Here is a 115343-nt window from a genome sequence, read left to right on the forward strand (position 1 = left end):
TCTGGAAAAGAAAATGTAGGCATAAGTAACGATTAAATAAGTGGAAAACTTATTCGCCGTAAGACTAAGGGTTCCTCGATCTATGCTAATCAGATCAGGGTTAGTCGGGTCCTAAGGTATAGCCGAGAGGCGAAGCCGATGGCAAGCTGGTTAATATTCCAGCACCTGTGTATATTGCGATGGGGTGACGAAGGAGCGTAAAGTCCGCCAACTTACGGAATAGTTGGTTAAAGTGCGTAGGTGTTGATCCGGTAGGCAAATCCGCCGGTGAACTGAAACATGATAGTACACTGATCCCTCCGGGGTGATGTGATAGTGACTCCAAGCAGGCTTCCAAGAAAAACCTCTAAGCTTCAGATATATACAGCCCGTACCGTAAACCGACACAGGTAGTCGAGTAGAATATACTCAGGCGCTCGAGTGAGTCATGGCTAAGGAACTAGGCAAATTAGTCTCGTAACTTCGGGAAAAGAGACCCCCCAATTCGTTGGGGGCGCAGAGAAATGGCCCAGGCGACTGTTTAGCAAAAACACAGGACTCTGCAAAATCGAAAGATGAAGTATAGGGTCTGACACCTGCCCGGTGCTGGAAGGTTAAGGAAGGGGGTTAGTCGCAAGGCGAAGCTCTTGACTGAAGCCCCAGTAAACGGCGGCCGTAACTATAACGGTCCTAAGGTAGCGAAATTCCTTGTCGGGTAAGTTCCGACCTGCACGAATGGTGTAACGATCTGGGCACTGTCTCAGCCATGAGCTCGGTGAAATTGAAGTATCGGTGAAGATGCCGGTTACCCGCCACGGGACGAAAAGACCCCGTGCACCTTTACTACAACTTCACATTGTGCTTGAATATAGGATGTGTAGGATAGGTGGGAGACTTTGAAGCGGTCACGCTAGTGGTCGTGGAGTCGTCCTTGAAATACCACCCTTCCTATATTTAGGTTCTAACCCCGTACCAACGGGGGACAGTGTGTGGTGGGTAGTTTGACTGGGGTGGTCGCCTCCTAAAAAGTAACGGAGGCTTGCAAAGGTGCCCTCAGCATGGTTGGTAATCATGCGCAGAGCGTATTAGTATAAGGGCGCTTGACTGAGAGATCGACGGATCGATCAGGTACGAAAGTAGGCTAAAGTGATCCGGTGGTTCCGCATGGAAGGGCCATCGCTCAAAGGATAAAAGGTACGCCGGGGATAACAGGCTGATCTCCCCCAAGAGCTCATATCGACGGGGAGGTTTGGCACCTCGATGTCGGTTCGTCACATCCTGGGGCTGGAGAAGGTCCCAAGGGTTCGGCTGTTCGCCGATTAAAGTGGCACGTGAACTGGGTTCAGAACGTCGCAAGACAGTTCGGTCTCTATCTGTGGTGGGCGTTGTAACATTGAAGGGAGCTGACTCTAGTACGAGAGGACCGAGTCGGACGTACCGCTAGTGTATCTGTTGTGCCGCCAGGTGCAGCGCAGAGTAGCTATGTACGGACTAGATAAGCGCTGAAAGCATCTAAGCGCGAAGCTATCCTTAAGATGAGTGTTACTGGGGTCGTAGAAGACTACTACGTTGATAGGCTATAGGTGTAAGCGTAGTAATACGTTCAGCTGAGTAGTACTAATTACCCCTTAGCTTCCTTTTTTTATTCTTTTCACTAAACAGCATCATTTTCTCATCCAACCTTTTTTTTTTATTTGAATAATGTTTCAAATAATACAAATAATATCATCCATTCATTTGGATTAAATTATTGGTTTCTCCATTCCGGTGGAGAGCGGCTCTTTGATCCGTATACCAAAAGTTTTAGGTGGCTTTAGCGCAGGGGTCCCACCTCTTCCCATTCCGAACAGAGAAGTTAAGCCCTGCTGCGCCGATGGTACTGGTTATTCCGGGAGAGTAGGTCGCCGCCGTTTTTTTTTTACAATTAAGCCTTGTTAAGCATCTTGCATTACAAGGCTTTTTTTATTTTATTGAACCAATTGATCCAATTCTCTCAATTCTGTTGCTTGGCTTACAAATTTGGAAGTGCAATCTTTAATACTTGATTTAATCATGGGCCCATTTTAAATAGCTTAGACTGGATAAGTCTAATGCTTTCGTCTCTACGTTAATTATCCATCCAGCCGGACAAAATACCTGTCAAAATCTAGTTTGTATCAGATCGATTGATTGAACAATGCTTTTCTTCCTATTTAATCTGTGGCTTTTGCTTTTAATTTTAAATAGTATAATTTATTTTTACATGACTGCCAGTTTAATGGTGCTCTTAGATGGAAAATTTGTAAATCTTTTGATCCAATTTGATTCTATGACACCTGCAAGTTTTTTATTCCTTTTCTTATCAGCTTTAACGGTCAATGTGATATTGATTTTATTGGATTTTAAATTCAAAAGGTATTGGTATTATGCTATTCGGTTGGTTGTATTAATATTTTTTTCTTCATTAGTAATTAAATATCGTCCGATACAACACCCGATATTAGGCAATGAAAATGTAATTTTATTATTATACTGCCTGACGTTTCTACTTTTGATAGTAATTTTGAAGGGTAAAACAGTTTTTTCAGAATATTGGATTAACAAACCTTCTAATAGGTAAGTTAACAATCCTTTAAACAAAGGCAGAAATTAGATAACTTTTTAGGTAGAGCCATTTGGATTAATGTGCAGTATTTTAAATTCTTACTAAAAGTCTATATCCCTCTTTCTTTAAGTTGCTTTATTTATAGTTGGAAAATTCACGTTTAAATTCCTTAAGTCAACAAAGAAATTTCTGCTAAAAAAAAGTTGTCTGAAATGTTAAAATTTAGTTAAAGTTCAAATTATTATTATAAATAGTTTTCGATATTACTTATTTTAGTAAATGTAATCTACAAATCATGCTATATGAATGCAAGAATTTATTTGAAATTTTTAATTGCCTTACTGTTATTTTCCGTCTTAACACAAGGTAAGTGTAAAAAAAGTTCATCAAATAATCCTGAAAACTGGACGCGTACATTTGAGTTAAGGTTAACTTTTTCTCAATATTTGAGAAATACAAATACTGGAGATCCGAGGTGTGATATTATCAATACAGCATATTGTGCTAATTCAGCTTCAGATTTGATGGGCTGCAGAACTTGTCATTGGGCACTACCAGGGTTGCAAAATAGAAATCTATTTACGAAATCTCTTTCTACAGATAGTTGGTATGGAACAATTTCAATTTATAATGCAGATAACGGTACCTCAATTGGAAGTGTAAATTTAGGAGATCCAAACCAAAAAAATGTTAAATGCAATGTCTTCGGTTCATTTGAAGGTAAAATACCTGATGGCAATATTAAAATTGTGGTAAAATTATTTGAACCATGTTTTCACACAGGTTATTGCAGAGGTACAATTGGTGGTAAATATCCTCGATCAATTTGGTACTGGGAGGGCAATGTTAATAGTTCAGCTGAACATGTCAAGTTGGACCTTGAAATTAATGAAAGTGCCATCGAAACAATAGGTCTCTGTTAAGTTATCATTTCATTTTTAAAATTCATTTTATGAAAATTTATATAATATCGATATTTTTCCCATTTATTTTTTTAGGTTGCTCAAAGCCAGAGGCGAATAGCATCTTAAGTTATGCTATAGGTTCGGTTATCGGACAGACTTACAATTTAAATGGAGATTCAATTTTAGTTCAAAATCTTGTGAATTTTTTAGAGATTGGGGAAGATGGATATGGGGGAGGGTTTATCAATTTTGAAAATTCAAAATTGATGGTTAACGCAAGTAGCAAAGGAGAGGTCAATACACTAACAATCTCACCTGGAAATATTGTTGTCCTTGCAAATCAAAATGGTAATATCAATGGAATATTTCCAAATACCAATAATCAATATTTTGGTTCAAATATTAATATTGGAATTTCATCAACTAATTACGGCCAAAATTATACATTATACATGCCTCATGATTTTACCGTAATTTCTCCTACAATAGGTTCAATAGTTTCAAAATCTTCAGGGTTTACATTGGAATGGACAACTGATTCTAATCCTTTAAATGACAAGGGAGTACTAATTGAATTAACTTTTGATTTGGAATACAATATTCTGTTTGATCCAAATTTATCCGGAGACAGTATGGTAAAAAGATTCCTTGTTCCGGATAATGGTTCATACACAATATCCTCATCTGATCTAATGGAATTTCCTAAGTGTAAAGGTATATTTGTATCGGTCCAAAAAGGTGATTATAAGAACTATGTTATAAATAGTAAAAGTTTTCCTATTGCATTGATTAATAAGAAGATGTTACCGATTGAACTTATTAATTAAGTTGATTACCTTAATCATTTAGTTATAGCCTAAAGCTTATATGTATATGTCATCAATTTTTTTTATCAAGATTATTCTATTAGGCAAACATTTTATTATTAGGTGATAATTTGTATTGCCAAAGGAAATTAGATTTCTAATTCTCAAATCTAACAATTTTACTGTTGTCAAATTGGTTTCAATTTTTACTTATTTTCGGAAGCTTTGGAATTTGAAATACATTGTCCGAAAGACTGATGCGTACATTCATTAGAAATCGAATTGGAAGAATTTAATTTCTGACAACAATTTTCTCCCTGCCAATAACCTTGTCGTCATCACTTAATGCAGTAAGGATATAAATTCCATCCAACAATTTAGGAAGAGGTACTTCCTGTTTTGTAACATAGGTCTGATAAATTTTTCTCCCGCAGAGATCATAAAGTGCAATTTTTTGAAAAACAGTCGAACTCTTAATAAATATTAAGCTGCTGCAAGGATTTGGGTACACTGAAAAGATGCTTTTCCCGGAAGGATTGTTGGTATCGCTTGGCGTATTATTTCTACCGGGGCTGGGTGTATATTTTTGAAATGGACCTATCCCATTGGGTACACGGGCAAAAGCACCGTTGTTGTCCTGTGCAGGAAATTCTATTTCATCCATTAATCCAAACAAATTAGATTCACTGTCGAATAATCCAATGTATTCCCCGGCAGCATCTAATTTGAAGTTAGTGTGATTACTTCCTTGTTTTGCGTCGTTGTCAGCCCAAATAATCAGATACTGTCCGGGTGCCAATGAAACAGAAGGCAGCTTCCATTTGGTAGAATTATTTTTATCGTCAGAGAGAAATTTATCTCCGAGATAAATGGACATGGTTCCTTTATTGTACAATTCAATCCAATCATCAAATTCGCCAAATTCATCTTTTAGGATGCTTTGGTTTGATGCACATATTTCATTAATAACTAAGTCGCTTTTGGATTTTCCTATATTAATTATCTGGTAGCCACAATTAGGCCAGGTGGTTTCATTGGACGACTGGTCAGTAGATTTGATGTAATATTCCAGCATGCTGTTAGATTTTGGACCCTCAATGATTGCACCATAAATCAAATCTTTTGCGTTTTTGTCATGCTGATTTCCATCGTCCAACATGGGGATGCAGGTAAAAGACCCTGATTGCGAAAATCTGTAACACAGATTCACCTGTACAGAAGATCCATCATCTTCTATTTCTGCATTGACCCAAACTTGTTCACCGGGTTGAGGAAGATTATTTTTTACATTTCTGACAATGGGCGCAAGACGACCAAATGATAATTGTGATCTTGCTGCATTCACTCTTTTTATTACATAGGATAGAATTCCGTTGGGTAAATGACTGAAGGGCAATGCATTTTCAAAACCGTTTTGAAAATCCATTGTCGTAAATCCGTTTGCCAAAGGATAAAACGAATCTTTTTCAACATACGGCTTGAGTTGTTGTATCAGCAAATTTGCCTGAAGTCTGAATTGTGATTCATTAAAAAGTGAATCCAAATATTTTTTTAAATAGAAGCTAAACCTTTCCTTGTACTGAGGTACAGCAAGAAGTTTGGTGTACAATGGTCTTAGTTGTGAAGAATTGTGCCAATTGTAAATATTTCTATTTGGCCAGTCTCTGCCAATCCAATCAATACCTAAAGTATTGTCCAAATCATATGGGATGATTTGAAACTTGGAATTTCGAGTATTGAAATATAAAAAGAAATTATTCTTGTTGTAAATCAATCCATCCCACTGCCCTATCAGAATTTCAAAAACTAAATATCTGATCACCTGATCTACATCTAATACTTTTTCTAACTCGCAGCTTAACTGAGCGGACGGCGTATTGTTTAAGATATATAGAAGATGGACAAGGTCTTTATAAGCATCAGGACCTTCTTTCCCCTGAAGTTCATACGCCCTCCTTCCTGAAAATTCTTCTTTGTAGAAATTTGGATCGGCACCTTTATACAACAAGTCCGCCGGATAAAGACATTTATAAAGACTACCATCTTTATTGCCAAATCTAATTTCCATAAACTCTTCGTCAATGTGTTCTACATTGGTGTACAATCCATAAAAGGAGTCATTAATAAACAGTTGAATATGATTTACCCTGGCGGCAGGCAATCCGATTTTTGAAGCGAAAGCCCAGCACATGGTGGAACGTGAAAGAGTCGGGTCATTGGTTTCAGCATTTAAATTAATTTTTTCAAGACCATGGAATTTTCCTTCCTTGGAAAAATCGCTGAAAGAAATTTTGAAAGATTTTTTTGGTGAGTTTCGAGAGGTATTTCCCCTTAAACCAAAACCTATGTTGAAAAAGGTATCTTTCTTTTGTCCATTGTCAAAGAAAAAGTCGCTTTTAAAAGTTTGATCACTTTCTTTATTTACCGGGTCAAGTATCCATTTAAGTGAGTCAGGATTAATGCGTACATCCATTCTTGGTACCACATCGTCTTTGTAAATGTCTCCCTTGGGTGGTTGTACTACTTGAGCATTGGATTGGATATGATGGGATAAAAGAATGATAAAACACAGAAGGGCGGTTAATTTTCTGATTGTATTGTAGAAAGCGGAGCGTCCCATATCATATAGATTTCAACAAATATCGTCAAGAACTGTCAATTTGGTTAGATTAAAACTTTCATTCAATTTTCCAATTACTCCAAACAACAAATTATAACTGGAAATGCGAATTGATTCACACCAGAGGCCAGTACATTGTCGGCAATAATTTTAAAAAATTTAAATGATTTATGTGGGAATTATTTTTCCCAGGTTCGGAATTTTGAAGTGGAAAAGAAAACCTGCTCCAACAGCAATTGGTAGTTTTCATTCAGTGATTGATTTCTTCTTAGCATCACTGCTTTGGCGGTTTCAAGAAATTTATCCATGCCAAAGGTGCTGAATCCCGTGGCCCCACCCCAGGCAAAATCCGGAATAAATTGCCTTGGATATCCTGCACCAAAAACATTGGCGCCAACCCCTACTACCGTTCCTGTATTAAACATGGTGTTGATTCCACATTTGGCATGATCTCCCATAATCATTCCACAAAAAATACTGTTGGTTTTGACAAATGATTCTTTGGAGTAATTCCAGAGTTTTACCTCCTGATAGGTATTTTTTAAATTCGAAATATTCGTATCGGCGCCCAGATTACACCATTCACCTATGACGGAATTGCCTAGATATCCATCATGTGTTTTATTGGAGTTTGCCTGAAGGACGCTGTTCTGAATTTCACCACCGACTTTTGATCCGGGACCAAGTGTGGTGGGTCCATAAATTTTTGCCCCCATCTTGAGGACAGACCCCTCACACAAAGCAAGCGATCCACGCACTGTGCAACCTTCCATGATTTCTGCATTTTTACCAATGTATATGGATCCGGTTGTGCTGTTTAGGATACTGCAGTGGACAACTGCTCCTTCTTCGAGGAAGATCCTGTCTCCGAATACCTGATTTGATTTATCCAGGCTTTGGCTGTCTCGTCCAAGGGTAATTAAATTATAGTCTTTCTCATGTTCTATCCCATTCAGTTGGAAGATTTGCCATGGAAATGCCAGAATATTAAGTTCTTGTTCGTATGGAGGGACAAAAGCAAGGTGGGCGGGAAAATCTTTTCCCAAAAGATATCTTTCAACCCAATCCAGGCTTTGCGATTCATCCATTTTAGCAGCCAGCCAGATACCATTTTGATTTTTGATGGCCTGTCCGTTTTTTAAATCCTGAATTGTTTTAAAAAAACGCTCATCCGGCAAAACAGATCCATGAACAAAAAGATTTTCGGTAGAAAGGTCGATAGGGTACAAGGAAGCTAATACAGATGGGCATAGATGGGAAACCGTCAAGCCGGTAATTTTTTCCCATTTTTCTGCAATGGTCAGAATCCCAACTCTAATATCAGCAACAGGCCTGGTCTGTGAAAGAGGCCATAATGTAATGGACGAAACCGGATCTACAAGGATGATTTTCATTTGGCGGGTAAATTTTATACCCAGCCCAAATTATGAGTTCTTATTGAATTTGCCGAATTTCTTGTTGAATTTATCAATTCGACCGGCTGTATCAATGAACTTCATTTTTCCAGTAAAGAAAGGGTGAGATTTACTGGATATCTCCAATCTGATTAAAGGATATTCATTACCGTCTTCCCATTGAATAGTTTCCTTGGTAGCAGTGCAGGATTTTGTCAAAAAAGCTTCGTTGCAAGAGAAATCTTTGAACACAACGTAGCGGTAGTTTGAAGGATGAATATCTTTTTTCATAAGTAAGCACTTAAAATTGGACCGCAAATATAATACAATTAAGTATTTTCAAACTAAAAAAAATGAAATAAACGGGATTATAAGAGGGTTTTGATGAGCTGATCTACCCCGAGGCCATCTGCTTCAGCTTTATAATTTACAACAATCCGGTGTCTGAGTACCAAACCGGCAATTGCTTGTACATCCTCAATGTCTGGCGAATATTTGCCCTTTAGCGCCCCATAACATTTGGCTCCCAACACCAAATTTTGTGAAGCCCGGGGACCTGCTCCCCAACTGACATAGGTATTTACTTCCTTGGTAGCCCTTTCGGTCTTAGGTCTGGTTCTGGATGCAAGGCTAACGGCATATTCCAACACATTGTCCGCAATTGGGATTTTTCTGATTACTTGCTGATAGTAAAGGATTTGCTCTGCGCTCAAAATGGGCTTTAATTCAGTTTTCTGGAACATGGTGGTTTGTTTTACCACATTTAGTTCTTCTTCATAACTTGGATAATCCAAAGGAATGTTAAACATAAAACGGTCTAATTGCGCTTCAGGGAGCGGGTATGTACCTTCTTGTTCAATGGGATTTTGAGTCGCCAAAACGAAAAAAGGATTTGGCAAAACATGTCTGGTACCACTGACAGTAACAATTCTTTCCTGCATGGCTTCCAGAAGTGCAGCCTGCGTTTTGGGAGGGGTCCTGTTGATCTCGTCGGCCAGAACAATATTCGCAAACAGTGGACCGCGATTAAATCTAAAATGTCTGTCTTCATCCAGGATTTCTGATCCGGTAATGTCAGAAGGCATTAAATCCGGTGTGAACTGAATCCTTTTGAAGCTCAGGTCGAGTACTTGCGCCAGCGTATTGATGAGCAATGTTTTAGCAAGTCCCGGCACCCCAACCAGCAGACTATGACCATTGCTGAACAGAGATATAATGGAAGCCCTTACTACATCATTTTGACCGACTATGACCTTAGAAATTTCCTGGCTTAAATCCTTATAAGATTGGGCAAGTGCATCTATGGCTTCTACATCTGATTTAAACTGGGTGAGCATCTTTTCTTAATTTTTGGCAAAAGTATGAAATAGTCATTGATAACGAACAAGCAAGTCTTTAAGTTGTAAATACCTAGCCAATCCTTGATAAAAATTCTTCTTCGGTTAGGATTTCAACAGTCCCTATTTTTTTAGCCTTTTCCAGTTTAGAACCGGCATCCGTACCCACCACCAAAATATTCAAATGACCACTGACTGCAGACAAGATTTTAGCACCAGCTTTTTCAGCCAATTCCTGCGCTTTTCGTCTGTCCATTTGGCTCAGGGTACCGGTAAACAAAATAGTCTTACCTGAAAACACGCCGTCCTGATTTTGTAACCTTGGTTTATCCTCCTCCGTTTGCAGCATGTTGACGCCCAGAAGTTCCATTTCTTTCAACATCTTTTTGTTTTCCGGATGCTGGAAGAAAGCTATGATGTTTTCACCGACCACCGGACCTACATCTTTAATTGCGGTATAATTTTCCATGGTCCAGTCAAATAGATTGGGGACGTAGTCCAGATGCTCCGCGATGAGCTTGCTAATTTTTTTTCCAAGATGGTGAATGCATAAACCGTGCAGTAATCTGTGAATGGGATTTTGTTTGGCAATAGAAACTGACATTCTTAATTTTTCGGCAGATTTAAGACCCATGCCTTCTAATTTGCTGATGGCATCATAATCCAGTCGATAGATGTCTGCCATATTTTTAATCCAGCCAAGTTCATAAAAACGTTCTATCAAAGACGCACCTAAACCATCAATGTTCATTGCATCTTTTGAAACATGATGGATTAATCTTTGAATTACTTGCGAAGGGCAATGAAAATTTGGGCACCTCCAGGCAGCTTCATCTTCTTCTCTAACGAGTTTGGTTTTACAATCCGGGCAGACGGAAGGAAAAACAATTGGAGTAGCGTCTGCTCCTCTTAACTCCGGAAAAGATTTTACAATATAAGGGATCACATCTCCTGCTCTTTCTACTAAAACGGTATCCCTTAGAAAAATATCCTTGGTGCGGATAAAATCTTCATTGTGCAAGGAGATCGAAGACACCGTGACGCCAGCCAATTGGACGGGTTCGATTTTGGCGACCGGTGTGATCGAACCAATTTTTCCAATTTGAAAATCTACTTGAAGTAAAACAGAAGTAGCCTGTTTGGCTTGAAATTTATAAGCTACCGCCCAACGTGGATGATGAGCTGTATATCCACATTGTTCTTGCAATCCAAGGTCATTTAACTTGATGACCATTCCATCCAGTTCGTAGTCATATGAATCGCGTTTGATGGCCCAATAATTTATAAAATCAAAAACTTCTTTAATACCGGTGCATTTTTTTTTCTCAATTTTGGGTACTAAAAATCCCAGGTTTTGCACCAGGTCAATGAGTTCCTCCTGATTTTTATATTCAAGTAATTTGTTTTCACCATTTTCATCTATGGCAAACCCCAATTGAAAAATGAACACATCTAATTTGCGGGAAGCGGTTTCTGCGGGATCTTTCGTCCGCATTACACCGGTGGCTGCATTTCTAGGATTTGCCAGGAGCGATAGACCGTCTTGTTCACGATCCTGGTTGATCTTAACAAAAACATCTTTGCGTATAATTGCTTCCCCTCTCAGTTCAGCCTTCTTTATTCCATAGGAAGAAAAAGGTGCGCTGAGCGGTAAGGATCTGATTGTTCTAGCATTAGGGGTCATTTCTTCCCCTTTTTGCCCATCGCCCCTTGTGGCGGCTCTTACCAGCAAATCGTTTTCATAAACAACGGCCATACTACCGCCATCAAATTTCGGTTCTACCAGATATTCCAAATTTTCATTTTCAGGAATGGAGCATAATTTTTTTATTCTTTTATCGAAGTCTTCCAAATCAATCAGATTGTAAGTATTGTCCAAAGAAAGCATGGGCGCAAGATGGCTCACCGATTCCTGTTTGGTACTTAGATCGCTGGACACCCGCTGTGTGGGCGAGTCTTCTGTAATCCAATCGGGGTGAACACTTTCCGTTCTTTCCAGTAATTTATACAATTGATCGTATTCAAAATCTGAGACAACCGGATCATTGTCTACATAATACTTCCACTCATGGTATTTTAACAATAACCTAAGGTTGTTAATTTTTTCCTTCGGAACTTCCGTATCAGTGCTGTGGAATTGTTTTCCCAGTTCTTTAAAAAAGTGTGCATTAGAAAAATCATTCGTGACCATATCTTGTAATTGAAAGGTAAAAATAGAAAGTTTTATGAAGGCGAATTAATGGAAGTTGGTGAGATTTAGAAAAAAATGGATTAGGGTCATCCGCGCGATCATTTTAAAGATGATGATACTCAAGGTTATCAAAATTTCATGTGATGAAATCAAGTTGAATTTTAATGAATGAGATAATCTTTTAGAACATTTAGGTTGAAGTTAAAATTGAATTATCAAATTTAATTGGGTATAAAAAATTCAACTTTTAATATGGTAAGATGAATTGGGTTGCTTCGTGGATGTAATTTGAAGCAGTCACGATTTAATCTGTCAGTTTGATAAATTTGTAAATTAATTTTACTTTTGTATGTAATATTTAGCATGAATCTATTAATTCAGGATATTATAATTGAATGCACCCTTTTTGCCTTTTGATTTTATTAGAAAATTTTTTTTGATTTGTTTAAGTGCATCCATTTTTATTCTGAGTAGAGATTATTTAAATTTTAAATGGTTTACGATTGAATTGCCGAATTAAAATTGGATATCATTTTACTCAATTAAATTAGCGACTTTGGATTTAATTTTTATCCTAATTTCAAAAGTCTAATTTGCATATAATGTCCAATTTATTTTTTTCACCCTTGATTTATTCCAATTGGTTTCAACCCAATTTATTTTAGCATCCCAGTATTTATTCGTTATTTTTACCACATGAAGTGGTCTTTACTTTTACTCACATTTTTTTGTCTGGCTTGTCAATACAATGCACCTGATCGAAATAAGACAGTTAAAGTTGAAGCAGGTAATGCTTTGGATTATTTTTATTATTCAAGGTCTTACCCTGAACAGTCATTTAATATGGATCAATATTTCCAATAGGATTATTAGGCACATAATTAAAAGGCGACAAACCAGGATATTTATCTGAGCGTGGATCTACACCATACCACAATCTTTATTTCACATCATACTCGATGAACTTTTTCATCATACATTAAAATCATTTTTACTTAAAAAACCATCAAAAGGATGATTTATTAAAACCGAATTAACTAAACTTTCATTAGTTTCTTTCAATAAAATATAATATTCTGATATAAATTGATTAATTGAATTGTGATCTCTATATGACAGATAAAACAAATAATAAACTGTACAATTAAAAAATGTTTCAATTATTAATTTATCCTCTTTTGTAAAATTGTAACTTAATTCATGTTGTATGTCCTGGGGTAGGTAATTGAAGTAATATACATTCCTGTTTGTATTTAAATCTTTTAAGTAGACTGTATCAGGAGCTACATTATCTATATATAATTGCTTATTAGAATACAACTTTATTCTAAGTATTTCAATTGCCCACAAATCGGTTGAAAAAATTGATAATACCTCCATAATTATTCAAGTATTGATTTGAGATTTGCTTCATCTTTTATAACTGTTATACCTTTTCTTGCAGCATCTCTAATTTGCGCGCCTGTAGCTTTAGGCATAAATAAATAATATCCTTTTCCTTGAGAGCTTGAGTATTCTTTATTCTTCAGAGATTGAGTCAAATCCATTTTTCCACCTGATTTTACTTCAACATTATTTCTATTACCCACTAAATCGATATCCCCTGATTGTCTAGCACCTTTGCTATCCGTAAAGGAATAATCTTGTTCTACTGCTTTTACTCGACCCGGACCTAATCTATTTGCTAGTGAACCAGTAAAGTTATTATCTCTTGCAGAAAAGAATTTTTCAGCTGGACCAGCTTTTGAGATTCCCTTAACACCTTTAAATCCTAATCCACCTCCAACTAATCCACCAACTAACTCACCACCTTTTTCAAATCTTTCTTCACTTGATAATGCTCGACCCGAATAGGCTTCTGTTCCGCTAGCTATTTCATAGGTTGATTTTCCAGCTTCATATGTTCCATAAGCAGCAAGAGCATAACCAATAGCTGGAGCTGCGGTTCCACCTGAAGCAATAAGTGCTCCAACTGCTAATCCTCCAACTACCCCAATAACAGCGCCTTTAACCATTCCTTTTCCAAATGCTTTCATTTCGGCTGGAGTTGGCCATTCTCCATTTGGATCAACAAATAATATAGGATTATTAAATGTATAAATGTATGGAGAGTAATCTAATCCATCTTCTGCCTTCGGATCGACACCATACCACAAGCTAATCCTCGGATCATAATACCTAGCCCCAAAATAATAGTGTCCAGTTTCCTCATCAACCTCCTTACCTGTGAACCTATACTTCGTAGAATAGCCCCCAGCTTTCTGTTCGGCCAGCAAGTTCCACTTTTAGATTTCACACTAAAGTAATCTTTATTTTTCAATCTTGGTTTTCATCAAGCCGATTGCAGGGGCAATCGGTTCCCTTCTTATCGAGTGATCTTTATCACTCGATTGGCGCAGTAGCGCCACCAGTCGGTCATCACCGATAGGCAAATATAGCAAGAATTGATAAGGATTTCCAGCCTCATCTGTTAAATATGTGCTTTAACCAATGTGGTCAAGATGGAAGAAATACAAGACATTATTGTTGTTTACTACATGCCACTTTCGTGGTTCACTCCCTTGAAGCACTGTCGTGCTTCATTCCGACTAAATCGTCGGAAATCGGTCGCTCATCTTCACAGTCGTCTTCATCAGGATCTACATCGTCAATGATTAAAGTATCAAATCCAAATTCCGTCCTGACCAATTCTAAATCTTCTGATTGTCTATCAGGAAGTCCTGCTTTTTCAGATCCCGATAACTCTAGACTATTATCAACACTGCTATCTACTGAACCAACTAATTTGCAAGCTATCCTTTCAGTGCCTGAATAATAGTGATTCGTGACCATGTAATGAGGTCCCATAACCATGTAACCACTTACATATTGAGAATAATTTCCAATGGTAGAAACGGTTTGGCTTAAGCCATTTAAATCCATTATACCATATTTCCCTATTCCCTTCAATGTTCTTTCACCATTAGCATCATAGATGTAGTGTTGGAAGCTTCCGGCGTTTGATATTTTAATAGCTTTGAGTTGGTTTTATCTTTTTCTAATGGTTTTGTACAAGCCGCTTTCGCGGTTCTCTCACTTGAAGCACTGTCATGCTTCATCCTGACTAAAACGTCGGGAATCGTTCGGTCATCATTCGCATCATAGTTAAATTCCTCGACATCACTGTTTGTTTGGTTTTCGATGGAAGTTACTGCATTCGGATGATTCACATCTTCATATTTGAATAAATTATCGTAGGTGTTTTCGCCTACATTAGATGCATCACGTATATGTTCCTGTTGTTTAGTTGTAATTCTATGCATATTCTCATACGCCATTTCAAGTGTATAGTTTGATGCTTTATTACCCAATGTGTTCATTGGATCACCGGTCCAACTGCCGTGTGCTGTGGCTATGCGGTTAAAGTTATCTTATGTAATTAATGATAAAATTGAATGATGGATATTTAAAACTTCTTTGGTTTTAAGCCTCTTTGTTTTAATTCTTAATGTATTCCTTTTATGATATAATAGTGCTTCTCAAAAGAATTTAACAGAAGGATTTGTTACTTCTTATTTAATTGTAAATATAAAGAAAATAAGATGACAACAAAAAGTAAAGCCGCTGTAACGCTGATTAATATTTTGAACACTTAGGGTTCATACTTCTTAGTGAAAAATGAACAAGCTGTACTTTTTAGAGGACCCCAAAGTTCTGTAATACTTTCAATTTAGTGAAATAGTACTTTATAAAGAAAAAGAATTGCTACTAACTAAATTTGAACACTTTACAATGTCAGTAAAATTTCTTTGAATCAAGACCTATCCTCTTAAAACAACTAAGTTTCGTTAGTATTTCAATCTTATATTTTGCAAAAACGATATACCTTTATAAATATACGTAATTCCTATTTTCTATTCCATAATCCTAATAGATTCTCACATTGCTTGTTGTGATTAATATTTATTTCATACAATGCGCTAATACTATCCAATGGCAAGTAATTTTTGGATAATTCACTTTGGTTTGATATTCCTTCATAAATTATTTCGCCTGTCATTTTATAAATTCCAATAAATTCAGGACATCCTACTCCATTACAAAAATCCGAACCTGAAACATAAAATAAATTTTCTTTTCCATTAAGTACGCAAATTTCAAGAATCGGTATTTTTACCAATTTAACTGATCTTTCAACTATTGTAGTTTTTGTTACATAGCCTATTGGAAATCTATGCGTTTTAATTTCTTTGTTCAGTTCAAAAAATTTCAATGTTTGTTTTAGTATCAAAGGACTCCCATAAATATCATCTTCCCAATCGCCATTTAATGTATCTCGCATTAATGTGGAAACTAATTCAAGTTTGAATTTGGAATAAACTATTTCCTTTGAAAGCTCAAAAAGTAATTTTTTGTTATACTTACTTCCTGCTTCTGAAAGGGAATTTTTACATCCATAGCAAAACAAACTTAAATACATGATAGATAACATGAACCTTAATTTATAAATAATATTTCTTATGCTTGTATTGAACATTTTTACCTTCTTAATAAATTACCAATTGGTGTTGCAATATTTGAATTCCCTTTTAGTTCATTGGCCCTATATTTATTGAATACGTTTTGAAGAGCTGGAGCTTTCCAATAATTTAAAGATATCCATCTGCCTTTTGTCGCTCCAATAAATTTACTCATATCTCCTGATAGTGCTGATTTGTAACTTTTAGATGTCATGTTGCTAACCGCAGCCTTATCTTGACTTTGTGGACTAAAATCGGACTCATTATAAAATTGGCTAAGAAATTGATAGGCTCCTGCGGCTGATCCAAACTTACCATTTTTGCCAGGATGTTCAGAGTAGGCACTTGGATTTGAATCATATGAATCATTCGTGAAAGTTGATCCATTATTCCAACTATTGTAATCCAATGCCGAGTTTGCACTTCCAGCTTCTGCTTGCTTTAAAGTTGATAGAGATGATCTAAGGTTTAATTCGTCATTATTAAGTCCAGTTTGTGAGGTTACATCTGTTGTGTTTGACACTCCTGGTGCTTTTTGCGCCATATTTGTTGCTGCCAAAGATTGCTCCCTTGTCATTTGCTTATTATCTGTTGTATGCTTTAAATACACTTTTTTATCATCTATTCCATCGTTACCAATATGCTCTCCATCAAGATTGTATATATCTCCATAACCTCTTCCATCTGGATCTATATATTTTATGGGATTATCTGCAGTGTATGTAAATGGAGAATAATCAAAATATTTCTCTGTCAGTGGGTCAACCCCAAACCACAACGATATCCTAGGATCATAATACCTTGCCCCAAAATAATAAAGTCCAGTCTCTTCATCTACTTCTTTACCCGTAAACCTATACTTCGTAGAATAGCCCCCAGCTTTCTGTTCAGCCAGCAAGTTCCACTTTTAGACTTCATAGTAAGGTAATCTTTATCTTTCAAACTTGGTTTTCTTCAAGCCGATTGCAGGGGCAATCGGTTCCCTTCTTATCGAGTGATCTTTATCACTCGATTGGCGCAGTAGCGCCACCAGTCGGTCATGTCTCCGATAGGCAAATATAGCAAGAATTGATAAGGATTTCCAGCCTCATCTGTTAAATATGTGCTTTAACCAATGTGGTCAGGATGGAAGAAATACAAGACATAATTGTTGTTTACTACATGCCACTTTCGTGGTTCACTCCCTTGAAGCACTGTCGTGCTTCATTCCGACAAAATCGTCGGAAATCGGTCGCTCATCCTTCACAATCATACTCTTCTGGATCAGTATCTTCAATGATTAAGGTATCAAATCCAAACTCCGTTCTGACCAATTCTAGATCTTCTGCTTGTCTATCAGGAAGTCCTGCCTTTTCACTTCCAGATAACTCTAGACTATTATCAATACTGCTTTCTACTGATTCTAATTTATCTTTGAGGTGATGTTCACAAATTGACCCAATAATTCCTTTGACCTCTGGATGTACTTCCTCTTCCAGTAATAATATTGAGGTACAGATATATTCTTCCCCGCTAAATATCTTTTCAAACTCACATTGCTATTCCTATAGCCTTCTTCCAATTTCTCAAATCCTTCTTTTGTCATATTTATTTTTGCACAAAGCTATTATCAATAGTGACCATTGGCAAGTGGCAGTTAGTAGGACGGATACATTGAAAACAGTATCAGGCCGCTGGCTTTAGGGAGAAAGAACTTCCTGTTTGCAGGGTCACATGAGTCTGCACATAGAGCTGCAATTATCTATTCCTTGTTTGGAACTTGCAAGATTAACCGTATCAATTCACATGAATGGCTTAAAGATATTTTAAGTCGCATAAAAAACCATCCCATTAATCGAATCGCAGAATTATTGCCGCACAATTGGAAGTCGTTACAGGAATAGGCAGTTAGTAGGACGGATACCTTAATAGATATCGACTGGGTTATCGTCGGTGGTGAATCTGGACACAAAGCAAGACCTATGAAAAAACAATGGGTCGTTGACATTAAAAATCAATGCATCAGTTCCAACACTCCATTCTTCTTTAAACAGTGGGGCGGTAAGAATAAAAAACTTACAGGCAGACTTCTAGACGGCAAAACCTATGATCAGATGCCGAACGCTGAATTATTGCAATCTATATAATATTCTAACATTATAAGTTTCCATATTAATTATAGACTCGCTATTTAAATTACAATCTAATGATCATAACCTGTTGCTGCCCATTGATAATACGCATAAACAATTGCCACGTAAATGCAAATCATCAAAATATTAAAAATGATTCGAAGTCTAGCATTTTTCAAACCGAAATATCCTAAAACGATAATTAAATAAAACGATAAATTCTGTAAACCTGCACTTATCAAATAAGCTTTTAGAGATCTTCGATTTACATCAACTGAATATTGATTAAAATTATAATCTGTAGGCTTGTACAATGCTTCAAAAAAGTCAATAGTAAAAATTATCGCCACTATAGAAAGTAATAGCAAATTAAAATATGTAAAATAAATATTTATAATTATCTTTTTCATCAAAATCTACTAGGCACTGGTCGTACCATATTGTAATTTACTTTTAACCGTATTTCATTTGAATTTCCTTTATTTTGTTCAACCAATGATTTGAAGGCACCAAAGCCAGAACACAAATCAATACACCCAGCACTTCCTGGAGTTGAACCTCCATGAATTGTAAATCCACCCCTCGTAACTCCCAAATCAAACGGATTATTTGAAGGACTTACAAATACATTATCAGGGTTAATATCAATTCTACCGTCTCCCCAGGAACTTCTTCCTCCAGGAAACAATCCTCGTTTACCTAAACCCATTTTACCTAGAAACCCTCCAATTGTCCCTTATAAATTTTCATAAGTTGTCATATTCGGTGCTTCGTTCATATTCATGGTATAATTTCCAGCTGGTATTGGGCCATTTTCGGGATTCATTTGATTTTGTTTTGAATAATCGAAATTTCCATTACCATCAGGTCTTCCAGAAACTGCAGGAAATGATTGCATATTGGGAGAAATATTCCCGTCTTTATCTTTATTTTGATAATGATATTTCAAATAATTTCCATCAAAGGAAGCATAAGATTCACCAATATTTTTATATTTTTTTTTGTCAAACGTGTAACTCTTTTCAGTAGAATTAAACCATTGGATTTTACCATCTTCCCCTTCATAATAATCCTGCCCATCAGGATCGATAAATTTAATCGGATTATTAGCGGTGTATACGAATGCTGAATAGTCTGGATGTTTTTCTGTCATTGGATCGACACCATACCATAACGATATCCTAGGATCATAATACCTCTCCCCAAAATAATAAAGACCTGTCTCCTCATCAACTTCTTTCCCCGTAAACCTATACTTCGTAGAATAGCCTCCAGCTTTCTGTTCGGCCAGCAAGTTCCACTTTTAGACTTCATAGTAAGGTAATCTTTATCTTTCAAACTTGGTTTTCTTCAAGCCGATTGCAGGGGCAATCGGTTCCCTTCTTATCGAGTGATCTTTATCACTCGATTGGCGCAGTAGCGCCACCAGTCGGTCATCACCGAAAGGCAAATATAGGATAAATTGATAAGGATTTCCAGCCTCATCCTTTAATAAATTGTTTAGGAGAAAACCATTGGAAACACTCAAATCTTCTAATATCCTTTATACTCCATGAAAGATTAATAATAAAATTCAAGGAATCAATCTAAATTATACATATAAAAATTTGGTCCTCAAAATAGAATTATTGTATTGCAATTAATGATAATTTATTTTTTTATTTTAGAATGTTCGGTATGTTAATTTCACTTTTTATTATTTCTTCAATTTCAAAACTCATATTGATTCTATCTCTTCCAAAATATGTAAAAAGTAACTCGCTATAATAAGAGTTTAAAAATCGCAAGAATCTTTCATTATATTTTGGATTTATTATATGACTCTTGTATATATTAACATTATTAATAAATCTATCATAAAACATTTTATATTGTTTGATATCTTTAGTACTATAAATGTAATATGAAATCACATTTAACGCGCACATACATGAATAATCCCAACCATTAACATATTTATCAAAATCGATGTATTCCCATATTTTGATCAAATGTTGTTCAATTAAGTCAGAATATTTGATGGCGTCGAAAGTATAACCTAAGTCATTATCATCTAAAGGATAATCTAAAATAGTGTTAAGTACTTCAGGTTTTTTTTTAAAATAAGATGAACCAAATGAAAGACAAAATATAGTGTCAGAGAAAAATATTTCATGATATCCTGACAAAATATCAGTAGACAATATTAAAACTTCCTTATCTGAAAGTTCTCGACCTTGATCTCGAACTTCAAAAAATAATTTACGTAGTTCTTCTGCAGTAATCATTATTCTATTTTTTTAGCAACTTTATCAGCTTCTTTAAGAATAGATTCAAGTTTGTTCACTCTAGTATTTAACAGATCTCTGGTATTGCTTAAGACGTTTATTTGCTCTTTACTTAAACCACCACCATCAAATGTTTCATTAATTTTGTCAACCGCATTTTTCATACTTTGTATTCCATTTTCAAGCTTTTTAGTATGATCAAACTTTCCATCAATTGCCTCTTTTTTAATCACATCTAAAGGTATACCTAATTTTTCTTTTATTGACCCTGCTAGTGTTCCAATATCTGTTTCCTTATCAATTGCATTAAATGCTCTCTTTAAAGATGAATTTAATGATTGAAATTTTTTATTACCTGCGAATAATTTTTGTGCAGCACTAACACTTCCTAATGCTTTTTTGGAAAGGTTAGTAAGTCTGTAAACACCAAGAGTAGTGCTTGCTCCAGCGGGCAGAATTGGAACAATTGTTGCAAATGCGTCATAAGCAAGACCTATACCATCTGCAACTGCTCCTACAACATTACCAGACGCAATATTTGCACCAAAACTTGCAACACCCATTCCGACATTTATAATGTCCCAAATAGTTTCAGGTGTTATCACTTGGGGCGCTCTTCCATCTGGATCTACAAACTTAATAGGATTATTAAATGTATAAGTATAAGATGAAAAATTCGGATATTTTTCTGTTCGTGGGTCAACCCCATACCACAACGATATCCTCGGATCATAATATCTAGCCCCAAAATAATAGAGTCCAGTCTCCTCATCTACCTCCTTGCCTGTGAATCTATACTTCGTAGAATAGCCTCCAGCTTTCTGTTCGGCCATACTTTCACCGAAAGGCAAATATAGTAAAAATTGGTATGGATTTCCAGCTTCATCTGTTAAATATGTACTGGATCCTATGTGGTCTGGGTGGAAGAAATATGTTACATTATTGGTGTTTATTACATGCCACTTTCGTGGTTCACTCCCTTGAAGCACTGTCGTGCTTCATTCCGACAAAATCGTCGGAAATCGGTCGCTCATCTTCGCAGTCGTCTTCCTCAGGATCAGTATCTTCAATGATTAAGGTATCAAATCCAAATTCCGTTCTGACCAATTCCAGATCTTCTGCTTGTCTATCTGGGAGTCCTGCTTTTTCTGATCCAGATAACTCTAGACTATTATCAACACTACTATCTACTGAACCAACTAATTTACAAGCTATTCTTTCGGTGCCTGAATAATAATGATTTGTGACCATGTAATGCGGTCCCATAACCATGTAGCCACTGACATATTGAGCATAATTTCCTACAGTAGCATTGGTTTGGCTTTGTCCATTTAGATTCACTACAGCATAATTACCTAAGCCTTTTAATGTTCTTTCACCGTTCGCATCGTAGATGTAGTGTTGGAAGCTTCCGGCATTTGATATTTTTATTGCTTTGAGCATATTTGCTTCATCCCATTAATCGAATCGCAGAATTATTGCCTCATAATAGGAAGTCTTTATAAGAATAGGCAATTAGTAGGACAGATACATTAATTCTATCTAACCAGAGTAATATCTCCTCGCGTATTATGCCTAACTCCTTGACCATCTTGCCAAGAAATGAAATAAGCATACACTCCAGGAATTGCTGGCTGGCTTCCAATCTTGCCATTCCAGCCTGCTAGAGTAGTTGTTGAGAAGACCATAGCTCCCCATCTATCATAGATTGAAATCTGATATATATCAATATCGCTGCTTCCAACGATAGGGATCCATATGTCATTAATATTATCATCATTAGGACTAAATATCGGTGGAAGGTATATGTCATTATTAGTTGACTTGATAATTCTAATAATTATTGAATCCAATGTAAGGCAACCATTCTGATCAATAATCTCTAGATAATAAATTGCGTCCTTAGTTGCAGTTAGTATAGGATTACTACAATCATTACATGAAAGCTCAGTAGATGGATACCATCGATAAATAAGACCTGATTGAGTTATTCCAGCATCTAAAACAACTGTAGAACCTATAACCAAATCTAGTTCAGTTGTTAGATTAATATCCACTGTCGGATACCATTTTAACTTGATCAAAACAAGGCTGTCACAATTAAGTGCCGATGGAATTCTAAATTGTAAGTCTTCAGGATTCTTATACCAGTGCGATTTAACTAAAACGGAATCGCCCTTACAAAAGTCAATTAGCTTGGAAACTGGTTCTGGAGAAGCATTTAATGAAATAATGATAGTATGCAAAGAATCACAGCCATTCACGGCTTGAAACTTCTTACTCAAGATTACTGAATCATAATAATATCGATTATCAATATATATTGAATCTCCTGGACAAATTGAGAAAGTATCAATGGATGAAATTGGAGCTGAAAGAAGATCTATACTTACATAAACAATTGAATCACAATTATTGGAACTAGGAAACACTCTTATAATCCGTGCAGAATCATAATAATAAGTTCCATCATAAAAAATAGAATCACCCTTGCATACCTTTAAGCTTAAGTTAGTTGTATCAGGTAAAGATCTAAAACTTAGACTTACTTGATGAATACTATCACAACCATTCTGGTCGGTTAATAAAAGTTCTATTGTTGTATCCTTTTTAAACCAATTAGATTGAAATAATATAGAATCACCAAGACAAGAACTCATCTCCTCTAGACTTGAGCTACTTACAGGATAATCTACAATCTCAATGGATACCAAAGAATCACATCCATATACTGTAGAAAAGCTATCGACAAGCTTAAGTGGATTAATATAATATTTATCCTTATAGAAGATGCTATCTCCTTTACACTTGGATAGTAATAATGAAGAAGAACTGTTAGGATAAAAGCTAACTTGGTGGAGAACTACTGAATCACATCCTTGGAAGCTAGTCCATGTATCCTTGAACATTCGACTGTACGTAATACTTAAAAATCCTTGTGAGGTAGTTAAAAGCAATGTATCTCCTTGACATCTTGAATAATTAATAATAATGGGTGCGATTGCTGGTAATATATCAATAGTGATGGTACTAATGGAATCACACATAGAGCTCGACATAAGAGTATCTATAAGAACTGTATCACCAGAATACCAATGATCAAGAATAAATATTGAATCTCCAAAGCATCTTTGATATGATTGACTTGTTCGCTTAATGTTACTATTAAAACTAATAATAAGTTGCTGAAAAGAATCCAAGCAGCCAGAGGTAGATTGAAATAGCTGATGTAAAGTATCAGTGAACCAAAACTTTTGATTATTAATAATCGCTGTATCTCCAATACAATAATCAAGGATCACAAGACTTGTATCGAATGAATGAGCATCAATTTTATAAGTTACAAGGGAGTCACAGATCAATTTACTAATATAATGAAGTGTAAAGCTAGTATCCTTAGAATACCAAGTATCATAGATAAAAACAGAGTCAGTAGGGCATAAATTAAAAATAACACTATCAACTGCAACAGGCAATACTCTAATACAAATTTGTATAATGGAATCACAGAATCGCGGATAGACAAGTCTCAAATTAATACAAGTATCAGATTGAAGATTAGGCAAAGTAAAGCTATCTGTGTTAATCTTCTGATTATCTAAATACACTTCTTTACTTGTAGTGCTGAATTTAAAACTTGCATCAGAACCTTGACAAACCAAGGTATCAATTGTGCTCCAAGATATCTCATTATTGCACTTACATTTCTCAACTTCAATCTCAATTGTATCTGTCTTGAATCCACACTCTGTAGGATAAGTTGCTGAGATCCTATAATTGCCACTCTTACCAAAATATACATCTATGGTATCCTCAGCTTGTCGCATTATCTTAGCACCATCGAATACGCTCCATTGCGTCTCAGGATGAGAACAGGGGTCAGTAAGAATATACCTTACCATTGTGTCTTGACATACGAGGTGCTCACCTTGTATATATACTCTGTATGGGAATTGTAAGCCAGATGCAAATAAGGGAGCACCTAAATCTAACTCATTCATTACATCAAAATTAAAAAGTTCTAATTCACAATCCATTCCTAGTCTATTAGGCTTTTTAATAATATGTAAATTACCTAAATTAGTTCCATAATTGGTAAGATAGATTTTTTGATCCTTTCCTAAAATAGGTGAACCTATATTACTTGGTGTTGAAGCTAAGTTTATTAAGCTGCTTCTTATAAAATTCTGATCATACTTGGATACGTTCATTTGAAATAAATCATATCCTCCGGACTTATTAAATCCTGTAACATAAATTATTTGTTGATTGGGAGACCATTCAATTGAATATAACTCTTCAAATTTATCGACTTGGCCTAAAACTTGTAAACCATCGGTTATTATACCACTCGTGGAATTAAACTTATGAATTTCTAATGTTGAATAGAGCTGACTTCCTGATGTAACTTCTATTAGAAACTTTCCATCATGGCTTGGTTTAAGCCAACCAAGATTTTCTTGATCATAAAAAGCTAAGTGATTTATATTACCAGAATATGATATAATAGGATTACTGACATTTATGCTGGTATCAGAAAGAATCCATGAATGAAATGCTTCATCGGGTGCTCTTAGTCCTATTATCCACCAATCTCTACCATTACAATGTCGAACTCCAGTAACTTTCTCTGAACTTGTCTTGAGTAATAGCTGTCCAAGATTCAAGACTTTACAATGGCCGAGATTAGCCCTAATATCTATTACTGTGAAAAACAAATCAAACAAAGAATCATTAACAGAACCTGTTGTCTCTTGTGGATGAAAGACATAATAAATAGAGTCATTTCCGGGTTGAGGAAGAATTAAGAACATTGAGCTACTTGATCCGCTATAATTACGAATATTAGCAATTCTCTCATGAAATTTATTATAAATATAATTTCCATCACTGTATAGTAGTAAGTCGCCAGACCTATCACATATACTTGATTGTACTTCATAAACATCATCTGCAAATCCAGTAATGACCGTTGGAGTATCATTAATCCACTTTATACCATTCTTGCCAAGATACCAGACATCAGCTTCATGGCCAGAAAGGCAGTGATCAGGCTTTATTGTATCTTGAATACTAACGGATCGAATATCCATATCTGAAATAATCTGATTATAAGTTGCATTGTTTCTGCTGTAAAATTGTTTCAGATCTCCTCTAATTGAATCTGATATTTTCAGATTATTCCTACAAATGCGCATTGCCGAACTTTGAGATTTATTCCATTCATCTATTGAAGTAGAAGAAAGATAATAACCTAATAAAATAATAGCACATACTAGGGAAGTAATTGAATGAGTATGAAATAAAATATTTTTATAAAAAATCTTCATTTCTAAATCAGCTAGGTATCTTCTATAAATCCTTGATTAATAAAATTTTAAATATCTATAAATTAAGATATGATGTACTTTTATCATCTTTCCATACCAAATTTAATGCAAGTTATTGATTTGTTTAACCAAAACTTTTATATTTAAGAACCGATTGATGTAATCTGTAATAAAGCATGACTAAAGAAGGATTTGAGAAATTGCAAGAAGGCTATAGTGATACAAAAAGTTGGAAAGGCTACTTAAAATTAAACACGCAACTATAAGTGCAAAGCAATTGATATTGCCAAAACAATCTAGGCCATAAAAATTGCACATCCCGTAACAAAACAAATAACCTGCTCAACAATAATCAAAACAGACGAACAGAAGTACTTGAACAAATTATCAAATTTTTGAGCCGGGTGTCAGGTCAAGTCGTGGTTATTACAAATTAGCAGCTTTGGATTTAATTTTTATCCTAATTTTCAAAAGTCAATTTTGTGTGTATTGTCCAATTTAATTTATTTTTCACCTTTGATTTATTCCAATTGGTTTCAACCCAATTTATTTTAGCATCGCAACATTAATTGGTTATTTTTACCTTATGAAGTGGTTGTTAATATTGTACCTATTTATTTATTCGGCTTGTAGCATTAACCCTCCTGCTCAAACAAAGACAGTTAAAGTTGAAGCTGGTAATGCTTTGGATTATTTTTATTATTCAAGGTCTTACCCTGAACAGTCAATTAATATGGATCAATTCACTAATGAATATCAAAAATACATTCGCAACAAGATTACAAGCCGCACCACACCCATTGATTCCTGGGCGGCAATGGGGCCTCTGAATTATGCAGGCAGGTGTCTTGAAATCCAATACAACAATCAAAACCCAAACACCCTTTTTGTAGGTACCGCCGGTGCAGGATTATGGAGATCATATACAGCCGGAGTCGGTCCAAAAGCATGGCATCATGTTTCTACCGGATATCCTGTTTTATCAGTTTCCTGTATGGCAATACATCCAACTGACAGCAATACCCTTTATATAGGCACAGGAGAAGTATATAATTATGGTAATGTTGGAACAGGACACAGTGTTTGGCGGACGCGAGGAAGTTATGGAATCGGCATTTTAAAATCAACCGATGGCGGGACTTCCTGGAAGCCATCCCTGGATTGGTCCAGGGAAGATCTGAAAGGTGTGAATAAAATTATTATAGATTATAGAAATGCAGCAAGAATTATAGCAGGAACTTCTGAGGGTATATTTATTAGCGAGGACAATGGACACACTTGGAAACAATCACTTAAAGTAATAAACGTTACTGATTTAATCCAAAAAAATGACAATCCTGATATAATAGTTGCTGCGGCAGGTAATCTATTATCCAGGGATGGTGGAATTTATAAATCCTTGGATGGAGGAGTGAGTTGGACTAAAAGTGGAATTGGATTTCCTGCTTTTAATGGTAAAGTGATGTTGACTAAAGATCCTTCTAATTCTAACAGAATTTTAGCCAGTGTGGGATCTCCGGTTGGCAATGCATCTGAAATTCAGGAGAGCAATAATTTTGGAGATCAATGGCAAAGTCTTGGTGCTGCCTTGCGCTATACTTATTATTGGATTGCCCACGACATCAGCGTACACCCAGGTAATCCTTATGATATTTTATGTGGTGGTGTGGAAGTTTTTAAGTTCAATCGCGCTTCTTCCTCCCTTGAAAGGCGCAGTCAATGGAATGCCTGGTATTATGATAACATTAAAATTGGCGGGCCGGAAGGAGATTCGAGTTATGTCCATGCAGATATTCATGACATCATCCGACATCCTAACCATCCTGATGTAGTGTATCTGGCAACGGACGGGGGTGTTTTCAGGACATTAAATAATGGTGTAAGTTTTGAAGGTTGCAATGGTTTGTTACAGACGGTCCAATTTTATCCATCGTGTTCTAATTCCTCACAAGATTCCAATTTTTTCATTGGAGGCCTTCAGGACAATGCAACAGCGGTATATGAAGGTAAACCTGAATGGAGAAGGGTGATCGGAGGAGATGGGGGATTCACCTGTATTGATCCTACGAATGATCAAAAAGTATACGGGAGTATTTATTGGCTTGCTGCATTTAGATCGATCGATAGGGCGAAGACATTTCAGTATATTTTCCCACAACAGAGTGCGAACACTGCAAATTTTATTGCACCAATTTGTTTATGTGAAGCAGAAGAGAACATACTTGCTACCTCCGGAGATACTTTTTATCTTACTGAAAATGGTGGCGCCTCCTGGACTAAACCGATACAGGGTTCTTTGATTGATTCCGGAAGAATTTGTAATGCCTTAAGTTTTGCTCCTTCTGATTGTAATTATTTATATGCATCTACCACTCCTTTCAAACAAGGAATCCAGGGCGCGGTGGTTCGAAAGGGAAATGCGCAATGTATTCGAAGTAAAGACAAAGGCAGAACCTGGACTAATATACAAGCCGGAATTCCAAATCGGATCGTAATGGATTTTGCTGTTGATCCAAATATACCTCAAAGGGTTTTTGCTGTTTGTTCCGGTTTTGGTACACCGCATGTATTTTTTTCTGAAGATGCAGGTTTGAATTGGTTGCCCCTGACGAATGGACTTCCTGATGTCCCTTTTAATTCTGTCTTAATTGATCCATTCCAACCAGAGCATATCTATGTAGGTTCGGACTTAGGTGTTTGGTTCAGCAGTAATTCAGGCAAGGATTGGGAAAGTTTCAATGAAGGTTTGGTGGAAGCCTGTCTTGTTATGGACCTAAGTATTTCCAAGGCAAATAAAAAATTGAGAATTGGCACTCATGGGCGGGGGATGTTTGAACGAAGTCTGGTTTCCAGCTTTGTGTCTGTTGCTTCTGAAAATATTAAACAGGAAATTAATCTATTCAGCTTTTACCCCAATCCGGTAAAGGACTATATCCTCATAAAATCAAGTAAAAAAGCATTTTCAGGATCTCCACTTGTTATGTGTGATGTTTTGGGTCACCCACTCAAGACAATTAAATTACAAGAAGGTGAACAGAAAATTGATCTAGCCAATTTTCTGCCGGGGATATATTGGTTAATCTTAAGAAATGGCGGACTAAGCCAATCGGAAGTTTTTACCATTCAATAATTTCTGGGAACTAGCTGGAGGAATTTTTGTTTATATGGAGTATTTTCTACCTTCGTAGACTTTAGAAATTTTAAAACATTTTAAAAAACTAACAATGAAACTAACTGCTTTTTCAAGATTCCTTATTGTGATGCTTATCCTTGGAGGAATATTTATGTTATACAGGAAATTTGGTCCTGGGCTAGTGGAAAAATATGGCGCAAAAACGGAAGTTCAGGAGGGCACATCTGCTACATCTGAGCAGACGACTACAGAGCCGAATACAGAAAACAATAACCAGGCTGCTTCTGAAACGCCAAGAGTAAGTTTTGATTATACTGCTCCTGTTCCGGTGAATGGAAAATTGAAGGGTGTTGTAGAGCTTGGTGCTTCCGGTTTCAATTCCTTTATTGTTAGAATAGATGCCAATAAAAATTGGAAGCTTGAAAAAGCAGAATTTGGATCCAGTCTGGTTTATGAAAATATGGCAACTGATGATGATGTGCGTAACGGTCTAAAAAATTATATTCGTGGAATGCTCGATTTTGGAGTAGGAGGCAAGGACATTCACTTTGTTGTAAGTTCGGGGGCAAAGACCGAGCCCAAGGTCATTAAAATTTCAAAAGGCCTTAAGGATTTGGGCTATTTTGTAAATGAGGTAACACCGCAACAAGAAGGTACTTATGGGTTGAATTGCGTCCTCCCGGCTTCATTTGAAAATAATTCATTTATGGTGGATATTGGTTCCGGAAATACAAAAGTGTCTTATAAGTTAAATGGAAAAATCAATGCCTATGAATCTCATGGATCCAAATATTTTCAAAGAGGATTAAGTGACGATCAGGTTTATAAAGATGTGCGTAAGGTATTGAGTCAGGTTCCTGAAAGTAACAGAGCCAATTGTTTCATTATTGGAGGTATACCATTTGAATTGGCAAAGCAGGTCAGAAATGGCAAAGAAAGATATACTGTTTTAAAAGCTCCGCAGGATTACACCTCTACTGGTGAAAAACAGAAAGCAGGTTTAAATATTTACAAAGCTTTAGCCGACGAAACAGGTTGTAAGACATTTGTATTTGATTGGGATGCTAATTTTACCATTGGATTCCTTCTTGGGTTGAAGTAATTTATCGTATCTATTTAGATATTACCCTATACAAGCAATAACCTGTTGTTGATTGTATAGGGTTTTTTTATAGGTAAAATTTTGGAAGTCCATTATTATTTAGTAAGTTTTATTTTCCATTATATAGATTTCAGAGTATTCAAGTGATACTAAATACCTCTAATCATTTGAAATTTGATTTATACTTCATTGAAACTGAATCCATCCTCCAACTAAACTGAATATTTTATTTAAGCATATTTATAGATATTCCGTTCATAAAAAAGGACAAACAAAGTCTTTTGAAAAATACCCATTATTTATTTTTTAAATAGGCAATAAATATCATCTTTACATAAATTTAAATCATTTGGAAAAAACATATTATTGTCCTGATCTATTGTGGGAAACTATTGAAGAAATTGATGGGGTGTTAAATCTTAAAAGAGCTAAGGATAAGAATGTGCAAGCTTTATTTACCAGCACGCCATTTTTAAAAGGTGAGACCATAATACAGTTCAGTGCAAATGAAATTTTAGAAAGACCTACATATCTAACGGTACAGACTGGTCCGGACAGGCATATAACTCTGGAACCACAATTCCTTCAATATATCAATCACAGTTGTGATCCAAATATTATTTTTGATGTTGATCAAATGATGATAATAGCGATAAAGGATATTGGTAATGGGGAGGAGTTAAAGTTTTTTTATCCTTCAACAGAATGGGAAATGGACCAGCCTTTTATCTGTAATTGTGGTTCTTCACAATGTTTGGGATTGATATCGGGCGCATTAGCTATTGATTCTGATGCCAGACATCGTTATCAGGTAAGCAATTATATCAAAAGCAAGTGGAGTGAATCGGATCAAAGGAAAGTATGAATCTTATTCGGTTTGGATTCTTATCCCGCAATTGGATGCAGTGGACGAGAATATTGCTTACTACTATGATTTCGATCAAAGTTTTCAGGAATACAATAGAGTATTTGATGAGTTAAAAGTGGAATGGCATTGGCAGCCGGTTAGCTTAAATAATTTCAGTGAGGTGTTATCTAATATTAAGCAGATGGTTACCACTAAAATTCCATTGATTATTAATTTGTGTGATGGTGACGAAATAAATGATACACCAGGTGTAAGCGTTATTCATGAACTTGAACGGTTGGATTTTATTTATACAGGTGCCCAATCTTACTTCTACGACATTACGACATCTAAAATCGACATGAAAGTCCAGTTGGATAATCATCAAGTCCCGAATGCTGACTGGGAAGTCATTCAAGATAATGGAGAGAATATACAAAGCATATTTAAGCGTTTGGGTAAACCTCTTATTATAAAGCCTGCAATTTCAGGAGGAAGCATGGGCCTTGGAATAAAAAATGTTGTGAAGACGGAGGAAGAGTGTATGGAGCGATTAAAGGAGATGAAATCTGGATATCGAGGATGGAACCTTGCTGCAGGAGGAATATTTATTGAACGTTTTATCCAAGGGAGAGAATTTACTACTTTGTTGGTGGGATCTTTCCAACAGCCGGATAAAATTAAATGCTATACTCCGGTTGAACGAGTATTCAGTAAGAATATTCCAAAAACCGAACAAATACTATCCTTTGACAGATTGTGGGAAACCTACGATGATGAAAAAGAACTTGCCGGTAATGAATTTTTGTTTAACTATTTTTTACCTGAAGCCGAGCTAATACCCCAATTGAATCAATTAAGTTTAGAGACATATATTAGTCTTAAAGGAACAGGATATACACGGATTGATATTCGTATGGATGAAAATACAGGAAAGATGTTTGTGTTGGAGGCAAATGCCCAGTGTGGTTTGAGTGAAGATGAAAATTATACTTCGATAGGGGCGATTATAAGATTAAGTTCTATTTCTTTTACCCAATTAATTGCGGACATAATGGACGATGCCATAAATAGAAAAGTATCATGAGAATTTGTGTTTTACAACCAGATTATGGATCTTCATCAGTGGATTATCAGAATTATGATCCCAGAAGGGATTTATCCAGTCTGATGCCTGAAGCTACTATTGATCACGTTTTTTTGAATAAGCTTACTACTTATAAGCAACTGAAAGAATTGTCTGGACATTCTTATGATGTATTTCTCAATCTTTGTGAAGGCTATCTCGAATGGGATATTCCTTCCATAGATGTTATCCATAGTTTGGAATTGCTTAATCTTCCGTATACAGGTCCAAACGCTGAATTGTATGATCCACCAAAAGACTTAATGAAATATGTCGCATATTGTGAAGGCATCAATACACCGGCATATTACAAGGTAAACGATCAGTCAGACTTGAGTTCTATCACTAATCATCTGAAATTTCCAATGTTTGTTAAACCAATAAAAGCAGGTGATAGCCTTGGAATAGACGATCAATCAAAAGTTAATACACCACAAAATCTTTTTAAAAAAATTGAGTCTTTAAGAAATGAATACCGGGATATCCTCATTGAAGAATATATTCCGGGAAGAGAGTTCACCGTCCTTGTGGTTGCAGATGAAAGTAAGCCAAGGAAATGCCGGAGTTTTAAACCAGTAGAATATATTTTTCCTGAAAATTTTGCTTATAAAACATATACCTTAAAGACTTCAGAATTGCATCCTGAAGCCAATAAACCATGTGAGGACAAAAAACTGGACAAAATTTTAAGGGAAGCAGCTGAAAGAATTTTCAAAGCTTTCAATGGTGTTGGATATGCAAGATTGGATTTCCGAGTGACCGATTCAAATGAAGTTTATTTTTTAGAAATCAATTTTACATGTTCCGTTTTTTATTCTGAAGGTTATGAGGGATCGGCAGATTATATTTTGAAATATGACGGAATCGGGCAGGAAGGCTTTTTGAGACTGATTGTTGATGAGGGGATAAAAAGGTATAAATCCAGATCTAAAAAGTATGAGATGAAGGGCAACGCCATTTCAGGATTTGGAATTTATGCAAAGATGGGATTTAAGAAAGGAGAAGTTATATTTAAGGGTGAGGAGCGAGCACAAAGAATAGTAACTAAGCGATATGTCCACAAAAACTGGAATATAGATGATAAGAGATTTTTCAAACAATACGCATATCCTTTGAGCAATCAGGTGTATTGTTTGTGGGACAATAATCCTACGGAATGGGCGCCTCAAAATCATAGTTGCGATCCAAATACACAATATAAAGGACTTGACGTAATAGCGCTCAGAGAAATTTTTCCCGGAGAGGAGTTAAGTCTGGATTATGCAAATTTTCTAGATGAGCAAGCGGAGTCTTTTGTATGTCAATGCAATTCTCCAAAGTGCAAAGGTGTTATTTCGGGGGTCCAGAATAATTCTGTAAGCAAGAGAGAAGATGTTCAAGATATGCGTGTGCAAAATCGTGTTTTGAAAACTATCGATCGTCAGTGATTACCGAATGAATATATTATTTTACTGAAATTTTAATTGAAATATATTTATGTCGAAGCTTAAAGAAAGGCCCCAGGGCAATTTCTACCCGGGGGCCTGTGGTATTCCATAATTACCAATTTCTTCTTCTTTCCCGATCATGTTTTTCTCTGTAGATATGTTCGTCCGTTTTGCACCTTAAAGCTCTTAATTCGCGTTTTTCTCTTTTTGTTAGACGACCATCGCTCCATGCTTGTCTGTATGCCCATTTTAATCTTTTATGATTCTGTTTAAGATGAACATATTCCCTATTTGTTAGGTCTCCATTCCGCTTGCCATTTTCTATTCTTTCCTTTTGATGGTGACGTCTGTGATTTCCAGGTCCTGGCTGTGCGCTTAGTATTGCTACGGAAATAAGTGTCATCAAAGCGGATAAAAAAATCTTGTTTTTCATATAGATAAAATTTAATTGTGATGGTTTGACCTGAGGACGTCCATTTAGATTAAATTGTCCGGTGGCTTTAATAATAATTTAACCAAAAAGGCAAACCTGTTATGAAATGACATATATATATTATTTATAATATATCAAAATATGCTAACTTTGCCCCTACTCAAACTCGATTATGGAAAATCAGGATGTTCCTTTGCAAGAAGGCGATCATATATTAACCCTTGATGGGATGTACCAGGATTACTTTTTGGATTATGCCTCTTATGTAATTCTAGAAAGGGCAGTGCCGGCTATTGAAGACGGTTTAAAACCGGTCCAACGAAGGATCCTCCACAGTATGTATGAAAAGGAAGATGGTCGTTATCACAAGGTGGCCAACCTGATCGGGCATACCATGCAATATCATCCGCACGGAGATGCAGCTATAGGGGATGCTTTGGTAAATCTGGGTCAAAAGGACCTGTTAATTGATACCCAAGGTAACTGGGGCGATTTCCGTACAGGAGATTCTGCGGCAGCTCCAAGATACATAGAAGCCAGATTGACCAAGTTTGCCCTGGAGGTAGCCTTCAATCCACAGTTGACTGAGTGGCAATTATCTTATGATGGAAGGAATAAAGAGCCGGAAGTACTTCCAATGAAATTTCCATTATTATTGGCACAAGGTGTAGAGGGTATTGCAGTTGGATTGGCAACTAAAATTCTGCCGCACAATTTTATTGAAATCATCAAGGCTTCCATTCAATATTTAAAAGGCAATAAGGTAAAAATTTATCCTGATTTTGAAACCGGTGGCCAAATCGATGTTTCGGATTATCAGCAAGGGGCACGTGGAGGCAAGGTAAAAATCAGAGCAAAAATTGAGGTAGAGGACAAGAAATTTTTAGTGATCAGGGAGTTACCGTTTTCCGTGACGACCACTTCATTGATTGAATCTATTGTAAAAGCATCAGAGAAGGGTAAGATTAAAATAAAACAAGTCTCTGACAACACAGCAAAAGATGTTGAGATAAGAATTGAAATACAACCCGGGGTTTCACCTGAGGTTACCATAGACGCGCTATATGCTTTTACGAGTTGTGAAATATCCATTTCGCCTAACGCTTGTGTCATTGTAAAAGATAGCCCTGTTTTTCTAAGCGTGCAGGATATTTTGAGAATCTCAACAGAAAACACCAGGATTCTTTTGGGTAAAGAGTTAGATTTTAGAAAAAATGAGTTGCTTGAAAAATGGCATCTTACTTCACTCGAAAAAATATTCATTGAAAACAGGATTTACCGCGATATTGAAGAATGTACAAGTTGGCAACAAGTAGTAGAAAATATTGAAGCAGGCCTCGCCAAATACGTGATTACACCTGAAATGAATATTAAATCAGCAGATAAACGTATCAGGCTTAATCGTTCCATTACCCTGGATGACATAACTCATCTCACTGAAATTAGGATTAAGAGAATATCTAAGTATAATAAATTTCAAACGGATGAGAATTTGAAGAATCTGGAATCAGAAATTGATCAGGTTAAACATCATTTGGCTCATCTTACAGATTATACAATTGCTTATTTTGAAAATCTGCTTAGTAAATATGGTAAAGGTAAAGAGCGCAGAACAAGATTGATGGAATTTGAATCCATACAGGCTACACAAGTAGTGGCAAACAATGCAAGACTTTATGTAAATCGTGAAGAAGGATTTATCGGATGGGGATTGAAGAAAGATGAGTTTGTTAAAGAATGTTCAGATATAGATGATATCATTGTATTTAGGTCTGATGCCAAATGCATAGTGAGCAGGATATCTGAAAAAACATTTGTAGGAAAAGATATCCTGCATGTGGATGTATGGAGAAAGGGAGATGAACGAACAACCTATAACCTAATTTATATTGATGGGGAAACAGGTAAGGCGATGGCCAAGAGATTTAATGTGACTGGTGTGACCAGAGATAAAGAATATGATCTTACTAAGGGACATCCAAAATCTAAGGCCTTGTATTTTTCTGCAAATCCGGAAGGAGAGGCGGAAATAGTAAGTATTCAGCTTACTGCGGGATGTTCTGCAAAAATTAAACAATTCGATTTTAATTTTTCCGAATTGGACATAAAAGGCAGGAGCTCGCAGGGTAATATCGTAACCAAATATCCTGTTAGAAAAGTAAGTTTGAAGGAAAAGGGTAAATCCACACTTACTGCGCAATCTATTTGGTATGATGAAAATACCGGAAGACTTAATACAGATGGAAGGGGAAGATCTTTGGGGGGACTAAATAAAGGAGATTTGTTGCTTGCCTTTTACAAAACAGGTACTTACGAGATAACGGAATACGATATGAACAACAGATACGCATACGAGGACCTCTTGGTAATTGAAAAATTCAATCCGGATAAAATAGTTTCCGTCATTTATTTTGACGGGGAGAAAAGATGGTCTATGGCAAAAAGATTTAAAATAGAAACTTCAACTCTTGGTCAGAAATTTTCTTTTATTTCCGATCATAAGGATTCAAAATTGTATTTTGTAAGTACGCATAAAAACCCGGAAGTACTTTTTTCATATAAGCGCAAAAATGAAAAAATTGATGAAATTCTTACCCTCAATGAATTTGTTGATGTCAAAGGCTGGAAAGCTTTGGGTAATAAAATCGAAGATCTGAGTTTGCTTAAAGTAATAGACCAGAGTAAACCGGAGAGTAATCCTAAAATTTCAGAGACAGGAAAGCTAAAGCCGGGAGATACCATTGATTTTGATTAAAATAGCGGGAGAAAGAATAATTTTAATTTTATAGCATGAATACAGGAGATAGTTTTGTCGTAACCGGTGGGAATAAATTGCATGGTACATTAACTCCTCAGGGGGCAAAAAATGAAGCCTTACAAATTTTGTGTGCCACTTTACTTACTGAAGAATTGGTGATCATTGAAAATCTCCCAGATATTTTGGACATCAGACACTTGATTGAGCTGATCAGAGGACTTGGTGTAATCGTCACACGTCTAGGACCTAACAGTTATTCTTTTTGTGCGAAGGAGGTAGATCTGGATTATTTTGGGACACATGAGTTTCAATCCAATGCCAGAAAGATAAGAGGTTCAGTTATGCTCCTGGCCCCGTTGCTTGCAAGATACAAAAGAGCGGTTTTGCCAAAACCCGGAGGAGATAAAATTGGCCGACGGAGGTTGGACACTCATTTTCTTGGCTTACAAAAGCTTGGTGCGATTTTTAACTATGATGAGCAATCCAATCAATACAATATCAGTGCTGAAAAATTGAAAGGCACTTATATATTAATGGATGAAATTTCTGTAACAGGCACAGCGAATATCATAATGGCGGCTGTCATGGCAAGTGGAGAGACTACCATTTATAATGCTGCCTGTGAACCATACCTGCAACAACTTTGCCACATGCTGAATAGAATGGGGGCCAAAATAAGGGGAATTGGTTCTAATTTACTGCATATTGAAGGTGTAGAAAAACTTGGCGGAACTACGCATAAGATATTGCCGGACATGATTGAAATTGGTTCTTTTATAAGTCTGGCTGCAATGACACAATCTGAAATTTTAATAAAAGATGCAGGGGTAAAACATTTGGGAATCATTCCGTTTGTTTTTGAAAGAATGGGAGTGTCACTTTTAATCAACGGAGATGACATCCTGGTCCCAGCTCAGGAGGAATACGAGATACAGCAATTTATGGATGGTTCAGTAATGACTATTTATGATGCACCATGGCCCGGATTTACCCCTGACCTTATGAGTGTAATACTGGTCATGGCCATACAGGCTAAGGGCAATGTACTTATTCATCAAAAGATGTTTGAATCAAGGCTGTTTTTTGTAGATAAATTAATTGACATGGGTGCCCAGATCATTTTATGTGATCCTCATCGTGCAGCTGTTAATGGACTCAACAGAAAGTATCCTTTGAGAGGAATAGAAATGACTTCACCCGATATTCGTGCAGGCGTTGCGTTACTGATTGCAGCGCTTTCTGCTCAGGGAAAAAGTGTTATTCATTCCATTCATCAAATTGACAGAGGGTATGAAAGAATTGATGACAGACTCAATGCAATAGGAGCTGAAATTATACGAAAATGATTTTTCTTTTCCTCAGGAGCTGATATTTTATTTATAACTAAAGGAAAAAAAATTGGAGAAGGAAAATGTGCTAATTGTTTTTAATTCTTCTTTGGATTTAGAATGAGATATTTGATCATTTTTTATTAAAAATCAAATCGTTGTCTGTCCAGATTCATTCTTAATCCAGTCATCATCCAGTATGAATTTTCAAACTTATTCAATTGATTAAAACGATAACCAAGATCTAAATCTAAGTAGATTCCTTTCCAAATACGATAGGAGCTATTTAGTTCTATTTTAAATACTTTCACTTTTTCACCCTGCCCAATTTGGTTGTTAAAATCCATTACCCTTTGCGCATTTGATTTTAAAATATTTCCACCAAAGTTTAATCCGTTCTTATCGTTTCCTTTTACATAATGCAGGAAATTAAACTGGCAGGTAATCCTCTCAGAAGGCTGGTAATTGATGCGAAATATTAACTCATTGAAATTGGATCCAAGAGGATGAGCCAGAGATTGGTAATTATGGGAGTAGTTTGCAACACTGTCTCTGAATGAGTAAGTATAAGGCCTAATGGAATTAAATTCTGCCTGAACGTCTAGATTTTTAATTCTAAGAAAATCAAAATAAAATAAACCAAGCTGAATGCTGTACTTATTTCCCCACCATCCGGTTGGCGATCCTACAATTCTGTTGAGTACAAATTCATCAAAAAGCATTTGTCCATAAAATTTTAATGAACTACATGCAATTACTTCGGATTGAAATCCCAATAACACATTATCCGGACTGCCAAGAGATTGTTCCACCCCTCTGTATAAGATTACAGGATTTAAATATTGAAGCTCAAATCCATTTTTTCTGCCAAAGATTACAGATTCAAAGATTCCAAAATTCCACCGCTTATTTATTCTAAAATTTAGGAAATGAGAAGCCATATATTTTTTATCCAACAACCGGTCTACGGAATTGAAACTTCTGTTTTCAGCAGATAATTCTGCAAAGAGGTTCTGGTAGCTTATTGGCCCGAACTGAGAATTTATTTTTAGAAACAAGTACGGGCTTGAAAAGTCCGACAGGAATAAACTTCTTATGCCGTTCCCAATTTTATTTCGGCCATGACCAAAGGTAAGATGCACACTTTTGATCAGGTTAAAATGAACATTTCCTTCTGCTATCAGATAATCGTATGAATTTTTTAAGGTAAGTAATTTACTGTCGTAAATTTTAAGAAATCCTGCCCCGGGAAAGGCCTGATATTCTTTAATAAATTGACCAACATAGTTTGTGGTGCCGATTTGTGTTTCCGTAATTGAAGCATTGAAGAATATCCTGTTGTCCAATCCTCCTGCAATTTTAATTCCTCTTCTGTTGGTAAGCAGATTGGAAGTGGCATCGAAACTTTCGACACCAGCTTTAATCTCAAACATAGGATCTGCCAATACATAGAATGATTTTCTAAGGATGGAATAGAAATGAGAATTGTGGTATAAATATTTAAGGAATGGTTTAGATTTTTCGATATTGGCAAGATCATCCAATGTGTCTTTATGGTAAAAAAGATATTCAGGGTATCTATATAAAATCTCTCTTATTGGTGTACTAATTTCTTTATAAGCATCGGGTGATACATTTTTATTAATACTTCTTAGTTCCGGAATAATTCTGCTTTGCGAAGGATTATTTAAAAAAACGGGAGAAAGGAACAGTGATTTATTTTTTGTTTCAATTTTGTTTATGAGTAATTGGTAAGATTCATTTGACTGGACCAAATTTCCCTGGCCAAAACCAATCTGCTGTGTCATAAGCAGTACCAGTAAAATGAATATTCTCATTTTTATATTTTGAATTCCAAAAGGAAATTTTTAATGGTCTGGTCAAACTGGTCCCTGTTATAGAAATCTACATGAAGAGGGAGTACGTATATATCTATATTTTGACTTTTAAGAAATGATTCATGCAATCGCAGTCGGGTAGCATCTTTCTCCGTAGTGAGTAACATTTTATTGGAATGACTTACCTTGTTAAATTGAGTAAAAATATGTGCAAGCTCTGTTTCCGTAAAATAATGATGGTCTTCAAAGTTATAATCTGTCACAGAAGCTACTTTAGGGGACAAATAATTTATCATGTAGGATGATTGGGCAATTGCACTGATAACCATTAAATCCAGACCCTCATTAAGTTTAAAAATTTTATCCGAATTGAAAATATGATATGGTGTTCCATATTCAAGGAAGGAAAAAAACAATTTTTGTTTTTCTTCAAGTTTTAAATTTTGTCGCCAATGTAAAATTTCTAAATCATTGGGTTGGGTCGGACATTTTGTTACAATAATGATGTCAGCTCTCCGTGCACCATAGCGCCACTCTCTAAGTCGGCCACTGGGTAACAGATAATCTTTAAAATATGGATTTGAATATTCTGTAAGCAGTATGTTAAGACCGGGTGTGACTTCCAGATGTTGAAATGCATCATCCAAAAGTATTGTTTTTATCTCAGGGTGTTGCGACAATAGTTTTGGAATACCAATTGATCTGTTGCTGTTGACTGCAAAAGGAACATCCGGAAACTTGTTTTTAATTTGAACAGGTTCATCCCCTACGTCAAGAGCGGTGTGCAATTGTGTCAATAAAATATGTCCTGAAGTTTTTCGACGATAGCCACGACTCAGAACTGCCACCGGAATATAGTCTTTTAGAAGTCTTATCAGATATTCAATATGTGGGGATTTTCCAGTTCCTCCAACAGTAAGGTTTCCTACACTGATGATGGGAATACTAAATTTGAGTGTTTTAAAAAATCCGGATAAATAAAATCCCTGGTAAATACTTACGCCTAGTCCGTAAAGAAAAGAAATAGGGGCCAGTAGGAGTTGGAGCGTTTTTTTCAAAATAAAATGAAAACTACTGTTTAATCATTCAAGGAGTAATTCAAACTTAATTGTGGAATTGAGAAAACAAAATTTCTTGCAATGTCTCGACTGCTGGATTTAAGATCTACTTTTTCAATGTCAGTTAGAGAATATTCCGGTCTGAGCAATGCTGAAATATTGAGTTTGCCCAGGTTGACCATTGCACCAAAACCCAATACTAGTTCAAATGGACTGGAAGAATAAAGGTCCTTCACATCAGTAAGATTTGGACTGTAGTATCCAAAGCCTCCGGTTCTTGAAGAGTTAGCCGATTGCAAAAGACATATTTGAACTCCGGCATGAAGCAAGAAGGAGACTATTTTTTCAGGATCAGAATTCCATTTTAATAAAAGTGGAAATTTCAAATAATTAAGATCGGTTTTGTAATCTGCAAGGCTGTTGCCGTCAGTAATGTATTTTTGACCCTGTTGTGAAAAAATGATCCCACTTTGAAATCCAAGATTTTTACTTAGATTGTAGCCTACATTTAATCCAAATGAAGGTTTAAAAGTGGCTTTAAAATCCAATACTCCCCCGGCATCGAAGTCATTTTTGTTAAAAATCCAGGAATTCTGAATGCCTAACTGAACACCCATAAACAAACCACTTCTTTGGGCCAGAGCAGGATTTAGGATGGTAACGGCAAACAACAGCAGGAAGTAAAATTTTTTCATGATTCACTTAATTATGGCTAAACAACTGACAAATTTAATTAAAGTCAAACATATATTCAAAAATTGCTATATAATTATATTTTCTTTAGGTGTGTTGGTGTTCATTAAGTGATGTCCTATCCGACATTTCAAGCAAGCATTTTTCAGGCAGTATTCATTAATTTGTTGCAGAACTCCCTGGCTTTGTCTTGCATTCTCTATTTTTTGTCCTGTTTTTATCCAAAGTCTGGTAAATTTATTTTCTTCTGCCTTAATGCATTCAAGAAAGCCAAGGACCTTGTTTTTAAGTACTGAGTCTTGAATGTATTCACCATAGATATACAGGATTGGACAAATGACATTGATCAGTATAGAATCTGCGATTGTGGATCCCAACTTTTTTATGGAAGGTTTTACAGTTGAATTTTCAAAAGTATAATGCATGTCCCAAAATTCAGAAGCTTGAACCTTAAACATTGTCTGAATGTCTTTAAGATGTTCAAGCAGTAGCAGGTTATTGAATGTATTTGGATTTCTATGGAAAAATGCAGCAATTTGAGCAAGTCGAATGGTTGGGAAGTGTGCCGGTCTTAACCTTAAAAAGTTCCATGAATTTTTTTTCATGGGATTAATGTTGTGAAGATTTATTAAAAAAGTTGCTTCTTGTTTTAATTTGGTTAGATATGGATCATTGTGAGGGTCCTCTAACAATCCTGAAGCACCAAAGAGTAATGCTTCCATTTTAAATGGGTCATCTAAATATTTTTTCAATAGACTCCAGGTAACTTTTGTGGTTAACTCACTCATTGCAGAAGAATTCACCGGGGTGACAAGATAATGGCAGAATTTCTGATAAAAAAGGGTCTCCCAATCTGATTTATTGTTGGATAATTGCATCAGCAATAAATCAGTTTTAGAATTAATTCTTTCAATTGAAGCTGATTCTATTTGAGAATGTATGGTCAACATCGGTACATCAGAACGTAAAGTACTACAAGGAATCTGCTGAATATTATTCATCAAGTATTGATAGGTAGATATTTCTGCATCACTAATTAAACTGAACAACTCAAGGGTTGGTATTTCGCAGTGATTAAGAAAAATCGCTTTGTCGTGCTTCCAAACGACATGCAATATGATCGTTGCATAATTGGGATCCACATCATGTTTATGTTTGATCCAGTCTGATGAATGAACATGCATTTCAACATGCCCATTCCAAATTACACCATCTATCTCAATTTGGGCAAAAAGAAAATCGGGGCCTTGGTTGGTGTTGTAAGTGCCGGGTTTAAGAATCTTAAGGGTGTTTCCGTCGGTTGTTTTAAGGTGTAATTGTCTGAGTTTGCCGGTGTGCCAATAATAGTGTATTAAGTCTTCTTTTATCATTTTCGTTTATAAATTAGAAAGGAATAATCATAGTTATTTTTGTCATCGCTTGTATGCTTGTTTTCACTGATAAGGGTCCATTCATTAAAATTAATTTGAGGAAAAAAAACATCTCCGGTTCCATTGAACGCAACCATGGTTAAATACAATTTACTGACCAAATGAAGAGATTGACGATATATCTCTCCACCACCGATGATGAATAATTCCTGTTCATTATTTTCTTTAGCGGTCAGTATTCCTTTTTCAATTGAATTCACAATGATGCAATCAGAAACTATAAAATTTGGATTTTTTGTTACGATAATATTTTTTCTACCCGGTAATGATTTACCGATACTATCAAAGCATTTTCTACCCATTAAGATATGATGCCCCATAGTTTGTTTTTTAAAATATTTTAAATCTGCAGGAAGGTGCCATGGAATTTTATTTTCGTCACCAATTAAGCCCTCAGAATTCATTGCAACAATAGCAGAAATAATCATGTTTTATCTTTTTTAATGAGGTCCTTTTTTTTCATTTTTTCTTCGAGTTCTATTCGAGCTATCTTGCCTTTCAGATATTTTTCGATGATCAAAGATGCAATTGGTGCAGCTATAGCTCCACCCCAGCCTGCATTCTCGACATATACAGCGATGGCAATTTTTGGATTTATTTTTGGGGCAAATGCAAAAAATACGCTGTGATCTTCTCCATGTGGATTCTGTGAAGTTCCTGTTTTACCACAAATGCTGATTTCGGGATTGTAGGCTAATGTAGCCGTTCCGCTGCTAACTGCCAATTCCATTCCATTGATTACGGGTTCATAGTATTTTTTATGAATAGGAATTTCAATTTTTGTTCTGAATCTTTCCGGGATGGTTTGATTCGTTTTGCTGAATTGCTTTATTAAATGGGGTGCATAGTAATGGCCTTGATTAGCAAGGATTGCGGCTAAGTTTGCCATTTGAAGGGTAGTAAGCTGCAATTCACCCTGGCCGATCCCGACAGAGATAATGTATGTGGAACGCCAGTTATCCGTTTTGTATAATCGCGAATAGTAATCGGATGTTGGAATAAATCCACCGTTTTCTGTACTTAGATCGGATTCCAGAGGTTTGCCCAGACCAAATTTTCCGAGATATTTAGATAATAAATCCAAGCCAATTTTTGGTTTATCAAAACCATTAATTTCGATGAGATCTCTAAATGTTTCGATGAAATATGAATTACAGGAATGTTGAAGTGCGACCGACAAATTATACGGGGAAGGATGACGGTGGCAACCATAGGACACATTTTTGTAATAGTATGCACCAGTGCATGCATGAGGAGTATTTTCGTTCAGCACACCTTCCTGCATTGCGATCAAAGCAAGGATTGGTTTAAAGATAGATCCGGGAGGGTAGATGGCTGATGCAGATCGGTCGAAAAGAGGCTTAAGTGTATCTTTAAGTAAATAAGCATAATCTCTACCTCTATTGGGATTAAAACTTAACAGATTCGGATCAAAATTTGGTGAAGAGACTGCTGCAAGAATTTCTCCGGAGGAAGGTTCTATCGCAACTATACTTCCTACTTTATGTTTCATGAGCTCTTCCCCATATTTTTGCAATTCGACATCAATACTCAGCATCATATCATATCCTGAAATTGCGTCCCTGTCCAGTCGACCATTTTCAAAAGAACCTACTTCTCTTCCTAATTTATCTTTGATGACAAAGTGTACTCCTTTTTCCCCCTTCAAATATTCTTCATACTGCTTTTCAAGGCCTGTCACTCCAATGTAATCTCCTAATTTATAAAGTCCTTCAGACTGATCAATATCTCGTTTATTTACTTCACTAATATATCCTAAATAATGAGCACCATATGGTTCAGGATATTTTCTTACGGCTCGTAGTGTAGGATAAAATCCGGGAAACTGATAGAGATTTTCCTGAAATGTGAGGAGGGTTCTTGAATCCAAATTTTTTAAAAAAACAAAAGGTACGGATTTTGAATATTTATTAGAAGACCAGTCTTTTTCAAGATTGATTTTAAACGTTTCCTCATCGATATTAAGCAGTCTGCATAGTTTTTGAGTATCCATGCCAGGCTTAATTTCTTTATACGTAGCGTAAAGATCATAAGCAGGATAATTGATGACCAACAATTTTCCATTACGGTCATAAAATAATCCTCTGGCCGGGAAAATGGTTTTTTGGTTTAGTGTAGTTGCGCTGGCCTTGTTAATGTAGTATGGATCGAACAACTGAAGTTTAGCCAGATTAAAAATAAAAACCAAAGCCAATATTACCAGAAAGGCCCGGAGGAGAATAAATCTAAACTTCCTGCTGTCCTGAGACACCGTTTAATTTTTAGGGTTTAGTAAAATCTGAAGGATAGAAATTACGAACATGGAAACTACAAAGCTCAGTATAGTTTTTATGAGTATTTCTCCCAGATAAACAAAGGTAAAAATTTCCAGACTGAAATAAAAGAAAAAATAAATAAGCATTAAAGCAGATACATACTGAAAAAACCAGAATATACCAAGGGAGTAACCATTGGGTTTCTGGTCAATGGAATATCCTGATTTTGGTTCAAGGAATTTGAGGACAAATGTTCTGCAAGCTGCCATCCAGAGACAAGCGGCTGCGTGTACGCCTATACTGTTATAAAAAAGATCTACTGTTAATCCGGCAATAAAAGCAATGAGCAATACAAAGAATTGGGGGATAGCCATCGGAAGCAATAGAATCGCAACCGGATAAATAATAATGTTTACATACTGATTTGGGGCATCAGAAAGTCGAATGCCTTTCAAAATAAAAACTTGAAAAAGTATAAGGATGATTATCCTAAGCCCGTTGATTCTCCATTCTTTATTCATATTCCCGGGTTAATGATTCAAGGTGTTCTTTTTCTTCTTTAAGATTGTTGTTAATCACATACACCCTATCCACAGTTGTTAAATCTTGACTTGGACTAACGATAATGGTATAGGTGAACGCACCGGGTTCCGCATAAAAACTTTTTACATAGCCTATGGTTAATCCCTTTGGAAAAACAATGGAATATCCGCTTGTCACCAGTGTATCTCCTATGCGAACATCTGCATATTTTTGAATATCCTCCAATTGTAAAATACTCGGATCCCTGTCTTTCCAAATTAATGAACCAAAGAACCCGCTCCGTTTTAAACTGCAACTTATTCTGGAGTTGGAATGAAGAAGCGACATAACTGTTGCAAAATGCCTGGTTGTATCAGTTACTATACCTACCAATCCGCTCAGGGTTATCACTGCCATGCCTGGACTTAAACCATCGAGACCACCCTTGTTTAAAGTGAGATAATTGTTTTTTCTGGAAAGTGAATTATTTATTACACGTGCAGATAGAACGGTATAAGGTTGGACCATAGTTTTAGATAACGTAGAATCCAGAATTGTACTGTCGGATTTTTGAGTCGCCTCCAAATTCAACAATCGCGAAAGTAGTTTTGCATTGTCATCTGCAATTTGATCCGCTTTATCCTTTAGTGAGAAATAGGAAGTGAGGTTTTGGTATTTATTTTTTAATACCGTTGCATAAAGCTGGGCTGTATACAAATAAATTTTATTCTGTTTTTGATTGTAACTTATGATCCAATAGAAACAAATTATCTGAAGTACGAGAAAAAGAATAAACGACCCATTTCTTATGATGATGCGAAGTGCATTTAACATGGAATCAATTTATTATTCGGTAAGTCAGTTTTGTTTTATAAAATCTAAAGACTAGAGACTTTTACGGTCAATTAAAAATGAAAATCTGTCTGTGTTTTTCAATGCTATTCCTGTCCCTCGGACCACAGCCCTTAAAGGGTCGTTGGCCACAATTACGGGAAGATTAGTTTTGAGACTAAGTCTTTTATCCAAACCCCTAAGCAGGGCGCCGCCGCCTGTTAAGTACAGTCCCGTTCTGTATATATCCGACGAAAGTTCCGGAGGTGTGATCTCAAGAGCTTTAAGAACTGCCTCCTCAATTTTCATGATGGATTTATCAAGAGCCCCTACAGTTTCTTCATATCGGATAATGATTTGGCGAGGGATTCCGGTCATGAGGTCACGACCATTTACTGCATAAGGTTCGGGCGGATTGTCCAGATTCATGACTGCGGATCCAACATTTATTTTGATCTTTTCTGCAGTTCGTTCACCAATCAACAAATTATGTTCCCTTCGCATATAATCAATGATGTCCTCTGTAAATTCATCTCCGGCTACTCGAATGGATTGGTCACAAACTATACCCGAAAGAGCGATTACAGCTATTTCAGTTGTTCCGCCACCTATATCGATGACCATATTTCCAACAGGCTCTTCTACATCAAGGCCTATACCAAGTGCTGCAGCCATAGGTTCATGAATCAAATATGTTTCTTTGCTGTCCACATGATCCGCGGAGTCAAAAACTGCCCTTTTTTCCACTTCAGTGATCCCTGATGGAATGCATATAACCATTCTCAAGTGGGTAAAAAACCGCCTTTTGCTTCCGATCATATTGATCATTCCTTGAATCATGTTCTCGGCAGCCTGAAAATCTGCAATGACCCCATCTTTTAGAGGACGGATGGTATCAATGTTTTTATGTGTTTTTTCATGCATCTGCATGGCTTTATTGCCAACTGCAATGGTTTCACCGGTTTTTTTATCCACCGCAACGATGGATGGTTCATCCACCACCACCTTGTCATCCTGCATAATAAGGGTATTTGCTGTGCCAAGGTCTACAGCAAGCTCCTGCATGAACAAATTAAATAGTTTCATCTTTTATGATCTGAAATTCAAACAATTATAACAAATATCACTCCAAAATGTGGGAGGAAGTAAGGAATTTATTCAGGGAAGAGGCGTAAAATTACAATATTTTTAGCGAAAAATGGGTATTTTTTACCAAAGAGGCTATAACTACTTCCCACAAAAAAGCGTGGGTATCATATTATAATATCAGTAAATGCTTAGATTTAAAACATTGAAAATCATTAGATCATGTGAAATATAAGCATTATCTCAAGGTGATCCATATCTTTGTGGCTTAAGTTTTCACATGCTTGTCTTTTGGATTGTATTGTTTTTACTGTTGAGTGCATTTTTTTCAGGCACTGAAATTGCCTTTTTTACAGCCAATAAATTGGGTGTTGAAGTCAGAAAGAACAGGGGGTCTTCCAGTGGCAAAATTTTGTCCGATTTTTATGATCACCCGGATAAATTCATAGCGGTGACCCTTGTAGGCAATAATATAGCTCTTGTAACCCTCTCCTTCCTGCTTACTTCTTTTTTCGGAGAACTTTTGAATCCGCTGTATTTTGAAGAAGGAACCAAAATTGTGGTCAATACATTTTTGGTAACTACAGTCATTTTGATTTTCGGAGAATTCCTGCCCAAAATTCTTTTCAGACTTTACTCTAATGAGTTACTTTCCATTTGTGCATATCCAATATTATTCTTTTATAAACTTCTATATGTGCCTTCCAGACTTATGTCGGGATTGTCCAACTTTATGATTAGAAAATTTATGAAAGAGTCCAAACCTCATTCAAGGTATAGGTTTTCCTTGCTTGATCTGGAGCATTATTTGGATGGCACAATGAATATTTCAGATGAAGATATAGATACAGATATTTTCAAGAATACACTTAATCTAAAACAGGTCAGGGTAAAAAGTTGTATGATCCCAAGAAATGAAATCATACATATAGATGTCTCAGAATCCAAGGAGGATCTCATTACTTTATTTGCTGAATCCAAGTTGTCCAGAATAATTGTAACAGATGGTGACATTGATAATGTACTTGGTTATGTGCATCACCAGCAAATGTTTAAAGATTCAAAAAGCATTAAGTCCATGATCATGGACATGCCATTTGTTCCGGAGACATTAAACGTTTATGACTTAATGGTGCGGATGAATAAATTGAGACTTTCTGTTTCTTGTGTGGTAGATGAATTTGGAGGAACTTCCGGGATTATCACACAGGAGGATATTTTGGAAGAAATTTTTGGCGAAATTGAAGATGAACACGACAGAGAAGAGTTTATTGAAAAAGTGATTTCGGATGATGAATATGTTTTTTCAGGTAGGCTAGAAATCAATTATTTGAATAATACTTATGATTTTAATTTTCCTGAAGGAGAGTATCATACTTTATCCGGTTATTTAATAACCTCCACCGGAAAAATTCCTGAGCAGGGTATGGAAATCGAATTGGATGGGTATAAATTTGTTTTTGAGTTGATGAGTGACACTAAAATTGAGACCGTCAGATTGATCAGAATCACCCAGTAGACTCATACAGTATTACTTTAATTAAATTATTCAATTTTCAATTGCTAAGTTCTTTAACAATAGGATTAAGAAGTAATTCTTATTCAAATCTCAAAGAATCTACAGGGTCTAGTGAAGATGCCTTCAAAGCGGGATATAATCCAGATAGGATACCTACAATAGTGCACACCACAAAACCCAGGATTATCCATGCCCAGGGAATGATAAAGGAACCGCCCATTAATAGGGTAACTATATTACCCACAGGGATTCCCAACAATATTCCTACGATGCCTCCCATTTGACAAATCATCATGGCTTCTATAAGAAATTGGCTTAAAATTGTTTTTCTTGTTGCCCCGAGTGCTTTTGCTATGCCGATTTCCTTCGTTCGTTCTGTAACAGAAACCAGCATAATATTCATAAGTCCAATAGCCGCTCCAAGCAAAGTCATCAAACCGATGGCAATTGTTGCAGCCCTCAATTTTACTGTATTGTCTTTGAGAAACGTGATGATTCCATCACTTTTGTTTATTTCAAAATCATTTTCCTCATAACTCTTAAGGCCCCTGACTATTCTCATCTCGCCGATAGCCTGAGATATCAGATCATCCAATTGTTGGGCTATCGGCACACTTACATTCAAGTCAAAATCCGAGTCCAGTGTAGCATATTCAATTTTTGATTTATTTAATGGGATTAAAACTCTTCTGTCAGCACCCTCATTCATACTTGAACCCTTGGATTTAAGTACGCCTATGATTTGGTATTTTTGGTCGTTGACGGTTATTGTCTGCATCAGAGCTTTTTCAGCATTGTCATCGAACAAAGTTTTGATGATGTCTTTTCCTACAATAGCTTTGCTGATTCCATATTCCAGTTCATGAGTTGAAAAACTTCGACCATACTCAATTTCATACCCCATTACTTTAAAAAAATTTTCATCAATGCCTCTGATTCTTACAGTGGGATTGGTTTTTTTATTTTGATATTTTATGATTCCATTCCCAACAGCACCGTAAGAAATGGAAACAATGGCTTTGTTGCCAAATCGTTCTTTGAATTCCTGGGCTTGTTGGTAACTAACGGAAGGTGATTGTTTTGTTCTTTTTCCCCGATCATGTCTTCTGAAATTTTCAGACTTACGGTCAATCGAAAAGGAGTTTGCTCCAAGGGAATTGAAATTGCTGCTCATGCTGTAAATAATACCGTCAATGGAAGTAAGAATGCCCACCAGAGCAGTAATGCCCAAAGCAATGATTAAAAGGGTTAGTACTGAACGGAGTAAATTGTACCGGACACTTTCAAATGCAAGTCGAATAATTTCTGTTACTTTCATGGATACCCAAAGGTAGTTGATTCTATTTTTACCTGACTAAAATTTCGACCACCGTCAATTATTTTTCGACACTTTTAAAGAAACCTCTTTAAGATCGTATTCAACCTTCTTAGGTGAAGTCTAAGCTTAATTGTAAATTTGCGGTTTGAGTAAAAAATATTCATGGAATTATTGCAAAAATTAGGGGCTATTCTTGAGCGATTCCAGTTTCTGGAAGAGCGTATGGCTGACCCTGAGGTTGTCACCAACATCTCAGAGTACAAAAAGATCAGCAAGGAATATAAAGACCTTGAGCAAATCATGAAGCTGTTTCATGAATACAAGAAAAATTTATCCAATATTGAAGGAGCAAAAGAGATCCTGGGATCTGGGGATAAAGAAATGGTGGAAATGGCCAGTGAGGAATTGGCATCGGCGGAAGCGGAGGTAACCAGGTTGGAAGAAGAATTGAAACTGCTCTTAGTGCCAAAGGATCCTGAAGACAGCAAGGATGTTATATTTGAAATTCGTTCAGGAACAGGCGGAAATGAAGCTAGTTTGTTTGCCGGAGACCTGTTTAGAATGTACACCAGGTATTTTGATATGCAGGGCTGGACCCATGAAGTTGTTTTTGAGAATGAAGGTTCAGTAGGTGGTTATAACAAAATTGTGATGGATGTATCTGGTACGGATGTGTATGGAAAGTTAAAATTTGAATCCGGAGCGCATAGGGTTCAACGTGTTCCAGATACAGAAGCATCGGGAAGAATACACACTTCCGCAGCGACGGTTGTGGTAATGCCGAAGCTAGAGTTAGAAGATGTAAACATCAACAAGTCAGATCTCAAAGTGGATACATTCAGATCTTCCGGAGCGGGAGGTCAGCACGTCAACAAAACAGAATCCGGTGTACGATTTACACACCTTCCTACAGGGGCTGTTGCGGAAAGTACAGACAGCAGAAGCCAACATAAGAACAGAGAAATTGCGATGGGTAGATTAATTCAGAAAATCCGTGACAGCCAGGTGGAGCAACACGAATCAGCCATTGCAGCGAAAAGAAAAACGCTTGTGGGATCCGGTGATCGATCTGACAAAATCCGGACCTATAATTTTCCACAAAACCGCATGACTGATCACAGGATTAATCTGACGATGTATAATTTAGGAGATATTATGAATGGGCATATCGATGAAATTATCGAAGCATTGAGAGTTGCAGAAAACCTGGAAAAGCTAAAGCAGGCAGAGGAAGTTTAAGAATTTCAAATAGTAAGATTTATATATTTTAAATAAAAAAGCCCGGAAATCTTCCCGGGCTTTTTTATTAATATGTTCGAACAATAATGAATTATTGTTTAATGGTTAAGACAAAGTGATCCAGGTTGTCTCCATTTGGCTGTCCCAAAGGCGGAGTGATAAAAATATTGGTAATTTTTACTGCCCAGTAAAAGTTGCCGCTTTTAATGAGGTAAACATCATCCTTTTTACCTGTAACAGGGCTATTTACATCGGTTCCCAAATTGTATTCAGATTGAATATTTGGTTTAGTGGTTAATGCGTCGAAACTAAATCCGACTCCAGGTTTCCTGATGGTTGTTTCAGAAGATGTAGGGCTGAATTGTTGTGACCAATCCAGGCTTGGTAATAAATTACCACCGGCAGCTAATTCTGCAGTTGGATCGGTAGAGCCTGTTTCATTTCCTGTATGCAGATCAATACCACCCTGACCAGCAGGAGAAGCACTGTTTGTTAATTTTTTATTGGTTAAGGTAGTAATTCTGATATCGTTGGTGGTGATCGTAAAGCTAATGTCATCTGTCTTACCAGCTTCATCTTCTAATTCCACGGTATACAAAATAGTGTCCGAATTTGATTCAGAAGGAAACTCAATTGTATAGGTAAATCCACTTTTATCTGAAGCATTCAATATCAGAATTGGGTTGGAAGAGGCAGCCGTACCATTAACTTTCATGGTAGTAAAATCTACATGTTGTTCTGATCCAGATCCATTCTTAGAATTAATGTGCAGTACTTTTAACGGACTGTCCCCTTTAGTGCCCGTAATTTTTATATTAATGGGTACTCCTCCAGTAAGTGTTGCGTCACCGGTTAAAAAACCAGCTCCAGGGTTAGTCGTAAAATCAATAGATGGCCCGCTGTCACCGATGTTATTGTCATCTCCTGTACAAGCGTTGAATGTAACCAGGAGAATGCCAAATGCCAGTAAATAGAATAAATTTTTCATTATATATAATTTTAATGTTTTGAATAAATTATTTAATCAGTTGTTTGATTTTCTTGATAATAGCCAATTCATCTCTCATGATGTTGGCACTTGGAACGAAACTCTTGAATTTTTCTTTATTCATTTTCATCTCCAGATTGACTTCATCAGAAGGTTTTAATTTTACGGATTTCATTACAGATCCTATCACTTTCCCATTTTTAAAGAAGTAATTAGTAGCTGTAAATAGCAACTTTCCTTTAGCCTTAACGGTATTTTTTTCAAAATGACTGCTGGCAATTAAATCAGAACCTTCGAAATAAAATTTAGACGTCTTTTCGCCCACGGATGAAGTGGAATTTTTTGTAATTTTTTTAATGTTGCCATTTGCATCAGAGAATATAGAAACTGTTCCTTTCTCACCAGCTTTAAGGTTGGCGGACTTTTCTACTAGACTTGCGTCATTATCCAAAGAACTTACTGTGGCTTCTATCATGGACTGATCAGAAGTTGTGGAAGCAGCTGCATCCGCTGTTCCTTTTTTTGAGCTGCTACAAGAAGTGATCATTGCACTCATTGAAAGAAAACTGAAGAAAATAAATAGTGACTTGAATTTCATATAACTTGTTTTTTAATTTGGTATAAAGGTCAGAATTCCGGTGTAAACAAAATTTAAGGCTTAGCTTAATTTATGGTAATATTTTGTTAAAAATACGAACTTTATTCAAGAAATACAAATATAATTTACTGGTTATCTACATTCGCTTCATCAATTAAAACAAGAAGCATTTGGAATTAAACGAAAGTGGTTTAGTACTTGGGCTGATGTCCGGAACCTCCCTGGATGGTTTAGATATAGCTGCATGTCGATTTAAGTCAGGTGGTTCAGGGAAATTGGATTTTGAAATTGTAGCCGCAAGCTCGATTCCATATGACAATTATTGGCGTAGTGCGTTGGAACAAGCTTTTTATTTGAATCCTAAGCAATTAGAGGAACTCAGTTATTCCTATGCGGCATTCATTGCTGAACAAATCAAAGATTTTTATAAAAATCATGAAATACTACCTGATCTGATATCCAGTCATGGCCACACCGTACACCACAGACCTTCAGATAAAGTTTCTCTACAGATTGGAGATGGAAGAACCATAAGAGAGATTACGGGAATACCTACGGTGTGTAATTTCAGAATTCAGGATGTGTTAAAAGGGGGACAAGGGGCGCCATTAGTCCCGATAGGGGATGATTTGCTTTTTAGTGCTTTTGATTATTGTCTCAATTTGGGTGGATTTGCCAATATTTCTTGGAAATCAGAAGATAGGCGTCTGGCATGTGATATTGTGCCATGCAATATGGTGCTCAATAAATTAGCAAACAGGATGAACTTTCCATATGATGATCGTGGAAATTTAGCATCCGGTGGCATAGTTCAAGATCAACTGTTGGAAGAATGGAATCAATTGGAATACTACCATTTGCCCTTTCCTAAAAGCTTAGGCAGAGAGTGGTTTCTTAATTCTTTTGAACCGATTTTGAATAAATATCAATTGGATACCAAAGACTTATTGCGCACCGCTACAGAGCACATCAGCGATCAGTTGGCAAATTTTATTCGTAAAATTGAAACTGGAACTAAGGCAAAAATTCTTCTGACAGGGGGTGGGACATATAATGACTATTTAATCAAAAGACTAAGCCAAAAGCTTCCAGGGCATTTTGACTTGGTTGTGCCTTCTGAGGTAATTATAGACTTCAAAGAAGCCCTGATATTTGCTCTGTTGGGTTATTTGAGGAAATTGGGTATGGTCAACACTCTGAACTCGGTCACCGGAGCTTATGAAGATCATTGCTCCGGTGAGTATTTTCCATGATTTACTTTTGAGGCATTGGGAGGTATTTGATTTTTACAGTTACCTCTATTTCTTTGGCTATTTTATCTCTTACAACGGAAGGAATGGAGATTTTGTAATCTTCGCATTTGATTTTAAAATGTGTTTCAGAACTCAAGCCTCCTGCTTCAACTTTGACTTCTGCGGGAACCTTTATTTTGTTGGTTACACCATGCATAGTCATATCTCCGGATACCATCACTTTATAATTACCTGGTTTGGTTAAATCGAGAACACTATAGTTTTCTATGGCGCCTTTAAAAGTTGCTTTTGGGTATTTCCCGGACTCCATATAATTTTCATTAAAGTGCTCTTGCATTAGTGCTCTATCAAATTGAAAGGCATTAATTAAAGCAGCAAATTCAACTCTTCCGCTGGATAAGTCAAAAACTGTACTGCCGGTATTGTTAACAGCTTCAATTTTTTCCATTGGAGAGTCTGAATGAAATTTAATGTATGCATTTTTTGCAAAATATCTTTGGGCGCTTAGATTGCCAAAAACTAAAATCGAGGCAAATAGGAAAATCAGTTTTTTCATTGTATTTGTTTAAACATTAGACGCTAAAATACTCCGAAAGTATTCACTCAAATTCAAGGATAACAAAACTTTAACTTTGGAAGATTTCCCCTAAGTAAGCCAATTAAATTATTGGATAATTTTATCTGGATTGGCCTTGATAAAGCTTTTCCAGTTTTTGACTTTCGAAGTCGGGCCTATGGCTGAATTTGCCTGACAACTGTAACAATAAGCCGCTGCGAGTGCATCGGAGGCATCCAGATAGTGCACTTCAATTTTATAATTAAGTAACCTGCTGACCATATCGGCGACTTGTTCCTTTGAGGCATTCCCATTTCCGGTAACAGACTTTTTAATCCTTTTGGCAGAAAATTCAAAAATTTTTACACCCATGACCATTGCAGCTGCTATTGCCACCCCCTGGGCACGTCCAAGCTTTAGCATCGATTGCGCATTTTTTCCATAAAAGGGCAGTTCTATCGACAGAATGCCGGTATGATAGGTCTCAATGATTTCCTGTATTTGTAGAAATATTTCTTTTAGCTTGGATTGATCATCTTCTTCGTGTTTCAAATGGATTACATTACAATCCAAAACTCTGGATTGTTGCCCATTCAATTCCAATACCCCAAATCCCAATATATTGGTTCCCGGATCAATTCCTAAAATTCTATTTGGATTTAAGAGCATATTAAATATTTGCAAAAGTATAAGAAATTAACTGTCTATTGTATAACAATCGTTATAAATAGCGTTCTTGCATATAAGTTTTATGAAATTGAAAATTAAGGCAGCTTTCAGTGTGGTTCTTGCATGGATATCCTTTGTTGGGGTAGGGTACTATTTATGGACGAGTATTTTTTTTTTAAATAAATTGACTTTCATCCACATCCCATCTTTATTGTTGGTTTTGTTATTGATGCCATTAAACTGGATTTTTGAAAGCTTGAAAATATATCAAAAATTCAATTTGAACTATTCCTTTATGGAATGTGTCTGGATTACGCTTAAAGGTTTAGGACTTTCACTGGTTACTCCAATGGGAATGGGCGTTTTTCTTGGAAGAGCAATGTTTGAAGATCAAACAAGAAGACAGAATTTATTGACGGCAACTGCATTTTCTTCTTATGCACAAAGTATGGTAACTTTTGGCATAGGAATGTTTGCTTTTTTTAAGATGGGGCCCTTGGGAGAGATAGGTTTTACATCTGAATTAAATAATTATTTGGTGATTAATTTTTTACTTTTTCTTGTAATAGCAATATTGTTTTGGATTTTTCTGATGAATGGCAAACATCTCTTAAGGCGTATTTATATGCCAAAGTTGCCAAATTCAAATGATGGGACTAAAATATATAACTCCCTTGCAAGTTTATTGTTGTTGTCTTTTGTGCGATATTTAGTATTCGGATTTCAATATTTGTTTTTGTTGATGCCATTTTATTCCGAAGACTGGAGAGATCTCATTTTTCCGGTTGCTGTTATTTTTATGATTCAATCCATGATCGTAATTCCTCCAATGATTTCGGGACTTTTCAGAGGGGGGATTGCTGTGTGTGTCCTCACTCCTTTTGGTATAGATTTGGATGTTTGCTTAGGAATTGCTTCCACCTTATTTCTTATTAATCTTATTCTACCGGCATTGGCAGGTAATTTTTTATTATTTGGTGATCTTAGAACTCAAAATGGATTTAAATTGTTGACCAAGGAATGAACAATCCAAAATTAAGCAGGATGCGTTTACTATTTTTAAGTTTTTATTTGCTCATGATCTTTGGGGTATCCCCAATTTTTGCAAGAGATACACCATTTGTAGCGGGAGAAAGGATTGTATACAAGTTGTACTATAATTGGAATTTTGTATGGCTTTCTGCAGGTGAAGTAATATTTGAGATTAAAGATGAGGGGGATTATTATCATATTGATGTAACAGGGAGGACGTATCCATCCTATGAGTGGTTTTATAAAGTCAGGGATAAGTACCACAGTTATATTGATAAAAAGACACTGTTGCCTGTTTTGTATATAAGAGACATTCAACAAGGTTCTTACATACATTATGAGAAAATTGAGTTTGATTACATAAATAAACGAATAACATCTTATACAGGTCGCACAATGAAAGAAGCCCGACCAAAAGTTATTCCAATGCCTTACCATGTTTACGATTTGGTTTCTTCCATGTATTTCCTGCGTGGAATCAATCTCAATGAATTTAAATCTTCTAAAAAAGTGGATTTTAGTTTGGTTCTGGATAACAGAATCTACGATATGGATCTCATTTGTCAGAAGGAGCACAAAAATTTTAGTGTAAAGGAAAGCGGCAATTTCAAAGTCCTTGAATGTCAAGGCGAGTTAATTTCAGGTGGGATGTTTAAAGAAGATACAAAGATGAAAGTCTATGTGGGGGATGATGAAAATAAACTTCCCTTAGTTATTGAATCGCCATTGGCAGTAGGATCTGTTAAAGCAGTTTTAAAAAGTTATGAAAATCTAAAACATCCTTTGACTTCCAAAAAATAAATCATGAGATTATTTTTAATGACCCTGTCCCTCGTATTAAGTTTTGCCATTGGGTTTTATTCAGGAATTGGGTTCAGCACTAAAAAAGTAAAGAGCGAAGTAGGATCTACACTTATGCTGGAGCGTATTCGCGAAGTCTTCAAAGTAGCAGCAATGGAGGCGGAATACAGTGAATTGTTTACACATAAAGATTACACCTGGTTTGATTTAAGTCCATTTAGGAAAGTAGCCATCGTTAGAGTTAAAGCAAAAGTCCTTGCAGGATTTGATTTAGACACCAGTCAGGTTAAAATTGATGAAGAAAGAAAAACAATTTTCCTGCATTTTCAGTCTAATGCAAAAATTTTATCCCTGGATCACCAATTGGATTATTTTGATTTGCAGCAAGGTACATTTAACTACTTCACCCCTCAGGAACTTACCTTAATACAAGATAAGGCCAGAGATATTATATTGAGAAAGGCAGAGGGTTCGGATTTACTTAAAAGGGCAGATGCAAGAAGATTAGAATTAGTCAAAGGCATCGATGAGTTATGTAAAAACCTTGGGTGGAGGGTAGAAATGGTGATCACCCCGGAATCTAAAAAACCTTTTATTCAATAAATCTTGCAATTTTTTAAGAATTGCACAAGGTTCACATTTTTTTTTGCAGATATTCCATTCCTTTCATTTACAAATCATTATAAAATTATATGTGGTGTTAAGGGTGAAAATTTAGTTTATGCAAAATTTGTAATACACTTGGAGAGATATAGCATGTAATAATATTGTTATTCGCTAAAATGGCTTAGATTAAATTTGGCTTAGCGGATAAACCTTAAATTTTCTTTAACATATATAGTGAATCATTTCGACTTCCGGGTGCGTTTTGTTATCATCATGAGTTAATAAATAGGCTTCGTTTTAAAATCGGGATAAGATTCCCACAGGGATTAGGGAAGTCATCTCCAACAAGTTGGAGATGGCTTTTTTTATTTTTGCGACTTTTTACAACTTAAGGAGGAAGCCACATTTTTTAATCCACCCTGGTATGTAGTTTTCTACACTGGATTTAAATCTTCTGGCGAGAAATCTACCGTATTTTATGTTGTGGATTACACAAGCTTCACTTACCAATTCATTTTTAATGTGGCATACAAAATTTTTAATGGCAATTTATATATTAGAATTTCAATTCTAAGTCAAAATACCATCAAATAATTAGTTTATCGGTTTCGAACTGGATGGAGTAGGATCTATTTCACAGAATCAACTTCCGATCATTACTTTGAAATCATTCAAAGGTCAATCACTTTTATGGGTTCTTTTATGAATAGTTCTATGGCATTTCTTCATGAAATCCTAATTCGTAAAATGATACAAATTTTATTGGAATGATATTTTTGAGAAAGTAAGGATCTTTCACTCAAAGTTCCGGACCATAGAATTTTTTTTATCCAATTTTCAAATTCTGGAACTAAGTATAAACGTTATGTTTAATGTTAATTTATAAAATTTTTTAAATTAATCACTTATGCTTTATATTTAAATTAAATGTAATTTGTAAAATTAATTTTTAAATTTTCTCCAAGTCACTTTTCTAAAAATCCACAGACTTTTTTTATCCAATTCATTGAAATTCCCATGTAATCCATAGGGGCATTTAGATTTTTTCTTGTCATGAGAGTAGTGAAATCAGATTGATTTGACTCATTAAATATTTTTTTAATGGTTAACTATTTGATTTTGCGATTTCTGAATTTTTACTCAGAAATTTTAAAACTCATTAGAAAAACAAATTTTTTCAAATCATGATGAAGCGTTACCAAATTAAAAGATTTCAATTGTTATGGATTCTTTTATTCTTTGCTTTTCAATTTTCGAAAGCGACCAACTGTACTTGTCCAAACAATGTCGTACAGAATCCTAGTTTCGAGAATGGGATTACAAACTGGACATATTTTAACGGAAACTTTTCAGCAAATACATATGCCGCGCAATGCGGTACGTATGCAGGACATTTTCAGCATACAAGTGGTAACGGGGGATTTTATCAGGATCTCACAAATGTAGCAGTTGGATCAAAGTTAACCATCAGTTTTTATGGAGGAGTTCACGACAATTCCTTTAATCAGAGATTTGGGTTGTTTTATCTCAACAGTGCCGGTGTTCAGATTGGTGGAGACTCAGTTAATGTCGATGGTCCATTACCTAATATGAGTTTTTACACCATAATTTCCACGGTGCCAAGTGGGACATCCAAGGTTAGAATAATGGGGAAGGCTAGTGGTAATTGGTTGAAAGTCGATCAAATTTGTTTGAATGTAGAGCAGCCATGTGTGAATTTTACAGCATTGGCACAATCCGATTTAAACCTTGTAAAAACCAGAAGCTGGACCAATCAAATTACATGTGGTAGCGAACCGGAAAGAATTTTTTATGCAGATTGTTTATTGGACAATATAAGTGGAGGAACAGTAGGGAATAGGAAACTATGGAAAGTTGTTTCAGCTGGAACTTTTAAGGAATATTGTGACGGCACAGCTTATGCAGAAGTTCAGGTTCAAAATGTGGATTTACCAACTTATAAATTCAACATCACCTTAATTCTTAGTGGTAGAACTTTTACTGCTCCTGCAGGAAGTCCACATCTTGAAGGGTGCACAAGTTCCAGTAAAACTAACTGGTATTATTACACAAGCTTAAAAGGCTCATTTGTTGGGTTAGAAAGTCTGGCAGGGGGAGTTTTAGCCGTAACAGGTAAAATGGCTGCTTTCCAAATGGGTACCAATGCAAGTTTATATGGTGTCCTTGGAAATTTTGGTGCAAGTTCATGGATGGATTATGCTATAATTTGTCAACCTAATGGTTTCAATTTAAAACCAGATTGTCAATTTGACTTTAATTTCTTTTTGAGTGGTGGAGATTTATTGGCATCGGATGCAAGTAATTGCGGAAAAATATGTGTTGGACAAAGTACTAACTTAAACGGGTATGCTGTTGGCGGTAAGCCGGCATATACTTATTCCTGGAGCCACGGTCTTGGAACAGGTCAAACTAAATCTGTTAGTCCTGCAACTACAACCACTTACACCGTAACAGCTACTGATGCTAACGGTTGCACTGCAACCGATGCAGTAATGATTATGGTTAATCCTGCACCAACGGTTGACGCAGGTGCTAATCAAATACTTTGTCCGGGTAAATGTACAGACTTAACAGCAACAGCTAGTGGAGGAACATCACCATATACTTATACCTGGGATAAAGGTCTTGGTACAGGTCAAACCAAAAATGTATGTCCAAGTGTTACCACCACCTATACAGTCACAGTAACAGATGCAAAAGGATGCACAGCAACCGATGCCGTTACGGTCACTGTGAATCCAAATATTCTGGTGACCATCACTAAAATTGATGCAAAATGTGGAATATTAAACGGATCTGCAACAGCAAATCCAACTGGCGGAACCCAACCTTACACGTATAAGTGGTCAAATGGTCCAACTACCCAAATAAACAGTAATATAGGTCCAGGTACTTATACAGTAACAGTTACTGACTCTAAAGGATGTACCGCAACAGCTTCAACTGCCATCATAAATATCGGCGGCCCAAGTCTTGATGCGGGAGTAGACAAATCCATTTGTATAGGTAGCAATGCAAACCTTACTGCAAATGCAACCGGAGGTACAACTCCTTATACTTATGTTTGGGACAATGGACTTGGAACAGGTCAAAATAAAACTGTTTCACCGACAGTAACAACTACCTATTCTGTAACTGTTACAGATGCAAATGGTTGTACAGCTGCTGATCAGGTGAAAGTTATAGTCTTTCCAAATCCAATGGTTACCATCAATAAGAATGATGCTAAATGTGGTATCTCTAATGGTTCAGCAACTGCAAATCCAAGTGGAGGTACCTCACCATATTCGTACAATTGGTCCAATGGCAGCACGACACAAAGCATCAGCAATTTATCGGCAGGAAACTACATTGTCACCGTTACAGAGTGAAAGTGATCATCTATCCAAACCCAAGTGTAAGCATAGACAAATGGCATGCAAAATGTGGTTTTGCAAATGGCTCAGCCACAGCGAATGCAAGTGGAGGCACCTCACCATATACGTACAATTGGTCCAATGGAGGAACGACACAAAGCATCAGCAATTTATCGGCAGGAAACTACAGTGTTACCGTTACCGACAGCAAAGGATGTACGGCAACAGCGAGTACCACCATCAACAATACAGGCCCTACAGTAGATGCAGGTTCAGATAAATCAGGTGTGTAGGATCTACCTTCAATTTGAGTGGACAGCCAATGGGGTACATCACCATACACTTATGCATGGGATAATGGATTAGAAACGGACAAAACAAACCGTAAATCCGGGATTCACAACCACGTATACCGTTACAGTTACGGATGCAAACGGATGTACGGCAGTAGATCAGGTGAAAGTGATCATCTATCCAAACCCAAGTGTAAGCATAGACAAATGGCATGCAAAATGTGGTTTTGCAATGGCTCAGCCACAGCGAATGCAAGTGGAGGCACCTCACCATATACGTACAATTGGTCCAATGGCGGAACGACACAAAGCATCAGCAATTTATCGGCAGGAAACTACAGTGTTACGGTTACAGACAGCAAAGGATGTACTGCAACAGCAAGTACCACAATCAACAATACAAACGGACCGACAGTAGATGCGGGTGCGGATAAATCAGGTTGTGTAGGATCTACCTTCAATTTGAGTGCGACAGCCAATGGTGGTACATCACCATACACTTATGCATGGGATAATGGATTAGGAAACGGACAAAACAAAACCGTAAATCCGGGATTCACGACCACGTATACCGTTACAGTTACAGATGCAAACGGATGTACAGCAGTAGATCAGGTGAAAGTGATTATCTATCCAAACCCAAGTGTAAGCATAGACAAATGGCATGCAAAATGTGGTTTTGCAAATGGCTCAGCCACAGCGAACGCAAGTGGAGGCACCTCACCATATACGTACAATTGGTCCAATGGCGGAACGACACAAAGCATCAGCAATTTATCGGCAGGAAACTACAGTGTTACGGTTACAGACAGCAAAGGATGTACAGCAACAGCGAGTACTACAATAAATAATATCAGTGGCCCTACAGTAGATGCAGGTTCAGATAAATCAGGTTGTGTAGGATCTACCTTCAATTTGAGTGCGACAGCCAATGGCGGTACAACACCATACACGTATGCATGGGATAATGGATTAGGAAACGGACAAAACAAAACCGTAAATCCGGGATTCACGACCACGTATACCGTTACAGTTACCGATGCAAACGGATGTACGGCAGTAGATCAGGTGAAAGTGATTATCTATCCAAACCCAAGTGTAAGCATAGACAAATGGCATGCAAAATGTGGTTTTGCAAATGGCTCAGCCACAGCGAATGCAAGTGGAGGCACCTCACCATATACGTACAATTGGTCCAATGGCGGAACGACACAAAGCATCAGCAATTTATCGGCAGGAAACTACGGTGTTACGGTTACAGACAGCAAAGGATGTACAGCAACAGCGAGTACCACAATCAATAATATCAGTGGCCCGACAGTAGATGCAGGTTCAGATAAATCAGGTTGTGTAGGATCTACCTTCAATTTGAGTGCGACAGCCAATGGCGGTACATCACCATACACGTATGCATGGGATAATGGATTAGGGAACGGACAAAACAAAACCGTAAATCCGGGATTCACGACCACGTATACCGTTACGGTTACGGATGCAAACGGATGTACGGCAGTAGATCAAGTGAAAGTGATCATCTATCCAAACCCAAGTGTAAGCATAGACAAATGGCATGCAAAATGTGGTTTTGCAAATGGCTCAGCCACAGCGAATGCAAGTGGAGGCACCTCACCATATACGTACAATTGGTCCAATGGCGGAACGACACAAAGCATCAGCAATTTATCGGCAGGAAACTACAGTGTTACGGTTACAGACAGCAAAGGATGTACAGCAACAGCGAGTACTACAATAAATAATATCAGTGGCCCTACAGTAGATGCAGGTTCAGATAAATCAGGATGTGTAGGATCTACCTTCAATTTGAGTGCGACAGCCAATGGCGGTACATCACCATACACTTATGCATGGGATAATGGATTAGGAAACGGACAAAACAAAACCGTAAATCCGGGATTCACAACCACGTATACCGTTACAGTTACGGATGCAAACGGATGTACGGCAGTAGATCAGGTGAAAGTGATCATCTATCCAAACCCAAGTGTAAGCATAGACAAATGGCATGCAAAATGTGGTTTTGCAAATGGCTCAGCCACAGCGAATGCAAGTGGAGGCACCTCACCATATACGTACAATTGGTCCAATGGCGGAACGACACAAAGCATCAGCAATTTATCGGCAGGAAACTACAGTGTTACGGTTACAGACAGCAAAGGATGTACTGCAACAGCAAGTACCACGATCAACAATACAAACGGGCCGACAGTAGATGCAGGTTCAGATAAATCAGGTTGTGTAGGATCTACCTTCAATTTGAGTGCGACAGCCAATGGTGGTACATCACCATACACGTATGCATGGGATAATGGATTAGGAAACGGACAAAACAAAACCGTAAATCCGGGATTCACGACCACGTATACCGTTACAGTTACAGATGCAAACGGATGTACAGCAGTAGATCAGGTGAAAGTGATTATCTATCCAAACCCAAGTGTAAGCATAGACAAATGGCATGCAAAATGTGGTTTTGCAAATGGCTCAGCCACAGCGAACGCAAGTGGAGGCACCTCACCATATACGTACAATTGGTCCAATGGCGGAACGACACAAAGCATCAGCAATTTATCGGCAGGAAACTACAGTGTTACGGTTACAGACAGCAAAGGATGTACAGCAACAGCGAGTACTACAATCAACAATATCAGTGGCCCTACAGTAGATGCAGGTTCAGATAAATCAGGTTGTGTAGGATCTACCTTCAATTTGAGTGCGACAGCCAATGGCGGTACAACACCATACACGTATGCATGGGATAATGGATTAGGAAACGGACAAAACAAAACCGTAAATCCGGGATTCACGACCACGTATACCGTTACAGTTACCGATGCAAACGGATGTACAGCAGTAGATCAGGTGAAAGTGATTATCTATCCAAACCCAAGTGTAAGCATAGACAAATGGCATGCAAAATGTGGTTTTGCAAATGGCTCAGCCACAGCGAATGCAAGTGGAGGCACCTCACCATATACGTACAATTGGTCCAATGGCGGAACGACACAAAGCATCAGCAATTTATCGGCAGGAAACTACAGTGTTACGGTTACAGACAGCAAAGGATGTACTGCAACAGCAAGTACCACGATCAACAATACAAACGGGCCGACAGTAGATGCAGGTTCAGATAAATCAGGTTGTGTAGGATCTACCTTCAATTTGAGTGCGACAGCCAATGGCGGTACAACACCATACACTTATGCATGGGATAATGGATTAGGGAACGGACAAAACAAAACCGTAAATCCGGGATTCACTACCACGTATACCGTTACGGTTACGGATGCAAACGGATGTACGGCAGTAGATCAAGTGAAAGTGATCATCTATCCAAACCCAAGTGTAAGCATAGACAAATGGCATGCAAAATGTGGTTTTGCAAATGGCTCAGCCACAGCGAATGCAAGTGGAGGCACCTCACCATATACGTACAATTGGTCCAATGGAGGAACGACACAAAGCATCAGCAATTTATCGGCAGGAAACTACAGTGTTACAGTTACAGACAGCAAAGGATGTACTGCAACAGCAAGTACCACAATCAACAATACAAACGGGCCTACAGTAGATGCGGGTGCGGATAAATCAGGTTGTGTAGGATCTACCTTCAATTTGAGTGCGACAGCCAATGGCGGTACAACACCATACACTTATGCATGGGATAATGGATTAGGAAACGGACAAAACAAAACCGTAAATCCGGGATTCACGACCACGTATACCGTTACAGTTACCGATGCAAACGGATGTACAGCAGTAGATCAGGTGAAAGTGATTATCTATCCAAACCCAAGTGTAAGCATAGACAAATGGCATGCAAAATGTGGTTTTGCAAATGGCTCAGCCACAGCGAACGCAAGTGGAGGCACCTCACCATATACGTACAATTGGTCCAATGGCGGAACGACACAAAGCATCAGCAATTTATCGGCAGGAAACTACAGTGTTACGGTTACAGACAGCAAAGGATGTACTGCAACAGCGAGTACCACAATCAACAATACAAACGGGCCTACAGTAGATGCAGGTTCAGATAAATCAGGATGTGTAGGATCTACCTTCAATTTGAGTGCGACAGCCAATGGCGGTACATCACCATACACTTATGCATGGGATAACGGATTAGGAAACGGACAAAACAAAACCGTAAATCCGGGATTCACAACCACGTATACCGTTCCAGTTACCGATGCAAACGGATGTACAGCAGTAGATCAGGTGAAAGTGATTATCTATCCAAACCCAAGTGTAAGCATAGACAAATGGCATGCAAAATGTGGTTTTGCAAATGGCTCAGCCACAGCGAACGCAAGTGGAGGCACCTCACCATATACGTACAATTGGTCCAATGGAGGAACGACACAAAGCATCAGCAATTTATCGGCAGGAAACTACAGTGTTACGGTTACAGACAGCAAAGGATGTACTGCAACAGCTAATACAACCATTAAGCAGTTTGATGGACCGACTGTAGATGCAGGCATTGATCAAGAGACTTGCAAAGGTCAATTAGTTTATCTAAATGCTTATGCCAATGGCGGCACATCACCATACACTTATGCATGGGATAACGGATTAGGAAATGGACAAAGTAAAACTGTGAGTCCGGCATTTACCAGCACTTACACAGTTACGGTTACAGATGCAAATGGATGTACTGCAACAGATAAAGTAAAAATTACAATATTGGATTGCAGTCCAAAAATTACGCATGAAAAAACATTAGCTTCAATAACTAAAGTTGGATTGAATACGTATAATGTAGTTTACCATATTCTAGTCAAAAATACTGGTTACGCCGGAGTTTATGATTTAAGTGACAAGTCAGGTTTTGATGATGATATAGCGATCAACACCGTTACCTATTCATCCAATGCTCCTGGAAATCCGGGAAATGTCTTGTTTGGAAGTGGACCTTGGAAACTTGCAGACAATCAAGCAATTTTTGCAAACACAAATCATTTATATGTCATCAATTTTAATGTCAAAATTGACTTAAGTGCAACATCTGGAGGCAACAATACTTATTATTCATGTGGAAGGTCATTGGTTAATAGACCTTCTGCCGGAGAAGCATTGTTTAATGAATCCCTATTAGACCTTAATGATGACGGATATTATGAAGAAAGAGACACAGCTTGCGGAGATTTACCATATATAGAGCATACAAAAACTCTAAGTAAATTGGTTCAGACCGGACCAAGGAATTTTCAGGTGAGTTACAATATTGTGGTAGTGAATAAAGGAGGAAAGGCAGATAATTATGCATTGGCGGATCGTCCGGCATTTGATAATGACATAAGCATTTTAGGTGCTAGATACAATACAGATGCTCCTGCACATCCTGCTAACCCGGGAAATATTAACCTTGCTGGTACAGGACCTTGGAATTTATCTTCAGGACAGAATATAAATCCGGGAGCAGTGCATACTTATACCATTCAGGTAGATGTATCTATAAATCTTGAGGATGGTAAGGGTGACAATCGTTACGATCAGTGCGGAAGAGCACAGTCTAGTTATCCGGTATCCAATGAGGGGTTATTTAATGAATCGCAGTTGGATATCAGTAGTGATGGAACTGTGGATCAAAAAGATACAGCCTGTGCTGATGTGCCATACATTGTTCATGAAAAATTTACACAAAATGTAATCGATCGTGGAAATGGTGATTATGGAGTTATCTACAAAATTGATGTTAAAAATCTTGGAGGTGCAAGTGGCCGTTATAATTTGGTGGATGCTCCTGGATTTGATAATGATTTTGTTATTCAAAGTGCAAATTATACTTCCAATGCAATTGGAAATATAGGTAATCCAAATCCAGTAAATTTGATTGGTAGTGGACCTTGGACGCTTGCAACAAATCAAAACATCAATGCTTTCAGTAGTCAGCAATATTATCTTACAGTAAATGCAATTATAGATTTGGTTGTAGCTGAATCACAAGGTGATGAAGTGTATAGCGCATGTGGAAGTAAAATCCAGGGAACTCCATCTTCTGGAGAAGGATTGTTCAATCAATCCACTTTAGATGTGAATATTGATGGGGTGATTGATCAAAGAGATACAACCTGTTATGATATTCAGTTCAATTTGTGTAGTCTTGGAGATTTTGTTTGGCATGATAAAAATGTGAATGGCAAACAAGATTTTGGCGAGGAAGGAATTGAGGGTGTGCCAGTATACTTGTATGATGCTACGACAAATACAGTAGTGAGAACCACGACCACAAATCAGTACGGGTATTATTTGTTTGACAAAATACAATGTGGAAAATTCTATGTGAAATTTGTGCCAAACGCCACTTGGACCATTACAACACCAAATGCAGCAAGCGATGTTTTAGATAGCGATGTAGATAATTCAAATGGACCTGGAACAACAGCAATGACATTCCTGAGCCCTGGAGAAGATGACTTGACATGGGATCTTGGATTATACAAATGTAGCATGATGGGAGGAAGGGTATTTTTTGATACCGATAAGGATGGTGTTTTTGATGCCATGGAGAATGGAATTAATGGTTTGGATGTATTTTTAATGGATGCAACGAGCGGAGTATCTATTGCAAAAACCAGGACATCCACGAATCCTTCAACACCATCTGATGACGGTTTCTATATGTTTAACTGTATTAAACCGGGAACCTATTATGTATTATTTGAGCGATTGGATCAATTGGCTTCCTCTGTAGCTTATCAGGGAGGTAGTTACGACAAAGATTCGGACATCAGTCATGAAAATGGATTGAACACAACTAAAAAGATTATTGTGCAAAGTGGAGACAAGATATTGAATATTGGTGCAGGTTTCATGATCAAAGCAACGGTTGGAGATTATGCATGGATAGATGCAAATGCAAATGGAATTCAGGATGGTGGTGAAAAACCTGCAGCCGGGATGAAGGTTTATGCATATTCAACAAGTGGCACGATGGTCAGTGAGGCGGTAACTGAAAGCAATGGACATTATATGTTGGATGGAATTGGTCAAGGTGATTACTATGTAAAATTTGTTCCATTGCCTGGATATGGTTTTACACAAGCGCATAAAGGACCTGAAACAATTGACAATGATGTAGATGGTGCAAATGGTTATGGAACAACAAGAGTTTATAGGCTTTTGTCAGGGGATGCGGTACCTAACATTGATGCAGGCTTAACCTCCCAGGCCTTACCAATTGAATGGCTAACGTTTGATGCATATTTTAATGGTAAAGGGACTGAATTGAATTGGACAACAGGTATTGAGCTTAACAACGATTATTACAGCATTGAAAGAAAGCATGAATCGGAGCGTGAATTTACAACAATAGGACAGATCGCAGCGGATGTAAATACTTCTGCAGCTGCACATGAATATGATTACTTGGATGGCGGAGTCAGCAAATCAGGAATTTACTATTACCGAATTAAGCAAGTCGATAAAGATGGAGTATTCAATTACAGTAAAGTAGTTTCAATCAAAGTTTCTGTAGATAAAAACTTAGGTGTGGTTATTTATCCAAACCCGGTAAATGAATTGCTTAAAGTTGAGTATTGGATCAATGGAGATACAGAAGTTGAAGTGACCGTTTTTGACCAAGCAGGTAAAAATGTATTTACCAATCCATTTGGAGGTTTCCGTAAATCCGGACAATATATAGAGGCTATTAATACTACTAACCTTGCACCTGGTCAGTATAGTCTTCAAATTAAAACTACCAACGGACTTGTGAATAAGCGATTTTCAGTATCGAGATAACTAATTTTGGGATCGATGAAATTTGGAAAAACAAGGCAGATTTATTAATCTGCCTTGTTTATTTTGGATTAATGTTAAATCAATGTTTCTATTTATATCATGGTAAGTTAGATTTATTTTGATTCTCAGCATTACGATTTTTTGTAAGCCTCGTATAATTTAATCAAAGTATGATTTGATTCACTTTTTAGAAGCTAATATTTCTGTGTTGCTCACTCAATTAAAAGGAATCGTTTTAGATAATATGGTATTGCAGAATAAAAGTGGATTTATTTCTGTTAAGAAGTTTTTTTTCCTATTTATATACTCAACATATTGTACCAGTTTTCTTCAGGGGAATTCGCTTTTTTTTAATTCAACTTATTTGTCTGCAATCGTAGAAAATGATGTACAAGTTTCCAATATTGGAGATTTTGTTTGGGAAGATATGAATGGTAATGGAATTCAGGATCCATCAGAGCTAGGGTTGAATGGAATACGAGTGGTATTGGAAGATACATCAGGAGCACAGATCGTGAGTATATTCACAAGTACTGGTGGGCCGCAGAATAAGCCTGGTTATTATCAATTTAATAATGTAGTTCCGGGTCAATATCAAATCCGTTTTATTATTCCTCTCCTTTTTAAGTTTACTAAAAAGGATATAGGAGGAAATGATGATCAGGACTCAGACGTGGATACGGTTACAGGATTGATTAAGCCGGTATTGTTAGAAGAAGGAGAGCAGAAGTCTAATTTGGATGCAGGTCTAATTAAGACGGCTACTCTAGGAAATTTCGTTTGGCTAGACAACAACGGAAACGGGATACAAGAGTCAGCCGAGTCAGGGATAAACGGAATAGTTGTTCAATTATATAATGAACAAGGTATTTTAGTTGGAATAAAAATCACTAATGTTAATCCAAATACTGGGACGAATGGCTGGTACGAATTTGCACAATTAATTCCGGGGAAATATTATGTAGCCATAATTCCTCCTCCTGCTTTTGGATTTATCCCCACAATTCCAAATGCCACGATTGAGTCTCTCGACTCTGACATTACAGGGGTAAATGGACCTGGTACGACTGAAATTATAAATCTTAGCTCAGGACAGAATCATAAGGATTTGGACGGAGGGTTTTATCAAGACAATTACATTGGGGATTTTATTTGGGAAGATATCAATCAGGATGGTATTCAAGATGTTACCGAACCTGGGATTAATGGAATTGTGGTTAGTTTGCTGGATGCAACAAATCAGAAGATAATAGATCAAAGGCTAACCAAGAATCATCCCACATCCGGAAAAGCAGGATATTATTTATTTGATAACTTGAGAATTGGAACCTATTATATCCAAGTAAACATACCAAAAGAGTTCGTTTGGACCATTCCAAATAACGGTTCAGATTTGCTGGATTCAGATGTTGATGAAACGCATGGTCCAAACACGACCGGTAATTATTTTGTTGGTGGCAACAATCACAATATGACTGTTGATGCAGGCATGATAAGGGGTGTAAAAGTTGGGAATTACATTTGGAACGATACAGGAATTGGTAATACCGGAACAGGACAAGGTGCTTTAAATGGCAAGCAGGATGTTGGAGAGCTTCCACAATCCAATGTCAAAGTATATTTAAAACAACTTAATAGTACTAAAATTTTGGAGACACATTCAGACACCAATGGAATATATTTTTTTTACGTAAAACCAAAAAGTGGGATATATTTTCTTGAATTTGACATTGGTTCCCAATATGCCTTTACTACAAGCGATTATAACAACAATATAGATGATGTTTTTGACAGTGATGTCAATGGTGCAAATGGGATTGGCACAACGCCAACATTTTCAGTGGATACATTGGATGTTTTAAAGTGGGATGCAGGTATTTATTTAAAATCTTTACCTCTGGAACTTGTTAGTTTTAATGCTGTACAACGTTCAAATGTCATTGAATTAAATTGGCAAACATTTAATGAATTTAATACCAGTCACTTTGAAGTGGAAAGAAAATATTTTCAAGGGGACCAGTTTAATTTTCTAGGTCATATTCATGCAGAAAATGGAATATCGAAAGTCAGCAATTATGTCTATTCAGATGATCATCTAATTGAAGATGGAATCTATTATTATCGATTAAAAATGGTTGACCAGGATAAATCATATCAATACAGTGATGTGGTTTCTGCAATTTTCCAAAATCAAAAATCAGAGGAGAACTTAAGGGTTAATGTTTACCCAAATCCGACTTCGGAATTTTTGAATTTGGAATTATACTCCGATCATGATGATGAAGTTGGTTATTCATTTTTTAATCTAAATGGGTCAAAAACATTTGAAGGTAAAACTACCATCCAGAAATCATCGTGTCAGAAAATTCAAATCAACTTAAAATTTTGTAACCCGGGATTATATTTAATTAAGGTTTGCAATCATTCTGAGCAAAAGATTTTCAAGTTACAATTCACTCATTAAAAGTTTTCTAATTGTATAACCTCTCTTCTGTGGAAGAGAGGTTATTTTATAGTTTAGAAGATCCTGTGCGATATTTACATCATTCATTCTGTTGGATTTTATTGGATTCAAAAAGCAAATTAGATTATACCTAAACACCAGCGTTTATTAGTTTTTTTAACTAAAAGTATATGGCTTTAACCAAAGGTTTCTATATTCACCCGATTTAAACTAATTGTTAAAAAATTGGCCATGCTTTTTGTTATCTTATTCAGTTTTATTTTGGGCTATGTACTCATTGTACTGGAGCAGCCCCTCAAAATTGACAAAGCTGTATCGGGGATATTAACCGGTGTTATTTGTTGGGTGTTTGTTTCTATGGCACCGGGACTTGTTGAATCCGGAATGACTCCTGAGTCTGAGATAGGACATCATCTTGGTGAGATAGCCCAGATTTTATTATTCCTGATTGGTGCCATGACCATTGTTGAATTGGTGGATGCGCACAAAGGATTTAATCTATTGTCGGACCTAATCCAAACTAAAAAAAAGGCCAGTTTATTGATAGTAGTGTCCATCATTACCTTTTTTCTATCTGCCGTTTTAGATAATCTGACAACTACCATTGTAATGATTTCATTAATTCGCAAACTGGTACCTGACCAGGAAAGCAGAAAGTGGTATGCAGGATTTATCATCATTGCAGCCAATGCCGGAGGAGCCTGGTCCCCACTGGGGGACGTTACTACTACCATGCTTTGGATTGGTGAAAAGGTAAGTTCCATGGAATTAGTGAAGTTGGTTTTTATTCCATCCATTTTATGCCTGGCAGTACCATTAGCCCTTGCGATACTTTTTACCAACCATTTCAAAGGCCCTGTGATTGCTCAAGAAAAAGATCATGACCATGTCCTTGGTTCCAGTCGTTTTATGTTGATTACCGGTATATTGGCATTATTGTCCGTTCCGGTTTTTAAATTATTAACTCATTTGCCTCCATTTATGGGAATGATGCTAGCGCTCTCAGTGGTGTGGTTAATCTCAGAATTTGTGGATCCAAAGATGGATAATTTTCATGTTGAGGACAGGCATAAGCTTACAGCTAGATATGCTCTCTCCAGAATTGAGATACCCGGGATCCTTTTTTTCTTTGGTATTTTGACTGCGGTTGCAGCCTTGCAATCAGTTGGTTTACTGACTGTACTTGCAACCGGCTTGGATGCGATACTTGGGAATTACAATTATGTCGCTATAATGTTGGGTGTATTGTCTTCGATCATAGACAATGTTCCACTGGTTGCCGCATCTATGGGGATGTATTCACTGCCTGAAGATCATGGATTCTGGCATTTTATCGCTTATGCAGCCGGTACGGGTGGATCTATGCTGATTATAGGATCAGCGGCAGGAGTTGCGGCAATGGGTATGGAGAACCTTCAATTTATGTGGTATCTTAAAAGAATTGGGGGATTGGCAGCTGTTGGATTTCTTGCAGGATCCTTGTGGATGCTTTTGGTTGGAGCTTAAAAGACTATACTAAGAATTTTTATAAATAGATTAAAGCAGCTTGTCAAATACAGGTTGGCTTTAGGGAAAGCGAAAATCGATTGTATTTATATAAGAGGATCGGTTGAGTATTTAAATTGTTGGGATTTCTATATCATGTTCAACAAAAATTGAAAGTTAAAATATTTATCCAATCAACTCTATTATCAATTTTGACCAACAATTCTTGTTGTATTCAATTTTTGGAAGAATTTTAAGTGTTATTAGGAACTGATCTATCCATTTAAAAAATTTAAAATTTAATGACCTTCATCTCAAATCCTCCCGGCAGGGGCAAGGTTAGATTTATAAATCAAGCATTTTATGTGACATGGTCATTGAATTCTATTGGATAGGGTAGATAGATGTCATTTTGATCCATGACTTTGATCATATTTAAGTTTTAAAATTGGACATAAATTGGGAATCCATTCATTAGTCAGGTTTTGAATGTGATTCGTAAATTATAAAAACAAAAATATGAAACTATTTAAAAGTCTAAATTTCTGGGTAGCTTCCACAATTTTGCTCATGATTGGGTATGCTATCAGTTGTACCAAAAATGATCAGGTGTTGGATTTGGGGACTCCCTCTACCAATGAGTTGTATTCGTTAAAAACTTCTGCTGCACCAGCTATTGATGGGTCGATTGATGCTGCATGGGAGAATGCTACAAAATTGAATTTCACTGCAACGGTGCCGGATCCGGGAAATAACCTGTTTAGCGGATACATTAATGAGGGATACAAGGGAACTCTTCGGTCCATGTATGACAATGATTACATATATTTTCTTGCAGAAATCGTAGATGCAGAAAAAAGTGTAAAGTCTGCGCCATGGTATTTTAACCCAACTACAAAGCGATGGGCGCAAGAGCCTACGGCGAGAACATTCAATTCAAGTGGTGTAATGACACGAGAGGGATGGGGAGAAGATAAGTTGGCATTTTTATGGAATATTGATAACTCTACAGCTAAGTTTAATTCACAAACCTGCTATGCGAGTTGCCATATATTTACACCTTATGTGGACTATTCTGTTACACCTGCAGTTCCGAAATCCAATGCAAGTAGTGGTAACCACTATACCAATGGGGTAAATGAAAAATTGGACCAATGGTGGTTGCATCCTAACAGAGGTTTTTTCTTTGACAACATGGATGATAATTATCAAGATTGGGCTGGAGGACCTGCAGTAACTAATTTAGTAGGAGGATCAGGTAATGGTAGACATTTTGATGATTTAGTAGTATCCGGGGCTTCAACAACTTGGCCATTTGCTCCAACATATACCTCCGATGCAACTCAAGGATCTTTTAATAATAGACAAAATTTAAAGTTGGATGACACAGGGTCAGTGGTCACGGTTCCTTTATGGGTAGTGCCGAATGAAAGCAATTATGATTTTATCAAAGTTACTGATACTTTATCAGGAGGAAGAGCTGTAAAAATTACCAATGTTAGTTCAACAGGAATATTGACTTATGTTGGTGGGACAATAGACCCAAGTGTAGGGACAGACTATCAAAGAATTGGAGATCCGGTGACCGGCGGAATTGGCGCGAAAAGTATTCCAGGGGTGATCATTGCTCCGGTATTAAGAGGAAGAGCAGACATTAATTGTGTTTCCATTTTTACAGGATCTGGTTGGATTTATGAGTTTAAAAGACTCTTAAAAACAAGTGATGTTTTAAAACAAGACATTGATTTTACCAAAGGAAAAGATGGAGATCAATTGGCTGACCAACCATTTGGTGTGGCTATTTTCAACAAATCAAATTATCAACATGCAATCAAACCAAATCTGCTTTTGAAATTTGAAAAGTAGTTTTCAACTGTTCGCTTAATTTTAAAAATAAAAACATGTCAAAAAGTAGAATAGTGCTATCCTTTGGGGTCGTAGCTTTCATCGCTTGTTGTCTTCCCGGATGTTACAAAGTTACCACGTTCATTGAAAATAATGGAACTGAAGTTACAGAGGTGGTCAGTTTGACGAAGGATATTCAGCCTGTTTTCAATAACAGCTGCAGTATTAGCGGTTGTCACAATTCTGGTGGCATCAAACCAAACCTTTCAGAAGGCAATTCATATAATTCCTTGTCAAATGGCGGTTATGTGAACACAGGTTCTCCTGAAGCCAGCGGAATATACCTTTGGTTGGCAGGCAAGCGTGCTACGCCTATGCCCCCATCCGGACCTGCGAATCCTTCAAATATCAATCAACTTGTATTAGCCTGGATCAAACAAGGCGCTAACAACAATTAAACTATTATGAAAAACTATCAATATTATTCATCAAAAATCATGCATGCAAGCCATGTATTAATGCTGGCCTTGTTATGTTTTTCCCTGAGCGCTCAGGAAGAGACTCAAGGAATGGAGCCAGGAAGTCAAAAAGCAAAACTGGTAAAAAATACTTTTGAAAGTAATTGGATATTGGACAATCAAAGTGTGATGGTTCCCATCAAGGGGACATTTGAAATGGATATCCAACATCGATTTGGTGTAGTGAACAAGGGGTATGAAGATTTTTATGGGGTATTTGCACCATCGAATATCCGGCTTGGGTTCAGCTATACTTTTATAGATAAATTGCAATTGGGATTTGGTCTGACAAAAGAAAGACTGCAATGGGATTTTAACGCCAAGTATGCATTAATTCGTCAAGCAACGTCCGGAGGATGGCCGTTTAGTTTGACTTATTTTGGAAATATTGTTGTAGATACCAGAGCTAAGGAGAATTTTGTAACCGGAACGGATCGTCTTTCTTATTTCCACCAATTGATATTGGCACGAAAAATTACAGATCGAATTTCCATTCAAGTCGCTCCAAGTTTATCTCATTTCAACAATGTGGAAGGGTATAAAGATGCAGAAGGCAATATCCAGAAGAAATTGGAAAATGATCATTTTGCAATTGCTTTTGGCGGCAGGTTCAAGGTTACAGAAAGTATGAGTATACTGGTAAATTATGACCAGCCTTTAACAACCCACCCTTTGAACAATCCACATCCGAATATTAATTTTGGTGTTGAATTTGTGACCAGTGCGCATGCATTTGAAGTGTTTGTTGGAAACTATTATGGGATAGTACCGCAGAGTAACAATTTATTCAACAAGAATGATTACACTGAGGGGGATTTCCTTATTGGTTTTAATATAACTCGCTTATGGAATTATTAATTAGAGTTTGTTAAAATTATCTTCTTATGGATTTCTAAGGATCTTAATCTGTGATGAATATTTAGTATAATTAAATGGTTAATTTATCTCCACTTTAAGAGCAGAAGTCTAATATACAGTTTTCATAAGTAAGTTTAAAATGGAATTACGGAAGGTTCGCTTTGGGCCTTCCGTGATTTTTTTTATCTAAAGGATCTTGAGAATTGATTGTAATCAATCAGTTGTTTTGCAATTGAAAATTAGCTTTGGTTGGGGTACCTTGACGTATCTTGTAAAAATCTTGCGGGCGCACTTGTTTTGAATGGTCTTTTGCCTTTCATCATGAAATCTTAATGCATAGAATAGGATTCAGGGAATCTACTTGTTTAGTTTCAATGCAATTAATTTTAATTTGTTGCACATTAATTATAATTTTAGGTTCACAATTTAAAAATCAAGTATGGCATTTAAAAATCCATTCCAACTTAAAACAGGGTCCAGCCCGTTGCTCAGAGAATCTATTCTAACCAATCAGGACAATCTTGGAGACGTTATTGGGACAGAGAGAATGACTGTAAGTGGAACCATTAACAGGTCTTTGATTCTGGGGTTCATACTTGTGCTTACTTCCTGTATATCCTATATCATGCCCAATGCTATATTTATGTGGGTAGGCGTAATTGGTGGATTGATATGTGTGATAACCGCGGCATTTAAAACGCAATGGTCGCCCATTTTGGCACCATTGTATGTTGCATTTGAAGGACTATTTGTAGGCACAGTTTCATTCATGTATGCCAGCATGTTTAACGGCATAGTTTTTCAGGCGGTTTCGCTGACTATGGCTGTTTTTTTTCTGATGCTTTTCCTATACAAGTCAGGCATTATCAAGGTCAATAATACTTTCAGGTCCGTAATCATAGGCGCTACAGGTGCTATTGCATTGGTTTATATAGTCACCATGATTTTGGGATTTTTTAATGTTCAGGTCCCTTTTATTTATGGCAATGGTTTATTTGGCATTGGTTTCAGCGTTTTGGTTGTGGGTATTGCTGCGTTTAACCTGATGCTTGATTTTGATTTTTTTGATAAAGGAGAATCGGCAGGTTTACCAAAGTACATGGAATGGTATGCTGCCATGGGGCTTTGGGTGACACTGATTTGGCTTTACCTGGAGATGCTAAGACTATTATCTAAATTGTCCAGTAGGGATTAACGAATAAGCAACTTGATCCAATCCTGGATCAGTTTATTCTACGGACAATTTCAATTGCCTTCCTGCAATCTGTCCAGGAATTCTTCCAGCAGATAAAAATCATAAATGCCAGTGGTTATTTCTTTTCCGGGATGGAAGATCCAGCCGAGAACCTGTTCAGGGTAGTTTTCCTCATCGATGGAAACTGTGGCTAAAGTTTGTTTCAGGTCCGATTCCTGAATGGACTTCAGTAAAGTTAAGTCTGTCAACAAATGAACGGAGGATAAGGTATGGTCTGTTAAATTTGGGATCATGCCGGCATAAAGATTAAGTGGCTGGTTCATTAATAAAACCGAATCCAGAATTCTAAGAAATTCAAAAACTCCTTTTTTCTCTTCATCCGCCGTAAAGCCTATGATACCCGGACCTTCCGTCCAATCTCTGAGTTGATTGATCAGTCTGTTTGCTTCCAGTTGGTCCATGCTGTCGAGATCCAATGCCAGAAAGTCAATTTCTCTTGCTGCTAGATACCTTGCAATGGTCAGGTCTGATACGGGATATGCAATGAGTAATTTTTTCATGGATTGAAGAGGTTTTTAGATAAATCAGGAGAGCTGACTTTAAAAGTTTTTCGATGATGTAGCGATGGACCATGCATCAGGATCATGCTGCGGTGGAATTTGGTTGGGTATGCTTTATTTTGATCCCATCCATATACAGGAAATTCTTCATGGAGGCGAGCCATGATGTCATCACGACTTGTCTTTGCCAAAATAGAAGCCGCCGCAATGGCCTGGTATAAGCTGTCCCCTTTGACCACTGCAAGTTGTGGAATATGGGCGATGGGTATGGTTTTATTACCATCCACCAGAATAAATTCAGGTTTAGGGTTTAATTTTAGCACACAATTTGCCATTGCTTTCAGGCTGGCTCGCAGTATGTTGATTCGGTCAATTTCCTGTGGGGATGACTCACAAATTGCATAGGCCAGAGCTTTATGGACAATTTCTTCTCTAAGCACCCTTCTTTGAAGATCTGATAATTGTTTACTGTCATTCAAGCCCAGGATTGGATTGTCCGGATCAAGGATTACCGCAGCAGCTACGACTGGTCCGGCAAGGCAACCACGTCCTGCTTCATCACAACCTGCTTCATATTTAATTAATTTGTAATATGATTTGAGTTTCACTTGACTTTATTACCGAATTTTATATCTTTGTCCCCGTAAAATTACGCGTATTCCATGAGGTCTCAATTTATCCGATTGCTATTGTTTGTTTTTGTTTTACCCACCCTCAGCATCGGTCAGCACGACTGGCATAAAATCAAGATTTCACTGGAAGGAAAAACAATTCGAGACCTCCAGTATACGGGCCTGGCATTTGATCACGGACAGTATGAACCGGGTATAAGTTTTACCGGTGATTTCACCCATGAAGAAATGGAGAAACTGGAAAAAGCCGGTTTCAAATTAGAAATAGTTGCCAATAAGATATTGATTCAACCGCGCACTCCGGTAAGTTGCGATTCAATTTCTGATGGTGGTCCAGTATTCAAATTACCCAGTAATTACCCATATGGTTCAATGAATGGATTTCCGAATTTAAATGAATTATATGAATCCCTTGATTTGATGCAGGAGCTATACCCCAAGCTTATCACAGTGCGGAAATCTGTTGGAAACTTCCGAACAGAGGAAGGAAATCTGATCTATTATGTAAAAATATCTGATAACCCGGATTTGGATGAATCAGAGCCGGAGATTCTTTATACTGCACTTCACCACGCACGTGAACCGGTAAGTATGTCACAGATGCTTTATTTTATGTGGCATTTACTGGAGAATTATGGACAAGATCAGGAGATAACCAAGTTGGTAAATTCCAGAGCCATGTATTTCATTCCATGTGTAAATCCTGATGGTTATCTGTACAACCAGAAAACCAACCCTGCGGGACAGGGATTTTGGCGAAAAAACAGAAAAGAAGATACAGATGGAGTTGGCGTAGACCTAAACCGAAATTATGGATATCAGTGGGGATATAACGATACAGGTTCATCTCCTTTATGGGGTTCCGAAACTTTCAGAGGAGAGAACGCATTTTCAGAAATTGAAACAAAGGCCATCCGTCAATTTTGTATAGATCATGAATTTCAGATTGCATTGAATTATCACTCTCATGGAGATTTGTTGATTGTGCCTTGGGGATATTCCAGTTTGAATACAGTGGATTCCAGTTTATTTTCTGCAATGGCTACCCAGTATACGCGTTACAACCGTTTCAGAGTTGGGTCTTCCTTCAGTACACTTAACTATGAAGTGAACGGAGTAAGTGATGATTGGATGTATGGAGATGTGGTTTCCAAAAACAAGATCTTTGCATTTACCCCTGAGGTAGGGTATAATTTCTGGCCTGAGCGAAAAGACATTCTTCGAATCAATCAAAGTACTCAGTTTATGAATAAAATGGCCGCATGGAATGCAGGGGCCTGTGCGGAAATGAAAGACCATAGTCCCGAAGTGCTTGCGGTGGACCAAGGTAGTCTTAATGTGTTTGTTCAGCGTACAGGAGTAGCGCAGGCAGCCATTCATGTGGTATGCAGCAGCGATCATCCTAACCATGTCTTCATACAAAACATAATCCCATTTGTCTTAGAGCCCGGAGCCGGTTATATGGTTCCAATTGAATATACTTTGGGTCCTGGATTGAGTCGGGGAGAGGTAATAAATTTTACGATTAAACTGACCACAGGTGATTATGAACAGACTATTCAGGCAAGAAAGGTTTATTGGGGAAATCCTGCCTGGGAAGAAAAATGTTTAGATCAAAACCAATGGATGTCACCAAACAATAATCCACTGGTCATTACAACAGAAAGTTATACCTCCGCCCCTGGTTCTTTTACGGATAGTCCGAATAAAAAACTTACCCCGGGAAGAGAATATCGGATGCGTACAACGGTTCCGATAGATCTTCGTAATGCAGCCAGTGCATTTTTGAGTTTGCAGGCCAAATGGGATTTGAATCCGGAGTCTGATTTTGCACAAGTGCAGATATCTACAGATGGGATATCCTTTGAGCCGATATGTGGTAGATACACTGTGCGGGGTGGAAATTTTCAAGATCTGGACAACCCGGTTTATTCCGGTAGTCAGAAGAACTGGATTGCTGAATGGATTGATCTCAAAAAATACTTAGGCAGAAGTATCTATTTACAAATTTTTGTAAATACCAATTACAGTGAAATACCTTATGATGGCTTTTATGTGGACGATATAAAGTTATTTACCTCATTTTATACTAGCAATCATGAATCTGAGCGCTCGCTGATCCATGTTTATCCACAACCAGCACATGCCTATCTGGAAATCAGGTCAGAGGATATCTTGCCTGCTAAGCTGAATTTAAGTCAGTTGGATGGAAAAACGCTGGAGATGCCTTTAAAACATCTTGGTTCGGGACATTGGCGAATGGATGTGGCAGGTCTGCAACCGGGTGTCTATTTATTGCATTATGTCAATGCCCAAGGGCATCAGGAAATCCAAAAAATAAGTATTCAATAGAAATTATGATACAAGTAAATTTGGCTGCACTACAGCTTAAGGAAGAAAATTCCGGAAGCTGGTGTGGGAGCAGGTCTTTTCTTTCCGGAGAATGGATTTCCAGTTATTCACCGGTTGACGGTAAACTTATTGGAAAAGTAAGTCAAACCGATGAAAAGGAGTATGAGAATATCATTAACGAAGCGCATGAAGCTTTTTTAACGTGGCGGATGGTTCCGGCACCGAAACGTGGCGAGTTTGTACGTCAATTGGGAGAAGAACTCAGAAGGCACAAAGAAGATCTTGGTGCATTGGTTTCCTATGAGATGGGTAAAAGTCTTCAGGAAGGCCTTGGGGAGGTCCAGGAGATGATAGACATCTGTGATTTTGCTGTAGGCCTCAGCAGGCAGTTGTATGGACTTACGATGCATTCGGAACGTCCATTGCACAGGATGTATGAGCAATGGCATCCTTTGGGAGTGGTAGGTGTAATTTCTGCGTTTAATTTTCCGGTTGCTGTGTGGTCCTGGAATGCAGCGTTAGCCTGGGTGTGCGGAAATACAGTGGTCTGGAAGCCCTCTGAAAAAACACCACTTTGCAGTGTAGCTGTGCAGCATATTGTATGTAAAGTGTTGGCACAAAACAATTATCCGCAAAGTGTATCCTGTATCCTAAATGGTGATGCAGTTCTTGGGCATAAATTATGTCAGGATGTTAGAATACCGCTAATTTCGGCAACTGGATCTGCGCGTATGGGAAGATCAATTGGGGTGACTGTAGCAGAACGATTTGGCAAAAGCATTTTAGAACTTGGAGGAAACAATGCGGTCATTATCAGTGAAACTGCTGATCTTAAAAAAGTATTGCCAGCCATTGTGTTTGGGGCAGTAGGAACAGCCGGTCAGAGATGTACTTCTACCAGAAGATTGATTATTCACGAATCCAAATATGCGGAAGTCAGACAGGTGATGCAAAAGGCCTATGGTCAGTTGAGAATAGGCAATCCGCTGGATCAGCAAAACCATGTTGGCCCATTGATAGATAGGCGTGCTGTAGAAATATATTTGAAAGCATTGGAGCAAATAAAAGTTCAAGGAGGTCGCATGTTGGTAGAAGGTGGTGTAATCGAGGGGGCTGATTTCTCCAGTGGATGTTATGTACGGCCATGTATAGCGGAAGTAAAGTCAGACATGAAGATTGTGCATGAGGAAACGTTTGCGCCTATACTTTATTTAATGACTTACAAGACCCTTGATGAGGCCATTTCCATACAAAATAATGTTCCTCAGGGATTATCCTCTGCCATCATGACAGAAAGTCTAAGAGAAGCGGAATTATTTTTATCCGCAACCGGATCTGATTGTGGCATTGCGAATGTGAACATTGGAACTTCAGGAGCAGAAATCGGTGGTGCATTTGGGGGAGAGAAGGAGACCGGAGGTGGTAGAGAGTCCGGATCGGATGCCTGGAAAGCCTATATGCGAAGACAAACCAATACCATAAGTTACAGTGATACCTTGACTTTAGCACAGGGAATAAAATTTGATCTATAGACTGGTTGTTAAAGAAAAAGGGCAAGTCTAAAATCTGGTAAGAAACCAGTCTTGCAAACCGCGTTATGCACAAAAGTTGTCCTGAATGCCAGCTTATAATCCTTGTTCTTTTTTGTCTTGAGAAACCCATTCTATGCATTAGAATTTCTATTCCAAGTCAAAGAATTTTAGCTTTCGCTGTTTCGTTAAATACAAGTATTTCCTCATGCCATTTTCAAATTCTCTATTCTTTTCCTCATGCCGCTTTCGCGGTTCCTTCCCTTGAAGCACTGTCGTGCTTCATTCCGCATTGCGGAAATCGGTCAGTCATCCAGCACCATAGAATCCTCTATGATTTGTCAAAACCAACCCACAATCTTTCGATGTTCATTCACTTAATGAACTGCCGTTCATTACTTTGATGGTAATCAAAGATCGTTCATTCATGGGAGTACTTGTCTTTATTGGTCTTTTGCCTTTCATTACGAAACCCTAATGCATTATATGGGTTAAATCAGTTTTAGCTAAAATGAAAAAGGCCGATCTGAATTTCTCATTTGAAAATTATGTAAGGTATAAGAATCTATTTAATCCTCATAAACTTTACCTGACCAGAAAAAATTTAGGAGAAAATCTCCTGTGTTTTCTTAAACCTCACTTTCTGTTCATGTGGATTGATCTTTTATAAATAATCTGCTTTGATCTTTATTGGATTGTGTAAACATGCAGATTATACCTTGTAGCGAAGATCAATTTGGCTCATCAATTCACTACAAACCTATAATTTTTTATCGATTGATTTTTTGATTCAAGTTTGATGAAATAGAGACCGGGTATCAATGCCTCGATGTTTATTTCATGAGCGGGAATTTCCGTTTTTAACAATTTTCCCTGAAGATTGTACAGAGAAATTTTGTGGTAGTGTTCCGGATTGGTGAGTACAATTTTGTTTGAATGAATTCTGATGTCGGAGTCAGAATAATTTTTTGTGTTTGTTGGAACTCCGGCGTAATCCAAATCCAGGGTAGTACTCCAATGGTTGCAAAAATTATCCGATAAATTAATTTCCACCGGAATTGTGAAAATACCCGGAGTGCCCTCTTTTACTTTTAGGGTAAGTTTAATTTCTATTTCGGAAAGAGAATCAACTGCAAACTTGGAATCTGTAATTTCAAAATAGTTATTTGCAGACTGGGCGATGATGTGTGACAAACTTTTATGCAAACCTCGATTGCGGACTTTTAAAGTGTAGGTCCAGGTATTGTTGTTGATCTGGAGGGGAGAATTGGTTGAAATAACGTCCAGCGATGCTCCTCCATAATTAGCATGTAAAAGATTCATTGGCAGTGTGCTTTCACAATTAGGTATGATGCGTGAAGCTATGGGCCAGAAGCCCTCTGAAGCCAAACCAACTTCAGGAGTGAAAGAAAATATTTTAGATTTTGAAAATTGTTCGCCATACATCCAATCGTCTGAACCACCATTCGCGTTGTACAGAATTTCAGGAGGACTTCCCGGAAGAAATTTATTAGACCGAACATACTCTTGTGCGAATGTTTCGAAATTTTCCTTGTCTTCACATATTTCTTCCGCGTATCCCCATGGATATAAAAGTAAGTTTCCGAAGGTATGATAGTTCAATGCATTCTTGAAATTGTGCGATTTGCAAAAATTCATGATGGCCTTTATTTCCGGCTCGGAACCGGGTGAGGATCCTCTGTAAATTTCCGAATTGCCTTCCGGTGAAGATCCGTCATCATCAAATCCCCATTGGTAAGGATAGTTTCTATTAAGATCGACGCCCACGGTTCCATTAATATTCTTCTTCCTGTTTTTTCTCCAGTTTCCACCACCTGCCGGTCTGTTGGTTTGATTGAAAAAATAACCATCCGGATTAACTACCGGAACAAAATAAAGTTGGCGATCATTCAGCAGGCATTTTATGGAATCATTGCTTTCATAAGATTCCAGAATGTGGTACATAAAATAAATTAATTGCATCATGCCAATTGGTTCGCGTGCATGGTGTAAGGCCGTGTACAATACTTCCGGTTCGTTTTCTTCTTCATTCGGATTATCTGATATTTTCACAGAGTAAATTGGACGGTTTTCGTAAGTGCTGCCGATGGATTTTTTAACTGTGATCAAATGAGGATAATCCTGCGCCATACTGTCCAGCGTTGCATAGATTTCTTCTAAGGTTAAATATCCGCTCATCGAACCTAGTTTAAATCCTTTTGGCACGAAAGAAGGTGTTTGGGTTTCTCTATTTTCTTGCAACAGTTTTGCATAATCTGCTTTAAGGTTTTCCTCATAGTATCCTTCCATGTCAGAGATCAATATTTTTGTATGGAGCAGGTAAGGTTTTATTTTTTCAAAAGTACTTTCCGCAATTTCTGAAATGAATCCATCCTCTGAGGCATAAGTGGCTTCATGATCCAGTTCTTTAAAAATTAAGTTGGCATTGAACTTTGGATTTATTTCAAAATACAGCCTCAGGTAATTTTGAGATTGCCCATTTAAATTTAGGCTTGTAATGAATAGAAGAATTGGAATTAGAAATTTATGCATGAGGGTAAAGGTAAGGAATTCAACTCACCCCAACCCCTCTCTTAAAAGAGAGGGGCTAAATAATTTTTGTTTGGGAAACTAGCTCAGCTCACCCCAACCCTTCTCTTAAAAGAGAGGGGTTGGGGTGAGTAGCAATATGTTTATACTCCTTTATAGTTATGGCATTTGTACACCAGGAATTTTCTGAGCAATTTTCCTTGTTTATTTTTTAGGAGGATGGGAGGTAGTTGTTGAATTTCTTCAAAGTAGTTAAGAAGAATTTCAGGAGTGGTAGAAGAAGGGAAGGTGTCTTTAATTTGTGGTTGAGAATCTATGTACAGGGCGGATTTTGATTTCAATGATGAAAGGTCATTGTCAATGACAGAATATTGTAGTCCGTTTTTTCCTAGGATGTTGGAAGAATATATTTTTTTGTCGAGGTAGTAGTTGAGAATGGCCGTGGTTTTGTAACCATCATCTGAAAAGATGAAGGCATCTTTATGTTGATCTGAAATTATTTTTACTTCCTGGCTCAATTTTTCCCAACCCCACCAGGTATCGTCAGATTTAACGGGGACGGGATAAAAGATGATTTCTATGGCCACTGCAAGATGGAGGAAAACACTGATGATGGTTTGATATTTAAGTTGATTTATGCTCATAAACCTGCTTACAAGTATGATGCCGGAGATGTATGCCGGGAACATCCAATTCAGTTTTACCCAATACAACAAGGAAATCGCTGTGAAGAAAAAAAGGACGGGCAAAGTAAAGCACCATAAAAACAAATTATGATGGTTTGGTAATTTTCTTTTTAGGAGAGTCTTTTTAGTCAAGCGATAGATCAGCCACCAGATAAGAGCAAAAAGTATTGGCAACAATAATGCAGCTTGTGTTGCCAAACTTCCAAAAAAATAATTCCATTTTGGTTGTATGCTCATGATTGCAGAAGCACGGTCATTGGATTGAAACCGGAAGGACATCCAGTCGTGTTGTACATTCCAAATAATGACAGGAGCAATGAAAACTATCCAGACTAGAAAAGCGAGTATAAATTTATAGGAAATGAGATATGGTCTGTATTTCTGAGACAGCAATAAAAACAAGATCAGTCCTGCGGGCAGCATGAGCGCTGTGTATTTGCTGTCAAAGGCTAGTCCCATCGCCATTCCTCCAAGCAACCAATAAATCGTCTTGTCTTCGAAGATGGCATGATAGAAGAATAGAATTGTAAGAGTCCAAAAAAATATAAGCGGCACATCAGGAGTGGTATTGATCATCAACACTGTGAGCATAAGTGTTGAGGCAAATAGTATGACTGACTTTCCGACTACCAGGTTGGAATTGAATTTTTGGCTTAGCTTGAAGAATAGGAAAAGAGAGGCACATCCCATAATGAAGTCTGTGCATTTTATAGACCATACGGAATGGCCAAGCAAGTAGGTAAATCCTCGAAGCATGTATGCAACAGCAGGGGGGTGGTCAAAGTAGGATAAATCCAAATGCTCACTGTAAAAGAAATAATAGGCATCCTGAGGCATTAATCCCATGGTGCATACGATGATCGCACGGAGCAGGAAGATGATGAACAGGAGCCAGAGGATCCAAACGGAACTTCCGTTAAAAAGGAAATATTTACTTATAAACTGCTTCAAGCTCAACTTTCAAATGATGGGTGAAGCTATGGATAAAAACTGAAATCTTGAAAATTGTCAACAAGGAAAAATACATCTATGGAATGCAATGTGTTAAATTTTTGAAGGCTAAAAAACGTACCCATTTAATCCACAGCTTATATTTTCATAATGATCTAAATTTATTTTTCATAGAAGTGTTAAAATATTTGGAAATTTATTTTTTTGATTTATATTTGAATTCCAGAATTAAGTATTTGCTGAGGCATGCCAGCTTTTACGATGAGTTAAAACACCGGACATCAGTTAACATTTGTGCGCTGAAAAAACATGAACTGTGGATTTGTGATCCGCTACCCTACTGCTGAGAAGCGCTCCCGATAATGCTTCACTATGTGTATCGTTCAGATTATCCTAAAAATTTTCCTGTGCTACAGGAAGAAGATATACTATTATGAAAACAATTCAAAAAAGTAATAAGCTATTCAAAAAAAAATGCAATTTTCACTCAAACGAAAAGAAGGGTTTTGAACATGATGTTTGTGATTATGCGGATGAATTATTGCCCTTGGTTAATGGGGAAATTACCTATACTGCTTTCCAGAATGAGCACCGATGGGTAGACAGGTTTCAAGTTTATCATTTACTAACTGAAGCCAATTGTCAGAATCTCAGTAATTCTGTACAACTGTTTATGGATCAGATTACCAATTCAGAAATTGGAAAATTAGTGCTTGTAGAGAGTGGTCTGAATTCATTGGCAATTGAAGCTAATGATCCGAATCAGTTGCTCCTTGACTCTCTTCACATCCTACAAGATATTTTGATCGATCAGCTGAATGCCATGTCAGTAATGAACTGGTTTAGTTGGGACACCATTATTGTTGTGGACCTGACCGACCAAATAAACTCCATACAGCTACTTTTGGATTCCCTGATGGAGATTAATACGGAAGTCAGAAATGGATTGCTGGAGGATCTGATTGATTTCAATTTAAATATATGTGTCAGCACCGCCATCGCAACACAATTGAAGTTTGTCAATGACCTGCAGATTCGTTCCATGATGGACCTTGATTTTGAAATGACAGAGACAGAAGAAAGTGAGCTGTACAATATTGCCATATTGTGCCCGGATGAGGGTGGTTATGCCACTTTAAAAGCCAGAGGGCTGCTGCATCAAATGGGTTATAATCAAGTGTTTGATGACAGGCCATGTCATGAAAGCACAATTCAACCGATCATATTGAAGTTGCCGACTGAGAAGTTAATTGTCCTGCCTAATCCGGTTTATGAAAATGTATGGATCAGCACTTTATCTGGTCAGGCAATGATGGATTTAGTGCTCTATGATCCAATCGGCAGAGAGATATTAAAACAATCAAAGATGGAAGAAAATAATATCTATTTGGATATGTCCGGTTTTCCTTGCGGAAATTACATCTTTCAAGGTACCCTAAGCAATGGGGACTTCGTCAGAACAAAAATAAACATCATCCGATGAGCAGAATCATAATTCAAACAAAGGTAAGGCTGAAAAGGCCTTTCCTTTGTTTTTTATTCATCGTGAATGGTCTTTGGTTACATGGCCAGCAGTACCGTTATGATTACACCTGGTTGATGTCTGATTACACCAGCAATTTGATGGTAATGAAATTTCATAAGCCGGTAGATTCAAATAATATTCGCATAGACTCTGTAAAAAAGGAAATAAGATTTCGGTTTACTAATTCCATGATCAGCAATTCTGCCGGAGAATTGGTTGCTTACAGCAATGGCTGTTTTATCAACCATAGGGAATACGATGTGATGGAGAATGGTGGGGACATAAATCCCGGGAATGTACGGATGGAATCCTGCACCACGGCCTACAATTATTACCCTACCGCAGAGCAGAGCATGGTATTTATACCTGATCCAATGGATATCATGAAGTATTATTTGATTCATAATTCTGCCGTATTGCAAGAAAATCCTCTTAAAGTTTGGACAGATGCCTTGAGATATTCCGTCATCGATATGCGATACAATAATGGTTTAGGCAAAACAATTCCTAAGAATGTTCCTCTGATTAATGACAGTACTACTTTGGCAGATATTGCAGTGGTCAAACATTCCAACAACAAGGATTGGTGGATAGTGGTAAAGAAATTCATCAGAGGATCGTATGATAAATTTTTATTAAGCAATGGCAACTTTCAAATTGTAAACCAACAGGAAATTGGGGATACGACCAATCATTACCAAGATGGGGGAGGAGGGACGCTTACTTTTTCGCCAGATGGATCAAGATTAATCCGATATCATCCATATGACGATGGATTTTTTCTTGTTTGATTTTGACCGTACAACAGGGCAATTGAGCAATTACCAACGGATAGATGTTACAGACAGTTTGGTACTGGATGGAGGGGCGTGTTTTTCCCCTTCGGGAAGGTTTTTGTATGTGGGCACTTATTGGGATTTGTATCAATATGATCTGGAATCCACAGACATAAAAGGGAGTGAGGTACACATAGCACATTATGATGGCTATAAAACAAAAGGAATCTTGCGCGCTATGATTGGACGGATGCAGTGGGGTCCTGACTGTAAAATCTACGTCAATTGCCGGAATAGTATGGATGCCTTGCATGTGATACATCGGCCCAATGAGAAAGGTATAGCCTGTGATTTCAGACCGCATGATTTAAAGTTGCCACAAACACATAGTGGTACTCTTCCCTATTTTCCAAATTACCGATTGGGACTTGCACCTTTATGTGATCCGGAACTTACGGTGTCTGTTAGCGAGGTTCCTGTGTTACCTGAAGTATATGTATTTCCTAATCCTGCAAGAGATAGAATACATATAAGTGTGCGGGAAGTGAGCAGTAATGCAGGGCGATTGCAGATATACAATACAGCCGGCCAAAGAATAAAGGAAAGTGCTATGGTATCGGGTATGAATGAATACGAGATAGAAGTATCGGGATGGCAGTCAGGAATTTATTTTTATGTAATTTATCTGAATGATGGAAGAATGATGAATGGAAAATTTGTGGTGGAATAAATTAGCTTCAAGTTATTGCCATTTTTAAATTATTTCCTACGCGAGATATTTCCTTGAAAAATTCTTTTTGACATGTGGAATGTTTAGATTTGTTCGAAGCATGCCAAGCAGGGGAGGATTGGATCACAGAAAATCAATCATCATGTACCATAGAATTTACACTCAGTACTTTTTACTCATCACAGGAATGTTTGCGTTTCTTTCTTTGTTTGGTCAGGAAAAGAGAGATGAGGATCTATTCAGTTATGAGGTGAGACTTGGAGCGAATATCAATTTGTACCGGGGAATACTAGGCAAAGAAAGACTTGGACATAATTTGTTCAGCGGACAGACGGGATTGCGTTTGTTTGTTTCCGGGATGATTAATTTGAAAAGTAAAAACTGGATACTGGCGTACGGCCCTACGGTCGGGATTTACAACAAATCTCTTGGCAACAGTCAAAATCCCCTTGAGAATGATATTCAGATAGATCTGGTAAACTCATTTTCGGCAGGTGTCGGATATTCAAGGCAGGGCAGCATGAAGTATTTGCGAACGCTCGGCAACACTTCTGCCTACAATCTGCGTCACGATTTTGACCATGCGCTCATACTCAGTGGCAATTACATCCTAAACAATCACAACAGGAATCAAAGTGTGGGTTGTATCAACATTACCGTTGCGGACAGATTTACACTCATGTATTACAATGATGGTGGTCCCGGAATTCAGAACATAGGATCAGGGGATAATTTTGATCGCTGGTGGACAGGAGGGGGAGGAATTTTTATCCATGCCAATAAAAGAGATGGCTATGAAAATTTTATGAATTATGCCGAGCTCACTTTTGATCAATTTACCGGATATTCTCCATTGATTTATGAATTGTCTACAATTCTTGGATCCAATATTCCCAACTATGAAAAACTTGATGACGAAGTGCTCGATAAATTTTTCACTTCCAAGGCTTACAATTCCTCCGCGTACAATTTGAAAGTAGCCTGGCCAAGTATATATCCGGTGGCGCTTGATATAGGATTAATAGGCTCTCTGGTAGAACAAAAGAAGGGAAAAAAGATGATCTACGGTGTGCAGGATTTGATCCACGCCTCTATGGGATTTGTATTGCATCCAAACAGGGATGACACGAGATTATTTTTTGGTGCAACCTATAATGCGAGAACTTATGTTAAATAAATTTTATTTTCTACTCAGTTCAATGCTGGTTTGCTTGAATTATTCATGTTCGATTAAAACATTTAATGAACGCGAATATGATGCAATAAATTTGCTCAAATCAAATACAGGAGATGAATACTCACCCATCAACGCCATCTTAAAAAAGAACAGCAGTCTTGAAGATGATGAGATCACCACGGTAAAAGCATGGGTTGGAGAATTCCCCGAATGTCTTATTGAAGAAGGAAATCTTAGGGTCATTTCATTGAGTTACAAACCTGAAGTATATCCTTGTCTCGCAAGTCCGGTAGGGTATCAGCGTTATCGGTTATTTGAATTGATCACCCTTCGAAACAATCGCCTGTACTTTTTTTTATCAGAGAAGCTCAACAGTCAAAAATTGTATGAACGATCACTTATTTATTATTTCATTCCCAAAAAAGAAGACGACACTCAAGTCACAGGTAATCAATACAGTTTCAACCGTTCCATCCGGAGATACAAAGGAATGATGTCTGAGAAAATGAAATTCTCAAAAAGTAAAAAAGATGAATACATATTCGAATTTCAAAACAGATCCGGTGATCAGAGCCGGGAAATTCATAAAATAATTTCGCTGGCCACCAATAAGATCAGCGGAACAAAACCATTGGTGTATGATATTACTAAAGTATTTTTTAAAAATGACACCATCAATAAAGACAGGGGCATTCCGCTTATTTATGATCCGGAAACAAGTCAGCGAATATTTAATGCTTTGAGCGGAAACAAGATGAGGAGTAAGAAGTAATTAGCAAATTAGTTAATGAGCTAATTTGCTGATTAAATTTTAGGCTTCCTCATTAAAGTGGACAGAAAGATAAGATAGAAAAGTTTTTGGATTATGAATTTTCTTCAATTCTCCATCTGGTGTTGATCCAATTTTTTTGTTGTTCTTTTGGGAGGAAGGTCCAGGCAAGTAGTCTGCTGGATTTATTGCCTTGTCCCATGGGAATGGTTTTTACTTCTACTGCGCCGGCAGTTTTTAAAGCCTGATACGCGGCTTTCAGGTGAGACTGTTTGGAGACAAGTGTGGAGTACCAAAAGCAAGAGGTGGAGAATCTTCTGCTTTGACGAATCATCTGTGCAATGAAGGCTGATTCACCACCTTTGCACCAGAGTTCGTTGTTGTGACCACCGAAGTTTCTAACTACTTCTGATACCGGTTTCCCTTTCAGGTTGCTTAATTTGCGTAGGGAGGCTTCACGTGCTTCATCTGCTGATCCATAAAATGGTGGGTTGCAGATGCTGAGATCAAATTGTTCTTCCGGTTGTATGATTCCATAAAAAATATCTGTTGGTTCTTCCTGCAATCTGAATTCTACCTGCCCTTGTAGGAATGAGTTGGATTCAACAATATTTTTAGCGGCATCGAGGGATACCGGATCAATGTCTGTGGCAACAAATGACCAACCGTATTCTTGATGTCCGATGATTGGATAAATGCAATTGGCTCCTACACCTATGTCGAGACATTTTATTTTTTTTCCGGTAGGGATGGATCCATAATTGCTGGTTGACAATACATCTGCAATGTGGTGGATGTAATCTGCCCTGCCGGGGATGGGAGGACAGAGATAATTTTCAGGAATGTCGTAGTGTTCCACTCCATAGTAATGTTTCAACAAGGCCTGATTCAACATTTTTACAGCTTCGGGATCTGCAAAATCTATGGTCTCATCATCGTAAATATTGGGTCTTACAAACGGTGTTAATTCCGGACAGGTTTCAATCAATTCCATGAAGTCATAACGAGCCCTGTGTTTGTTGCGCGAATGAAGTCGCGATTTTTCAGCAGGATGATCTTTTTTCTGTTCGATCATAATTGATTTTACCTTATTTAGGTAGCAAAGATAGAATAATGTATTGGAATAATGACGAAGCATGATAAAGGAGGAATATGTTCATCTTAACTTGATTAAAATTTTAAGTCTATAATAATATACAAAAAGTAGTGTCCTTTAACATTCGTGCTTTTAAGAGAATCTTTGCATTACCACCGGATATTATAATATCCAAGTCATAATGCAGATTGAATTCTATGATTTGGATTTAGGAGGCAGGAAACCATACAGGAAAAATCCCCTTTAATTTACAGGATTTGCACCCTTGTATGTGGATTTGGATGCAGATATTTTTGTATCGTAATTTAAGTGCATGTAATTATGAATTTGATTCTAATTTAAAAATCTAATAAAACTTCAGCTTATGAAAAAAATTATTTTTCTTTTTGGGTTATTGTTTTTTTCCATTCATCAGGAAATGAATTCCCAATCTTATTTTATTCGTCGCATTTGCTTTGATGACTTACTTTTAAATCCCGTTCTAGATCCTGGAAGAATCCCTGTTGGATGTGAGATGATTGATTGTTGTCCGGGTTGTCCTGGCCCCATAGACTGGAAAAGGTTTGAAGTTGAATTGATCTGGGATAATGAAATTTTCAGCAGTGCTCAATTTAAGGTGAATGTGAATGAGTCGATATTAGCGAGGTTAAAGTCACAGGGATTTGAAATGAATCAGCAAGTACTGAATATTAAAAAAGGTAAATCTAATGTTACCGGTTTTGATGCAGAGCCAGATCAAGTACCTACCATAAGTCCCATCATAAACATTGACAAGGAGCAATTAAAAAAAATGAAGGAGAAATTGATGGCTGAAGATAAATCAGGGGACGTATCTATCACTTTTTCAATCATTCAAAAAATTGATGGGAAAATTATCAGTATAAAAGATTTCAATTATTGGATTTATTTGTGTGGTTTTAATCCACCGGGATTGGTGGATCGGGTCAGGCTCTTAAACAATGATGGTGGTGATGTCTCCTTAATTATGTTGGATTCAAGACTTAGCACAGGATGCAGAGATGATGAAGAAAGAAATGCTGCCAGTCAGAGCAACTTACCTGCCAATCATTTACTAAGAAACGGATGTAACGAAGAAATTATAGTTTTTTCCAGAGATGATAGAATGTCAATTCGTCAAAATCCAGGATGGTCGAATTTGATTGGAGATCTACGCACAGTGGATTTATTACCCATGTATGTGGTGAGGCTGAATGTTTGGATCATGCAAGGACCTTTTGCCACCACCAGGACAAGGGCTACCAACGATATTAACAGGGCCAATCAATTGTACAACACACAGCGTTGCGGGGTTCAGTTTGTAACTACTTTTCATGATGCTACCAACGATCCACAGACGAATGGATTGCTGGATGCTGATTGCGGATCCAGAACTCAATTTATTAATAACATAGGTTTTGTAGCCAACACTCTTAACATCTATTATTTGGACGATCCGAATGCAAGAGGATGGGAGTGTTCCAATCCTCCTGGTAACATCATCTTGATATCGAGTTTTGCAGACAATGAATCATTGGCCCATGAAATAGGTCATGCGTTTAGTTTGGGACATACCAATAATATTAATGTGGATGGTATAACTGGAAATGATTTTCCTGCAACCAATTTGATGATAACAGGTGGTACCGGCAGAAACAGTATCACGGAGGGGCAATGTTTCAGATGTAATCTGAATCCAACTTCATCGTTAAATGCTTATGGTATACGTACAGGTGCAACCCGTACTTGTACAGATACTGATCTAACAGGTCCATGTCTTCCACAAGAACTTAACAGATAATTAATTTTTATACTCATTTTAAAATATTTATATTATGAATACAATTAAAAAAATAAGAAATACCTGGCAGCTCTTTTATCCTTGTTGCATTTTTTTCTTGGTATTTCTTTCATACAGTGTTGGTATTTCTCAGGAGGTGCAACCACAGATCAAAGCCTTGAATGATTATTTTGAATGTGAGGAATGTACCGATGGCGAATTAGAAGCTGTGGCAAAGTACCAGGATGAAGTAGTTGGAATTTTGTCACAAACGATGCGAAAGGGTCCTTCCAAAGTTAAGGTCTATGAAAAAAGAGAAGCGTTAGGAAAAGCCTATAAGGAAATGGCAGCCTATGGGGCCAAACATCCGGAATCAAGACCTACTATAAGTCAGGAAGCTTACGTTAAATTATACTTGAATAATTATGTTGCTCAGTATCAGAAAAGGGCAATTGAGGCTTTGGGAAAAATTCGAACACCTAAAGCAATGGAAGAATTGAATGGTTATGATCAATCTAATCTTGCAAAAGGCGGAGTCAGGAAATCTTTAAAAAGAGTTCTCAATAAATAAGTGTTAGAAGTCCCTGAATTAATTTTGTTCGGGGACTTTTTTATTTTCAATCACCTATACAATGAAAGAAAGGAATATAATAGTTTATTTTAAACTAAGGAGCATTTTGGTTGCATTTATTTTTTTAAATTTTTTGTTTTCTTGCCGATCAACCATTTATCTTGTCAGGCATGCAGAGAAATTACCCGGATCCACGAATCCTTCTTTAACTGAAGCAGGGTTGCAAAGAGCAAGAGTGCTGGCAGACAGTATGCGGAATAAACATATTGCAAAAATATTTACAACGGACAGCAATCGCACCAGAGAAACTGCCCGGTTTACTGCATTGCAATTTAACCTTCCGTTTACTTTTTATCGTAAAGACAGCCTGGGTCAATTGGTGGAATCGCTGAAGAAAAATCTGGGATCAAATATGCTGGTAGTGGCGCACAGTGAAATTATTCAGGAAATTTTATCAAAATTTGGCTTAACCTTAAACAGACCAATAAGCGGGTATAGCAGAATGATCATTATTTCTAGAAGGAAGATTTTATTTATGCAGACCAGTAAAGTTGAATTGACATATGGGGTCCCAGACTAAATGGCTGGTAATTGATTTTGTCAGATATTTTAATTTGCAAGAGGCTATGTAATATATTTAAGAACAGCTGAGTTCAGAATAAGAAATTTTGAACTCATTTTACATAAAATTCATTCAATACTCAGATCATATTTATGCAAAAGACCTGCCAGGCCATCTGATGAAAAACGAGCTTTTCTGAGGTAGTTGGATTCAGGATCGATGGAATAGTTTTGTGCGGTGCGAAGGTCTGCAGACTCCAGGAGGGTATTGTCAAATATTGCTCCGGAAAGATCACAGGAGTCGAATATCGCCTGCGTCAGATTTGCTTCGGTAAAATCAACCTCCTGCAAGGAACAATGAATAAATTTTGTTTTCCTTAGATTGAGTTTATAAAAAGATGAAAAGTTGAGTGTGCAATGATGGAAAGATACAGAAAGTAAAAACTCATTGCATGTGTCAAAATGAATGCCGAGCAACTTACAATTTTTAAAAGCGACTGTTTTTAAAGAGGTTTTTGATAAGTTGATCATGCTTAGGTTGCAATCATTAAATGTGCATTCAGAGAAATTATAATTGGATAAATCGGCGTTTGAAAACTCGCAATTTGAGAAACTGCACTCTTCATAATCGCCGGATGCAAGAATATCGGTAGTATAATCCTGATGATTATAGTGTTGGTTTTCTATGATATTGCGTTTCATCCTTTATTTTTTACCAAAGTGTACAAGTTTCCTTGAAACCTGTGTTTCCATTTTACAAAAGTAGGAAATTATGCGAAACAGAATGTGTACAACTGTTGAGGGAGTTCAAGTTTGAGATTTTATTTATGAATTAAATATTTTTGTTATAATTATTCGAGCATTATTTTTTTCCGAATTATTTTTTCTGATTGTAAAATGGAAACAAAATAAATTCCCGGAGGAAGATGTCTTGCCTCCATACTAAATTCATTATTCCCTGAATGTCCGGAAGTACGAATTTTATATATTTCCTTTCCATTTAAATCGTGTAACATCAAATGAATTTCTTCTTCATTTTCCGCAATCCAATTTAGTGTTAGGACATCAGTAACTGGAATGGGATAAATGGAAAAATGTGTATGATCCATATTGTCTAATACGCCAACAGAAGATTGGGTAATTTTTAGGAGGAATACGTCTTCTGCACCCTTGCTTGTGATCAGAATGCTATCCGGTCCGGGATTTGCATTCAACGTGGAACCAAAGACACCGGTTGTAAATACATTCCAGTCCTTATTCACAGCGATGGAGAAACCAATGTCACTGGCCGGACCATTCATGCTTCGCGCCCACTGAAAATTACCTTGCGGATTTAATTTAGTGATAAAAATATCATTGTTGTTTTGATTGCTGGAGTATAAATTAAAAACTTCCGGACCAGGATCAAAATCAACCAATTCCTGATAGCAACCTGTAGTATAGACATTGCCTTGTTGATCCAAACAAATTCCCAAACCCACATCGTGCGCTGGTCCACTAAATTGTTTAACCCAAATTAAATTTCCATCAGAATCCAATTTGCTGATGAATACATCACCACCAATTCCCGGAGCTGTCAACTTAAATATATCAGGACCAGGATCAAAATCTACTTCTGATCTGAAAAATCCTGTGGTAAAAATATTTCCTGTTTGATCGATGGCCATTCCTATGGAAAAAACAATATTTTGCCCATCTGTACTTTTGGCCCAAATAAATTCACCTTCTGCATTTAGTTTTAGCACGAAAACATTGCCTGCTCCGGAATCTTTCAAAATATAAATGTCAGTGCCTGGGTTAAAATCTACGGTGTCTTTAAAATTTCCGGAAACAACAACATTCCCATTTAAATCTGATGTAATGGCAGTTGCCATATCGTCCAGTCTTCCACCAATCTGTCGTACCCAAATAAAATTTCCATCGGGATCCAATTTGAGCATAAATACATCAAAGCTTCCGAGCGAAGTCATTGGTTGGACATTTAAACCCGGATCAAAATCAGTAGTTCCCTGAAAATGGCCTGTTACCAGAATATTTCCGAATTGATCCAATGAAATGGATTTACCTACGTCATCTAAATTTCCTCCGATTTGTTTTACCCAGATCAATTGTCCATTGCGATTTAATTTTGCTACAAATGCATCGCCGAATCCGGCAGAAGTAAGTTTTGAATTTGGCATACCGGATTCAAAATCTACCACATCTTTAAAATTTCCAGTGAGATATATGTTTCCATTCAGATCGGAGGTTATTTGATTGCCGCGATCTGCTTCTTTTCCGCCCATTCTTTTAGCCCATAACAATTGCCCTTCCGAATTTATTTTGGATACAAAAATATCCTCCGAACCGGCAGATGTGAGAATGCTCATAGCTTCATTAGGATCAAAATCAACCTTGCCTCTGAAGAATCCACAAGTTAACAGATCTCCCGAGGCATCGACCAATACGCAATTTCCTGCATCGCTGCCGGAATCTCCAAATTGTTTTATCCAGGAAAAATGGGTTGACTGACTGTAAGAAAAAATAGGGAAAAGGAAAAAAGAAATAATACTGTACTTTAAAATCTTGGTTACCATTTCGAATGATTGTACAGTTAAGATACTTGGTTTTTAGTTTATGGGATACATTATTTTTTATTGTTTTTAATTTTCCTTCAAATAATCAACGGAAAGCAGGCTTAACGCTTTCAATAAATCTGAATAGAGAAATTTAATAGAATTGAAAAATGGCAAGTTTGTTAGCGAAATATTCTCTCTTATTTTTAAATACAAATTGAGTATATAAAAATTGTTTTAAATCGCATCATTTGTAAAATTCAAATCAAGAAAATTCGAAGCAATGTTAAGGAGTCTGAAGATGTGTCTTTTTTTAGCATGGTGACCGCCACTTCGATCCAAAATATTGCGAAGTGTTTCAATGGTTTGAATAGTGTGTGGTCCTTTGTTGATCATGACGCATTCAGCCTGTACCGCATGCGCTGCATCCGTAATTTCTGATCTCGTTGCCATACCTAATTTGTTGAGGTTGTCCAACACTTGTGTGGCCCAAATCACCGGTACGTGTGCGGCTTCACAAAGCCAGAGAATTTCTTCTTGTATCTCACTCATTCTTTCGAAACCAATTTCCACGGCAAGGTCTCCTCTCGCTATCATTACACCCAGTTTTTGTTGTTTTAATCCGGTCAATAGTAAAGAAGGGAGGTTGAGTACTGCTTCAGCAGTTTCTATTTTCAAAATTATCGCAAGTTTTTCATTGTGTGGGAGCAGTTGTTGAAGTTGCATTAAATCAGCAGCTGACTGCACAAAGGAATATCCCACCATATCTGCATGGCGTTTTATAAAAGGAAGGCACTTGATATCAAATTCCGTTAATGCCGGCATATTTAGTTTAGAGTTAGGAAAATTAATTCCTTTCTCTGCTTTAATTTGTTTTTTCTTGGCCGAGATTCTTTTTACACGCAGGAAAACAAAACCCTTTGATATTTTCTCTACGGTGGTTTCAATGGTACCATCATCAAACAAAACAGGTTCCCCTGGTTTGAGTCTTTTATGGATGTCTGGAACCGTACAACCTACTGTATCTTTTTGATCTTTTATTCTGGATTCATCCACTAATCGGATCCGACAACCTTCTTCAATTTTTAGCTTACTTTTGGATTTAAAGACTGTTCTAATTTTAGGGCCGGCAAGATCCATATATATTTTGCAAGGAATCCCTGTTTCCGAGCTGGCGCTTTTAATGTTTTGGATCATGTTGTTCCAGATTTTTTTATTGTCGTGGGCACAATTAATTCTGGCAACATTCATTCCTGCCAACAACAATTTTTTTGTCTTTTCATGATCCAAACCAATTTCAGTATCGCAGGTAACCATGATATATGGTGTATGTTGTTCGTTGTTTTTGCAAAACAATTGTACGGTTTTTTCATGTAGTGATTTCTGTGCTGAAGTGGCATCATATAGTGGAAGGCCATCCATTTTACTTCCCCCCAGAATGTTCAATATCGCATGCAATTGTCTTCTAATGTGGCTTTCTGCACTAGCCATTGAGGATAAGCCTAAAGAGTGTAATTGATTTTGTATTTCCCTGATATCCATACTTCTCAATGCCAAATAGTGTAAAAAATTACGTGCATTCTTCTGATTCGAAGGATTTAAATCTTTTATTAAATTTTGGTATTGGAATTCTGTAGAGGCCATTTTTTGATCGATTTCCTCTAATTTTTTGATGACTGAATTCAATCCAACTTTCATGATTTAAATTTGGCGCTAATATGGTGACATAAAATAATTTTAAAGACAGCGAATAACACCATAACAATATCTTAATATTGAACTTCAAATTTTATGGCGTTGAAATTTTCCTTGTCCTTCTGAAATGTTTGAACTTGCTTTAAGAAGACTAAGCATTTGTAATGAATAATTGGATTTTAGCAAGGGAAATCGGACTAAAAAACTTTGGTTTCGGAAATGAGTTGAACAGAAGGAAATTACACCGATTTAAATTTTAGGAATCTAAAATCAGATCATTGGTTTATTCAGTTGTGCCCAAATCAGGTCTTTCAGTTCTTCGAGGCCCTGATGAGCTACCGCAGAAATAAAAACATGGGGAATATCCTTGGGAAGATTTGATTTAATCAGATCTTTCCATTCCGGTTCTGCAATGTCCGTTTTAGTGATGGCCAGCAGACGGGGTTTGTCGGTGAGTTCAGGATTGAACTGATGCAACTCGTTGGAGAGGATTTCGTATTCTTTTTGAATATCCTGACTGTCGCACGGGATCATAAATAGCAACAAAGAATTGCGCTCGATGTGTCTGAGGAATCTTGTGCCAAGACCTTTTCCAAGATGTGCATCTTCGATGATGCCTGGAATGTCGGCCATGATGAATGATCTTGAATCGCGGTATTTTACAATGCCAAGATTGGGTACCAGGGTGGTGAAGGCGTAGTTGGCGATTTTTGGTTTGGCGGCAGAGAGGACAGAAAGCAGAGTAGATTTACCCGCATTTGGGAATCCAACCAGGCCGACATCTGCCAGCACCTTTAGTTCGAGTATTTTCCAGGCTTCTACACCCGGTTCGCCAGGCTGGGCATAATCGGGAGCTTGTTGGGTTGCGGACATAAAGAAAGCATTTCCTTTACCCCCACGACCGCCGGAGAGCAGAACTTTTGTTTCTCCGTCTTCCGTTATTTCAAATTCTTTTACTCCTGTCTCCGCATCTATGGCAACCGTTCCCAGGGGAACATCCAGGATAATGTCTTCTCCATCCCGACCGGTACAATTGTTTTCACTGCCGTTCTGGCCATTGTCCGCATAAATGTGTTTGCGATATTTAAGGTGAATGAGTGTCCACAGTTGGCTGTTACCACGTAGGATAATGTTTGCGCCACGGCCACCTGCACCGCCGTCCGGTCCGCCCTTTGGGTTGTGTTTGCTGCGGAAGAAATGCACAGAACCTGCGCCACCGTTGCCGGAGCGGAAACAAATTTTGACATAGTCAACGAAGTTCTGTTCAGCCAATTGGAGTGGGGTTTTGGAATGAGATTAGTGTTTAGCAGCAGATTTCGTCCAGATGGGTACTGATTTCTTCGAAGATATTCTCGATAGTGCCTATTCCGTTGATCTGATGCGATTTACCTGATTGTTGATAATGGCCAAAAACTTCCGCAGTTTTCTGGCGATACTCGTCCATTCTTTTACGGATGATGGTTTCGTCGTTGTCGTCGGCTCTGCCTGAAGAAGTGCCGCGTTTAAGAATTCTTCGGACGATTTCATCATCCGGAACTTCCAGGGCAACCAGTGCACTTATTTGTTCTCCTTTTTCGGTAAGCATATGATCCAGGGCTATTGCCTGAGCAATGGTTCTTGGAAATCCATCATAAATAAAACCATTTACGGATGGTTCGGACTCTACCTTATTGCGCAACATTTCGATGGTGACTTCGTCGGGTACCAGAATCCCCTGATTCATAAATTCCAAAGCTTTCAGTCCCAATGGTGTTTTGTTGGCAATTTCTGCGCGAAAAAGGTCTCCTGTTGAGATGTGGTAAAGGTTATACCGGTCCACCAGCTTGGCCGCTTGTGTGCCTTTGCCGGACCCCGGAGGTCCAAATAAAATTAGATGAAGCATAATCAGTCAATAAGGCAGACAGGAACTTCCGGACATCTCCAAGCATGAATATTATCGAAGGAAGGCTGTCGTAATGGTCAAATAAACCGCAAAGGTACGAAAATCTGCCTTATGGTATTAGTTTAAACTGATGGGCTTTTCTCTAGGAAAGCTGTTTAGGTCCTTGGCCATTCTGATGCGTTTAAGCCAATAGTCATATTGGAGTATATTTTCTTCCATCACGCCTTGGGAGGAAGAGCTGTGGATGATCATCAATTTGTTTTTGCTGTTTTCGGTAATGATACCAACGTGATTGATACGACCTTTGGTGCCAAAGTAGATGAGGTCTCCAGGTTTAGCATTGTCGACTTTAATGGTCCTTCCGCATTTTGACTGATCGGCAGAGCAGGAAGCCATTTGTATGCCTACTTTGTCCAGGACGTAAATCACAAAACCGCTGCAGTCAAAACCTTTGGGGTTTTTGCCACCACTTTTATATTTTTTCCCCTTCAGGCTTCTTGCAACGCTTAACACTTCATTTCGAAAACCCTTGTCCAGGCTATCCTGGTTTACCTTATTTTGGCTCAGCGTATCTTTTGATGCCGAGGCACAAGACTGAAAACCCATCAACACAATGGCCAGTAAGGAAATTCTTAAAATGCGGGTAAAAAATGGTACAAAATTCATATTGGTAGCATTTTATATATTAAACAAAACGCTAATATATGATATTTTGGTTTATTGTTCCAAAATAAATTTATCGCGGTCGCGGAGAAAAGGGTATGCTTTTCTAAAGGCATGTAGTTTTTCTTTGGACAGTGTAAACGTCCAGATACCCGGTTTATTGTAAGTGTCGTGGCCCATACGGTGACCTTCATAATCCCAAACATTGGAGTCACCGCAGTAGATCATGTCGTTGCCATCACGACCCAGCGCATTGACACCGGCCACGAAACACACATTTTCTATGGCCCTTGCCGGAAGCAGTGAAGTAAAGGCCAGCCGTCGTCTTTCCGGAAATTGGGCTACGAAGATCATCAAATCGGCCTCCTCTGTATTGCGCAGCCATACTGGAAATCTCAAATCGTAGCAGATGAAGGGCATTATTTTCCAATTCCGATAATCAATCAAGGTTTTGGATTTCCCTGCCGTATAATATTCTCCTTCATTGGCCAAATTGAACAAGTGCGCTTTATCGTAGTGGTCTATTTTCCCATCCGGATGGACGAATACGAATCGGTTGAAATACTGATGGTTTTCAAAAATGATCAAACTGCCGCACACCGCGCACTTTCTGGTAGCTGCAAGTTTTTTCATCCACTGAATGCAAGGTCCATCCATCAGTTCACCCATACCGGTTGTATTCATGGTGAAGCCGGTGGTGAACATTTCGCAAAAGATGATCAGATCGGTATCTTCCCTTAATTCGCTCAACAAGAGAACTTCCAATTCGCGGATGGCCTGTGGTGGATTTTCCCAAACGATGGAAGACTGTACAATGGAAATGCGTAATGGATGATGCATGACGGAGATTATAAATACAAAGATAAATGCTTGAGACTTATGCCGGAAGGCATAAAGCAAGCTTACGGTTCTTTCGAATCATCAGCTGACGTTGTGAGCTCGTTCCAATCGGTCATTGATACTTTGCCCTAGACCCTCATCGGGCATGCGTTCTGCTATGATGAGGTCCAGCTGCATCCGGTCGAGGGCATGCATGGATTCATAAATCTTCTGTGCAGCTTCTGAAAGATTTCTGGATCCGGACAAGACAATGACTGCAGCCACTTCAGGCAATTCTTCCACTCTGCCAAACACCATGCAGCCTATTTTCTTCCCCGGATGGTGGGCAATGCTTTGATGGACATTGTCGGTCAGCAAAAAGGGAGTGCTGGGTGAATAATGTCGCATCAACATCCCCGGAGCCTCCAGATTTTGATCATCTGCGGCCTTATTTTTTACCTTGACCGGGCCGATGCATTGTTCTATCGATTCCACATCTATGGCCCCAAGCCTATATATACAGGGGCTTTGGTCAGATTCCCCTACAATCGTAGATTCCAAACCTTTCCTGCAAGGGCCACCATCTAAAATATAAGGAATCTTTCCTTCCAGTTGATGGAATACATGTTCAGCGGTTGTAGGGCTTATGTAGGTGAATGGATTAGCACTTGGAGCTGCAAGCGGAAACGGAAGAGATTTTAACAACTCTAGGGTCATCGTATGATCGGGAATTCTTACCGCCACGTAAGCTGAACCGGCCGTAAGTTCGTAGGGAATGTTTTCATTTTTTCTCAACAGCAAGGTTAATGGGCCGGGCCAAAATTTGGCAGCCAGCGTATCGGCCCAGGCGGGCCATTCTATCACATAGGATTTTATTTGTTCGATATGCGCCGCATGCAGGATGAGCGGATTGTTGGTAGGGCGGTTTTTGGTTTCAAATATTTTTCGAATGGTCTCGGGTTTCAATGCATTTCCTGCCAGTCCATAAACTGTTTCGGTGGGAATGGCTACGAGTTCGTCATTCTGCAGGAAATCTCTAGCAATTCCGATGTCAGTTCCTGTGGTGGTGGTAAATGGAGGATTTGTCATTATTTGGAATACAAAGATAAGGCGTGGAAATGAGCTAATGAGAAAATGAGCTAATGTGGAAATGAGTTAATAACGAATCGGTTGTTTGATACTTTCCGTTGTTCGTCGCAGTTATAAACTGCGACGCCATATGATTATAGCATTTTTAATGCGGTCTGACACCACAATCATTTAGTACAACGATCCATTTTGACTCAAACCTATCGCCAACATGAGTCAAAAAGTTAAAAACTTTAGTGCGTATTAGGATAATTTAAACCCTAATTATTTGTAACCTATATATTTAGTTGAATTAAAAATGACATTCAATCCAAGTCTAAATTAATTTCCATAAAAAGAAATTTTTAGTGACATTTATCAAACAAGATTGAAATTTCTTATCTTGAAAGGTCATGTCAGGAAATATAAACCTAAGGGTAAACCCTGATTTTAATAGGTGTAAACCCTGATTTTTTTGAAATATTAACAATTTTGTGTAATTCTTGTATTAAGTTTGGAATCAGATTTTCATTATTTGAATCATAATATTTTTAAGTGAAAACTTTCTTGCTGTTGATTTTTGAAGAAATTCAATCCTTAGTAATCTTATTATTTTGTTTGAATTTAGAGATTGACTGCGATTTTTTAAAAGTTTTTTTTGGAAAATATTTATAAAAATTCAGGATATGAAAAGATTATTATTCTCCTCAGACAGTCTGACAACGATCTACGGACAAATTTTGAAACTTGGAAACACAAGCTTCAAATTGAATTGCTTACTTCTAGTACTTGTAATGGCCAATGGGGTTGGAAACTTGTTTGGCCAAACCAACTGCAATTGCCCTCAAGGTGCAATTCAAATTGGTTCACAAGGTTCAAATACGCTGTACACATCCACAAATCTTCCTTCTCAATTAATTGGAACTACATTATGTATTTCTGGAACATTAACAATCAACACTTCTGTCAGCATGGAGGATTGTTTTGTTTTTATGAATTCTGAAGCAGAAATCGTTGTAGATGGACAAACTTTTGGTACTATTAATTCTGAATTTCGGGCTTGTACTGACTTTTTATGGAAGGGCATCCGTTTTATTAATAATGCATTTCTTACAATTGATGATTCACAATTTTTTGATGCAAAAAATGCAATTAATGTAATCGGTAATTGTCCAGGCCGAATTATTCATAGCCATTTCGAGCGTAATAAAGTCGGAGTGAATTTGAACTCAGCTACCATGATTGGAACATTCGAAAATACCTTTACTTGCCCAGTTGCTATAAGGCAAGATATTACTTTACCTTTTAACCCTAATGGCGAAAGGTCCTATGCTGGAATTGCTGGCAATAATGGATCCAATATTCTCTCCTCCTCAAATTATTTTGAATCCTTATATCACGGAATTGTCGCTATTCGATCTACAATTGCCGCAACTAATAATGTATTTAGATACATGTTAATAAAAACTTTCTCACCAACTACATTTAGTCCCGGTGATGGTGGATATTGTGTTTTTTCCAGTGAAAGTACCTTTTCAAATTTTACAAATAATACTATGGCCGGATCATATGTGGGTATTTGGGCAGACAAATCTTCTCTAATTGATATTCATCACAATCGTTTTGATACCATAGATGCAGGCATTTATAATTTTCATGCCAGATCTAATGCAATGGTGCGGGATAATGAATTTAATATAGGCAGATACGGCATATTCGAACGATTCAGTCTTCCTGGTGTTGCTCCTAATATTCATAACAATACAATAAGTCGTAATGCATATTCCAATGAACAGGAGAGTGCGGGAATTAAAGTAGAACAAGTAAGAAACTCAGGAGGGGTAATTTCTAATAATATAATGGACTTAGATGTCTTTTGTTATGGTGTTTTGTTAGATAATTGTGTTGGTCATGTTGTGACAAATAATCAAATTTTTTATTCAATTACCTATAGTAATATCGGATTGGTTTCAGGGGAAGGAATTCTTGTGAAATCACTTGGCCAAAATTATATAATAAGCAACCATATTAATTGCAATAATCCACCGGACAGAGTAAGTGCAGGGGTAACTTGTGCTGCAAGTATTGGTAACACGATATGTTGTAACACAGTGACAAATGCAGCTAAGTGTTTTCAATTTTCTGGCATTTGCGACAGATCAATATTACAAGGAAATGGCAATATAGGGACATATAATGATGGATTCCTAATCAACCGTGGTTCAATCATTGGTCCACAACCTAACAATGTTAATAATACCCATCCCAAGTCTTCCTATAACTACTGGAACCCTCAATCAGGGGGAAGAATTGCAGATGCAAGAAATTTGAATGGCACAGGAGCCTTAGCCAGAAGATCAGAAGTTACTGCTAAGGGATGTATTCTACCTGAGTGGCCATCGATTATCTTACCTAATCAGAATTGTGATGTGAATCCATTGAATTGGTTTATGTCTATTCCCTCAGGTGGTAGCAATCAATTCTGTGGAACTCTTCCTGATTGCCAAATTCCAATCGTAGGTGTTAGGGGAGACCCTGAGAATTATATCTCAGAAAATGACATTGCTATTGCAAGAGGGGAATTAGGTCAAGTTGAAAATGGCAACATACTTGAATGGGAGGGAATGAAGCATCTGATTCTCAACCTTAGGATTAATTCGAATTTGTTGGGGCTTAATTCAAGTGTTGATTCCTTCTATAATGCAATTCTTGGGACTAACCTAATGAAATTCTATCTCATTGATAGCTTTCTGTTCCGTGCGTCTAATCTTTCTTTGGAGGAAATTTCTACTAATGATTCGCTTTTATTACAGTTAGTTAGTTACTCAGTGCTAAGAGAAGAATTATTAGATTCATTTAGAATAGCGACCGATTCTCAGGATATTGCTAACCTAATACTAGAAATGAATGAGAATGAGATTAATCAAGAGATTGTGTGGAATGAACTGAATCAGAATTTTGTAGAACATATTGCTTTGATCACTACAATGAAGGATACTGTACAAGCCATTCTAAACTCAATCGCCAGTGTTAATGCTTTAGAAGACAACGAGAAGATGGTTCGACAGCTACACATTGATCTAATCCTTCCAGACTTGTTAATTGCAAGTCCGAGTCAGTTGAATCAGTTGTCTGCGCTATCAGCACTTTGTCCTTATAAAGATGGAAATCTGGTATTCTGGGCAAGGGACCTTTACAACTTGTACAATGATCAGGCAATCTTTAATGACAGTACAATCTGCACTACACCAGAAAATTTAATTTTGGATAATTTTAATGAATCCGATATTGAGCATATTTTAAATATTTCACCTAATCCTGTGAAGGATATATTTGAGGTGTCATTTGGAAGAATAAATAATGAGGAGCTTCATTTTAAGATTATTTCCTTGGATGGGAAGGAGATGTTTGATTCTGGAGTGCAGGTTTCCGATCCTATTAGAGTACACTGTCATGAATGGACAGCCGGAATATACAATCTTGTTTTGTATAGTTCACACAAATTTTTAGGAAGACTTTCAATTGTTATATTGAAATGATTAAATTAATATCTTCTTATGCATAAATTCTTTTTGGCTATTGCTTTTAATTTATTTCTTATTGATCTGTATTCTCAGAAGTACGACTTCAATTGGATAATGGGAGAGTTGACTACATTGAAGATTGATTCATTGGAAGGGGCTGCCATTCTGAATTTTAACACACAGACTGGCAATCCCTTAATCCAATCTTCTAATAAATTTCCAAATTTTATGTATCATTATGTAACATTAATATCAGACATAAAAGGAAATTTTATGTTCAATTTTAGTGGGCATTTTTTATTCGATTATAACAATAAATGGGTCAAAGGTTATCAAAATATTTGTCCAGATGAATTCTGTGCTTATGATCCACAATCCTGTTTGGTACTTCCAGCTGGAATGAATGACAGCAGTTACAATTTGCTCACAACGAATTCCAAGGTGGTAGGAGATACTATTGCATATATAATCAACTTAAGAGATAACTTTCACAAATTGGTGAATACGGATAACAATTCAGGTATAAGAATTTTATCTACCAACAATATTCTTGTATCGGATTCCATTGATATAGGAAAAATTACAGCTTGTCGTCACGCCAATGGGAGGGATTGGTGGATTATTATTGGGCGATATAACAAGTCCGAAGTTTATACTCTTCTATTCGATGGCAACAAAGTAGTAAGTTCTTCCATTCAAAATATTGGAAGAATTCCTGAAACAACAAGTGGATATTGCTGTTTCTCGCCTGATGGTAAATATTATTGTGTAACAAGTAAGAAAGAAGATTTAATATCAGGTGAGGGTCGTGTAGAGTTTTATTCGTTTGACAGGTGCTCCGGATTGCTGTCTAATCGGCAATTTGACCTTATTGATACTACTCCAACACTAGCTGTTGGATGTGCATTTTCGCCAGACAATAGATTTCTGTATCTGAGTTCAAGTTATTATCTTTATCAATACGAAATCATCAATGGCAAGCTTTCCAATAAGCAGGTCATTGCTGAATACGATGGACATTACGGACACATTTTTCAGAATAACAGATCGTCTTCCACATTTGGAAATCTTCAATTGGCTCCTGACGGAAGAATCTATTCCAATCCTGAATTCATACAGTCCAGGTATATGCATGTCATCAATGAACCGAATAAGCCGGGATCTGATTGCGATTTCAGACAGCATTCTGTCCGCCTTAAATCCATCATAACAACAATCCCATCATTCCCCAATTATCGATTGGGACCAATCGACGGAAGCATCTGTGACAGTCTTGGGATAAACAATATTCCATGGTGCTGGTGGAGATATGAACAGGATACTAGTAGGTCTCTTTGTATTAAATTCAGAGATCTCAGTGCTTATGAAGTATCAGAGTGGTTCTGGGACTTTGGAGATGGTGTTCAAAGCACAGACACTTCGCCCGTTCATTGCTATTCAAAAGGAGGAGTCTATGACGTTTGTCTTATTGTAAAGAATCATAATGGCGCAGACACCTTGTGTCGCAGCTTGAATCTTGGTACAACGCATACAAGTGGTGACAATAATTTGAAAATGCAAATTGAGATATTTCCCAATCCTGCAAATGATTATGTAGTCATTAATCTAATAGATTATATTCCTCAAAGGTTGGTTTGTACACTGTTCAATTCGCAGGGAGTGAAAGTACTTTCTCAGAGAATATTTCAGGGAAGCAACACAATAGATCTGGAGTCAATTTCAACTGGATTATATTTTGTACAATTAGGTGACATCAATGGAATGATGAAAACCGAGAAATTGGTGATTGAATAAATAATTAGGATGATTTTTTTAGAATTTTATGGATCCGTAAAATTGGCTAATATACTATTAAATTAATTTGGAAATGAGCTGATGAGCTAATTAGTTTATAAAAAGGCGAAGCGTGCTCACAAAAAGTGATCAAAAAAATACTTCATTTGTGGATACGTAAATTTCAAGCTAGGAAGCTCGAAATAACCAAGTTTTTTTGAAGCTTCTAGGCGTTAAACTAATGAAGATAAAAAATAGTACTTGCTAAATACATCGTAAGAATGAGAGAATTAGGGAATGAGAGAATGTGGGAATGAGAGATGACTGAACGATCTCTGCTTTGGCAGAGTATCGTGCGACAGCACAATAAGATAAGGAACCCTGCCTGACTGCGTCGGCAGGCAGGCGCGAAAGCGGCTAACGGGAGAATTAGAGAATGAGTTAATGAGCTAATGGGTTAATGTGGAAATGAGTTCGTAAATTTCAAGCTAGGAAGCTCGAAATAACCAAGGTTGTTTGAAGCTTCTTGTCGTCAACTAATGAAGATAAAAAACATTACCTGCTAAACACTTCGTAAATTTCAAGCTAGGAAGCTCGAAATAACCAAGGTTGTTTGATGCTTCCCAACGTCAAACTATGAAGATAAAAAATGGTACTCGCTAAACACATCGTAGGAAATGGGCTAATGAGTTAATGAGCTAATGGGTTAATTTTTGAGGACTAATAAATTTGAAAATTAAATTTTATTATTATTTTTACCCTTGAACCTTTTTTCAAGGATACTAAATTCAGCATGCAGTTTCCGATATTGGCGTAAAATCAATTAATAACTTACTAACCCTACCAATAAATAAAACATATGAAACTCTCTCTCTCTCTCTCTCTCTCTCTCTCTCTCTAATAATTATTTTCACATTATACTTTTTATTTAAGGATAATTTTTCATTTGTTACGGTAGATGGGCCGGCTCATTTATACAATGCAAGAATTCTGGAACAGTTGATTCAGAAGGATGATTTTATTAGCAATTATTATCATCATCTTCATGAAATCACCCCAAATTTTTTCTCGACTTATCTGCTGTTTTTTTTGAATCAAATATTCACTCCCGTCATATCTGAAAAAGTATTGATATTCCTATTGCTTACCCATTTTTTCATTGGGATGGCATTGATTTTAAAATCAATTTCTTCAAAACCACATTTATTTCTATTATTATCGACGCCATTGGGATTGAATTATTTATTGGGATTTGGTTTTTATAATTTTCTTTTCGGAATTAATTTTTTATTAATAAGTATATGGTTTTATCTAAATTATCTTAAAGAATTTAAATTTTATTATCTTATTGGAATTTTCTTATGTACTGGGCTAACTTATCTTTGTCATGGGTTAGTTTTTCTGATAGCAATTTATATTTTGACAGCAATATTGGGTTTCAAAATAATTCAAGATGTTTACAATGAGAAACAATTTAGAAAAAGGTATCTTTTAGAGTACATTAAACTGGGCATTATTTTTTTACCTGGGATCTATTTTATTTTAGATTTCATGGAATTAAGAGAGGAACTTAACAAAAGCTATTTATCAAATTATGAGATAATCGATTTTATAAGCGAGATGAGGCCTTTGATATTATATACCCATTTGGACCGGATGTATGCCAAAGAATACTTTTACATTTTTTATGGATTAATAGCCATTAGTACTTACAGGTGGTTTGAACAATATAGACCGAGTACGAAAAAGGACTATTTCTTTAATTCAATTTGGTTAATCATTTTTGCAACACTGCTTTTATCCTTATTTTTTCTTCCTGATGGCAGTTCTGGCGGGAGTTTTATTATTGTGCGGATCCATTTTCTTGCAATTGTATTTTCTATATTTTGGATTTCCGTCTATGGATTTAACAAGTGGTTTCTTTATGGCTGTCTTCTTTTATTATTTTTCCCTTTAAAAAATTCTGTTCAAGAAAAGTGGAAAATTCAAAAGGAACTAAATCTCAGGGTAAATGAATTTCTTGAAGCGGAAAAGAAAATAGAAGAAAATTCCACCATATTTACGATGCGTCATAGTAATGAGTGGACTGATGGTCATTTTTCTAATTACCTTGGAATAAATAAGCCGGTTCTCATTCTTGATAATTATGAAGCTGGTACTGGATATTTTCCTGTAAGATTTAAAATTAACCCAATAAATTGTGTTTCTGTTCCATTTTTATTTAAACAAGAGGTCAATCAATATCCTATTAAATTATGTCACAGTGATTCTTCTAAAGTATTGAACTATATCCTGTTTTATGGGGAAGCGCCGTTGACTAATGTACAACAAGAATTTCTTGATTCTACAAAAATCTATTATGAAAATATTTATTCGACTGAGCGGTTAAATCTATACAAACTGATTGATAAATCAAAATAGGAAATTACTATACAAAGTATTTTTCATACATTTAAGCGAATGGAAATGCTTAATTGGTTTACTACTATTTTGAATTGTTAAATCATTTTATTTGTCTGAGTATTTATATATCCTTAATACAATTTGATTGGAAATCCGAAGAAATCCGTGTTTGTAATAACTTCAAATTAATTAAGGAATATTTGATGAATTTATTTCTTATAAGCATTCTGATAGCTGCGGATGAGTTCGATGGGATTGTTCAACACATCGCTGAGGGCTGTGATGAAAGCATCTTTTTTTACCTTGGACATGGCATATTGAAGGGGTTCGACTTCATCCGGGATGTATTCGAAACTGCAAGCGGGATTATAGGATTTTATGCCTTCGATGAGTAAATCGACTATGGCTTGAGGCTTTCTTCCTCGATGAAATTTTGCCTGATGGATGATGATGTGATCAAACATTTCTGCAGAGATATAGCCCAGTTTTATAATGGATTCATCCGGGCGATCACCGGTGCCTGTTATGATGCCAATGTGGTAGGGTGAATTTATGGTTTTGAGAAAATCCCGAATGCCACTAAACCCTTCCGGATTGTGCGCAAAATCAACCATCACCTTAAAATCAGGAAAATCGAAAATATTCAATCTTCCCGGTGTTTGTTCGGCAGATGCGTGGAAGGTCTTAAGGCCTGATGCGATCTGATCTTTTGTAAAACCAGCTACGTAACACGCGAGACTGGCCGCAAGCGCATTGGCCACCATGAATCCAACCCTCCCACCAAAGGTAAGCGGAATATCTTCTACATGAATGATGGAAACGGCTTCCGTGTTTTTCACTATTTTAATCAAACCGTCTTCGACATAAGCAGCCGTTTTGCCTTTGCTGAGGTGTTCGGTAAGTGCAGGATTATTTTTATCCAGACTGAAATAGGCGACTTCGTTTTTTGATTGTTGACCGATGTGGTAAGTATATTCATTTTCTGCATTCAATACTGCCCAGCCTCCCGGTTTGACTGCATCCACTACCAACCCCTTGACTTTGGCTAATTCGTCTAAGGTGTGAATATCTGAAAGCCCCAGATGGTCAGCAGTAACATTGGTGATCACGGCAATGTCGCATTGGCTAAAAGCCAGTCCTGCCCTCAACAAACCGCCACGGGCTGTTTCCAGAACTGCATAAGCAACTGACGAATCTCTCAGCACCATACCAGCACTCCCGGGACCGGTGTTGTCACCTTTTTCTACCAACACCCCATTCACATACACGCCATCGCTGGTTGTAAATCCGGTGCGCGTCCCTGTTTGTTCGATGATGTGTGCAATGAGTCTGGTGGTGGTGGTTTTCCCGTTAGTTCCGGTGACTGAAATGATGGGTATTCGGAAAGGAGTGCCCGGTGGAAAAAGTCCATTGAGATAAAGGCCTGCGATTTCCTGACTTTGTGCGGCAGATCCCTGGGAAAAAAATTCAAGGTCTGGCGTGATGTTGACATCAGCCACTTGCAAATTTGGGTCGTTCAGGTTTTCGCCCTGCATCCAGATTTCCAAGTCCGGAATATTCAAAATGTGGCTGATTCTTTCCAGACGAAAAACGGTGGATTCATTCGGTGTTTGTTGGGTAGAAGTTCCGTCGCTGATGATTACTTTAGCAAATTCATGATTCAGGATGAGCACCCTGAAGCCAATGAAAAGTTCTCTGGAGGCAATGGCTTTTCGGGAGAATGGTATCGAGGCTTCGTACAACAATTCCATCATGGAATCTCGGTCGGATGCCATTCGTGATGCCACTGCGTTGGTATGGGAATTTAAGCTATTGTATAAGGTCTTTTGAAATTTTCCGTATCCCAACAGAAAATACTCATTACCGAATAATCGCTGTGCGGGAATTCCTCTGGAGGCTGCAACATCCAGGATCATTTTTATGCCGGGTGAAATGGCATTGGCTGATTTAATATTTTCAATTTTCTCGATGTATGCTTCCAGTCCGAGTTGTTGACCATTTAAAAAAGATTGAAGGATGTCAAAGCTGGCTTGAGCTGCAGCTTTACCGGCTTCTTCCTCTTTGTATTCAAAAATAACCCCATAGGTGCCCGGATAAATGGTCTTCAATATTTTAAGAAAATGGACGTGGAGTCCACTTTTATTTTGCAACTCCAGGGCTAATCGTCCGGCGGTTTTTGCCAAAAGATCCAACTGGGGCGTTGGGTCTGAAATTTGATTTTCGATGATGAGTGCCATCTCTTCCTCCGGAATCAGCGGTAAGTTTTTAAGCATGAGTTCCAGATCGTCCGCATTGAGGAGGTTTTCCTCTGAAAGGTCAAGTCTCAGATTGATGAGTTGGTAGGGATTGAAGCTGTGAACGTTGGGTCCGCGGAGGGCCTGGATGCTGATTATTTTCATGGAGACCTAAGAATTTTTATCGAGGTCT

At 37.4% G+C, this 115343-nt stretch carries 86 protein-coding genes and 2 rRNA genes (1 of these 88 cut by a window edge); 42 read left to right on the forward strand and 46 right to left on the reverse strand.

Translation table 11 applies throughout. The features are described 5' to 3' along the window. The 4 genes from IPJ83_02995 to IPJ83_03010 all read left to right on the forward strand — a co-directional run. Positions 1 to 1620: ribosomal RNA gene (locus IPJ83_02995) — 23S ribosomal RNA — on the forward strand (it extends 1274 nt beyond the left edge of the window). A gap of 162 nt (positions 1621 to 1782) precedes the next feature. Further along, positions 1783 to 1892: ribosomal RNA gene (gene rrf, locus IPJ83_03000) — 5S ribosomal RNA — on the forward strand. A 973-nt stretch (positions 1893 to 2865) separates the two neighbouring features. Next, a complete protein-coding gene (locus tag IPJ83_03005) occupies positions 2866 to 3486 on the forward strand; it encodes a hypothetical protein (protein ID MBK7879515.1) in 621 nt (206 codons plus the stop codon). A gap of 29 nt (positions 3487 to 3515) precedes the next feature. Continuing rightward, a complete protein-coding gene (locus IPJ83_03010; protein ID MBK7879516.1) occupies positions 3516 to 4295 on the forward strand; it encodes a hypothetical protein in 780 nt (259 codons plus the stop codon). A gap of 271 nt (positions 4296 to 4566) precedes the next feature. On the opposite strand, the gene IPJ83_03015 is transcribed toward IPJ83_03010, so the two are convergent. The 5 genes from IPJ83_03015 to ligA all read right to left on the reverse strand — a co-directional run bounded on the left by IPJ83_03015 (position 4567) and on the right by ligA (position 11816). Continuing rightward, a complete protein-coding gene (locus tag IPJ83_03015; GenBank protein ID MBK7879517.1) occupies positions 4567 to 6894 on the reverse strand; it encodes a CotH kinase family protein in 2328 nt (775 codons plus the stop codon). Positions 6895 to 7073: 179 nt separating this feature from the next. After that, positions 7074 to 8288: a glucose-1-phosphate thymidylyltransferase gene (locus tag IPJ83_03020; GenBank protein MBK7879518.1), complete on the reverse strand. Its 1215-nt coding sequence runs from the start codon at positions 8286 to 8288 to the stop codon at positions 7074 to 7076. A gap of 30 nt (positions 8289 to 8318) precedes the next feature. Then, positions 8319 to 8579: a type B 50S ribosomal protein L31 gene (locus tag IPJ83_03025; protein ID MBK7879519.1), complete on the reverse strand. Its 261-nt coding sequence runs from the start codon at positions 8577 to 8579 to the stop codon at positions 8319 to 8321. Between the two features lie 77 nt (positions 8580 to 8656). Beyond that, positions 8657 to 9625 carry an AAA family ATPase gene (locus IPJ83_03030; GenBank protein ID MBK7879520.1) on the reverse strand — a complete coding sequence of 323 codons (969 nt, stop codon included), beginning with the start codon at positions 9623 to 9625 and terminating at the stop codon, positions 8657 to 8659. A gap of 73 nt (positions 9626 to 9698) precedes the next feature. Then, entirely contained in the window at positions 9699 to 11816 is a 2118-nt protein-coding gene (gene ligA, locus IPJ83_03035; GenBank protein MBK7879521.1) for an NAD-dependent DNA ligase LigA, read from the reverse strand. 696 nt (positions 11817 to 12512) lie between these two features. On the opposite strand from ligA, the gene IPJ83_03040 reads away from it, so the two are divergent. Beyond that, complete coding sequence (locus IPJ83_03040; protein ID MBK7879522.1) at positions 12513 to 12680, forward strand: hypothetical protein; 168 nt, start codon at positions 12513 to 12515, stop codon at positions 12678 to 12680. Positions 12681 to 12788: 108 nt separating this feature from the next. Here IPJ83_03040 and IPJ83_03045 read toward each other — a convergent pair whose 3' ends face one another. The 6 genes from IPJ83_03045 to IPJ83_03070 all read right to left on the reverse strand — a co-directional run bounded on the left by IPJ83_03045 (position 12789) and on the right by IPJ83_03070 (position 17213). Further along, positions 12789 to 13196, reverse strand: coding sequence for a hypothetical protein (locus tag IPJ83_03045; GenBank protein ID MBK7879523.1), 408 nt, complete (start codon positions 13194 to 13196; stop codon positions 12789 to 12791). Positions 13197 to 13198: 2 nt separating this feature from the next. Next, the gene (locus tag IPJ83_03050) at positions 13199 to 14092 is read right to left on the reverse strand and encodes a hypothetical protein (protein MBK7879524.1); all 894 of its coding nucleotides are present in this window, start codon (positions 14090 to 14092) and stop codon (positions 13199 to 13201) included. Positions 14093 to 14369: 277 nt separating this feature from the next. After that, positions 14370 to 14738, reverse strand: coding sequence for a hypothetical protein (locus IPJ83_03055; GenBank protein ID MBK7879525.1), 369 nt, complete (start codon positions 14736 to 14738; stop codon positions 14370 to 14372). A 23-nt stretch (positions 14739 to 14761) separates the two neighbouring features. Continuing rightward, positions 14762 to 15166 (reverse strand): hypothetical protein, encoded by a 405-nt coding sequence (locus IPJ83_03060; GenBank protein ID MBK7879526.1) that lies wholly within the window; start codon positions 15164 to 15166, stop codon positions 14762 to 14764. Positions 15167 to 15702: 536 nt separating this feature from the next. Further along, positions 15703 to 16287 carry a hypothetical protein gene (locus IPJ83_03065; protein MBK7879527.1) on the reverse strand — a complete coding sequence of 195 codons (585 nt, stop codon included), beginning with the start codon at positions 16285 to 16287 and terminating at the stop codon, positions 15703 to 15705. 47 nt (positions 16288 to 16334) lie between these two features. Next, positions 16335 to 17213 carry a hypothetical protein gene (locus IPJ83_03070; protein ID MBK7879528.1) on the reverse strand — a complete coding sequence of 293 codons (879 nt, stop codon included), beginning with the start codon at positions 17211 to 17213 and terminating at the stop codon, positions 16335 to 16337. A 754-nt stretch (positions 17214 to 17967) separates the two neighbouring features. On the opposite strand from IPJ83_03070, the gene IPJ83_03075 reads away from it, so the two are divergent. Both IPJ83_03075 and IPJ83_03080 read left to right on the forward strand, forming a co-directional pair. Next, positions 17968 to 18198 (forward strand): transposase domain-containing protein, encoded by a 231-nt coding sequence (locus tag IPJ83_03075; protein ID MBK7879529.1) that lies wholly within the window; start codon positions 17968 to 17970, stop codon positions 18196 to 18198. A gap of 24 nt (positions 18199 to 18222) precedes the next feature. Beyond that, positions 18223 to 18441 (forward strand): DUF5131 family protein, encoded by a 219-nt coding sequence (locus IPJ83_03080; protein MBK7879530.1) that lies wholly within the window; start codon positions 18223 to 18225, stop codon positions 18439 to 18441. Between the two features lie 394 nt (positions 18442 to 18835). Here the strand turns inward: IPJ83_03080 and IPJ83_03085 are convergent, their stop codons facing one another. From IPJ83_03085 to IPJ83_03110, 6 genes are all read right to left on the reverse strand, one after another. Beyond that, entirely contained in the window at positions 18836 to 19135 is a 300-nt protein-coding gene (locus tag IPJ83_03085) for a hypothetical protein (protein ID MBK7879531.1), read from the reverse strand. A gap of 27 nt (positions 19136 to 19162) precedes the next feature. Further along, positions 19163 to 19720 (reverse strand): RHS repeat-associated core domain-containing protein, encoded by a 558-nt coding sequence (locus IPJ83_03090; GenBank protein ID MBK7879532.1) that lies wholly within the window; start codon positions 19718 to 19720, stop codon positions 19163 to 19165. Between the two features lie 364 nt (positions 19721 to 20084). Further along, on the reverse strand, positions 20085 to 20693 hold the full coding sequence (locus IPJ83_03095) for a hypothetical protein (GenBank protein MBK7879533.1): 609 nt from the start codon (positions 20691 to 20693) through the stop codon (positions 20085 to 20087). Next, complete coding sequence (locus tag IPJ83_03100) at positions 20693 to 21526, reverse strand: RHS repeat-associated core domain-containing protein (GenBank protein ID MBK7879534.1); 834 nt, start codon at positions 21524 to 21526, stop codon at positions 20693 to 20695. Before IPJ83_03100 ends, IPJ83_03095 begins: the two co-directional genes overlap by 1 nt. 139 nt (positions 21527 to 21665) lie before the next feature. Next, on the reverse strand, positions 21666 to 22136 hold the full coding sequence (locus IPJ83_03105) for a hypothetical protein (GenBank protein MBK7879535.1): 471 nt from the start codon (positions 22134 to 22136) through the stop codon (positions 21666 to 21668). A gap of 95 nt (positions 22137 to 22231) precedes the next feature. Beyond that, positions 22232 to 26023, reverse strand: a complete 3792-nt coding sequence (locus IPJ83_03110; GenBank protein ID MBK7879536.1) for a gliding motility-associated C-terminal domain-containing protein — start codon at positions 26021 to 26023, stop codon at positions 22232 to 22234. 586 nt (positions 26024 to 26609) lie between these two features. Between IPJ83_03110 and IPJ83_03115 the strand changes: the two genes are divergently transcribed. The 5 genes from IPJ83_03115 to IPJ83_03135 all read left to right on the forward strand — a co-directional run bounded on the left by IPJ83_03115 (position 26610) and on the right by IPJ83_03135 (position 33658). Next, the gene (locus IPJ83_03115) at positions 26610 to 29153 is read left to right on the forward strand and encodes a T9SS type A sorting domain-containing protein (GenBank protein ID MBK7879537.1); all 2544 of its coding nucleotides are present in this window, start codon (positions 26610 to 26612) and stop codon (positions 29151 to 29153) included. A 94-nt stretch (positions 29154 to 29247) separates the two neighbouring features. Further along, positions 29248 to 30258, forward strand: a complete 1011-nt coding sequence (locus IPJ83_03120; GenBank protein ID MBK7879538.1) for a hypothetical protein — start codon at positions 29248 to 29250, stop codon at positions 30256 to 30258. A 349-nt stretch (positions 30259 to 30607) separates the two neighbouring features. Next, positions 30608 to 31123, forward strand: coding sequence for an SET domain-containing protein-lysine N-methyltransferase (locus IPJ83_03125; protein MBK7879539.1), 516 nt, complete (start codon positions 30608 to 30610; stop codon positions 31121 to 31123). Next, the gene (locus IPJ83_03130) at positions 31098 to 32192 is read left to right on the forward strand and encodes an ATP-grasp domain-containing protein (GenBank protein MBK7879540.1); all 1095 of its coding nucleotides are present in this window, start codon (positions 31098 to 31100) and stop codon (positions 32190 to 32192) included. The genes IPJ83_03125 and IPJ83_03130 overlap by 26 nt, the downstream gene beginning before the upstream one ends. Then, a complete protein-coding gene (locus IPJ83_03135; protein MBK7879541.1) occupies positions 32189 to 33658 on the forward strand; it encodes an SET domain-containing protein-lysine N-methyltransferase in 1470 nt (489 codons plus the stop codon). Before IPJ83_03130 ends, IPJ83_03135 begins: the two co-directional genes overlap by 4 nt. Positions 33659 to 33770: 112 nt before the next feature. Here the strand turns inward: IPJ83_03135 and IPJ83_03140 are convergent, their stop codons facing one another. After that, entirely contained in the window at positions 33771 to 34091 is a 321-nt protein-coding gene (locus IPJ83_03140; GenBank protein MBK7879542.1) for a hypothetical protein, read from the reverse strand. Between the two features lie 172 nt (positions 34092 to 34263). Here IPJ83_03140 and IPJ83_03145 point away from each other — a divergent pair, with 172 nt between their 5' ends. After that, on the forward strand, positions 34264 to 36846 hold the full coding sequence (locus IPJ83_03145; protein ID MBK7879543.1) for a DNA gyrase/topoisomerase IV subunit A: 2583 nt from the start codon (positions 34264 to 34266) through the stop codon (positions 36844 to 36846). A gap of 35 nt (positions 36847 to 36881) precedes the next feature. Continuing rightward, complete coding sequence (gene murA, locus IPJ83_03150; GenBank protein ID MBK7879544.1) at positions 36882 to 38195, forward strand: UDP-N-acetylglucosamine 1-carboxyvinyltransferase; 1314 nt, start codon at positions 36882 to 36884, stop codon at positions 38193 to 38195. Between the two features lie 125 nt (positions 38196 to 38320). Here the strand turns inward: murA and IPJ83_03155 are convergent, their stop codons facing one another. From IPJ83_03155 to IPJ83_03195, 9 genes are all read right to left on the reverse strand, one after another. Beyond that, positions 38321 to 40015, reverse strand: a complete 1695-nt coding sequence (locus tag IPJ83_03155) for a hypothetical protein (protein ID MBK7879545.1) — start codon at positions 40013 to 40015, stop codon at positions 38321 to 38323. A 2-nt stretch (positions 40016 to 40017) separates the two neighbouring features. Beyond that, entirely contained in the window at positions 40018 to 41076 is a 1059-nt protein-coding gene (gene lpxK / locus IPJ83_03160) for a tetraacyldisaccharide 4'-kinase (GenBank protein ID MBK7879546.1), read from the reverse strand. Between the two features lie 17 nt (positions 41077 to 41093). After that, entirely contained in the window at positions 41094 to 41768 is a 675-nt protein-coding gene (locus IPJ83_03165; protein ID MBK7879547.1) for a PorT family protein, read from the reverse strand. A 66-nt stretch (positions 41769 to 41834) separates the two neighbouring features. Beyond that, positions 41835 to 43136 (reverse strand): DUF2851 family protein, encoded by a 1302-nt coding sequence (locus IPJ83_03170; protein ID MBK7879548.1) that lies wholly within the window; start codon positions 43134 to 43136, stop codon positions 41835 to 41837. After that, entirely contained in the window at positions 43133 to 43621 is a 489-nt protein-coding gene (locus IPJ83_03175) for a dihydrofolate reductase (protein MBK7879549.1), read from the reverse strand. The genes IPJ83_03170 and IPJ83_03175 overlap by 4 nt, the downstream gene beginning before the upstream one ends. After that, the gene (gene mrdA / locus IPJ83_03180; GenBank protein MBK7879550.1) at positions 43621 to 45468 is read right to left on the reverse strand and encodes a penicillin-binding protein 2; all 1848 of its coding nucleotides are present in this window, start codon (positions 45466 to 45468) and stop codon (positions 43621 to 43623) included. The genes IPJ83_03175 and mrdA overlap by 1 nt, the downstream gene beginning before the upstream one ends. 3 nt (positions 45469 to 45471) lie before the next feature. Further along, on the reverse strand, positions 45472 to 45993 hold the full coding sequence (locus IPJ83_03185) for a hypothetical protein (protein MBK7879551.1): 522 nt from the start codon (positions 45991 to 45993) through the stop codon (positions 45472 to 45474). After that, positions 45986 to 46828, reverse strand: coding sequence for a rod shape-determining protein MreC (mreC, locus tag IPJ83_03190; GenBank protein ID MBK7879552.1), 843 nt, complete (start codon positions 46826 to 46828; stop codon positions 45986 to 45988). Before mreC ends, IPJ83_03185 begins: the two co-directional genes overlap by 8 nt. Positions 46829 to 46879: 51 nt before the next feature. Next, on the reverse strand, positions 46880 to 47911 hold the full coding sequence (locus IPJ83_03195) for a rod shape-determining protein (protein ID MBK7879553.1): 1032 nt from the start codon (positions 47909 to 47911) through the stop codon (positions 46880 to 46882). A 280-nt stretch (positions 47912 to 48191) separates the two neighbouring features. On the opposite strand from IPJ83_03195, the gene IPJ83_03200 reads away from it, so the two are divergent. Next, complete coding sequence (locus IPJ83_03200; GenBank protein ID MBK7879554.1) at positions 48192 to 49430, forward strand: HlyC/CorC family transporter; 1239 nt, start codon at positions 48192 to 48194, stop codon at positions 49428 to 49430. Between the two features lie 79 nt (positions 49431 to 49509). On the opposite strand, the gene IPJ83_03205 is transcribed toward IPJ83_03200, so the two are convergent. Next, positions 49510 to 50748 carry an ABC transporter permease gene (locus tag IPJ83_03205; protein MBK7879555.1) on the reverse strand — a complete coding sequence of 413 codons (1239 nt, stop codon included), beginning with the start codon at positions 50746 to 50748 and terminating at the stop codon, positions 49510 to 49512. 162 nt (positions 50749 to 50910) lie between these two features. On the opposite strand from IPJ83_03205, the gene prfA reads away from it, so the two are divergent. After that, positions 50911 to 51987 carry a peptide chain release factor 1 gene (gene prfA, locus IPJ83_03210; protein MBK7879556.1) on the forward strand — a complete coding sequence of 359 codons (1077 nt, stop codon included), beginning with the start codon at positions 50911 to 50913 and terminating at the stop codon, positions 51985 to 51987. A 91-nt stretch (positions 51988 to 52078) separates the two neighbouring features. On the opposite strand, the gene IPJ83_03215 is transcribed toward prfA, so the two are convergent. Both IPJ83_03215 and IPJ83_03220 read right to left on the reverse strand, forming a co-directional pair. After that, positions 52079 to 52975, reverse strand: a complete 897-nt coding sequence (locus IPJ83_03215) for a hypothetical protein (protein MBK7879557.1) — start codon at positions 52973 to 52975, stop codon at positions 52079 to 52081. 28 nt (positions 52976 to 53003) lie between these two features. Next, a complete protein-coding gene (locus IPJ83_03220) occupies positions 53004 to 53573 on the reverse strand; it encodes a hypothetical protein (GenBank protein ID MBK7879558.1) in 570 nt (189 codons plus the stop codon). 170 nt (positions 53574 to 53743) lie between these two features. Here IPJ83_03220 and IPJ83_03225 point away from each other — a divergent pair, with 170 nt between their 5' ends. Next, positions 53744 to 54826: an anhydro-N-acetylmuramic acid kinase gene (locus tag IPJ83_03225; protein ID MBK7879559.1), complete on the forward strand. Its 1083-nt coding sequence runs from the start codon at positions 53744 to 53746 to the stop codon at positions 54824 to 54826. Position 54827: 1 nt separating this feature from the next. On the opposite strand, the gene IPJ83_03230 is transcribed toward IPJ83_03225, so the two are convergent. Both IPJ83_03230 and ruvC read right to left on the reverse strand, forming a co-directional pair. Continuing rightward, positions 54828 to 55382 (reverse strand): YceI family protein, encoded by a 555-nt coding sequence (locus IPJ83_03230; protein ID MBK7879560.1) that lies wholly within the window; start codon positions 55380 to 55382, stop codon positions 54828 to 54830. A gap of 108 nt (positions 55383 to 55490) precedes the next feature. Then, positions 55491 to 56051, reverse strand: coding sequence for a crossover junction endodeoxyribonuclease RuvC (ruvC, locus tag IPJ83_03235; GenBank protein ID MBK7879561.1), 561 nt, complete (start codon positions 56049 to 56051; stop codon positions 55491 to 55493). An 82-nt stretch (positions 56052 to 56133) separates the two neighbouring features. Between ruvC and IPJ83_03240 the strand changes: the two genes are divergently transcribed. The 12 genes from IPJ83_03240 (at position 56134) to IPJ83_03295 (ending at position 78292) form a co-directional block, all read left to right on the forward strand. Continuing rightward, on the forward strand, positions 56134 to 57075 hold the full coding sequence (locus IPJ83_03240; GenBank protein MBK7879562.1) for a hypothetical protein: 942 nt from the start codon (positions 56134 to 56136) through the stop codon (positions 57073 to 57075). A 20-nt stretch (positions 57076 to 57095) separates the two neighbouring features. Beyond that, entirely contained in the window at positions 57096 to 57884 is a 789-nt protein-coding gene (locus tag IPJ83_03245) for a DUF3108 domain-containing protein (protein ID MBK7879563.1), read from the forward strand. A gap of 3 nt (positions 57885 to 57887) precedes the next feature. Then, on the forward strand, positions 57888 to 58487 hold the full coding sequence (locus tag IPJ83_03250) for a DUF4230 domain-containing protein (protein MBK7879564.1): 600 nt from the start codon (positions 57888 to 57890) through the stop codon (positions 58485 to 58487). Between the two features lie 1187 nt (positions 58488 to 59674). Further along, positions 59675 to 61882 carry a hypothetical protein gene (locus tag IPJ83_03255; protein ID MBK7879565.1) on the forward strand — a complete coding sequence of 736 codons (2208 nt, stop codon included), beginning with the start codon at positions 59675 to 59677 and terminating at the stop codon, positions 61880 to 61882. Continuing rightward, the gene (locus IPJ83_03260; protein MBK7879566.1) at positions 61879 to 62160 is read left to right on the forward strand and encodes a SprB repeat-containing protein; all 282 of its coding nucleotides are present in this window, start codon (positions 61879 to 61881) and stop codon (positions 62158 to 62160) included. Before IPJ83_03255 ends, IPJ83_03260 begins: the two co-directional genes overlap by 4 nt. A gap of 18 nt (positions 62161 to 62178) precedes the next feature. Beyond that, positions 62179 to 69927: a T9SS type A sorting domain-containing protein gene (locus tag IPJ83_03265; GenBank protein ID MBK7879567.1), complete on the forward strand. Its 7749-nt coding sequence runs from the start codon at positions 62179 to 62181 to the stop codon at positions 69925 to 69927. Between the two features lie 175 nt (positions 69928 to 70102). Then, a complete protein-coding gene (locus tag IPJ83_03270) occupies positions 70103 to 72391 on the forward strand; it encodes a T9SS type A sorting domain-containing protein (GenBank protein MBK7879568.1) in 2289 nt (762 codons plus the stop codon). Positions 72392 to 72622: 231 nt separating this feature from the next. Beyond that, positions 72623 to 73897, forward strand: coding sequence for a sodium:proton antiporter NhaD (gene nhaD, locus IPJ83_03275; GenBank protein ID MBK7879569.1), 1275 nt, complete (start codon positions 72623 to 72625; stop codon positions 73895 to 73897). Positions 73898 to 74395: 498 nt separating this feature from the next. Beyond that, on the forward strand, positions 74396 to 75742 hold the full coding sequence (locus IPJ83_03280) for a hypothetical protein (GenBank protein ID MBK7879570.1): 1347 nt from the start codon (positions 74396 to 74398) through the stop codon (positions 75740 to 75742). A 35-nt stretch (positions 75743 to 75777) separates the two neighbouring features. Next, on the forward strand, positions 75778 to 76179 hold the full coding sequence (locus IPJ83_03285; GenBank protein MBK7879571.1) for a hypothetical protein: 402 nt from the start codon (positions 75778 to 75780) through the stop codon (positions 76177 to 76179). Between the two features lie 111 nt (positions 76180 to 76290). Beyond that, on the forward strand, positions 76291 to 77097 hold the full coding sequence (locus IPJ83_03290; GenBank protein MBK7879572.1) for a hypothetical protein: 807 nt from the start codon (positions 76291 to 76293) through the stop codon (positions 77095 to 77097). A gap of 439 nt (positions 77098 to 77536) precedes the next feature. Beyond that, on the forward strand, positions 77537 to 78292 hold the full coding sequence (locus IPJ83_03295; GenBank protein MBK7879573.1) for a Bax inhibitor-1/YccA family protein: 756 nt from the start codon (positions 77537 to 77539) through the stop codon (positions 78290 to 78292). Between the two features lie 50 nt (positions 78293 to 78342). Here IPJ83_03295 and IPJ83_03300 read toward each other — a convergent pair whose 3' ends face one another. Together IPJ83_03300 and IPJ83_03305 are read right to left on the reverse strand one after the other, a co-directional pair. Then, on the reverse strand, positions 78343 to 78852 hold the full coding sequence (locus tag IPJ83_03300) for a hypothetical protein (protein ID MBK7879574.1): 510 nt from the start codon (positions 78850 to 78852) through the stop codon (positions 78343 to 78345). After that, the gene (locus IPJ83_03305; GenBank protein ID MBK7879575.1) at positions 78849 to 79460 is read right to left on the reverse strand and encodes a ribonuclease HII; all 612 of its coding nucleotides are present in this window, start codon (positions 79458 to 79460) and stop codon (positions 78849 to 78851) included. Before IPJ83_03305 ends, IPJ83_03300 begins: the two co-directional genes overlap by 4 nt. Before the next feature lie 54 nt (positions 79461 to 79514). On the opposite strand from IPJ83_03305, the gene IPJ83_03310 reads away from it, so the two are divergent. Together IPJ83_03310 and IPJ83_03315 are read left to right on the forward strand one after the other, a co-directional pair. Next, entirely contained in the window at positions 79515 to 81836 is a 2322-nt protein-coding gene (locus IPJ83_03310; protein ID MBK7879576.1) for an immune inhibitor A, read from the forward strand. A gap of 5 nt (positions 81837 to 81841) precedes the next feature. After that, entirely contained in the window at positions 81842 to 83368 is a 1527-nt protein-coding gene (locus IPJ83_03315; protein MBK7879577.1) for an aldehyde dehydrogenase family protein, read from the forward strand. Positions 83369 to 84109: 741 nt separating this feature from the next. Here IPJ83_03315 and IPJ83_03320 read toward each other — a convergent pair. Beyond that, positions 84110 to 85918 carry a T9SS type A sorting domain-containing protein gene (locus IPJ83_03320; protein MBK7879578.1) on the reverse strand — a complete coding sequence of 603 codons (1809 nt, stop codon included), beginning with the start codon at positions 85916 to 85918 and terminating at the stop codon, positions 84110 to 84112. Positions 85919 to 86058: 140 nt separating this feature from the next. Beyond that, the gene (locus tag IPJ83_03325) at positions 86059 to 87552 is read right to left on the reverse strand and encodes a glycosyltransferase family 39 protein (GenBank protein ID MBK7879579.1); all 1494 of its coding nucleotides are present in this window, start codon (positions 87550 to 87552) and stop codon (positions 86059 to 86061) included. Between the two features lie 433 nt (positions 87553 to 87985). Here IPJ83_03325 and IPJ83_03330 point away from each other — a divergent pair, with 433 nt between their 5' ends. The 5 genes from IPJ83_03330 (at position 87986) to IPJ83_03350 (ending at position 92532) form a co-directional block, all read left to right on the forward strand. Beyond that, a complete protein-coding gene (locus tag IPJ83_03330; protein MBK7879580.1) occupies positions 87986 to 89035 on the forward strand; it encodes a T9SS type A sorting domain-containing protein in 1050 nt (349 codons plus the stop codon). Next, positions 89032 to 89868, forward strand: a complete 837-nt coding sequence (locus IPJ83_03335) for a hypothetical protein (protein ID MBK7879581.1) — start codon at positions 89032 to 89034, stop codon at positions 89866 to 89868. The genes IPJ83_03330 and IPJ83_03335 overlap by 4 nt, the downstream gene beginning before the upstream one ends. Further along, the gene (locus IPJ83_03340) at positions 89843 to 90583 is read left to right on the forward strand and encodes a T9SS type A sorting domain-containing protein (protein ID MBK7879582.1); all 741 of its coding nucleotides are present in this window, start codon (positions 89843 to 89845) and stop codon (positions 90581 to 90583) included. The genes IPJ83_03335 and IPJ83_03340 overlap by 26 nt, the downstream gene beginning before the upstream one ends. A gap of 142 nt (positions 90584 to 90725) precedes the next feature. Beyond that, on the forward strand, positions 90726 to 91760 hold the full coding sequence (locus IPJ83_03345; protein MBK7879583.1) for a hypothetical protein: 1035 nt from the start codon (positions 90726 to 90728) through the stop codon (positions 91758 to 91760). After that, entirely contained in the window at positions 91750 to 92532 is a 783-nt protein-coding gene (locus IPJ83_03350) for a hypothetical protein (protein MBK7879584.1), read from the forward strand. The genes IPJ83_03345 and IPJ83_03350 overlap by 11 nt, the downstream gene beginning before the upstream one ends. 91 nt (positions 92533 to 92623) lie before the next feature. Here IPJ83_03350 and rlmF read toward each other — a convergent pair whose 3' ends face one another. Continuing rightward, on the reverse strand, positions 92624 to 93604 hold the full coding sequence (gene rlmF / locus IPJ83_03355) for a 23S rRNA (adenine(1618)-N(6))-methyltransferase RlmF (GenBank protein MBK7879585.1): 981 nt from the start codon (positions 93602 to 93604) through the stop codon (positions 92624 to 92626). A 385-nt stretch (positions 93605 to 93989) separates the two neighbouring features. Here rlmF and IPJ83_03360 point away from each other — a divergent pair, with 385 nt between their 5' ends. From IPJ83_03360 to IPJ83_03370, 3 genes are all read left to right on the forward strand, one after another. Continuing rightward, on the forward strand, positions 93990 to 95423 hold the full coding sequence (locus IPJ83_03360; protein ID MBK7879586.1) for a hypothetical protein: 1434 nt from the start codon (positions 93990 to 93992) through the stop codon (positions 95421 to 95423). A gap of 34 nt (positions 95424 to 95457) precedes the next feature. Next, the gene (locus IPJ83_03365; protein ID MBK7879587.1) at positions 95458 to 95973 is read left to right on the forward strand and encodes a hypothetical protein; all 516 of its coding nucleotides are present in this window, start codon (positions 95458 to 95460) and stop codon (positions 95971 to 95973) included. 61 nt (positions 95974 to 96034) lie between these two features. Next, positions 96035 to 96553, forward strand: coding sequence for a histidine phosphatase family protein (locus IPJ83_03370; GenBank protein ID MBK7879588.1), 519 nt, complete (start codon positions 96035 to 96037; stop codon positions 96551 to 96553). Positions 96554 to 96663: 110 nt separating this feature from the next. Here the strand turns inward: IPJ83_03370 and IPJ83_03375 are convergent, their stop codons facing one another. The 8 genes from IPJ83_03375 to IPJ83_03410 form a co-directional block, all read right to left on the reverse strand. Further along, the gene (locus tag IPJ83_03375; protein ID MBK7879589.1) at positions 96664 to 97236 is read right to left on the reverse strand and encodes a pentapeptide repeat-containing protein; all 573 of its coding nucleotides are present in this window, start codon (positions 97234 to 97236) and stop codon (positions 96664 to 96666) included. Between the two features lie 149 nt (positions 97237 to 97385). Continuing rightward, positions 97386 to 99110: an SBBP repeat-containing protein gene (locus IPJ83_03380; protein ID MBK7879590.1), complete on the reverse strand. Its 1725-nt coding sequence runs from the start codon at positions 99108 to 99110 to the stop codon at positions 97386 to 97388. Positions 99111 to 99326: 216 nt separating this feature from the next. Then, positions 99327 to 100787 carry a pyruvate kinase gene (locus IPJ83_03385; protein ID MBK7879591.1) on the reverse strand — a complete coding sequence of 487 codons (1461 nt, stop codon included), beginning with the start codon at positions 100785 to 100787 and terminating at the stop codon, positions 99327 to 99329. 267 nt (positions 100788 to 101054) lie between these two features. Further along, the gene (obgE, locus tag IPJ83_03390) at positions 101055 to 102056 is read right to left on the reverse strand and encodes a GTPase ObgE (protein ID MBK7879592.1); all 1002 of its coding nucleotides are present in this window, start codon (positions 102054 to 102056) and stop codon (positions 101055 to 101057) included. Positions 102057 to 102087: 31 nt separating this feature from the next. Beyond that, positions 102088 to 102666 carry an adenylate kinase gene (locus IPJ83_03395; GenBank protein MBK7879593.1) on the reverse strand — a complete coding sequence of 193 codons (579 nt, stop codon included), beginning with the start codon at positions 102664 to 102666 and terminating at the stop codon, positions 102088 to 102090. Positions 102667 to 102783: 117 nt separating this feature from the next. Further along, entirely contained in the window at positions 102784 to 103332 is a 549-nt protein-coding gene (locus IPJ83_03400) for a C40 family peptidase (protein ID MBK7879594.1), read from the reverse strand. 51 nt (positions 103333 to 103383) lie between these two features. Continuing rightward, positions 103384 to 104169, reverse strand: coding sequence for a nitrilase family protein (locus tag IPJ83_03405; GenBank protein ID MBK7879595.1), 786 nt, complete (start codon positions 104167 to 104169; stop codon positions 103384 to 103386). A gap of 81 nt (positions 104170 to 104250) precedes the next feature. Next, on the reverse strand, positions 104251 to 105237 hold the full coding sequence (locus tag IPJ83_03410; GenBank protein ID MBK7879596.1) for a threonylcarbamoyl-AMP synthase: 987 nt from the start codon (positions 105235 to 105237) through the stop codon (positions 104251 to 104253). Between the two features lie 665 nt (positions 105238 to 105902). Between IPJ83_03410 and IPJ83_03415 the strand changes: the two genes are divergently transcribed. The 3 genes from IPJ83_03415 (at position 105903) to IPJ83_03425 (ending at position 112934) form a co-directional block, all read left to right on the forward strand. Further along, positions 105903 to 108755 (forward strand): hypothetical protein, encoded by a 2853-nt coding sequence (locus tag IPJ83_03415; protein ID MBK7879597.1) that lies wholly within the window; start codon positions 105903 to 105905, stop codon positions 108753 to 108755. Between the two features lie 18 nt (positions 108756 to 108773). Beyond that, positions 108774 to 110534, forward strand: coding sequence for a T9SS type A sorting domain-containing protein (locus IPJ83_03420; protein ID MBK7879598.1), 1761 nt, complete (start codon positions 108774 to 108776; stop codon positions 110532 to 110534). Positions 110535 to 112064: 1530 nt separating this feature from the next. Beyond that, on the forward strand, positions 112065 to 112934 hold the full coding sequence (locus tag IPJ83_03425; GenBank protein ID MBK7879599.1) for a hypothetical protein: 870 nt from the start codon (positions 112065 to 112067) through the stop codon (positions 112932 to 112934). A gap of 191 nt (positions 112935 to 113125) precedes the next feature. On the opposite strand, the gene IPJ83_03430 is transcribed toward IPJ83_03425, so the two are convergent. Next, positions 113126 to 115315 (reverse strand): hypothetical protein, encoded by a 2190-nt coding sequence (locus tag IPJ83_03430; GenBank protein MBK7879600.1) that lies wholly within the window; start codon positions 115313 to 115315, stop codon positions 113126 to 113128. Positions 115316 to 115343: the final 28 nt, after the last annotated feature.

The organism is Candidatus Vicinibacter proximus (genome assembly GCA_016713905.1).
GTDB classification, from domain to species: domain Bacteria; phylum Bacteroidota; class Bacteroidia; order Chitinophagales; family Saprospiraceae; genus Vicinibacter; species Vicinibacter proximus.

Excerpts from the sequence above, each read along its gene's own strand:
- IPJ83_03195 (MBK7879553.1), bottom strand. The coding sequence starts at position 47,911 with ATGAAACTATTTAATTTGTTCATGCAGGAGCTTGCTGTAGACCTTGGC.
- IPJ83_03010 (MBK7879516.1), top strand. The coding sequence starts at position 3,516 with ATGAAAATTTATATAATATCGATATTTTTCCCATTTATTTTTTTAGGT.
- IPJ83_03330 (MBK7879580.1), top strand. The coding sequence starts at position 87,986 with ATGAAAACAATTCAAAAAAGTAATAAGCTATTCAAAAAAAAATGCAAT.
- IPJ83_03405 (MBK7879595.1), bottom strand. The coding sequence starts at position 104,169 with ATGCATCATCCATTACGCATTTCCATTGTACAGTCTTCCATCGTTTGG.
- prfA (MBK7879556.1), top strand. The coding sequence starts at position 50,911 with ATGGAATTATTGCAAAAATTAGGGGCTATTCTTGAGCGATTCCAGTTT.
- IPJ83_03015 (MBK7879517.1), bottom strand. The coding sequence starts at position 6,894 with ATGGGACGCTCCGCTTTCTACAATACAATCAGAAAATTAACCGCCCTT.
- IPJ83_03250 (MBK7879564.1), top strand. The coding sequence starts at position 57,888 with ATGAGATTATTTTTAATGACCCTGTCCCTCGTATTAAGTTTTGCCATT.
- IPJ83_03055 (MBK7879525.1), bottom strand. The coding sequence starts at position 14,738 with ATGGATTTAAATGGCTTAAGCCAAACCGTTTCTACCATTGGAAATTAT.
- IPJ83_03020 (MBK7879518.1), bottom strand. The coding sequence starts at position 8,288 with ATGAAAATCATCCTTGTAGATCCGGTTTCGTCCATTACATTATGGCCT.
- IPJ83_03145 (MBK7879543.1), top strand. The coding sequence starts at position 34,264 with ATGGAAAATCAGGATGTTCCTTTGCAAGAAGGCGATCATATATTAACC.
- IPJ83_03415 (MBK7879597.1), top strand. The coding sequence starts at position 105,903 with ATGAAAAGATTATTATTCTCCTCAGACAGTCTGACAACGATCTACGGA.
- IPJ83_03365 (MBK7879587.1), top strand. The coding sequence starts at position 95,458 with ATGAATACAATTAAAAAAATAAGAAATACCTGGCAGCTCTTTTATCCT.
- IPJ83_03410 (MBK7879596.1), bottom strand. The coding sequence starts at position 105,237 with ATGACAAATCCTCCATTTACCACCACCACAGGAACTGACATCGGAATT.
- IPJ83_03370 (MBK7879588.1), top strand. The coding sequence starts at position 96,035 with ATGAAAGAAAGGAATATAATAGTTTATTTTAAACTAAGGAGCATTTTG.
- IPJ83_03380 (MBK7879590.1), bottom strand. The coding sequence starts at position 99,110 with ATGGTAACCAAGATTTTAAAGTACAGTATTATTTCTTTTTTCCTTTTC.
- IPJ83_03300 (MBK7879574.1), bottom strand. The coding sequence starts at position 78,852 with ATGAAAAAATTACTCATTGCATATCCCGTATCAGACCTGACCATTGCA.
- IPJ83_03040 (MBK7879522.1), top strand. The coding sequence starts at position 12,513 with ATGAAGTGGTCTTTACTTTTACTCACATTTTTTTGTCTGGCTTGTCAA.
- IPJ83_03295 (MBK7879573.1), top strand. The coding sequence starts at position 77,537 with ATGGCATTTAAAAATCCATTCCAACTTAAAACAGGGTCCAGCCCGTTG.
- IPJ83_03065 (MBK7879527.1), bottom strand. The coding sequence starts at position 16,287 with ATGTTATCTATCATGTATTTAAGTTTGTTTTGCTATGGATGTAAAAAT.
- IPJ83_03420 (MBK7879598.1), top strand. The coding sequence starts at position 108,774 with ATGCATAAATTCTTTTTGGCTATTGCTTTTAATTTATTTCTTATTGAT.
- IPJ83_03375 (MBK7879589.1), bottom strand. The coding sequence starts at position 97,236 with ATGAAACGCAATATCATAGAAAACCAACACTATAATCATCAGGATTAT.
- IPJ83_03005 (MBK7879515.1), top strand. The coding sequence starts at position 2,866 with ATGAATGCAAGAATTTATTTGAAATTTTTAATTGCCTTACTGTTATTT.
- IPJ83_03030 (MBK7879520.1), bottom strand. The coding sequence starts at position 9,625 with ATGCTCACCCAGTTTAAATCAGATGTAGAAGCCATAGATGCACTTGCC.
- IPJ83_03335 (MBK7879581.1), top strand. The coding sequence starts at position 89,032 with ATGAGCAGAATCATAATTCAAACAAAGGTAAGGCTGAAAAGGCCTTTC.
- IPJ83_03135 (MBK7879541.1), top strand. The coding sequence starts at position 32,189 with ATGAGAATTTGTGTTTTACAACCAGATTATGGATCTTCATCAGTGGAT.
- IPJ83_03205 (MBK7879555.1), bottom strand. The coding sequence starts at position 50,748 with ATGAAAGTAACAGAAATTATTCGACTTGCATTTGAAAGTGTCCGGTAC.
- IPJ83_03245 (MBK7879563.1), top strand. The coding sequence starts at position 57,096 with ATGCGTTTACTATTTTTAAGTTTTTATTTGCTCATGATCTTTGGGGTA.
- IPJ83_03230 (MBK7879560.1), bottom strand. The coding sequence starts at position 55,382 with ATGAAAAAACTGATTTTCCTATTTGCCTCGATTTTAGTTTTTGGCAAT.
- IPJ83_03165 (MBK7879547.1), bottom strand. The coding sequence starts at position 41,768 with ATGAAAAAATTTTACTTCCTGCTGTTGTTTGCCGTTACCATCCTAAAT.
- IPJ83_03155 (MBK7879545.1), bottom strand. The coding sequence starts at position 40,015 with ATGAGAATATTCATTTTACTGGTACTGCTTATGACACAGCAGATTGGT.
- IPJ83_03340 (MBK7879582.1), top strand. The coding sequence starts at position 89,843 with ATGACGATGGATTTTTTCTTGTTTGATTTTGACCGTACAACAGGGCAA.
- IPJ83_03400 (MBK7879594.1), bottom strand. The coding sequence starts at position 103,332 with ATGAATTTTGTACCATTTTTTACCCGCATTTTAAGAATTTCCTTACTG.
- rlmF (MBK7879585.1), bottom strand. The coding sequence starts at position 93,604 with ATGATCGAACAGAAAAAAGATCATCCTGCTGAAAAATCGCGACTTCAT.
- IPJ83_03045 (MBK7879523.1), bottom strand. The coding sequence starts at position 13,196 with ATGGAGGTATTATCAATTTTTTCAACCGATTTGTGGGCAATTGAAATA.
- IPJ83_03345 (MBK7879583.1), top strand. The coding sequence starts at position 90,726 with ATGTACCATAGAATTTACACTCAGTACTTTTTACTCATCACAGGAATG.
- ligA (MBK7879521.1), bottom strand. The coding sequence starts at position 11,816 with ATGGTCACGAATGATTTTTCTAATGCACACTTTTTTAAAGAACTGGGA.
- IPJ83_03120 (MBK7879538.1), top strand. The coding sequence starts at position 29,248 with ATGAAACTAACTGCTTTTTCAAGATTCCTTATTGTGATGCTTATCCTT.
- IPJ83_03315 (MBK7879577.1), top strand. The coding sequence starts at position 81,842 with ATGATACAAGTAAATTTGGCTGCACTACAGCTTAAGGAAGAAAATTCC.
- IPJ83_03430 (MBK7879600.1), bottom strand. The coding sequence starts at position 115,315 with ATGAAAATAATCAGCATCCAGGCCCTCCGCGGACCCAACGTTCACAGC.
- mreC (MBK7879552.1), bottom strand. The coding sequence starts at position 46,828 with ATGTTAAATGCACTTCGCATCATCATAAGAAATGGGTCGTTTATTCTT.
- IPJ83_03185 (MBK7879551.1), bottom strand. The coding sequence starts at position 45,993 with ATGAATAAAGAATGGAGAATCAACGGGCTTAGGATAATCATCCTTATA.
- IPJ83_03360 (MBK7879586.1), top strand. The coding sequence starts at position 93,990 with ATGAAAAAAATTATTTTTCTTTTTGGGTTATTGTTTTTTTCCATTCAT.
- IPJ83_03310 (MBK7879576.1), top strand. The coding sequence starts at position 79,515 with ATGAGGTCTCAATTTATCCGATTGCTATTGTTTGTTTTTGTTTTACCC.
- IPJ83_03285 (MBK7879571.1), top strand. The coding sequence starts at position 75,778 with ATGTCAAAAAGTAGAATAGTGCTATCCTTTGGGGTCGTAGCTTTCATC.
- IPJ83_03095 (MBK7879533.1), bottom strand. The coding sequence starts at position 20,693 with ATGATTACTGCAGAAGAACTACGTAAATTATTTTTTGAAGTTCGAGAT.
- IPJ83_03100 (MBK7879534.1), bottom strand. The coding sequence starts at position 21,526 with ATGGCCGAACAGAAAGCTGGAGGCTATTCTACGAAGTATAGATTCACA.
- ruvC (MBK7879561.1), bottom strand. The coding sequence starts at position 56,051 with ATGCTCTTAAATCCAAATAGAATTTTAGGAATTGATCCGGGAACCAAT.
- IPJ83_03215 (MBK7879557.1), bottom strand. The coding sequence starts at position 52,975 with ATGAAAAATTTATTCTATTTACTGGCATTTGGCATTCTCCTGGTTACA.
- IPJ83_03395 (MBK7879593.1), bottom strand. The coding sequence starts at position 102,666 with ATGCTTCATCTAATTTTATTTGGACCTCCGGGGTCCGGCAAAGGCACA.
- IPJ83_03105 (MBK7879535.1), bottom strand. The coding sequence starts at position 22,136 with ATGCTCAAAGCAATAAAAATATCAAATGCCGGAAGCTTCCAACACTAC.
- IPJ83_03290 (MBK7879572.1), top strand. The coding sequence starts at position 76,291 with ATGGAGCCAGGAAGTCAAAAAGCAAAACTGGTAAAAAATACTTTTGAA.
- murA (MBK7879544.1), top strand. The coding sequence starts at position 36,882 with ATGAATACAGGAGATAGTTTTGTCGTAACCGGTGGGAATAAATTGCAT.
- IPJ83_03115 (MBK7879537.1), top strand. The coding sequence starts at position 26,610 with ATGAAGTGGTTGTTAATATTGTACCTATTTATTTATTCGGCTTGTAGC.
- IPJ83_03025 (MBK7879519.1), bottom strand. The coding sequence starts at position 8,579 with ATGAAAAAAGATATTCATCCTTCAAACTACCGCTACGTTGTGTTCAAA.
- IPJ83_03110 (MBK7879536.1), bottom strand. The coding sequence starts at position 26,023 with ATGAAGATTTTTTATAAAAATATTTTATTTCATACTCATTCAATTACT.
- IPJ83_03280 (MBK7879570.1), top strand. The coding sequence starts at position 74,396 with ATGAAACTATTTAAAAGTCTAAATTTCTGGGTAGCTTCCACAATTTTG.
- IPJ83_03220 (MBK7879558.1), bottom strand. The coding sequence starts at position 53,573 with ATGAAATTCAAGTCACTATTTATTTTCTTCAGTTTTCTTTCAATGAGT.
- IPJ83_03140 (MBK7879542.1), bottom strand. The coding sequence starts at position 34,091 with ATGAAAAACAAGATTTTTTTATCCGCTTTGATGACACTTATTTCCGTA.
- IPJ83_03320 (MBK7879578.1), bottom strand. The coding sequence starts at position 85,918 with ATGCATAAATTTCTAATTCCAATTCTTCTATTCATTACAAGCCTAAAT.
- IPJ83_03350 (MBK7879584.1), top strand. The coding sequence starts at position 91,750 with ATGTTAAATAAATTTTATTTTCTACTCAGTTCAATGCTGGTTTGCTTG.
- IPJ83_03170 (MBK7879548.1), bottom strand. The coding sequence starts at position 43,136 with ATGATAAAAGAAGACTTAATACACTATTATTGGCACACCGGCAAACTC.
- IPJ83_03255 (MBK7879565.1), top strand. The coding sequence starts at position 59,675 with ATGATGAAGCGTTACCAAATTAAAAGATTTCAATTGTTATGGATTCTT.
- IPJ83_03200 (MBK7879554.1), top strand. The coding sequence starts at position 48,192 with ATGCTTGTCTTTTGGATTGTATTGTTTTTACTGTTGAGTGCATTTTTT.
- IPJ83_03085 (MBK7879531.1), bottom strand. The coding sequence starts at position 19,135 with ATGGGTTTAGGTAAACGAGGATTGTTTCCTGGAGGAAGAAGTTCCTGG.
- IPJ83_03425 (MBK7879599.1), top strand. The coding sequence starts at position 112,065 with ATGGAATTAAGAGAGGAACTTAACAAAAGCTATTTATCAAATTATGAG.
- IPJ83_03385 (MBK7879591.1), bottom strand. The coding sequence starts at position 100,787 with ATGAAAGTTGGATTGAATTCAGTCATCAAAAAATTAGAGGAAATCGAT.
- IPJ83_03240 (MBK7879562.1), top strand. The coding sequence starts at position 56,134 with ATGAAATTGAAAATTAAGGCAGCTTTCAGTGTGGTTCTTGCATGGATA.
- nhaD (MBK7879569.1), top strand. The coding sequence starts at position 72,623 with ATGCTTTTTGTTATCTTATTCAGTTTTATTTTGGGCTATGTACTCATT.